General features: G+C 56.0%; 95 protein-coding genes. 37 read left to right on the forward strand and 58 right to left on the reverse strand.

Going from position 1 to position 104,716, the window contains the following annotated elements; all coding sequences use genetic code 11:
• The first annotated feature begins 217 nt into the window (after positions 1-217).
• The gene (locus tag AC2D8P_RS10100) at positions 218-4,150 is read left to right on the forward strand and encodes a baseplate multidomain protein megatron (RefSeq protein WP_484702456.1); all 3,933 of its coding nucleotides are present in this window, start codon (positions 218-220) and stop codon (positions 4,148-4,150) included.
• A 6-nt stretch (positions 4,151-4,156) separates the two neighbouring features.
• The gene (locus AC2D8P_RS10105) at positions 4,157-4,477 is read left to right on the forward strand and encodes a DUF7742 family protein (RefSeq protein ID WP_484702458.1); all 321 of its coding nucleotides are present in this window, start codon (positions 4,157-4,159) and stop codon (positions 4,475-4,477) included.
• Here the strand turns inward: AC2D8P_RS10105 and AC2D8P_RS10110 are convergent.
• Positions 4,449-4,787: a TraR/DksA family transcriptional regulator gene (locus AC2D8P_RS10110; RefSeq protein ID WP_484702459.1), complete on the reverse strand. Its 339-nt coding sequence runs from the start codon at positions 4,785-4,787 to the stop codon at positions 4,449-4,451. The two genes, AC2D8P_RS10105 and AC2D8P_RS10110, sit on opposite strands and share 29 nt — an antisense overlap.
• A gap of 85 nt (positions 4,788-4,872) precedes the next feature.
• Here AC2D8P_RS10110 and cysE point away from each other — a divergent pair, with 85 nt between their 5' ends.
• On the forward strand, positions 4,873-5,697 hold the full coding sequence (cysE, locus tag AC2D8P_RS10115; protein WP_484702461.1) for a serine O-acetyltransferase: 825 nt from the start codon (positions 4,873-4,875) through the stop codon (positions 5,695-5,697).
• Between the two features lie 70 nt (positions 5,698-5,767).
• Here cysE and AC2D8P_RS10120 read toward each other — a convergent pair whose 3' ends face one another.
• From AC2D8P_RS10120 to AC2D8P_RS10135, 4 genes are all read right to left on the reverse strand, one after another.
• Positions 5,768-7,084 carry a pyruvate dehydrogenase complex dihydrolipoamide acetyltransferase gene (locus AC2D8P_RS10120; protein ID WP_484702463.1) on the reverse strand — a complete coding sequence of 439 codons (1,317 nt, stop codon included), beginning with the start codon at positions 7,082-7,084 and terminating at the stop codon, positions 5,768-5,770.
• A 12-nt stretch (positions 7,085-7,096) separates the two neighbouring features.
• Positions 7,097-8,461: a pyruvate dehydrogenase complex E1 component subunit beta gene (locus AC2D8P_RS10125; protein ID WP_484702465.1), complete on the reverse strand. Its 1,365-nt coding sequence runs from the start codon at positions 8,459-8,461 to the stop codon at positions 7,097-7,099.
• Between the two features lie 27 nt (positions 8,462-8,488).
• Positions 8,489-9,478: a pyruvate dehydrogenase (acetyl-transferring) E1 component subunit alpha gene (gene pdhA / locus AC2D8P_RS10130; RefSeq protein WP_484702467.1), complete on the reverse strand. Its 990-nt coding sequence runs from the start codon at positions 9,476-9,478 to the stop codon at positions 8,489-8,491.
• Positions 9,479-9,600: 122 nt separating this feature from the next.
• Positions 9,601-9,897: an FtsB family cell division protein gene (locus AC2D8P_RS10135; RefSeq protein ID WP_484702469.1), complete on the reverse strand. Its 297-nt coding sequence runs from the start codon at positions 9,895-9,897 to the stop codon at positions 9,601-9,603.
• Between the two features lie 142 nt (positions 9,898-10,039).
• Here AC2D8P_RS10135 and AC2D8P_RS10140 point away from each other — a divergent pair, with 142 nt between their 5' ends.
• Positions 10,040-11,656, forward strand: coding sequence for an acyl-CoA dehydrogenase family protein (locus AC2D8P_RS10140; protein WP_484702471.1), 1,617 nt, complete (start codon positions 10,040-10,042; stop codon positions 11,654-11,656).
• An 11-nt stretch (positions 11,657-11,667) separates the two neighbouring features.
• Here the strand turns inward: AC2D8P_RS10140 and AC2D8P_RS10145 are convergent, their stop codons facing one another.
• Positions 11,668-12,561: a fructose bisphosphate aldolase gene (locus AC2D8P_RS10145; RefSeq protein ID WP_484702473.1), complete on the reverse strand. Its 894-nt coding sequence runs from the start codon at positions 12,559-12,561 to the stop codon at positions 11,668-11,670.
• 125 nt (positions 12,562-12,686) lie between these two features.
• Positions 12,687-13,877, reverse strand: a complete 1,191-nt coding sequence (locus AC2D8P_RS10150) for a phosphoglycerate kinase (RefSeq protein WP_484702474.1) — start codon at positions 13,875-13,877, stop codon at positions 12,687-12,689.
• 127 nt (positions 13,878-14,004) lie between these two features.
• On the opposite strand from AC2D8P_RS10150, the gene AC2D8P_RS10155 reads away from it, so the two are divergent.
• The 4 genes from AC2D8P_RS10155 to AC2D8P_RS10170 all read left to right on the forward strand — a co-directional run bounded on the left by AC2D8P_RS10155 (position 14,005) and on the right by AC2D8P_RS10170 (position 16,935).
• Complete coding sequence (locus AC2D8P_RS10155) at positions 14,005-14,511, forward strand: peptidylprolyl isomerase (protein WP_484702475.1); 507 nt, start codon at positions 14,005-14,007, stop codon at positions 14,509-14,511.
• Positions 14,501-15,121 (forward strand): peptidylprolyl isomerase, encoded by a 621-nt coding sequence (locus AC2D8P_RS10160; protein WP_484702589.1) that lies wholly within the window; start codon positions 14,501-14,503, stop codon positions 15,119-15,121. The genes AC2D8P_RS10155 and AC2D8P_RS10160 overlap by 11 nt, the downstream gene beginning before the upstream one ends.
• Positions 15,118-15,876 (forward strand): DUF4336 domain-containing protein, encoded by a 759-nt coding sequence (locus tag AC2D8P_RS10165; protein WP_484702476.1) that lies wholly within the window; start codon positions 15,118-15,120, stop codon positions 15,874-15,876. Before AC2D8P_RS10160 ends, AC2D8P_RS10165 begins: the two co-directional genes overlap by 4 nt.
• Positions 15,877-15,966: 90 nt before the next feature.
• Positions 15,967-16,935, forward strand: a complete 969-nt coding sequence (locus AC2D8P_RS10170; RefSeq protein WP_484702478.1) for a DUF3179 domain-containing protein — start codon at positions 15,967-15,969, stop codon at positions 16,933-16,935.
• Position 16,936: 1 nt separating this feature from the next.
• Here AC2D8P_RS10170 and AC2D8P_RS10175 read toward each other — a convergent pair whose 3' ends face one another.
• Both AC2D8P_RS10175 and tyrS read right to left on the reverse strand, forming a co-directional pair.
• Positions 16,937-17,422, reverse strand: a complete 486-nt coding sequence (locus AC2D8P_RS10175) for a GNAT family N-acetyltransferase (RefSeq protein ID WP_484702479.1) — start codon at positions 17,420-17,422, stop codon at positions 16,937-16,939.
• Position 17,423: 1 nt separating this feature from the next.
• Complete coding sequence (tyrS, locus tag AC2D8P_RS10180) at positions 17,424-18,677, reverse strand: tyrosine--tRNA ligase (RefSeq protein WP_484702481.1); 1,254 nt, start codon at positions 18,675-18,677, stop codon at positions 17,424-17,426.
• A 68-nt stretch (positions 18,678-18,745) separates the two neighbouring features.
• On the opposite strand from tyrS, the gene AC2D8P_RS10185 reads away from it, so the two are divergent.
• The 4 genes from AC2D8P_RS10185 to AC2D8P_RS10200 all read left to right on the forward strand — a co-directional run bounded on the left by AC2D8P_RS10185 (position 18,746) and on the right by AC2D8P_RS10200 (position 22,155).
• Positions 18,746-19,858 (forward strand): anhydro-N-acetylmuramic acid kinase, encoded by a 1,113-nt coding sequence (locus tag AC2D8P_RS10185; RefSeq protein ID WP_484702483.1) that lies wholly within the window; start codon positions 18,746-18,748, stop codon positions 19,856-19,858.
• An 83-nt stretch (positions 19,859-19,941) separates the two neighbouring features.
• The gene (locus AC2D8P_RS10190) at positions 19,942-20,541 is read left to right on the forward strand and encodes a DUF4329 domain-containing protein (protein WP_484702484.1); all 600 of its coding nucleotides are present in this window, start codon (positions 19,942-19,944) and stop codon (positions 20,539-20,541) included.
• Between the two features lie 133 nt (positions 20,542-20,674).
• Entirely contained in the window at positions 20,675-21,256 is a 582-nt protein-coding gene (locus tag AC2D8P_RS10195; protein ID WP_484702590.1) for a VOC family protein, read from the forward strand.
• Positions 21,257-21,276: 20 nt separating this feature from the next.
• Positions 21,277-22,155: a 3-oxoadipate:acetyl-CoA acetyltransferase gene (locus AC2D8P_RS10200; protein ID WP_484702486.1), complete on the forward strand. Its 879-nt coding sequence runs from the start codon at positions 21,277-21,279 to the stop codon at positions 22,153-22,155.
• A 97-nt stretch (positions 22,156-22,252) separates the two neighbouring features.
• On the opposite strand, the gene AC2D8P_RS10205 is transcribed toward AC2D8P_RS10200, so the two are convergent.
• Positions 22,253-22,705 carry an MEKHLA domain-containing protein gene (locus AC2D8P_RS10205; protein WP_484702487.1) on the reverse strand — a complete coding sequence of 151 codons (453 nt, stop codon included), beginning with the start codon at positions 22,703-22,705 and terminating at the stop codon, positions 22,253-22,255.
• A 248-nt stretch (positions 22,706-22,953) separates the two neighbouring features.
• Between AC2D8P_RS10205 and AC2D8P_RS10210 the strand changes: the two genes are divergently transcribed.
• Positions 22,954-23,472 carry a hypothetical protein gene (locus AC2D8P_RS10210; RefSeq protein WP_484702488.1) on the forward strand — a complete coding sequence of 173 codons (519 nt, stop codon included), beginning with the start codon at positions 22,954-22,956 and terminating at the stop codon, positions 23,470-23,472.
• A 292-nt stretch (positions 23,473-23,764) separates the two neighbouring features.
• On the opposite strand, the gene eno is transcribed toward AC2D8P_RS10210, so the two are convergent.
• The 8 genes from eno to lptF form a co-directional block, all read right to left on the reverse strand.
• The gene (gene eno, locus AC2D8P_RS10215; protein WP_484702489.1) at positions 23,765-25,039 is read right to left on the reverse strand and encodes a phosphopyruvate hydratase; all 1,275 of its coding nucleotides are present in this window, start codon (positions 25,037-25,039) and stop codon (positions 23,765-23,767) included.
• A 136-nt stretch (positions 25,040-25,175) separates the two neighbouring features.
• Entirely contained in the window at positions 25,176-26,063 is an 888-nt protein-coding gene (locus AC2D8P_RS10220; RefSeq protein ID WP_484702491.1) for a DMT family transporter, read from the reverse strand.
• Complete coding sequence (rsmA, locus tag AC2D8P_RS10225) at positions 26,060-26,902, reverse strand: 16S rRNA (adenine(1518)-N(6)/adenine(1519)-N(6))-dimethyltransferase RsmA (RefSeq protein WP_484702493.1); 843 nt, start codon at positions 26,900-26,902, stop codon at positions 26,060-26,062. The genes AC2D8P_RS10220 and rsmA overlap by 4 nt, the downstream gene beginning before the upstream one ends.
• Positions 26,899-27,870: a 4-hydroxythreonine-4-phosphate dehydrogenase PdxA gene (pdxA, locus tag AC2D8P_RS10230; RefSeq protein ID WP_484702494.1), complete on the reverse strand. Its 972-nt coding sequence runs from the start codon at positions 27,868-27,870 to the stop codon at positions 26,899-26,901. Before pdxA ends, rsmA begins: the two co-directional genes overlap by 4 nt.
• A complete protein-coding gene (locus AC2D8P_RS10235) occupies positions 27,867-29,099 on the reverse strand; it encodes a peptidylprolyl isomerase (RefSeq protein ID WP_484702496.1) in 1,233 nt (410 codons plus the stop codon). The genes pdxA and AC2D8P_RS10235 overlap by 4 nt, the downstream gene beginning before the upstream one ends.
• A gap of 16 nt (positions 29,100-29,115) precedes the next feature.
• Positions 29,116-31,236, reverse strand: a complete 2,121-nt coding sequence (locus tag AC2D8P_RS10240; protein ID WP_484702497.1) for an LPS-assembly protein LptD — start codon at positions 31,234-31,236, stop codon at positions 29,116-29,118.
• Positions 31,233-32,330, reverse strand: coding sequence for an LPS export ABC transporter permease LptG (gene lptG, locus AC2D8P_RS10245; RefSeq protein ID WP_484702499.1), 1,098 nt, complete (start codon positions 32,328-32,330; stop codon positions 31,233-31,235). The genes AC2D8P_RS10240 and lptG overlap by 4 nt, the downstream gene beginning before the upstream one ends.
• Positions 32,327-33,451: an LPS export ABC transporter permease LptF gene (gene lptF / locus AC2D8P_RS10250; RefSeq protein WP_484702501.1), complete on the reverse strand. Its 1,125-nt coding sequence runs from the start codon at positions 33,449-33,451 to the stop codon at positions 32,327-32,329. Before lptF ends, lptG begins: the two co-directional genes overlap by 4 nt.
• 125 nt (positions 33,452-33,576) lie before the next feature.
• On the opposite strand from lptF, the gene AC2D8P_RS10255 reads away from it, so the two are divergent.
• Positions 33,577-35,046, forward strand: a complete 1,470-nt coding sequence (locus AC2D8P_RS10255; RefSeq protein ID WP_484702502.1) for a leucyl aminopeptidase — start codon at positions 33,577-33,579, stop codon at positions 35,044-35,046.
• Positions 35,047-35,050: 4 nt separating this feature from the next.
• Positions 35,051-35,509, forward strand: coding sequence for a DNA polymerase III subunit chi (locus AC2D8P_RS10260; RefSeq protein WP_484702504.1), 459 nt, complete (start codon positions 35,051-35,053; stop codon positions 35,507-35,509).
• Between the two features lie 7 nt (positions 35,510-35,516).
• Here AC2D8P_RS10260 and AC2D8P_RS10265 read toward each other — a convergent pair whose 3' ends face one another.
• From AC2D8P_RS10265 to AC2D8P_RS10290, 6 genes are all read right to left on the reverse strand, one after another.
• Positions 35,517-35,675, reverse strand: coding sequence for a hypothetical protein (locus AC2D8P_RS10265; RefSeq protein ID WP_484702505.1), 159 nt, complete (start codon positions 35,673-35,675; stop codon positions 35,517-35,519).
• Positions 35,676-35,755: 80 nt separating this feature from the next.
• Entirely contained in the window at positions 35,756-36,781 is a 1,026-nt protein-coding gene (locus AC2D8P_RS10270) for a trans-3-hydroxy-L-proline dehydratase (protein ID WP_484702507.1), read from the reverse strand.
• A 9-nt stretch (positions 36,782-36,790) separates the two neighbouring features.
• The gene (locus AC2D8P_RS10275; protein ID WP_484702508.1) at positions 36,791-37,372 is read right to left on the reverse strand and encodes a TIGR02281 family clan AA aspartic protease; all 582 of its coding nucleotides are present in this window, start codon (positions 37,370-37,372) and stop codon (positions 36,791-36,793) included.
• A 27-nt stretch (positions 37,373-37,399) separates the two neighbouring features.
• Positions 37,400-38,011: a MarC family protein gene (locus AC2D8P_RS10280; RefSeq protein WP_484702510.1), complete on the reverse strand. Its 612-nt coding sequence runs from the start codon at positions 38,009-38,011 to the stop codon at positions 37,400-37,402.
• Positions 38,012-38,014: 3 nt separating this feature from the next.
• Positions 38,015-38,722 (reverse strand): GNAT family N-acetyltransferase, encoded by a 708-nt coding sequence (locus AC2D8P_RS10285; RefSeq protein ID WP_484702511.1) that lies wholly within the window; start codon positions 38,720-38,722, stop codon positions 38,015-38,017.
• Position 38,723: 1 nt separating this feature from the next.
• Positions 38,724-40,577: an ABC-F family ATP-binding cassette domain-containing protein gene (locus AC2D8P_RS10290; protein WP_484702591.1), complete on the reverse strand. Its 1,854-nt coding sequence runs from the start codon at positions 40,575-40,577 to the stop codon at positions 38,724-38,726.
• A 130-nt stretch (positions 40,578-40,707) separates the two neighbouring features.
• Between AC2D8P_RS10290 and ndk the strand changes: the two genes are divergently transcribed.
• Positions 40,708-41,130, forward strand: a complete 423-nt coding sequence (gene ndk, locus AC2D8P_RS10295) for a nucleoside-diphosphate kinase (protein ID WP_484702512.1) — start codon at positions 40,708-40,710, stop codon at positions 41,128-41,130.
• A gap of 94 nt (positions 41,131-41,224) precedes the next feature.
• Here the strand turns inward: ndk and AC2D8P_RS10300 are convergent, their stop codons facing one another.
• The 4 genes from AC2D8P_RS10300 to gltX all read right to left on the reverse strand — a co-directional run bounded on the left by AC2D8P_RS10300 (position 41,225) and on the right by gltX (position 46,493).
• Positions 41,225-42,901, reverse strand: a complete 1,677-nt coding sequence (locus AC2D8P_RS10300; RefSeq protein ID WP_484702513.1) for an AMP-binding protein — start codon at positions 42,899-42,901, stop codon at positions 41,225-41,227.
• A 21-nt stretch (positions 42,902-42,922) separates the two neighbouring features.
• A complete protein-coding gene (locus AC2D8P_RS10305) occupies positions 42,923-43,252 on the reverse strand; it encodes a TfoX/Sxy family DNA transformation protein (protein ID WP_484702514.1) in 330 nt (109 codons plus the stop codon).
• Between the two features lie 481 nt (positions 43,253-43,733).
• Positions 43,734-45,026: a citrate synthase gene (locus AC2D8P_RS10310; RefSeq protein WP_484702515.1), complete on the reverse strand. Its 1,293-nt coding sequence runs from the start codon at positions 45,024-45,026 to the stop codon at positions 43,734-43,736.
• Positions 45,027-45,089: 63 nt separating this feature from the next.
• Positions 45,090-46,493 carry a glutamate--tRNA ligase gene (gene gltX, locus AC2D8P_RS10315; RefSeq protein ID WP_484702517.1) on the reverse strand — a complete coding sequence of 468 codons (1,404 nt, stop codon included), beginning with the start codon at positions 46,491-46,493 and terminating at the stop codon, positions 45,090-45,092.
• An 81-nt stretch (positions 46,494-46,574) separates the two neighbouring features.
• Here gltX and AC2D8P_RS10320 point away from each other — a divergent pair, with 81 nt between their 5' ends.
• Positions 46,575-48,623 (forward strand): ComEC/Rec2 family competence protein, encoded by a 2,049-nt coding sequence (locus tag AC2D8P_RS10320; protein ID WP_484702518.1) that lies wholly within the window; start codon positions 46,575-46,577, stop codon positions 48,621-48,623.
• Here AC2D8P_RS10320 and lexA read toward each other — a convergent pair.
• From lexA to AC2D8P_RS10355, 7 genes are all read right to left on the reverse strand, one after another.
• Positions 48,617-49,306, reverse strand: coding sequence for a transcriptional repressor LexA (gene lexA, locus AC2D8P_RS10325; protein WP_484702519.1), 690 nt, complete (start codon positions 49,304-49,306; stop codon positions 48,617-48,619). The two genes, AC2D8P_RS10320 and lexA, sit on opposite strands and share 7 nt — an antisense overlap.
• A 117-nt stretch (positions 49,307-49,423) precedes the next feature.
• On the reverse strand, positions 49,424-50,596 hold the full coding sequence (locus AC2D8P_RS10330; RefSeq protein ID WP_484702520.1) for a molybdopterin molybdotransferase MoeA: 1,173 nt from the start codon (positions 50,594-50,596) through the stop codon (positions 49,424-49,426).
• 2 nt (positions 50,597-50,598) lie between these two features.
• Complete coding sequence (gene moaC / locus AC2D8P_RS10335) at positions 50,599-51,072, reverse strand: cyclic pyranopterin monophosphate synthase MoaC (protein WP_484702522.1); 474 nt, start codon at positions 51,070-51,072, stop codon at positions 50,599-50,601.
• Positions 51,072-51,887 carry an indole-3-glycerol phosphate synthase TrpC gene (trpC, locus tag AC2D8P_RS10340; RefSeq protein WP_484702524.1) on the reverse strand — a complete coding sequence of 272 codons (816 nt, stop codon included), beginning with the start codon at positions 51,885-51,887 and terminating at the stop codon, positions 51,072-51,074. The genes moaC and trpC overlap by 1 nt, the downstream gene beginning before the upstream one ends.
• Positions 51,884-52,531, reverse strand: coding sequence for a uracil-DNA glycosylase (locus AC2D8P_RS10345; protein WP_484702526.1), 648 nt, complete (start codon positions 52,529-52,531; stop codon positions 51,884-51,886). The genes trpC and AC2D8P_RS10345 overlap by 4 nt, the downstream gene beginning before the upstream one ends.
• Complete coding sequence (trpD, locus tag AC2D8P_RS10350; RefSeq protein ID WP_484702528.1) at positions 52,528-53,544, reverse strand: anthranilate phosphoribosyltransferase; 1,017 nt, start codon at positions 53,542-53,544, stop codon at positions 52,528-52,530. Before trpD ends, AC2D8P_RS10345 begins: the two co-directional genes overlap by 4 nt.
• Positions 53,541-54,122, reverse strand: coding sequence for an anthranilate synthase component II (locus tag AC2D8P_RS10355; RefSeq protein ID WP_484702529.1), 582 nt, complete (start codon positions 54,120-54,122; stop codon positions 53,541-53,543). Before AC2D8P_RS10355 ends, trpD begins: the two co-directional genes overlap by 4 nt.
• Positions 54,123-54,246: 124 nt before the next feature.
• Between AC2D8P_RS10355 and AC2D8P_RS10360 the strand changes: the two genes are divergently transcribed.
• On the forward strand, positions 54,247-55,584 hold the full coding sequence (locus AC2D8P_RS10360) for a divergent polysaccharide deacetylase family protein (RefSeq protein WP_484702531.1): 1,338 nt from the start codon (positions 54,247-54,249) through the stop codon (positions 55,582-55,584).
• 21 nt (positions 55,585-55,605) lie between these two features.
• On the opposite strand, the gene AC2D8P_RS10365 is transcribed toward AC2D8P_RS10360, so the two are convergent.
• Positions 55,606-56,091, reverse strand: coding sequence for an autoinducer binding domain-containing protein (locus tag AC2D8P_RS10365; RefSeq protein ID WP_484702533.1), 486 nt, complete (start codon positions 56,089-56,091; stop codon positions 55,606-55,608).
• 129 nt (positions 56,092-56,220) lie between these two features.
• Between AC2D8P_RS10365 and AC2D8P_RS10370 the strand changes: the two genes are divergently transcribed.
• Together AC2D8P_RS10370 and AC2D8P_RS10375 are read left to right on the forward strand one after the other, a co-directional pair.
• Positions 56,221-56,826 carry a helix-turn-helix transcriptional regulator gene (locus tag AC2D8P_RS10370; protein WP_484702534.1) on the forward strand — a complete coding sequence of 202 codons (606 nt, stop codon included), beginning with the start codon at positions 56,221-56,223 and terminating at the stop codon, positions 56,824-56,826.
• 136 nt (positions 56,827-56,962) lie between these two features.
• On the forward strand, positions 56,963-57,568 hold the full coding sequence (locus tag AC2D8P_RS10375) for an acyl-homoserine-lactone synthase (RefSeq protein ID WP_484702536.1): 606 nt from the start codon (positions 56,963-56,965) through the stop codon (positions 57,566-57,568).
• Positions 57,569-57,583: 15 nt separating this feature from the next.
• Here the strand turns inward: AC2D8P_RS10375 and AC2D8P_RS10380 are convergent, their stop codons facing one another.
• From AC2D8P_RS10380 to AC2D8P_RS10415, 8 genes are all read right to left on the reverse strand, one after another.
• Positions 57,584-57,802 (reverse strand): hypothetical protein, encoded by a 219-nt coding sequence (locus AC2D8P_RS10380; protein ID WP_484702538.1) that lies wholly within the window; start codon positions 57,800-57,802, stop codon positions 57,584-57,586.
• Positions 57,803-57,806: 4 nt separating this feature from the next.
• Complete coding sequence (locus AC2D8P_RS10385; protein ID WP_484702540.1) at positions 57,807-58,958, reverse strand: aromatic ring-hydroxylating oxygenase subunit alpha; 1,152 nt, start codon at positions 58,956-58,958, stop codon at positions 57,807-57,809.
• A gap of 176 nt (positions 58,959-59,134) precedes the next feature.
• On the reverse strand, positions 59,135-59,695 hold the full coding sequence (gene ilvN / locus AC2D8P_RS10390) for an acetolactate synthase small subunit (protein WP_484702541.1): 561 nt from the start codon (positions 59,693-59,695) through the stop codon (positions 59,135-59,137).
• A 50-nt stretch (positions 59,696-59,745) separates the two neighbouring features.
• On the reverse strand, positions 59,746-60,969 hold the full coding sequence (locus AC2D8P_RS10395) for a glycosyltransferase family 87 protein (protein ID WP_484702542.1): 1,224 nt from the start codon (positions 60,967-60,969) through the stop codon (positions 59,746-59,748).
• On the reverse strand, positions 60,966-62,213 hold the full coding sequence (locus AC2D8P_RS10400) for a glycosyltransferase family 87 protein (protein ID WP_484702543.1): 1,248 nt from the start codon (positions 62,211-62,213) through the stop codon (positions 60,966-60,968). The genes AC2D8P_RS10395 and AC2D8P_RS10400 overlap by 4 nt, the downstream gene beginning before the upstream one ends.
• 5 nt (positions 62,214-62,218) lie before the next feature.
• Positions 62,219-63,973, reverse strand: coding sequence for an acetolactate synthase 3 large subunit (locus AC2D8P_RS10405; protein ID WP_484702544.1), 1,755 nt, complete (start codon positions 63,971-63,973; stop codon positions 62,219-62,221).
• Positions 63,974-64,279: 306 nt separating this feature from the next.
• Positions 64,280-64,930 carry a response regulator transcription factor gene (locus AC2D8P_RS10410; RefSeq protein WP_484702546.1) on the reverse strand — a complete coding sequence of 217 codons (651 nt, stop codon included), beginning with the start codon at positions 64,928-64,930 and terminating at the stop codon, positions 64,280-64,282.
• Complete coding sequence (locus tag AC2D8P_RS10415) at positions 64,927-66,378, reverse strand: cache domain-containing protein (RefSeq protein ID WP_484702547.1); 1,452 nt, start codon at positions 66,376-66,378, stop codon at positions 64,927-64,929. Before AC2D8P_RS10415 ends, AC2D8P_RS10410 begins: the two co-directional genes overlap by 4 nt.
• A 207-nt stretch (positions 66,379-66,585) precedes the next feature.
• Here AC2D8P_RS10415 and AC2D8P_RS10420 point away from each other — a divergent pair, with 207 nt between their 5' ends.
• From AC2D8P_RS10420 to AC2D8P_RS10430, 3 genes are all read left to right on the forward strand, one after another.
• Positions 66,586-67,668 (forward strand): TRAP transporter substrate-binding protein, encoded by a 1,083-nt coding sequence (locus AC2D8P_RS10420; RefSeq protein WP_484702548.1) that lies wholly within the window; start codon positions 66,586-66,588, stop codon positions 67,666-67,668.
• A 93-nt stretch (positions 67,669-67,761) separates the two neighbouring features.
• Positions 67,762-68,673 carry a TRAP transporter small permease subunit gene (locus tag AC2D8P_RS10425; RefSeq protein ID WP_484702549.1) on the forward strand — a complete coding sequence of 304 codons (912 nt, stop codon included), beginning with the start codon at positions 67,762-67,764 and terminating at the stop codon, positions 68,671-68,673.
• 17 nt (positions 68,674-68,690) lie between these two features.
• Positions 68,691-71,045, forward strand: a complete 2,355-nt coding sequence (locus AC2D8P_RS10430; protein ID WP_484702551.1) for a TRAP transporter large permease — start codon at positions 68,691-68,693, stop codon at positions 71,043-71,045.
• 68 nt (positions 71,046-71,113) lie between these two features.
• Here AC2D8P_RS10430 and AC2D8P_RS10435 read toward each other — a convergent pair whose 3' ends face one another.
• The 4 genes from AC2D8P_RS10435 to AC2D8P_RS10450 all read right to left on the reverse strand — a co-directional run bounded on the left by AC2D8P_RS10435 (position 71,114) and on the right by AC2D8P_RS10450 (position 74,674).
• Positions 71,114-72,652, reverse strand: a complete 1,539-nt coding sequence (locus AC2D8P_RS10435) for a trimethylamine methyltransferase family protein (RefSeq protein WP_484702553.1) — start codon at positions 72,650-72,652, stop codon at positions 71,114-71,116.
• Positions 72,653-72,856: 204 nt separating this feature from the next.
• Positions 72,857-73,684: an arginyltransferase gene (locus AC2D8P_RS10440; protein ID WP_484702554.1), complete on the reverse strand. Its 828-nt coding sequence runs from the start codon at positions 73,682-73,684 to the stop codon at positions 72,857-72,859.
• Positions 73,685-73,756: 72 nt separating this feature from the next.
• Positions 73,757-74,215 (reverse strand): RDD family protein, encoded by a 459-nt coding sequence (locus tag AC2D8P_RS10445; protein ID WP_484702556.1) that lies wholly within the window; start codon positions 74,213-74,215, stop codon positions 73,757-73,759.
• Positions 74,216-74,275: 60 nt separating this feature from the next.
• Positions 74,276-74,674 carry a DUF2852 domain-containing protein gene (locus tag AC2D8P_RS10450; protein ID WP_484702557.1) on the reverse strand — a complete coding sequence of 133 codons (399 nt, stop codon included), beginning with the start codon at positions 74,672-74,674 and terminating at the stop codon, positions 74,276-74,278.
• 260 nt (positions 74,675-74,934) lie between these two features.
• Between AC2D8P_RS10450 and AC2D8P_RS10455 the strand changes: the two genes are divergently transcribed.
• Both AC2D8P_RS10455 and AC2D8P_RS10460 read left to right on the forward strand, forming a co-directional pair.
• Positions 74,935-77,706: a [protein-PII] uridylyltransferase family protein gene (locus AC2D8P_RS10455; RefSeq protein WP_484702558.1), complete on the forward strand. Its 2,772-nt coding sequence runs from the start codon at positions 74,935-74,937 to the stop codon at positions 77,704-77,706.
• A gap of 10 nt (positions 77,707-77,716) precedes the next feature.
• On the forward strand, positions 77,717-77,998 hold the full coding sequence (locus tag AC2D8P_RS10460; RefSeq protein WP_484702559.1) for a hypothetical protein: 282 nt from the start codon (positions 77,717-77,719) through the stop codon (positions 77,996-77,998).
• 244 nt (positions 77,999-78,242) lie between these two features.
• Here the strand turns inward: AC2D8P_RS10460 and AC2D8P_RS10465 are convergent, their stop codons facing one another.
• From AC2D8P_RS10465 to AC2D8P_RS10480, 4 genes are all read right to left on the reverse strand, one after another.
• Positions 78,243-78,545: a hypothetical protein gene (locus AC2D8P_RS10465; RefSeq protein ID WP_484702561.1), complete on the reverse strand. Its 303-nt coding sequence runs from the start codon at positions 78,543-78,545 to the stop codon at positions 78,243-78,245.
• Positions 78,546-78,581: 36 nt separating this feature from the next.
• Positions 78,582-78,830 carry a hypothetical protein gene (locus tag AC2D8P_RS10470; RefSeq protein ID WP_484702562.1) on the reverse strand — a complete coding sequence of 83 codons (249 nt, stop codon included), beginning with the start codon at positions 78,828-78,830 and terminating at the stop codon, positions 78,582-78,584.
• A gap of 165 nt (positions 78,831-78,995) precedes the next feature.
• Entirely contained in the window at positions 78,996-79,742 is a 747-nt protein-coding gene (locus AC2D8P_RS10475; protein WP_484702564.1) for a DsbA family protein, read from the reverse strand.
• A gap of 13 nt (positions 79,743-79,755) precedes the next feature.
• Positions 79,756-81,099, reverse strand: a complete 1,344-nt coding sequence (locus AC2D8P_RS10480) for a M48 family metalloprotease (RefSeq protein WP_484702565.1) — start codon at positions 81,097-81,099, stop codon at positions 79,756-79,758.
• A gap of 57 nt (positions 81,100-81,156) precedes the next feature.
• On the opposite strand from AC2D8P_RS10480, the gene AC2D8P_RS10485 reads away from it, so the two are divergent.
• The 4 genes from AC2D8P_RS10485 to prfB all read left to right on the forward strand — a co-directional run bounded on the left by AC2D8P_RS10485 (position 81,157) and on the right by prfB (position 87,507).
• Positions 81,157-82,305, forward strand: a complete 1,149-nt coding sequence (locus tag AC2D8P_RS10485) for a pyridoxal phosphate-dependent aminotransferase (RefSeq protein WP_484702567.1) — start codon at positions 81,157-81,159, stop codon at positions 82,303-82,305.
• A 60-nt stretch (positions 82,306-82,365) separates the two neighbouring features.
• Positions 82,366-83,598: an N-acetylmuramoyl-L-alanine amidase gene (locus AC2D8P_RS10490; protein WP_484702569.1), complete on the forward strand. Its 1,233-nt coding sequence runs from the start codon at positions 82,366-82,368 to the stop codon at positions 83,596-83,598.
• 142 nt (positions 83,599-83,740) lie between these two features.
• The gene (locus AC2D8P_RS10495) at positions 83,741-86,308 is read left to right on the forward strand and encodes a penicillin-binding protein 1A (RefSeq protein ID WP_484702570.1); all 2,568 of its coding nucleotides are present in this window, start codon (positions 83,741-83,743) and stop codon (positions 86,306-86,308) included.
• A 71-nt stretch (positions 86,309-86,379) separates the two neighbouring features.
• Positions 86,380-87,507: a peptide chain release factor 2 gene (gene prfB / locus AC2D8P_RS10500; RefSeq protein ID WP_484702571.1), complete on the forward strand. Its 1,128-nt coding sequence runs from the start codon at positions 86,380-86,382 to the stop codon at positions 87,505-87,507.
• Between the two features lie 78 nt (positions 87,508-87,585).
• Here prfB and AC2D8P_RS10505 read toward each other — a convergent pair whose 3' ends face one another.
• Positions 87,586-87,909, reverse strand: a complete 324-nt coding sequence (locus tag AC2D8P_RS10505) for a hypothetical protein (RefSeq protein ID WP_484702572.1) — start codon at positions 87,907-87,909, stop codon at positions 87,586-87,588.
• A 188-nt stretch (positions 87,910-88,097) separates the two neighbouring features.
• Here AC2D8P_RS10505 and AC2D8P_RS10510 point away from each other — a divergent pair, with 188 nt between their 5' ends.
• Entirely contained in the window at positions 88,098-88,952 is an 855-nt protein-coding gene (locus AC2D8P_RS10510) for a LysR family transcriptional regulator (RefSeq protein WP_484702573.1), read from the forward strand.
• Positions 88,953-89,034: 82 nt separating this feature from the next.
• A complete protein-coding gene (locus AC2D8P_RS10515; protein WP_484702575.1) occupies positions 89,035-89,826 on the forward strand; it encodes a DUF2189 domain-containing protein in 792 nt (263 codons plus the stop codon).
• A 58-nt stretch (positions 89,827-89,884) separates the two neighbouring features.
• Here AC2D8P_RS10515 and AC2D8P_RS10520 read toward each other — a convergent pair whose 3' ends face one another.
• The 4 genes from AC2D8P_RS10520 to bcp form a co-directional block, all read right to left on the reverse strand.
• Positions 89,885-90,319: a bactofilin family protein gene (locus tag AC2D8P_RS10520; protein ID WP_484702576.1), complete on the reverse strand. Its 435-nt coding sequence runs from the start codon at positions 90,317-90,319 to the stop codon at positions 89,885-89,887.
• A 55-nt stretch (positions 90,320-90,374) separates the two neighbouring features.
• Positions 90,375-91,697 carry a DUF5930 domain-containing protein gene (locus AC2D8P_RS10525; protein WP_484702577.1) on the reverse strand — a complete coding sequence of 441 codons (1,323 nt, stop codon included), beginning with the start codon at positions 91,695-91,697 and terminating at the stop codon, positions 90,375-90,377.
• 169 nt (positions 91,698-91,866) lie between these two features.
• On the reverse strand, positions 91,867-92,682 hold the full coding sequence (locus AC2D8P_RS10530) for a ferritin-like domain-containing protein (RefSeq protein ID WP_484702579.1): 816 nt from the start codon (positions 92,680-92,682) through the stop codon (positions 91,867-91,869).
• The gene (gene bcp / locus AC2D8P_RS10535; protein ID WP_484702580.1) at positions 92,679-93,152 is read right to left on the reverse strand and encodes a thioredoxin-dependent thiol peroxidase; all 474 of its coding nucleotides are present in this window, start codon (positions 93,150-93,152) and stop codon (positions 92,679-92,681) included. Before bcp ends, AC2D8P_RS10530 begins: the two co-directional genes overlap by 4 nt.
• 96 nt (positions 93,153-93,248) lie before the next feature.
• Here bcp and AC2D8P_RS10540 point away from each other — a divergent pair, with 96 nt between their 5' ends.
• The 5 genes from AC2D8P_RS10540 to lpdA all read left to right on the forward strand — a co-directional run bounded on the left by AC2D8P_RS10540 (position 93,249) and on the right by lpdA (position 101,159).
• Positions 93,249-96,521 carry a hypothetical protein gene (locus tag AC2D8P_RS10540; protein WP_484702581.1) on the forward strand — a complete coding sequence of 1,091 codons (3,273 nt, stop codon included), beginning with the start codon at positions 93,249-93,251 and terminating at the stop codon, positions 96,519-96,521.
• 4 nt (positions 96,522-96,525) lie between these two features.
• A complete protein-coding gene (gene queA / locus AC2D8P_RS10545; protein ID WP_484702582.1) occupies positions 96,526-97,593 on the forward strand; it encodes a tRNA preQ1(34) S-adenosylmethionine ribosyltransferase-isomerase QueA in 1,068 nt (355 codons plus the stop codon).
• Positions 97,594-97,704: 111 nt separating this feature from the next.
• On the forward strand, positions 97,705-98,979 hold the full coding sequence (locus AC2D8P_RS10550; protein ID WP_484702583.1) for an MFS transporter: 1,275 nt from the start codon (positions 97,705-97,707) through the stop codon (positions 98,977-98,979).
• Positions 98,980-99,050: 71 nt separating this feature from the next.
• The gene (locus tag AC2D8P_RS10555) at positions 99,051-99,626 is read left to right on the forward strand and encodes a DUF924 family protein (protein ID WP_484702584.1); all 576 of its coding nucleotides are present in this window, start codon (positions 99,051-99,053) and stop codon (positions 99,624-99,626) included.
• Positions 99,627-99,764: 138 nt separating this feature from the next.
• Entirely contained in the window at positions 99,765-101,159 is a 1,395-nt protein-coding gene (lpdA, locus tag AC2D8P_RS10560) for a dihydrolipoyl dehydrogenase (RefSeq protein ID WP_484702585.1), read from the forward strand.
• 48 nt (positions 101,160-101,207) lie between these two features.
• Here the strand turns inward: lpdA and AC2D8P_RS10565 are convergent, their stop codons facing one another.
• A complete protein-coding gene (locus tag AC2D8P_RS10565; RefSeq protein WP_484702587.1) occupies positions 101,208-101,411 on the reverse strand; it encodes a hypothetical protein in 204 nt (67 codons plus the stop codon).
• Positions 101,412-101,674: 263 nt separating this feature from the next.
• Here AC2D8P_RS10565 and uvrA point away from each other — a divergent pair, with 263 nt between their 5' ends.
• A complete protein-coding gene (gene uvrA / locus AC2D8P_RS10570; RefSeq protein WP_484702588.1) occupies positions 101,675-104,533 on the forward strand; it encodes an excinuclease ABC subunit UvrA in 2,859 nt (952 codons plus the stop codon).
• The last annotated feature ends 183 nt before the right edge of the window (positions 104,534-104,716 follow it).

Genomic DNA, 104,716 nt, shown 5'->3' on the forward strand with positions numbered 1-104,716 from the left:
TGGCCAAATCCAGGCCGATTGTGGTAACTTGCATTGGGTGGCTCCTCTCATAAGCAGTTCATGACAACTGCACTATGGCGCATTGCGACGCCGGTTGAAGCAGGAGCCATCCACCCCATCCCGCATATGCGGGGCACGGCGTTGTTGAAAGTATGATGAGTGCAATCTGGGCGCGCCGAATTGTAGCCCGGTTTTCATTCCCGGTGGAGGACGTTTAATGGCAACCATAGTATTGGGGGCTGCAGGAGCGGCGATCGGCTCAGCAATTGGTGGGACGGTATTGGGTCTGTCCAGCGCGATCATTGGCAGAGCGATTGGCTCCAGCCTAGGTCGGGCAATTGATCAGCGACTTATGGGCGCTGGATCTGATGTGATTGAGACCGGGCGACTGGACCGTCTGCGCCTGACAGGGGCGAGCGAGGGCGCGCCGATCCCCGCGATGCAAGGGCGGATGCGGATGTCGGGTCAGGTAATCTGGGCCACGCGGTTCAAGGAACATGTTTCATCGTCGGGCGGAGGCGGGGGCAAGGGCGCACCGAAAAGCCCGACGGTGAATAGCTATTCCTATTCTGTCAGCGTCGCAATTGCGTTGTGCGAAGGCGAGATTACGCGGATTGGTCGTGTTTGGGCGGATGGCAAGGAAATTGCCACCCGGACACTGAATATGACAGTCTATGCAGGCAGTGAAGATCAGCAGCCCGACGCAAAGATCGAGGCGGTTGAAGGCTCCGGGAATGTGCCTGCCTATCGCGGCATCGCTTATGTTGTTCTGGAAGATCTAAATCTGACGCCCTTCGGCAATAGACTACCGCAGTTGAATTTCGAGGTAATCCGGCCCCTGCGTGTTGATACGCCCGGGGTTGGAGGCTTGGAGCCAGATGTTGTCGATGCGGTGCAGGCTGTCGCGTTGTTGCCTGGAACCGGGGAATATGCGCTGGCCGAAAGGACGGTCCATTACTCTGGAGGCTTGGGAAAGGGTGAGGTTGCCAACGTGCATTCGCCCAGCGGTCATTCTGACCTGGTGACGTCACTTGATGCGCTACGGGAAGAGCTACCGAACTGTAAGTCGGTATCCTTGGTTGCCTCTTGGTTCGGTAATGAATTGCGGGTCAACCACTGTGAATTGCGGCCTAAGATCGAGCACAAGGATGCTGATGGAGTCGAAATGCCTTGGCGAGTGAGCGGGTTGACGAGACAATCAGCGCAGATCGTGCCCCTTGAGGACGGCAATCTTGTCTACGGCGGAACCCCTGCAGACGCAGCCGTTGCCGAAGCGATTTCGGCAATACAGGCGCGCGGGATGGGTGTGTTGTTTTATCCGTTTATCCTTATGGAGCAGTTGACTGACAACGAGCTGCCTGATCCGTGGAGTGATGCCAATGATCAGCCACATCTGCCATGGCGCGGGCGGATCACGAGTTCGGTTGCGGCTGGTCGATTGGGGAGCCCTGACGGCACAGCAGCGGCAGAGGCCGAAGTCGTAGATTTTTTTGGCACCGCTCAGCCGGTCTTTTCAAATGGCAAAGTACAGACGATTAACTATTCCGGCCCGACAGAATGGAGTTATCGCAGGTTCATTTTGCACTATGCGCATTTATGCGCAGCGGTCGGGGGATTGTCGGCATTCTGCATCGGATCAGAGATGCGAGGGCTGACACAAATCCGCGGCAACAATAACAGCTTTCCGGCGGTTGATGCCTTGATCCAGTTGGCCGCGGATGTACGAACTATCTTGGGCGCGGGCGTCAAGATCAGCTATGCTGCGGACTGGTCAGAATATTTTGGATTTCATCCTCAAGATGGGTCCGGTGATGTGTTTTTTCACCTCGATCCGCTCTGGGCGGATGCAAATATCGATTTCATTGGGATCGACAATTACATGCCGCTTAGTGATTGGCGGGATGACGCTGATCATCTGGATGCTGGGCGATGGAAATCGGTGTATGAGCTTAACTACCTGAAGGCCAATATCGCGGGCGGAGAAGGGTTTGATTGGTATTATGCCAATGACACAGCGCGTGATGCGCAAATTCGAACCCAGATCACCGATGGTGCCTATGGGGAGCCGTGGGTCTTTCGTTTCAAAGACCTGAGAGGGTGGTGGGAGAATACGCATCATGAGCGCATCGGCGGGACACGGCGGCCCCAACCCACGGATTGGGTGCCGGGGTCGAAGCCGATTTGGTTTATGGAATATGGTTGTGCCGCAATCGACAAAGGCAGCAATCAGCCCAATAAGTTTCTTGATTCCAAATCATCCGAATCGAGATTGCCCGCCTTTTCAGATGGGCGTCGGGATGACCTGATTCAGAAACAGTATTTACGCGCAATGAATGCGTTTTGGGACGATCCGTCCAACAATCCGATTCATCCAGATTCTGGGGTCCAAATGGTGGACTTGGGCCGGGCCCATGCCTGGGCCTGGGATGCGCGTCCCTATCCGTTTTTTCCCAGTCGTTTGTCGGTGTGGAGCGACGGGGAAAATTATGCGCGCGGGCATTGGCTGAACGGGCGAAGCTCACACGTGCATCTGGCGGCAGCGGTAAGCGAAATCTGTGCAAAGTCTGGAGTGGAGGATGTGGAGACGGCGGACCTTTACGGTATTGTAAGGGGTCATTTGATCTCTGGTGAACAGACAGCGCGTGGCGCATTGCAACCTTTGATGCTGACCTACGGTTTTGATGCGATGGAACGCGATGGAAAGCTGATGTTTCGCAGCCGGTCGGCGAATAATGCTGTTACGATCAGTGGCGAGAATTTTGTTGATCAGGGCGGCGATGATCCTGTGACATTGCATCAACGCAGTGCCTCTGCAGAAATTGCTGGACGTGTGCGATTAAGTTATGTGGAGGCAGACGGTGATTTTGGTGTTTTCGCCGAGGAGGCCATTTTTCCGGACGAGGCAACTTACGGCGTATCACAATCCGAAATGCCCCTGTGTCTGACCAATTCGGAGGCCCGGGCGATCACAGAGCGATGGTTGGCCGAAAGTCGAATTGCACGCGATGGGGTGCAGTTCAACCTGCCACAGTCAAAACTGTTTGTTGGTGCTGGCGACGTGGTCGAGTTATCTGCGGAAACGGGGCCGATAGGCCGCTTCCGTGTCGATCGAATTGAAAAAAGTGAAATGCAGTTGATCGAGGCGGTTAGAGTCGAACCCAGTGTTTATACACCCACCGATCATACAGAGATTGCTGCAAGACTTACGCCTTTTGTGCCTTCGGTCCCGGTCTGGCCCGCCTTTATGGATCTTCCGCTACTGGGTGATGGGGCAGTGGATCATGCGCCCTATGTGGCAGTTGCGGCCAATCCCTGGCCGGGTGCGGTTGCGGTATACAGTTCGGCCAGCGAGGACGGATATGATCTGAACACCGTCGTGCAAGGGGCGGCAACGATCGGTTTCACCGAAACGGCCCTAGAATTTGCGCAACCATTCGTGCGTGACGATGGGGAGGCGCTTCGGGTGAAGCTTTCCTCTGGAGCGTTAAGTTCACAAAGTTGGACCAATGTTTTGAACGGGGCCAACGCGGCTGCAATTGGCGATGGATCCTCTGCCAATTGGGAGATTTTCCAATTTGAAACTGCTTCCCTGGTCGCGCCGGATACCTATGAATTAGTGGGGAGATTGCGGGGTCAGTTTGGGACCGATGCCTTGATGCCGCAATCTTGGCCGACGGGCAGTGTTTTCGTTTTGCTAAATAGCACCATTCAGCAAATTGATCTGGAGTCGTCTGCTCGGGGCTTGGCGCGTCACTACCGGGTCGGTTCGGCCGAGTTGGGTTATGATGATCCCAGTTATCATCACCGGGTCGAAGTTTTTGATGGCATTGGTTTGCGCCCTTATAGCCCAACACATCTGAGCGCCACGCAAAGTGGCGGGGCGTGGGCGTTTCAGTGGATCAGACGCAGTCGAATTGACGCTGACAGCTGGGCCGGGCTGGATGTCCCGTTGGGGGAAGCCACTGAAAGTTATCTTTTGCAGGTCGAGGAAAACGGCGAACTGCGTCGCGAAGAAATCCTGAGCCAATCTGATTGGACCTATACAAACGCAATGCGGACTGAGGATGGGATTGCCGCAAGTTTCACTGTAAAAGTGGCGCAGATTTCGGAGCGATACGGCCCGGGCGTCGCAGCTGCAATTTCTGTGTAGTGCAATATGCGGCCGATTATATGGGCGGATATTCGGGCTGTGGCGATGGAATTGTATGATGTGTGTCCAGACGACCGGGTGAAGCGGGCGCAATCGATTATCCGTAGATCTGAGGCGGCAGACAAATACAGGAAACGATTCCAACGCTTGCATTCAGAGTGGGGGAACGGGAGCTTGTTTGGTGCTGTAGGGTTTAGATTGGAAACCCTCGAAAAATCTTTGGACAGTTTAGAATACATGCAGTGTGTTCTGCACGTCGTTCAGCAGTTAGAGCGATGGCTGACCTATAAATCCTTGCTCAACAAGAGGCGCAAGACAAACACTTAGGAACGGTCGGATCAAGTTCCAATCGCTTGACTGGGATGACGTCACCACAATCTGTGCAGTACCCGTATTCGCCCTCTTCAAGTCGATTGAAGGCCGCGGCGATACGTAGCCGCATCTGATTGCGTCTGACCTGTCCGGCCTTGGCCATGGCCTGATTTTGTAGAGCATCCATACGGGACAATCGTCCGACGGATTGTTGGTCAAGCTCAACGATCTGTTGACCCTGGCTTCCCAATTCATCCCCAGAATCCAGCGCGGCGAGCTGACGACGCAACAATTCCTCAAATTTTTCGCTTTCATTCGCATTCATTTTGATTATGTCCCTGATCACCCCTTTGAACTTTGCGAATTGTACATATCTAGGGTAGAATAATGCGGTGATTGAGGAAAGAGAAATGGCCAAAACGCGCATGAAGCTGAGTAAAGTAGACCCTGTATGGGATCGTATTCGGGTGGAGGCAGAGGCCGCCCATTCCGAAGAACCGATGCTGGGCGGGTTGCTGCATTCTTCGCTTTTGCACCATGATACACTCGAGCAGGCCTTGGCCTACAGATTTTCGTTGAAACTGGCTTCTGGAGAAATGTCAGAGCAATTGTTGCGCGAAATCGCCGATGAAATTTATCGCGAATACCCGGATACTGCAGATGCGGCCCGTGCCGATCTGATGGCTGTTTTGGAACGCGATCCGGCCTGCCACCGTCTGATTCAACCGATGCTGTTCTTCAAAGGTTTTCAGGCGATCCAAGCTTACCGGATTGGTAATTCTCTGTGGGCCGAAGGCCGCAAGGACATGGCCTATTTCATCCAGATGCGCGTGTCAGAAACCTTTGGGATCGATATTCACCCGGGTGCAAAAATCGGCAGAGGCATCATGATCGACCATGCCCATTCCATCGTGATCGGTGAAACTGCAGTGGTCGGAGACAACGTATCTATGCTGCACTCTGTCACGCTAGGCGGGACCGGTAAGGAAGACGAGGATCGTCACCCCAAAATTGGCAATGGCGTTCTGATCGGCGCGGGTGCGAAGGTTCTGGGAAATATCAAAGTTGGCAATTGCAGCCGGATCGCGGCGGGTTCGGTCGTTCTGCAGGAAGTGCCTCCTTGCAAGACCGTGGCAGGTGTTCCCGCCAAGATTGTGGGTGAGGCTGGATGTGATCAGCCGGCGTTGTCGATGGATCAGCTCTTGAACATGACTGGTGGCGAAGCCGGGGGTTGAGCCCGACAGAGTTAGAACTAAAGAAGCCCGGAAGAGCTCTTCCGGGCTTTTCTTTGTTTTTGATGATTGGTCAGGCCAACATGACCATCGGATTTTCAAGATTATCCATAATGGCCTGCAGAAGCTGGGCCCCTAGTGCTCCGTCAATCACCCGGTGATCGACAGACAAAGTGACTGACATGACGGTTGCAACGGCAAGCTCGCCATCTGAACCGACAACTGGTTTCTTCGCCCCTGCACCCACAGCCAGAATGGCACCATGGGGTGGGTTGATCACGGCATCGAAATTGTCGATCCCGAACATACCCAGATTGGAAATCGCAAAGCTCCCGCCCTGATATTCATGCGGGGCAAGTTTGCGGTCGCGCGCACGGGCGGCGAGGTCTTTCATCTGTGCAGACAAAGCGGAGAGGGATTTCTGATCCGCATCTTGCAACACCGGGGTGAAAAGCCCACCCTCAATTGCGACGGCTACGGCCACATCAGACGCCTTCATCTGAAGGACCCGGTCACCAGCCCAAACCGCGTTTGCAGCAGGAACCGATTGCAGAGCCAACGCGCAGGCCTTGATGATGAAATCATTAACCGACAATTTCACGCCGCGAGCTTCCAACTGCTTGTTCAGTTGAGAGCGGAATTTCAGAAGCGCGTCCAACTTGATATCGCGACGCAGGTAGAAATGCGGAATGGTCTGCTTAGCCTCTGTCAGGCGAGCTGCAATGGTTTTGCGCATGCCATCCAGAGGAATTTCTTGATATTCGCGGCCTTCGTACATCCGGGCAATAACATCTGCGGAAGGGCCAACAGCGACAGGCGCAGCAGACGGGGCAGATGTAGCAGCAGGTGACGCTGATGCCGGAGCCGCCGCTGTCTGTGGTGCGGCTGTGGCGTTTTCGACATCGGCCTTCACGATACGGCCATGGGGACCAGAACCAGCAACCTGAGACAAATCCAAACCCTTATCGGCGGCAATGCGTCGGGCCAGTGGTGAAGCGAAAATGCGTTCACCACCCGATGTGGAGGGAGCAGCAGGGGCGGTGGCTACTGGTGCAGACGTGGCAGCTGGTGCGGCTTCTTCAGATACGGGAGTAGGTGGAGCAGTAGCGGCGGAGGAGCGAGCGGAACCGATATCATCGGTGCTTTCCCCGTCATCCAGCAACACAGCAATAGGGGTATTCACCGCGACATTGGCCGAACCTTCAGGCACAAGGATTTTACCAACCGTGCCTTCGTCTACGGCCTCGAATTCCATGGTTGCCTTATCGGTTTCAATTTCTGCCAGCAAATCACCAGAGGATACGCTATCCCCTTCTTTTACCAGCCATTTTGCTAATGTGCCTTCTTCCATTGTGGGAGAGAGGGCGGGCATCAGGATTTCTGTGGGCATCGCATCTCTCCCTTAACGATAAGTGACTTGTTTAACCGCATCGACAACTTCTGCAGTCGTGGTCAGCGCCAGCCGTTCGAGGTTTGCCGCATAGGGCATCGGAACATCCTTGCCGGTGCAGTTGATGACCGGGGCATCCAAATAGTCAAACGCTTGCTGCATCAAGGTGGCGGAGATATGGTTGCCGATCGAACACACCGGCCAGCCTTCCTCTACCGTGACGCAGCGGTTGGTCTTCATCACCGAACGCACCACAGTATCAGTATCCATCGGGCGCAGAGACCTTAGATCGATCACTTCGGCGCTGATGCCTTCTTCGGCCAGCTTGTCTGCCGCGTCCAGCGCATAGGTCATGCCGATGCCAAAGCTGACGATAGTGACATCATTGCCTTCGCGGGCGATCTTGGCTTTCCCGATCGGAACAGTGAAATCATCCATGTCCGGCACGTCAAAGCTGCGACCATACAGAATTTCATTTTCCAGAAAAATAACCGGGTTCGGATCACGGATCGCGGATTTCAACAGACCTTTGGCATCCGCTGCGGAATAGGGCTGTACCACCTTTAACCCCGGGATTTGCGCATACCATGCGGCGTAATCCTGGCTGTGCTGTGCGCCTACGCGTGCAGCTGCGCCGTTTGGACCGCGGAACACCATTGGCGCCCCCATCTGCCCACCGGACATGTAAAGCGTTTTGGCGGCAGAGTTGATGATCTGATCAATTGCCTGCATGGCAAAGTTGAAGGTCATGAATTCCACGATCGGGCGCAGACCGCCAAATGCAGCCCCCACACCAATACCTGCAAACCCGTGCTCGGTGATCGGTGTGTCGATCACGCGTTTGGAACCGAACTCGTCCAGCAGGCCTTGGCTGATTTTATAAGCACCCTGATATTCGGCGACCTCTTCCCCCATCAGAAAGACAGTTGGGTCACGGCGCATCTCTTCGGCCATTGCGTCGCGCAGGGCCTCCCGCACGGTCTGCGATTTCATTTCAGTTCCGGCAGGGATTTCCGGGTCATCCGGGACAACCGGCGTGATCGGGGCCGCAGCAGCCGGGGCGGCGGGGGCAGGGGCCTCGACCGCGGGTGCGGTAGCAGCGGGAGCTGCGGCAGGGGTTGCATCAGCGCTTTCGCCTTCTTCCACCATCACCGCGATCGGCGTGTTGACCGCAACGTTGGAAGTGCCTTCTGCGATAAGAATCTTACCAACGATACCTTCGTCGACAGCTTCGAATTCCATCGTGGCTTTGTCGGTTTCAATTTCAGCCAGGATGTCGCCCGACGATACGGTATCGCCTTCTTTCACCAGCCATTTTGCTAATGTGCCTTCCTCCATCGTGGGCGACAGGGCGGGCATGAGAATTTCGGTAGCCATTTCAATCTCTCCAGTTCTGTCGCGGGATCAGGCGTAAATATCAGTCCACAGCTCTTCCAGAGCTGGTTCCGGGCTTTCCTTGGAAAAGTCAGCCGATTCATTCACGATCGCCTTGATTTCCTTGTCGATGGCCTTCAGGTCGTCTTCACTTGCGTGCCCACCGTCCAAAAGCATCGTGCGGACATGTTCAATCGCATCACGCTCCTCGCGCATTTTCTGCACTTCTTCTCGGGTACGGTATTTGGCTGGATCAGACATGGAGTGTCCACGGTAGCGATAGGTTTTGATCTCTAGAATATAAGGCCCGTTGCCGGCACGACAGTGGGCGGTGGCCTTTTCACTGGCGGCTTTCACGGCCAGAACATCCATGCCGTCAACCTCTTCACCTGAAATGCCAAAGGCTTCGCCGCGGGTATAAAGCGCAGGAGTGGAGGTGGAACGCTTCTGCGCGGTGCCCATAGCATATTGGTTATTCTCAACCACAAAGATCACCGGCAATTTCCACAGAGCGGCCATATTGAAGGTCTCATAAATCTGGCCCTGGTTGGCGGCGCCATCACCGAAATAGGCAAAAGTGACGCGCCCGTTTTCCAGATATTGGTCTGCAAAAGCAAGGCCAGCCCCCAACGGAACCTGGGCGCCAACGATGCCGTGACCACCATAAAAATGCTTCTCTTTCGAGAACATGTGCATGGAGCCGCCTTTACCTTTGGAATAACCACCTTCGCGTCCGGTCAGTTCTGCCATAACGCCGTTGGCATCCATCCCGCAGGCCAACATGTGCCCGTGATCGCGATAAGACGTGATACGCTTGTCGCCTTCTTCTGCCGCGGCTTCCAACCCAACGACAACGGCCTCTTGTCCGATGTACAGGTGGCAAAATCCACCGATCAGACCCATACCATATAATTGACCGGCCTTTTCTTCGAATCGGCGGATCAGCAACATGTCACGATAATATTTCTTGAGTTCGTCAGCAGAAACGTTTGGTTTCTTTGCACTTTTTCGCGCTGCCATTGAGGGGCCTCCGGGCTGATGCGTGATTGGTTTAATGCTAAACTATTTAATAGCGTAAAATCGCCCGACGGGCGAGTAATAAAATGATACAAGAGTTTGGAGGTTTAATTTAACGCCAAATATCAGTGAATGACGATCTCGTTGCTACGTACTAATCCCAGGATTTGGCGTGCCTGTTCATCCAACAGGTCGAGATCCAGATAGTTATCCGATAATCGGCGGGTTTTGTTTTCAAGCGCGGCAACTCGGTCCTGCATACTCGCCAATTCGGTCTGCAGAGCATGCGCCTCTGCCTCAAACTGCACGCGCTGAAACAAACCAAAATCCCCTTGCACAGCTGCAAATGTAAAATAGACGCCAAGCGAAAAGCATATGGCGAAATACAATACGGCGCCGAGCGTGGGTCGTTTCTGCTTCATTCTCTGCCTCAGGTCAGCCTCTTCTGGGCTGTTTGCGTAGAATGCCACAAGTGATTCGCCTTGTGAATCCCTCTTGGACAATTTTCTTTGTGAATCAACGATCTTGTGTCCGAAGTTTCCGCGATAAGATATCTGCTATGATATGGCAGTTGCTGTCACAACGTTGTTTGTAATGACCAATGATGCAGAGATTGAACTGAATCAACCCATTCCTCGGGGTCGCATCCGATTGTTTACAGAGGACCCCGTGGCAAGATGTTATTCGGCTGCCTGTGATGGGGACGAAAATCTCCTGACCGAATTTGGCGACCAGTTGGGCCAGGAAAAGATGATCGAAGCTGGCCGACTGGCCAATATGTATCTGCCAGAGCTGCAAAGCTTTGACAGAGGCGGTCGCAGGCTTGACCAAGTGCGGTTTCATCCGGCCTATCACGATTTGATGAAACTTGGGCTTTCATCTGGTTATGTGTCCCAGCCGTGGGGCGGCGCACAAGGTGGGCACGTGTCCCATGCTGTCATGGTCTATCTGCAAAGTCAGGTCGAACCAGGTGTCGCGTGCCCAATGACCATGAGTTATGCCGCCGTTCCAATACTAAAAGGCGTAGGTTTTTCAGAGTGGCGGGAAAAACTTTTGTCGCGGAGATACGATTCGAACTTTGTGCCTTTGTCTCAGAAAACCGGCGTAACTGTTGGCATGGCCATGACAGAGAAACAGGGCGGATCAGATGTCAGAACCAATTCGACCAAGGCGATTCCTGATGGCAGAGGCTATCGATTGACCGGACATAAATGGTTCTGTTCCGCCCCGATGTCAGACGGGTTTTTAACACTGGCCCAGGCCCCTGATGGGCTAACATGTTTTTTGGTGCCGCGGTGGTGTCCTGATGACACTCAGAACCAAATACACCTGATGCGTTTGAAGCAAAAACTTGGCAATCAATCCAACGCGTCCGCAGAGATTGAGTATCATGGCGCATGGGCAGAGCGCATTGGCGAAGAGGGCGATGGCATTCGGAATATTATCCAGATGGTTCATCACACCCGATTGGATACAGCACTGGCACCCGCAGGCTTAATGCGCGCCGCGTTGTCAGAGGCAAAGTGGTGGTGCGAAGGCCGCAATGTATTTCAGCGCCGTTTGATTGATCAGCCTGTGATGCGTTCAGTCTTGGCCGATCTGGTGTTGGATTGGGAAGGGGCCACCGCGCTGGGTTTACGTGTGGCCGCTGCGTATGATGACCCCGACCAGATGCCGTTTGCTCGGGTCGCGGTTGCCTTAGCTAAGTATTTGAATAACAAGCTTTGCCCCAGATTGATTTACGAGGCGATGGAGTGCCTAGGTGGTACGGGATACACCGAAGACACACCATTGCCGATGCTGTACCGGGAGGCTCCGCTGAACTCGATCTGGGAAGGATCAGGAAACGTCATCTGCCTAGATGTTCTCAGAACCCTCGACAAAAATCACTTAGCCCAGAACATGTTGGATGCTGAGCTGCAAAAAGCGTGTGGTTTTGACCGGCGATATGACAGAGCGCTGATTGCATATCAAAACAAGTGGCGTACACGACCGGACGAGGCAGAGGCACGTTGGTTTGCAGAGCAAACGGCGATTTTACTGACTGCGTCCGTTTTATTGCAGCATGCACCAACCGAGGTATTCGATGCGTATGTAAAAACGCGCGTGATGAACGACCGCGGTCAAACGGCAGGATCAATCAGCGGATTGAACGTCAAGGCATTGATCGACCGAATTTAGATGTTTGCAGTCTATCCAGCGACGGAAGCGTCATAGATGCTCTGAATTGAAGAGTTCAGCATCGTGTCAAACGCGGCGTCGTCCTGTTGGGCGGACAATCCTTCCGACAGAGCGCGAGAGAAACTGGCGATCATTCCGGTGTTTTGGGCCAGAAGCGCATTGGCCTCGTCGCGGTTGTAGCCCCCTGACAAGGCAACAACCCGCAGAACCCGAGGGTCGTTGACCAGGTCCTGATATTGGTTGGCATTGGTGGGCAGGGACAGTTTAAACATGACCTGTTGACCATCGGCCAGTGTGTCCAACCCTTTTTTCAGCTCGGCCAACAGCAAATCTTCGGCCTCTGCTTTGTCCGCGATGGAGATTGTGACTTCGGGTTCAATGATGGGCATCAGGTCATAGGACAAGATTTGTCTTGCGATTTCAAATTGCTGTGCGGCATTGGCGGCAATACCAGACGGGGAGGCCGCATCCACAACAGAACGCATCTTGGTGCCAAAAACGCCATTGGACACAGCCCGTTCTAGCAGGCTGTTCAGATCGGGCATGGGTTTTAGCAGGCGAACGCCGTCTGCCTCGTCACCCAGTCCTTTGTCAACTTTCAGGAATGGCACGACGCCGCATTTTTCCCACAGATATTGTGATGTTGGGATGCCGTCGATGTCGCGATCCATAGTCATTTCAAACAGGATTGCCCCTAGAACCCTGTCACCATTAAAGGCGTCGGATTTGACGATCCGTGTCCGCATGGCATGGATATGATCATACATTTCGGCTTCGTTGGAATAAGCATCTTCATCTACTCCATACAAGCGCAGCGCTTTGGGTGTGGACCCACCACTTTGATCAAGGGCGGCGATAAAGCCGTTGCCTGAAAGTATTTTGTCGGTCTGAGCCTGGTTAGCCATAACTGTGTCCGCCTGATGTTGGTCCGAAGCCGGGTCAATGATGTTTGCCCGGTTCTAGGCGAGCCGCGCCGCACATGCAATCATGGTGGCGCTAACGAATGCGACCTTGTCCGGTATTGTTCAATCTATCTGTTAAGCGCGGCGACACCGGGCAATTCCTTGCCCTCCATCCACTCCAGAAATGCCCCGCCTGCAGTTGAAATATAGGTGAAGTCGGCTGCCGCGCCAGCTGTGTTCAGGGCAGATACTGTATCGCCGCCACCTGCAACGGAAATCAACTGTCCGGCCTTGGTCAGATCTGCGGCTTTGCGTGCCGCGGCGTTGGTGGCTTTGTCGAACGGAGGGATTTCAAATGCTCCTAACGGGCCATTCCAGATCAACGTTTTGCATTTATCGAATACATCCGCGATCGTTTTCACCGTTTCACTCCCAGCATCCAGTATCATTCGATTATCGGGGCAATTTGCGGCTGGAACGGTTTGGTTATCTGCCCCGGCTGCAAATTCTGCGGCAACGACGACGTCTGATGGGAGTACAATGTTGCATCCAGTTGCTTCGGCCTTAGCCAGGATATCGCGTGCGGTATTTGCCATGTCATGTTCTGCAAGCGATTTCCCGACAGGATGGCCCTGTGCTGCCAGAAACGTGTTAGCCATCCCACCGCCGATCACCAGATAATCGACCTTTCCGACCAGATTTCCCAGCAGGTCAAGTTTGGTTGATACCTTCGCACCACCGACAACGGCAGCAACCGGGCGCTCTGGCGCGCCAAGGGCTGATTCCAACGCGCTGAGTTCAGCCTGCATCAGGCGTCCGGCACAGCTGGGCAGCAATTGTGCGATCCCTTCGGTCGAAGCATGGGCGCGATGAGCGGCTGAAAAAGCGTCATTGCAATATATATCGCCCAAAGCTGCCAGCGCCGCAGCAAACTGGCCGTCGTTCTTTTCTTCTTCGGCATGAAAGCGAGTGTTTTCCAGCAACAGAACCTCGCCATCGTTCAAGGCATCGACTGCGGCCTTCGCAACGGGCCCCACACAGTCAGAGGCGAAGTTTACGTTGGTTCCCATATGCTCCTGCAACGCTGGCAAAGTTACTGCCATCGACATATCCGGTACGACTTTTCCCTTCGGACGACCAAAATGCGCCATCAATACGGGCTTGCCACCTTTGGCCAGGATGTCCTTGATCGTTGGGACGATGCGGACGATCCGGGTTGCATCAGTTACCCGCGTGCCGTCTGTCGGTACATTGATGTCAACGCGGGTCAGAACCACTTTGCCGTTCAGGTCCATATCATCAAGGGTTTTCCAACTCATCCGGCGACTCCGTTCTTTGTGTTCGCCCTTTAACACATGATCGTGCCGCAAAGGTCAATGTGGGTCTTTCCCTTCGGAGGCAGAGTGAGTAGTGTCGCCGGCGAAATTCAAGATAAAGGAGCCTGAAATGGCTGATATCAAAGACCCCGAAAATACGATCCTGATGGAACTGAAAGACGGCACCGTGGTGATCGAACTGCTGCCCGACATCGCCCCAAAACACAGCGAACGTATGAAGGAGCTGGCCCGTTCCGGTGCCTATGACAACGTGGTTTTCCACCGGGTCATCGACGGTTTCATGGCTCAAACTGGTGATGTGCAACACGGCAATGCCGAAAACGGATTTAACATCGGGCGCGCCGGTACGGGCGGATCCGATCTGCCGAACGTACCTGCTGAATTTTCCGGCATTCCACATGATCGCGGCACGTTGGGCGCAGCACGGTCGCAAAACCCAGACAGTGCCAACAGCCAATTCTTCATCAATTTTAAGGACAACCATTTCCTGAACCGTCAATACACTGTTTATGGCCGCGTGATTGAGGGGATGGAACATGTGGATGCCATCGTGCGGGGGGAGCCGCCGATGAACCCGGATCGTATGATCAGTGTCAAAGTTGCTGCTGATGCGTGACAATCTGATCGCCACCGTCTTGGCGGTGCTGGGATTTGCGGTTCTGGCGGGTTATTTCATAATAGCCCGCCCGGATGCGATCAGCACCGCAGCGATCGCTTCCGAAGCGGATCGCCCGAATTTAGTGATCGAGATTGCCGGAGAATCGAACGGCGAAGTGGTCGTTGAGCTTTTCTCTGATGTTGCCCCGCTGCATGCTGAACGCCTGATGACGTTGGCCAATTCTGGTGAATACGACAATGTGGTCTTTCACAGGGTGATTGATGGCTTCATGGCGCAAACCGGCGATGTCCAGTTTGGCAAGGCAGATGGTGATTTGATTGGCGCCGGCCGAGGCGATTCAGAGTTGCCCAACCTTCCGGCAGAATTTTCTGACATCCCGTTTGATCGCGGTGTTATCGGAATGGCGCGTACCAACAATCCGAACAGCGCCAACAGCCAGTTTTTCATCATGTTCGAATCTGCACCACATCTGAACGGACAATACACAGTCGTCGGTCAGGTGGTGGAAGGTATGGATGTGATTGATGCCATAAAACGCGGCGCCGGGCGCAATGGCGAAGTCACAGTTCCAGCGGACGTGATGCGAAAGGTGACTGTGTCTGAATGACATTTGAGACAGGATATGAACCACACGGCACCCTGAAACCTGTGGATCAGGACATATGGGTGGTCGATGGTCCCGCCACGATTTACCGCAAAGTCCCGGTGCCTACTCGTGCCACCATCGTCCGATTGGATGAGGGAGATCTGTGGGTCCATGCCCCGACTGGGCTTAATGACTCGTTGCGTGGCGAACTGTCAGAACTGGGCAAGGTTCGTTATCTGGTTGCGCCGCGTGTTGTCCCAAGCGAAGAGATCAATGAGTGGCTCAAAACATATCCTGATGCGCAACATTGGCGGGTTTCGTCTGGTGCTGACCTGTCAGAGAGCTATCGGTCACTAGGGGACAAGTCAGATCGCCTTTGGCGCGGTCAGATCAAACAGATTCTGGTTGAAGGGCGTAGAGGGTTTATTGAACCTGTCTTCTACCACCACGGCTCTGGCAGCATGATCGTTGCAGATTTCCTGCATCGAATGGATACGGCGAAAATGCCTGCCCGTTTTCGCCCGTTGGTTTGGATTGCCGGAACCGACTATCCAACGGGGCGTATGCCACCAGGCGTGTTGAAGCACTATCATCGGCGCGACAATGAATTGGTTGACCGGGTTGACGAAATGCTGGAACTGACGCCGCAGCGGATTATTGTCAGCCACGGTACGTCATATGATCAAGATGTGGTTGCCTCGTTGAAGTGGGCATTTAGAAAACAGATCCGAGATCGCAATATGGGCCGGTTGTTAAAGGCGCAGCGTGGCCAGTAGCTTTACGCATTCTCACATTCGCGTGGGGTGGGCTGTTCATATCGCTCAGTTTTGTTCAATCTGGGGCGCAACCTAGGAAAGGTGCGCGTTATGATCCGTTTGAACGCTGCTGTATTGATTGTGTCACTGGCGACATCGCCCGTATTCGCAAACCCAGAATCGTGGGGGCACGAATGGTCAGAGACTGATTTCGGTGTCACCAATGTCGATAGTTGGACAGAGATCATGTCAGGGGGGCCGCCCAAGGATGGAATCCCGGCGATTACCGGGCCCACATTTATCAATGTCGTAGATGAAACACGACTGGGCGCGCGCGAACCTGTTATCACACTGGAATTAGACGGGGAAACTCCACGTGCCTACCCGATCCGATATCTGACCTGGCATGAGATTGTGAATGATGACGTCGGTGGCGTGCCTGTCGCGGTCACCTTTTGCCCATTATGTAATTCCGGAATGGTGTTTGACCGCCGCGTCGATGGGGACGTGTTGGAATTTGGCGTGTCGGGTAAGCTGCGCAATTCCGATATGGTGATGTTTGACCGGCAGACCGAAAGCTGGTGGCAACAGGCCGTGGGCACGGGGATCGTTGGGCACTACACCGACACAGAACTGGTACAGTTGCCATCTTGGATGGAAAGCTGGGCAGAGTTCAGCACCCGCAATCCAGATGGGATCGTGATGGATCAGCCCGGATCCCGTCGCCCATACGGGCGAAACCCCTATGTCAGCTATGACAGTTCACACCGGCCGTTCCTATATCGGGGGGAGCTGCCACCCCATGATGTTCCACCTTTGATGCGTGTGGTGCGTGTGGGCGATAGGGCTTGGCCATTGGAACGATTGCGCGGTGAACCCGAAGTGCACGAGGCCGGGCTGGTGATAAGCTGGGTCGCGGGGCAGGCTTCGGCGCTGGATGCGGCGACGATTAGCGAAGGCAAGGATGTGGGGACGATCCGTGTGCGTGATGAGGCCGGAAATGACGTGCCTCATGATGTGATGTTCGCCTTTGCCTTTCATGCCTTTTTCCCGGACGGGGAATGGATGATCGGCGGCTGAATTATCTGGTCAGGCTCTTTTCCATAGATACGCGGGTATGGTTGTCCAGACCGTGGGCAGGTGGCGCGCGATCTGTGATTTCGAAGCCAAGGCGCTCATAAAACTGCCACAGCCAATGCGCCTTTTCCAATGTGATGAGGGTCAGAGTTGGCACATTTCGCGCCCGTGCGTCAGCCTCTATCCGTTCCATCAGGGCGCGACCCAGTCCAAGCCCGGCATATGGCTCCAAAACGGCAACGAGGTCGATTTTCCAACTGCCATCCGGGCTGAGATCAACTTGCGCCGCGCCGATCAGTTTGCCTTCCAATTCAGCGCCCCAAGCGCGCTTGTCAGATATGGCCTCGGGCAAGTAATCATAGGGGTTCCCTGCGGTTTCTGGCGTTAAATCGATCAGGGCCAGATACCGGCGGAAGGACTCATCGATTACATAATTGGCCCGGTCAATTTCTTCCTGTCGTAACAGGCGTATTGTGACCGGGCCGGCCATCCTAACCGCCCAGTTTTACAAGCGCATGGCGTTTCTTTCCGGCGCTCAGCTTGATCGGTTCTGCAAGGTTTTTTGCACCGATTATCAGCCCGGCGTTTGTCAGGGGTTCATCATTCAGTTTCGCGCCGTTTTCAGCGATCAGTCGCTTCGCGTCCTTGCCGGATTTGGCGAGGCCGGATTTGACGATCAGTTGTACGATCGACATACCGTCGCCCAGATCAGCGGCGGACAGTTCCAGCGTGGGCAGGTCATCGCCGACGCCGCCCTTTTCAAATACTTCTCGGGCGGTGGCTTCTGCCGCCGCGGCGGCGTCAGAACCATGGCAGAGCGTCGTGACCTCGTTGGCCAGAATGATCTTGGCGTCGTTGATCTCTGATCCTTCCAAAGAGCCTAGACGGTCGCAATCCTCTATGGGCAATTCGGTATAGAGTTTCAGGAACCGGCCAACATCGGCATCGGTTGTGTTGCGCCAGAATTGCCAGAACTCGTAAGGGCTGCGCATCTCTGCGTTCAGCCAGACGGCACCATCCTGGCTCTTGCCCATTTTCTTGCCATCCGACGTGGTCAATAGGGGGGAGGTCAGGCCATAAATTTCGTGGTCCAGAACCCGGCGGGTCAGGTCGATCCCGTTGACGATGTTGCCCCACTGATCAGATCCGCCCATCTGCAACAGACAGCCATAGCGGCGGTTGAGTTCAAGGAAATCATAGGCCTGCAGGATCATATAGTTGAATTCGAGGAAGCTGAGACTTTGTTCGCGGTCCAGCCGAGACTTAACACTTTCAAAAGCCAGCATTCGGTTGACAGAAAAATGCCGCCCAATATCGCGCAGGAAATCAAGGTAGTTCAGGCCATCCAGCCATTCCTCATTGTTCAGCATCAACGCGCCGTTGGGTGCATCGCTGTAGTCAAGGTATTTGGCAAAAACCCTTTGAATCCCGGCAATGTTTTCATTGATCTGTTCAGGGCCCAGAAGCGGGCGTTCATCCGACCGGAAGGAAGGATCACCCACCTTGGTTGTGCCGCCGCCCATCAACGTGATCGGCTTGTGCCCGGTTTTTTGCAACCAGCGCAGCATCATGATCTGGATCAGGCTGCCGACATGCAGGGATTTGGCTGTGGCATCAAAGCCGATATAGGCGGGCACCACCCCAGCGATCAAGGCTTCGTCCAGGCCCTGATAATCTGTGCAATCGGCCAGAAAGCCACGTTCGATCATCACACGCAGGAAATCGGATTTGGGGTGGTAGGTCATCAGTCTTTGATCCATGATTTGGATAGTCTCGACGCGGTATATCGGGGTGGGCAGCAAAGGAAAAGACCATGTTGAAGCAAGACACGGTTTGGGCATTGGGTGCGATGTCGGGCACGTCCTTGGATGGCGTGGATGCCGCGATGCTGAAAACAGACGGGCACCGCATTCTGGAGTTTGGCCTGAGTAATTACCGACCCTATTCCGAAGACGAACGCAATACGCTGAAATCGGCATTGGGAAAATGGCCGGATGACGCAAAGGTTGCCGAGGCCGCGCAGGTAGTAGAGCAGGCGCATCTGGAGCTGTTAACGTCATTCAAAGGTGCTGAAATTATTGGATTTCACGGCCAGACTTTGGCCCATGACCCGCGTGGAAAAGGAACGCATCAGGTGGGGGATGGCGGTGCTTTGGCGGTTGATTTGGGATGCGCCGTTATCGGCGATTTTCGAAGTTCTGATGTGGAGTTGGGGGGAGAGGGCGCACCGCTTGCGCCGTTCTACCATCATGCCTGCGCACGTTTTCTGGACTGGAATGGGCCGGTTGCGTTTCTGAACCTAGGGGGTGTCGGGAATCTAACATGGGTGGATGCGCGCAAAGTGCGGCCAGAAGAAGAGGGCGCTTTGCTGGCATTTGATACGGGCCCAGCGAATGCGCCGATCAATGACCTGATGTCCCAAAGATGCGGAAAGTCATGTGATCTTGACGGTGCATTGGCAGCCACGGGAACCGTAGATAAACGCCTGGTTGCGGCGTTTCTGCGTCGCGTTTATTTTCGAAAGATGCCACCTAAGTCGCTGGATAGGAATGATTTTTCAGACTTGCTGCAAAAAGTATCTAAGCTAAGTGATGCCGACGCCACAGCCACATTGACAGCAATAGCGGCGGCGTCAGCTGCGCAAGGGATAGAACATTGCCCCGAACCGCCAGAGGTGCTGCTGGTGACAGGGGGAGGACGGCGTAACCCAGTGCTGATGTCGATGATTGCGGATAGGGTGGATTGCCCTGTTATGCCGGTAGAGGATGTCGGCCTGGATGGGGACATGCTGGAGGCGCAAGCGTTTGCCTATCTCGCGGTGCGCGTGGCCAAAGGGTTGCCAACATCCGCGCCGGGGACGACAGGAGTCAGGATCCCCGTGGGAGGAGGCAAAATCTTTTATCCTGAAGACGCGCGTAATGTTTGAGCGGACACAGTTATTCCTAAGTTTTGCGTTATACCCATTTGCAACATTGTCAAAACTCGGCGCCTTTCCATAGTGGAGATGATATGCCGCAGACGATTAAACAAATGTTTCCCAACGGCACGCGCTGTGTTCTCACAGCATTCCTGTTGTTGTTGCCGGTGGGCGCCATTGCACAAGAAGTGCCAAAACTTGGCCGTTCCCTTGAACGGCACAAGGCTGTTCATGCGCTGGTTTATAGCGAGATGGCGGAATTGAATGCGCGTTCGATCCAGATCAATCGAGAGCTTTGCGGATATGTTTATCACGACCAATCTGGCGCATTGCGCCTCAGCAAACCACGCAAGGGTGGTAGTCATGCATGCCTTCCGGTTATCCCGGATGAAGCTATTGAAATCTTTGCATCTTATCACACCCACGCGGCCTTTGCGACGGACAGTCTGAACGAATATCCATCGGATATTGATCTGCGATCCGATTTCGACAACGGCTGGAACGGGTATATCGCAACCCCGGGGGGGCGATTGTGGTTTGTCGACGCACAGAAACGGGTGGCACGGCAATTATGCGGTTATCGCTGCCTTCCGTATGATCACAGATACCATGAGCCAGCGTCTGAACGGCGAAAGCAAACTGTAACACTGGGATATATCAACAAAATCCTCAGTGACCCATTTATGAATTAGGTGGATCAGTGCCTGCGCTATCCTTATCGGGAACAATTTAACAAGATGATAAGGGCACGTCCATGTTATGACGTAGCACAGAAATGCAAAAACAAGAGGGGAGGATCAGATGCGGGGTGATGATCAAAACCAGGTGCGAAAACTGCAGGTTCAGGGGGTGCACCATGTCACCTTGATGGGGGCGGATCGACAGACATCTATTGATTTTTGGGAAGGTGTGTTGGGCATGCCGTTCATATTTGAGCAGCCCAACCTGGACAACGCGGCAGAGGGACATCTGTATTTTGATCCAGGCGATGGCCGATTGATCACCATTTTTACCAATGAAGACAGGCCAGCAGACCCCACACGCACGCCGACATCGGCAGGGGCTGTGCATCATGTTGCCTTCAACGTTAGCCAGGCGACATTTTTGCAAGCGGTAGAGAGATTGGATGAACGTGGCATTCCCCATTCCGGCCCCAAGGATCGAGGGTTTATGGATTCGATCTATTTCAAGGACCCGCTGGGCCTGTTGATAGAGCTTGCCAGCTATCGGTTTGAACCGCCTGCTGGGTATAGCCATGCCGCGGTGTTAATGCAGGCGCACAAGCTTCGTGTGGCGCGTGGCGACAGGGCCATTCAACCAGAACATCTGGCTGATTCAATTGAAATTTTAGTGTCATCTAATCAAGCATCTTTGTCCGATGATCGCGCCGCCAAACATCCCTATTGATGGCAGTTGAGGAGCGCAGCGTGACCGCCGAGACCGATCGATCAGCTTCCCGAAGGCCTTGCATCCTGTGCTGCGCGATCACCGGTTCTGTGGCACAGAAATCGGACAACCCGGCGGTGCCCATTTCGATCACAGAACAAGTGGAAAGCAGCCATGCCGCCGTGGAGGCCGGTGCCGCGATTATCCATGCCCATGTGCGCAATGATGATGGCAGTCCCTGTTCTGACCCTGACAGGTTTTCGCTGTTAAAAGAAGGACTTGAGACGCATTGCCCGGGGGTGATTGTTCAGTTTTCGACGGGTGGCAGGTCAGGGGCCGGGGCGGCGCGTGGCGGGATGTTGCCATTGCGGCCGGACATGGCGTCGTTATCGGTGGGATCGAACAATTTCCCCACGCGGGTCTATGAAAACCCACCCGATCTGGTGGCGTGGTTGGCCGGTGAAATGCGGGCCTATGAGATCGTGCCGGAGATCGAGGCCTTTGATCTGAGCCATATCTTTCAGGCAGTGGCGATGCACCGGGCAGGTAGATTGTATGGCAGGCTCTATGTCCAGTTCGTGATGGGGGTGAAAAACGCGATGCCAGCGGACAAGGAAGTATTTGATTTCTATGTGAAAATATTGTGTCGCCTGGCACCCGATGCCAATTGGTGCGGGGCAGGCGTGGGGCCAAATCAGATCGTTGTGAACGAATGGTGCATTGCCGCTGGGGGCCATACCCGAACCGGGCTGGAGGATAACGTGCGGCTGGATAAAACCACGCTGGCACCATCGAATGCAGTGCTGGTGGAACGGGCGGCCGAGTTGTGCGCGAAGTATGACAGGCCCGTCGCGACCCCGGCTGAGGCGCGGGAAATATTGGGCCTGAGACCCTCCAAGTTAACGACAGAAATCGCCTAAAATCGGATGTCTGCAGCACGTCGGCGTAACGTCGGTATTACGTCGGTGCGACTCGCGAACCACGGGGTGATGAACGGCGCGCGCGGCCCTGCAGAGGTTAAAGATAAGTAAACCTGTCAAAAGTCGCCGCCTGACCAGCGGGGGCGCCGTCTGGCCGGATCAGGTTCCAGATCACCGCGCCCTCGATCAGAAAACGCCGCCCGGTTCGGCTGATGCGGACGCCGGTGTAAGTGTCGATAAACCCATTTGCGCCGATACTGGCCAGAAGTTCGGCTCGTGTCCCTCGCTCATCCGGCTCAGCAGTCAGGCGCGACGGCATGGTGGTAAAGGCCTCCCAATCCATTTCCCACAAATCCAGCGCCGCGCGGTTGCCATAGGTCAGGATCGGATCGGGATCGGTGTTGTGGGACAGAACCGGGAAGGGCGCATGAAAGAGGGTTTCTGGCGCTGCTTGCGGCAAAAGCGGCCGACCCACGAAATGTTCGAAAGAGGCAAGAAGGAGCTGCGCATGGTCCGGGTGGAAGGCGTTAGAGGGTGAGGGATATTGCATATGAACAGGTTTACCCGACTGGGCGCGGGGGTGAAGAGGGAAAATTGACGTGGCACGAGAGATTGCACCCAACGCCGGATCAAGAGATGAGCCAATGGCTGGTTTGAGCCCTATGCAGTCATGTTTGATGTTCAATGTGGGCTTGCAACATTCTGACTTAACTCTTTTCAAGATTGCAGCGTTGACGTCTTCTTGTCATATAGGTTTGATGAGACTGAGTTAATTTAAGTTCGATTCAAAGTATTGATATGAAAATTTTACCGTTATTTGTTTTCGCAATAATGTTTTTCGGCTCAATACAAGTAGTTTCTCAAGAGTCTGAAAACGATGTTGCGACTTCCACGTTTGCGGATTTCCTAGGTCGACCCGTTACGCTGTCTTACCATCAGGCTCCACTTGGTTTTGAAGAAGAGCTACACGCGCAAGACAAACTCGGGTTGCTCGATACAAGCAGTGAGTGGCGGCAGTTCTATAGTTCTGATGTTTGGATTTTCTTCTTTGAGTCCTATGCCGAAATGGACACAATCCCAGAGTTATTGATAAATATTTTGGGAGCGGAAAATCTACCAAGTGCACCAATACACAAGTATGATGTGCTATACACCGACAGCGAGCGTCTGGCGAAAGTTATCTTTGTCAACTTGGGTGCATTTGGTTTACAGACCGATCGGTCAACATTGTGCGCAATCTCTCAGTCTATCTACGGGCTAATCCAAGTTCACGAAGAACTAAATACCAACAGGGAACCAGTTGAAAGATGCAGTTAAGTTTTTGGGGCAAATTCTTTTTACACCTTGCTATATATCTGATTTTCTTGGCATTGCTCGCATATCTCAGATTCATTCCCAATCACGGCTTTAACTGGTTAGACATCACGTTTTTGATTTTTATGTTTGCACTAGCTTGTTGGGATGCATTTCAGAAAGCGCGTAGACCATAGATGTCCGCTCGGTCCGCATAGCCGACCTTGCAGCAGGATTGCGTAACAATTTGGCCCGGCGATGGTGCCGGGCCGGAATTTGATCGGGTATGGGTGCCGGGCTGAAGCCCGGCCTACGGTTAGCGCAGGATGGAACGGCCTGCATAGATGGCGGTGTCTTCCAGCGCTTCTTCGATGCGGATCAGCTGGTTGTATTTCGCGAGCCGGTCAGAGCGCGCCAGTGATCCGGTTTTGATCTGGCCGCAATTGGTGGCCACAGCAAGGTCGGCGATGGTGGCGTCTTCTGTTTCGCCTGACCGGTGAGACATCACGCAGGTCATGCGGTTGCGGTGGGCCATGTCGACGGCGGCCATGGTTTCGGTCAGGGTGCCGATCTGGTTGACCTTGACCAGCAGCGAGTTTGCGCAGCCGCGTTCGATCCCTTGGGCCAGACGGGCGGGGTTGGTGACGAAGAGATCATCGCCAACCAGTTGCACGCGGTTGCCGAGAACGTCGGTCAGGGCCTTCCAGCCATCCCAGTCATCCTCGGAACAGCCATCTTCGATGGAAATGATCGGGTAGTCGTTTACCAGGGCTTCCAGATAGGCGACGTTTTCATCGGCGGACAGGGTTTTGCCCTCGCCAGCAAAGACATAGTTGCCGTCTTTGAAGTATTCGGTCGCGGCACAATCCAGCGCCAGATAGATATCCTCGCCCGGTTTGTAGCCTGCCTTTTCGATGGATTTCAGGACAAAATCCAGCGCTTCGCGGGTGGAGGCGATGTTCGGGGCAAAGCCGCCCTCATCGCCGATGCCGGTGGATAGGCCCGCGGCGGAGAGTTCTTTTTTCAAGGTGTGGAAGACCTCAGATCCCATCCGCACGGCGTCGCGGATATTGTCGGCCGCGACTGGCATGATCATGAATTCCTGAATGTCGATCGGGTTGTCGGCATGTTCGCCGCCATTGATGATGTTCATCATTGGCACGGGCAGAACGCGGGCAGAGGTGCCACCGATATAGCGGTACAGCGGCTGCATGGTGTAATCGGCGGCGGCTTTGGCCACGGCCATGGAGATGCCCAAGATCGCATTGGCGCCGACGCGGCCTTTGTTATCGGTGCCGTCGATTTCGATCATCGCGTTGTCGATCGCGGTTTGTTCGGTGGCATCGAACCCGACCAGGGCATCGGCAAGTTCGCCGTTGACGGCATCGACCGCCTCTAGCACGCCTTTGCCCATGTAGCGGGATTTGTCGCCGTCACGCTTTTCCACGGCTTCGTGGACACCCGTAGAGGCGCCAGAGGGGACGGCGGCGCGGCCCATGGTGCCGTCTTCTAGAACTACATCAACCTCGACCGTGGGATTGCCCCGGCTGTCCAGAATTTCGCGTCCGATGATGTCAATGATGGTGCTCATGCTGCTGGTTCCCGCAAAGGTGAATTTCGCGCAGAGCTATAGCAGGGATCGGCGGAAAGTAAACGGGTCATGTTATCGCTAACGATGTCTAATTGCCACAGTTAAGGCTAACAAATGGGTGTTTGCGCCAACAGGATCACGCGTTTTGTGTGGCAGCGCTTTGCCTGGCAAGTCGGCGTTCGCGCATGAACATGTAAAGGCCCGATGCAATGATCAGTGTCGCACCACAGAGCGTGATCAGATCGGGGCGTTCGCCAAAGATTGTGACGCCCAGCAGGATCGAAAACAAAAGACGGGTGTAGCGAAACGGCGTGATGGCGGACGCATCACCCATGCGCATGGCGGTGACGATGCCGTAATAGCCGATGATGCCAAAGACGACGGCCCCCAACATCGACAGATTTAGATCGCCATCGATCGGGGTGTAGGTCTGAGGTGTCAGGGCGATCAGCACTATTCCGGTGGGGATTAGCGATAAGTAGGCCTGTGCTGCCACCAGCGTGGTGGGCAAATCTGGTGGCAGAAGTCGTGTCAGCAAATCACGCAGGGCGATCAAAAACACGGTTCCAAGCACATAGAGCATATCGGGGGTAAAGCCCTCAAACCCCGGGCGTATGATCAGCAACACCCCGGCAAATCCCACACAGATCGAGCTCCAGCGCCGCCAGCCGACTTGCTCACCCAGAAACAGGGCCGCCCCCATAGTGATGGCCAGGGGCGTTGCCTGAAAGACGGCAGCGACGATGGATAGGTCGACGCGTGACAGCGCGGTGACAAAAGTGAAGGCGGCAAGGGATTCAGTCGCTGCGCGGATAACCGGGATTGGCTGCCACGCGGATTTCTGAAATAGCGAATGACCAGTGACCACAACCATGGCCGCAAAGACCATGGTGCAGAATATGCCCAAGAGCAACAGAATTTGTCCGGTCGCGATTTGCGTCGACATTATCTTGATGAATGCATCTTCGACCGCAAAGGCCGCCATCGCCCCGATGACAATTAGGATGCCGTGGACGTTGTTCATAGCTGCTCGATCTGACGGGCGAGGGCGCAGAAGCCTTCGATTGGAATTTGTTCGGCGCGGTCGGTGGGTTTCAGGCCCGCAGCAATCAGGTGATCCTCGATATTCGGAGCGAGGCCTTTTAGGGATGCCCTAAGCATTTTACGGCGTTGGTTAAAGGCCTGCGCCACCACGCGCGACAGGATTTGCGGGTCAGCAGGCGCCAGTGGTTCGGCGCGCCGGGTCAGATGCACCACGGCAGAATGGATTTTCGGCGGCGGGGTGAAGGCCTCTGGCGGTAGGGTCAAGACGATCCGCGCCTCGCATCGCCACTGCGCGAGAATGGCGAGGCGGCCATAGGCTTTGTTGCCCGGCTCTGCCGTGATGCGTTGGGCGACCTCTTTTTGAAACATCAGGGTCAGGCTGTCCCAATAGGGCGGCCAGTTGTCCGGCGTCAGCCAGCGCACCAGAAGTTCGGTGCCAACGTTATAGGGCAGGTTGGCCACCACGCGGATCGGGGGCGTGAGGTGCTCCAGAGGATCTAGTTCCAATGCATCGGCATTGATCACCTGTAGCCTGCCGGGATAGGCGGCGTCGATCTCTGCCAGCGCGGGTAGGCAGCGGCTGTCTTTTTCAACCGCCAAAACGCGACGTGCGCCTTCGGCCAAGAGCCCACGGGTCAGGCCGCCGGGGCCTGGGCCGACCTCCAACACATCGCAGCCCGTTAGATCACCCGCCTGTCGGGCGATCTTGGCGGTCAGATTCAGATCCAGCAGAAAGTTCTGGCCTAGTGATTTCTTTGGGATCAGATCGTGATCGCGCAGAACCTGCGACAGGGGGGGGAGGCTATCAATCGTGCTCATGCCCGTGCTTTGGCCATTTTGTCCGCCAGACGCAAGGCCTCTATCAAACTGGTCGGGTTGGCGATGCCTTTCCCGGCAATATCAAAGGCGGTGCCGTGATCGGGCGAGGTGCGAATGATTGGCAGGCCCAGCGTGACATTGACGCCGCGATCAAAATCCAGCGTCTTGATCGGGATCAGCGCCTGATCGTGATACATGCAGATCGCCGCGTCATAGTTCGCACGGGCAGCCGCATGAAACATCGTATCTGCGGGCAGGGGGCCGGTGATGGTTATGCCCTCGCGCTGCAAGCGTTGGATTAGGGGGGCGATCAGGGTTTGATCCTCGGACCCCATAACGCCGCCCTCGCCCGCATGGGGGTTCAGGCCGGCAACGGCAAGGCGGGGGGAGCTGATGCCGAAGTCACGGATCAGCCCCTGATGGGTGATGCGGATTGTATCTTCTAACAGTTCGTCGGTCAGGGCCTCGGGCACATCAGAGAGGGCGATGTGGATAGTGGTGGGGACGACGCGCAGTTGGGGGCTAGCCAGCATCATGACCACCCGGTCGGTGTTGCAAAGTGCTGCCAGATATTCCGTGTGGCCGGGATAGGGGAAACCGGCACCGTCCTTCAGCGCCTTTTTGTTAATGGGCGCGGTGCACAGGGCGGAGGCGGTACAGGAACGGGTCAACGCCACACCGCGCGCGATGATGTCGATCACCGCCTGAGCATTGGCCGGGTCGGGGTGGCCGGGTATGGCCGGGGCCGGGAAGGGATGGGGTAGGACGGGCAGGGCGGATTGGCTGGCCTTTACCGCCTCTGCCGGATCAGTGATTTCGGTGAACGGGGTGCCGGTGGGCAGATGCGTGGGGTCGCCGAGCAGAAAAAACGGCAGGTCGCCCCGCAGTTCCGCCCAAGCGCGGGCGGCCAGTTCCGGCCCGACGCCTGCCGGTTCGCCGCAGGTCAGGGCGACCGGAGCGGCGGTCACGGGAATACGATGTCGGCTTCGGAGCGCAGCTCTGCCAGATAATTATCGGCGTAAGAGGCCAGGCGCTGATTGCGCAACTGAACGCGAATATCGTCGCGAGAGACATCCTCTACCTGTTCCGTCACGCGGCCGCAGAGCATCAAAAACACCAACGTATCACCACCATTGCGGGTCAGCGTGGTCGAAACTTCGTTCTCATCGAGTTTTGCCAATTCGATTGCGACATTTTGTGGGACATCCGACAGGGGCAGGACCTCTCGTTCCAAAACCTCTGGTGCTTCGCCATAGGCAACCCCGTAAAGATCATCGCAGGTGTCGACCGAGGCACGCAGTTTCGCGGCCTCTGATTGGGCCTTGCCACTGCGGGCATTTGGAATGAGGTATGAGGCGTAATCCACAGATAAGGTTTGAGTTTCCGGGGCTGCGGTTTCCTCCATCGCGCGCATTTGAAAGACGGCAATGGCGCCCGGCAGATCAATAGGTTCGGTGATCTGGCCCGGAGACAGAGTCAGGATTGCGCCGCGAAATTCAGGTGGCAGGTTGCCGATGGGGAGCCAATCAATTCGTCCACCGCGATCACGAGAGGGGGCTGCGGAATAATTGCGGGCAGCGGCGGCAAATTCTTCGGCTGATGTCAGGCGGCTGATTTCATTTGCAAGCTGTCGTGCGTCATCCTCTCGTCCCTCGGGGATGCCGATGATGATTTCTGAGAGCAAAACACGCACGCCACCGCGGCTTCCGGCAAGGGCAATGGCGCGATCGACTTCGGTATCGGATATTTGCGCCCGTGCGGAAAATCGGCCCTGGACGATCGTCCGCCAGATCATCCCGGCCTCGATAAACGAGCGGACGGTTTGTGGGTCAATACCATCCTCGGCGAGCAAATTGATCATTTCTTCACCCGTGATATTGGCGCGCTTTGCAAACTCCTCGATCCCTTGCACGACCGCCTCTTCTTCAAGCGTGATGCCAAAGGTGCGGCCTGCCTTTTGACGCAGGCGATCATCGATCAACGCTTCGAGAGCAATTTCTTCAAGGTTTCCGGTCTGATTCAAGGCACGCAGAAACAGGATACGCTGGTTCAGTTCGTATTGTGTCACAACCGCTTCATCAATATGAACGACCGGTGCTAACGGGTTCTGAGCGATGGCATCATCAGGTGTGAAAATCACCGACACCAACGCCAGAAGGCCGCCGAGAATAAGGGATGTGATCGTCTGCTTCGTCATGTCCAGTGCACCTGTCTTAGCTGCGGCATTGAGTTGCGCGATAGCGGCTGTTGTTGCGATTTCCGAATCCGGTCAGTGATACTGACAGACCAAAATCCGTTGTTGGGTTCAAGGTATCGGTCCGTGTAAAGCGGCGCGAGAGCGATAGGTCAACCTTTATGCATTCCGTTTCATACACAAGACCCAGGCCGGCGCGCACGGTTTTGTCGGCAATGAAGTCATGGGTCAGGTCGGCGGTGCCGCGCCAACCCTGGGCCAGATCAAACCCGGATTCCAGAAACCATTCCGAAGTTTGCGGACGGTCCTCTTCTGGTGCGTCTTCCAGCCAGACATAAGTTGAAGCCAGCGAGAAGCCGTCTTTGCGCCAATTGATCCGGGTTTCGCTGCGGTTGAAATTCAGCGCGTCATCAAAAAGCGCGCGGTTGGCAATGGTCAGGTTGTCGGGCAAGTTGAATTGTGCCGCCAAGAGCCAGTCGGACCGTGTGCCAGTCAAGCCGGTGCCGTTGGTAAATTGGTTCAGATCGTCGTCACGAATAATCTGCCCGATGGTCATGTTGGTTGACCAGCCTGTTGGGTCATATCGGGTCCAGGTCAGGCCGAGATTGGCGCGCAACCCGCGTTCGATCCGATCCGAACCGGTGAAACGGGAGAAGGCAAAAAGGTTGCCCTCATCAAATTCCACCAACTGGCTGTCTTCGTTGGCGATGTTCTGCTCGTCCTCAGTCGTCCAGAGAATCTGTGCGACAGGTTCCAATAATTGTCGGCTGCCATCTGCCCCCTGCCGGGCCATGGGCCGGCGAAGTTCGGCCCCAATCGTGCCGGTGGCGAAAAGGCCATTCTCTTCTTCTGCAAATCCCTGACGGTTGCCATAAAAATCCAGCCGGGCTTGTGACAATAGCGCGGATTGAAACCCAGCCCCGGTGACCCATTCCTTGCGCCAGTTCAAGATGGCAGAGGCGCGACCGACGTCCCGGCCAAGATCACCAACCTCGCCCGATTGGCGATGGGCAATCAACCCGTCAAAGGTCAGATCCACCGCGCCGCCGATCCAATTGGGTTCAAACCGGGACTGACGTCGGAACGATCCGATGGTTGAAAAAATCTGGCTGTTATCTTCGGAGTCGCGCAAGGATTTGTAGTAGGTGAGCGAGGTGTCAAAGGACAGGTCGCGCTGGTGCTTGGACAGGGTGACGTTGCTGTCCAGTCGGTCCTTGTCGGAATAATCATAGTCCAGCAGGTAGTCGTCGTCTGATGCATATTCTAGATCAAAATCAAGCTGGTAGTCATTTCGCAGATCAAAATGACCTTCGATAAAGGTGTAGCTGCGCAGTTCATTTGGTCTGAGATCGTCGTCTGACACGGCCCCATCGACGATGATATCGCCATTTCTGAAGGCCTGACGATAGCGGTATTCAAGCGTTGTGGTGGAACTCGACAAATAGGGTGTCAATGTCAGATCGCGGTGATCACCCAGCCGGATGAAATAGGGCAGTTTCGCGCCGGTGCCCAAGAGCGAGGTGCTGCGCAAACTGGGGATCAGAAATCCGGTGGCGCGTTTCAGCGTCGGATCTGGCAGGCGCAGGCGCGGGGCATAGAAGATCGGCAGACCCATCAGGCGCAACTGTGCATTATCGAAATAGAGCTGTTGTTCCTGACGGTCATGCACCACGCGAGAGGATCGGATTTCCCATAACGGAACGGAGCTGCCAGAACAGACCCGACAGCTGGATGCAACGGTTCGGTTCATCTGCGTAAAACGCCCATCAATATGGCGTATCTGTGCCGCCGCGATCTGCAATTGCTGGTCAATCACCAGACGGGCGCTGTGCAAGATGCCATTGCGCAGGTCGTCTGATAGTTCTGCACTGTCAGCGAGCACCATTGTGTTTCCAGCATCGCGAAGCGTTAGAGGCCCCTCGATCTGCAGTTGCCCGGTGGCGTTGTCATATCGCAGTGATCTGGCCGTCACGTGGGTGGTGCCCTGAAAAATCTCTACATTGCCCTCGGCGATCAGGATGGTGGTGCCATCCATGCGAACGGAATCGGCGATGAGTTGCACGGTATCCTGCGCCTTTAGCGGTAGGGAGGTTGCTGCAATAATGATGGCGGCCAGAATGAGTTTGAATAGCTGTGTCATCCGTCCTCCAGATGCAGGAGGAGACCCATGGACATCATGATGGCGGCAAAAGGCGGTGCCCAGGCAGCAAGGTAAATCGGAATCTGGCCGTTTTCGCCAAGGACCTGTGCAAAGTTTCGGATAAAGTACATTCCAAACCCAACCAGTATTGCCAACAGGACCATGATCCCGGTTTTACCAAAACGGGTATGGCGCATTGTAAAGCCAGCCCCGATTAGGACCATTGCCACCAACATCAGGGGAAGAGCAAGCTCCATCTGAAACCAAACCCGGTGGCTGAGGGCGGAAAAACCTGCCTGATCAAGGCTGAAGATGAAATCTGGCAAGTCCCAGATGGCGATGGCACTGGGGGCGCCGAAGCTGTCACGAATTTGATCCCGGGTCAGGTCCGATGGGAACACCAATAATTCAGAAGTCTGTGCGTCGCGTTCTGGATTGTTGGTGTTGGTCAGGGGCCATGATTTTGCGTTCCGAAGCTCCCACGCGCCATCGATAAGTTTGGCGCTTTGGGCATCAATCCGTTGCGTTGGTGTGCCATCGGTGGAGAGAACGATAAAACGCACCCTTTGCAGTTCGGTGCCATCTGAATTGGCATTTTGGGCATTGATGACCGTTTGGCCCTTATCGTCGCCTTGCCGGAGCCACAGGCCCTCTGCCGAAATGGACAGAACCCGGGCCTCCCCGCTCGCGAGTTCGGCAGAACGGTATTCATATTCGCGTTGGGTCGCCGCCACGATCGGGTTAAGGGCGGCAATGGCCAGGATGCCGATCATAAACGCCAGGATGACCGGGGCGATCAGGGCCCGAAGCGCGGAACGCCCGGCGGCGCGGGTGACGACCAGCTCGCTGGAACGCGCGAAGGCCAGAAACAGGGTTAGGGTTGCTAGAATCGTGATCAATGGCAGGATTTGATAGATGGTTTCCGGCACATTCAGGGCAGATAGACCGACGATGCGGCTCATCTCGATATCCTTGCCACCATAGCGACGCAGTTGTTCGGCGATATCGATCAGAAGAACGATGCCCGCAAACACACCGAATACGCCCAGAAAGGACCACAGGAAACGCCGGGCAAAGTAAAAATGCAGGGTCATGTTTGCGCCTCCCTGCGGCGGGTCAGCAGGGTGGGCGTATCAGCCACCCACAGAATAATCATCCCGAGCAGGGTTCCAGCGAGCGCCGGGACGTAAAGAAGCGGCCATAGAGCCCCGGAGCCACGGGCCATATCGGCCATTGAATTGTCTAGCGCCTTGACCACAACCAGCAATACGATGGCCACGATGATTTGACGCCAGACACCAAACCGACTGAACCCACCCAAAAGCAGGCAGGAAAATCCGATCAGTGACGTCACCACGGACAAGAACGGTTGCGCCAGCCGGTCATGTGCTTCGATCAGCATGCGCGATTGATCCCAGCGGTGCTGTGTAACCAACCTGTCGGCTTGAAACAGCAAATCGAATGTATAGGCCTCCCGCGGTTGAACGCGTCGGGCGGTGCCGGTGTTGATCAATCCATCCAGATCAAAGTTCAGTTCCGCAAAAGACGTCGTGGACATCTGATTGCTTTCGCGGTCGGTGGTTTGGGCCTGCCCCTGAAACATCAAAAGCTTGGGCGCCCCCCCGGCATTGACCAACAGGGCGCTGCGCGCCGTATAGATCGTGTCTTGGGTATCATCGCGTTGATCAGACAGGAAGATATCGCGCAGTTCCCCGGCTGGGGTGATTTCACGGATGTAAAAGGTGACGCCAGTAGAGGGATGCAGAAATTGCCCGTCTTTTAAGAACCGGGCAGAGATGTTTCTGGCGATTTCATCTTGCCGCTCCGCCAAAGCCCGGTTGGAGGCCGGGACCAGAATATTTGTCAGAATCATCAACAATAGCGTCACGATCAGGCCGAACATCACCACCGGGCGGGCCAGCCGAAAGCTGCTGTAGCCAGATGATTGCATGACCACCAGTTCGCTTTCGTTGGACAGCCGGTTAGTGACGTAAACCGTGGCGATGAAGGCAGAGATTGGCAGGACAACACGGATCACATTGGGCAGGGTCAGTGCGGTAAATTCCAAAAAAACCCAAGCCGATTGGCCATCAGCAATCAATTGATCAAACAGCGATATCGCCCGGTTCACCCAATAGACCATCACCAGGATAAGAGAGAAGAACCCAAACAGCACCATCAGTTGCGACAGCATATATCTGTCGAATCTTGTCACGAATACAGCCCCCGGGGTCATTTATCTGGCGGTAAACTAGACCAATTTTAGACGAGGGAAAACTGCTATCTGGTCATTAGGCGGCAGGTTGACTACCAATAGCACAAACCAGACAGGAGAGACGCATGACCAGCCCCGCCCGTATCGATTTTACAGATGTCAATCTGGACGAAATTGCCCAGCACACAGGTGTTGTCGCGGTTTTTTTGGGGGAAGACGGCAAGATGGATCAGACCGCACGGCGGGTGAACCGTCAGACAAGGGGGGTGCTGCAGCGGATGGCGGCCTCTGACGGGTATGCCAAGATGAAGCCGGGACAGGTCAAGGAAATCGCCTGGCCCGACCGGATGGCGGCCGAGTCATTGATCGTGGTGCGTCTGGATCGCCGACCCCGCGTCGAGGACGCCCGTGCAGCCGGTGCCGCCATCGCCAAGGCGCGAGGCACATCACCGCTGCTGGTTTTGGCCGGGAACTTGCGCCGGGCGGCGGATCTGTCGCTGGGATTGGCGTTGCGCGGTTATGATTTCAATGCCCATAAATCCGAAGAGACGCCTGCGCTGGGTGATGTTGCAATCATGGTGTCAAACCCCGAAGCGGTCGCCGCAGAGGCGGGCCCGATGGCGGCGGTGGCAGAAGGCGTGTTTTTCACCCGTGATCTGGTCAATGAACCGGCCAATGTGTTGACCACCGATGATTTCGCCGCCCGTTTGGCTGCTATGCAGGAATTGGGGCTAGAGGTTGAGATCCTGGAAGAAGTCGATCTGGAAAAGCTGGGCATGCGGGCACTGTTGGGCGTGGGGCAGGGATCAGAGAGCGCGTCCAAGGTTGTCGTCATGCAGTGGAATGGTGGCGTGAAGGGGGAGGCGCCCTTTGCGCTGGTCGGCAAAGGCGTGGTTTTTGACACGGGTGGCATTTCGATCAAACCCGCCGGTGGCATGGAAGATATGACCATGGATATGGGCGGGGCCGGTGTGGTTGCGGGTGTTATGCGCACGCTCGCCCTGCGCAAGGCCAAGGCCAATGTCGTCGGCTTGGTCGGATTGGTGGAAAACATGCCGGACGGACGTGCACAACGCCCCGGTGATGTGGTGAAATCGATGAAGGGCGACACCATTGAGGTGATCAACACCGATGCTGAGGGGCGCTTGGTTCTGGCCGATGTGCTGTGGTATGCGCAGGAGCGATTTAATCCTACGGGCGTGATTGACCTGGCCACGCTGACCGGTGCGATTGTCATCGGGTTGGGTCACGAAAACGCCGGCGTGTTTTCCAACAACGATGCGCTGTGCAATGCGTTCCTTAAGGCCGCAGGGACCGAGGGCGAAGGTGCCTGGCGGATGCCCCTGGGCGCGGCCTATGACAAGCAGATAAAATCACGCATTGCGGATATGAAGAACGTGGGTGGGCGGCCAGGCGGCTCTATCACTGCGGCGCAATTCTTGCAGCGGTTTATCAAGGGTGAAACCCCGTGGATCCATCTGGATATTGCCGGGGTGGCGAGTTTGAGCACCGAAAGCACGCTGGCCCCCAATGGTGCGACCGGTTGGGGGGTTATGGCGCTGGATCGTTTGATCCGGGATCTGCAGGAGGTCTGATCAAGTGGGCGCGGCCTATTTCTATCACCTAACGGACAACCCGCTGGAAGTGACCTTGCCCATGTTGTTGGGCAAGGCGCGTGCTGCGGGCTGGCGGGTGGTGGTGCGCGGGCCGGATGTGGCACGCCTGGATTGGTTGGATCAAAAGCTGTGGCTGGGCCATGAAGAGGCGTTTTTGCCACATGGTCGGGCGGGTACAGGCTTTGACGCGGATCAGCCAATCCTGCTGACAACGGGCGCGGATTTTCCCAACGGAGCCAGTTGCCTGATGAGCATTGATGGGGCCGAAGTAACACCTGAGGAGGTGGCCCGAATGGAACGGGTCTGCGTGATTTTTGACGGAAATGATCCAGAGGCCGTCAGCCATGCGCGCGGACAATGGAAGACGCTGTCTGAGGCCGAATGTAGCCTTCAATACTGGGCGCAAGAGGCCGGGCGGTGGCAGAAGAAGGCGGAGAAGTGAATGCAGATTAGCGTAACCAGACAATCAAAATAATTATTGCGACCGCTGCACCGATGGCGAGTAATCCGATCGGTTCGGATATCATGTAATTGGCAAATCCACCAAATCCGCTACCATGCCTTCCTGCCGCGCCGGATGCGACGCCCAGTGTAAGTCCGTATTCCATAAATCATTACCTTACCAGCTGGGTGAACTTACCCAACGGAAACTATAGCTCAGAATGTGTGGTTTGTCATCTGTGGCCGATCAACTTGCGCCCCAGGTGTCTGAGAGGCGGTATCCGCGGGGCCAGGGATCAGTGGGGTCGAGCATGTGTTGAAGGGTGCCCGTGATCCAGGCGCGACCGGATATTTCAGGTTGGATGGTGGGTTTGTCGCCGACGGAAGGGCCGGAGGTGAACTTGCAATGAAACTCAGACCCGATGACGGACCGTGCGATGTAAGTGTCCCCGGCCTGCATTTGACCACGAGCAGCCAGCACTGCCATGCGGGCGGAGCAGCCGGTGCCGGTGGGGGAGCGGTCAAGCTTTCCAGGTTTGATGGCGACGGTGTTGGCGCCAGTGAGCGTGTTGCCTTGACGGCTGAGCGGGCCGGTAAATTGGCAGAAAGAAATATGGGTCCAATCCAACACCGGATGGGAAAATCCCAGCTGTTCATTAGCCTCATCGGTGATTTGTGCGCCCAGCCGCGCCAGATCGGCGGCCTCGTCCGGGGTGATGGAAAACCCGAGCGCCTGCGCATCCAGCAGCACAAAACTGTCGCCGCCAAAGGCGGTATCGACGGTGAGCGTGCCGTGGCCCGCGACCTCGAGCGTCGCGTCTAACCTGTCCGCGAAAGAGGGGACGTTTTGGATGGTGATGCGCTGGGCCTTGCCCACTTTGCACTCTGCCCGCACCGGGACCAGCCCGCCGGGGGCTTGCAGGGTCAGGGTGGTCACGGGTTCCGTCATTTCTATCATGCCGCTGTCCAACAGCACGGTTGCCACGCAGATCGAGTTTGACCCGGACATGGGCGGGGTGTCTTCGGGCTCCATGATGATAAAGGCGGCGTCAGCCCGGGGGTCCGTGGGCGGCACTAGTAGGTTCACATGCCGAAAGACCCCGCCGCGTGGTTCGTTCAGTACAAAGTTGCGCAGGGTTTCGTCGCGGGCAATGAAATCGCGCTGATCCCACAGCGTGTCCCCCGGCGGCGGTTCGACGCCCCCGACGATCACATCTCCGACCTCTCCCTCTGCATGGCAGGAAATGACATTGATGGTTTTGGTGCTGTGCATGGAGGTACCTTAACGGGTCAGGATCAGCGTGTTGCCGGTAATTTCTATCCGATCAAAGCGGTTCAGGTAATCCATGCCCAGCAATGAGCCATCCATCTGACCCTGATTGACATAGGCAGGTACGTTGCGATCCTGAATGGCGCCGATCTCTATCACATTCAATTGAACATAGGCGGTGCGCACAATTCCGTTGGCGGTGTGTGCCTGACCCAAATAGGCGAGCGTGTCGGTATCGATCCCGATCCGGCGGGCGTCAGCTTGGGACAGAACAATGCCGGTAGCCCCGGTATCCACGGTGAATTGGGTTGGTGTGTCGTTCAGATGAAGTGTCAGATAGTAATGACCATCTTGGGCGCGGGGGACTTCGATCTGGGTGCCGTTTGGGGACACGGATTGGCGTGGCAGGATATCGTTGCGAATGTCGCCCCATAGCCCGACCGCCCCGATCACCCCGATAAAGATCAGCCCCCAAATCATTGCATATTGGGTGGTTTTGCCCATTGCATTGCGATTTTGGGCGATGAACCAACCAATCACCGCCGCACCTAGGATGACAAGGTAAATCAGGCGGCCAAGCTGGTCTGGGTCCACGGGGCGCTCCTTTGATCCGGGTGTGTGCTACACGATGCCAAGTGCGCGCAGCCCGTCAATGACAAATTGCACAGACAGGGCGGACAGCATCATCCCAAAAAGCCGGGTGACGACATTGATGCCGGTTTCACCGAGCGCACGTTCGATGAATGTGCCCATCAGAAACGCAATAAAAACAAGGCTCAACGCCACAAACAACATGCCAAAGACGGCAATATTTGCGGTCATGTCATCGCCGGCCTCCCCGGTCAGCAGTATGATGGTGGCAATGGCCCCGGGGCCGGCAATTAATGGTGTGGCCAGAGGAAAGATCGACGGATCATTGACGGAAGAGGCCTGCCCTCGCCGTCGTTGGGTGCGGCGTTCAAACAGCATTTCAAGCGCTGTGAGAAAGAGCAGGATGCCGCCCGCGATGCGAAAGGCGGGCAGGGAAATTCCGGCAATTCCCAGAACCGCCTCGCCAAACAGGCCAAAAGCAAACAGAATTCCACCGCCCGTCAAACAGGCACGGATGGCAATGGCGCGGCGTTCCTTATGGCCGGCCCCAACGGTCAGTGTGACAAAGAGCGGGGCCAACGCGATGGGATCGACGACCACGAAAATCGTGATGAAAGCGGTGATGAGGGCGGCGATATCCATGAGTTACCTTTTGATCAGGTCCTGTAGTCGATTGATCTGTTGGCCTGAATTATCGAAGTTAGCGGGTGAAAGCCAGCGCTGAAATCCGGCTTTGATCTGCGGCCAATCCTGATCAATGATGGCAAACCAGGCGGTGTCACGGTTGCGGCCTTTGTAATGGGTAGCTTGGCGAAACTTGCCCTCGTAGGTGAATCCCAACCGCTCTGCCGCGCGGCAGGACCGGGCATTCAGGGCATCACATTTCCATTCGTACCGGCGGTAGCCCAGTTCGTCAAAAACACGGACCATCATCAGATACATCGCCTCTGTCGCGGTCACAGTTCGCTGAAGCGCCGGGGAAAAATTGATATGCCCAACCTCGATCACCCCGGCCTGCGGCGTGATGCGCAGATAGCTGGCAACGCCAACCGGGGAGCCCTCTGTACTTAAAATCGTATGGAATTTTGGGTCAGGGCCGGTGCAGGTGGTCTGCATCCACGTGTTGAAGGCGTCAAAGTCTTGAAACGGGCCATAGGGTAGATAAGTCCATACGCGATCTTCGGCATCGGCGACATAGGCCTCAAACAATGCCTGCCCATGGACTTGCGGGTCTAATGGAACAAGCGTGCAGCTGCGGCCGGTCATCGGCGTATCTGGCGGCGTGGGGCGTGGGAAAGAAATGTCAATCGGTGCGCCGATGGGTTGGCGTAGGTGATTGGAGTGTTGCGCCATCTTACCCTCCCGCTGCGTCCAGTTTTTCCTGCGCGGTCAGCCACATTTCCTCGGCCCGGGCCTGGGCATCGCGCAGTTCGCCATATTTTTTCTGCCAGACAGCGATTTTCTGCGGATTGGATTTGTCATAGAGATCGGGGTCAGAGAATTTTTCGCTGAGCTTGGTGCTCATATCCGCCAGTTTTTCAAGGCGTTCTTCGCATTTCTTCACTTCTGCCTTTAGCGCTTTGATCTGATCGCGGCCGGGTTTCTTTTCGATCGGTACGGGTTTGGATTTGGCAGATTTTTCCGGGGCGTCGCGGGTTAACAGAAGTTTTCGGTAAGACGCCAGATCATCCTCGTAGGGCGTAACAGTACCGCCTTTGACCAGCCACAGCCGATCCGCGACCAGGGACAGAAGGTGCATGTCGTGGCTGACGAGGATCACCGCACCGGAATAGGCGGTCAGGGCCTCGACCAGTGCCTCGCGGCTTTCGATATCCAGGTGGTTGGTCGGCTCGTCAAGGATCAACATATGTGGCGCGTCGATGGTGGCCAGCAACAGACTGAGCCGCGCCTTTTGACCACCCGAAAGCCGCCCGACGACGGTATCGGCCTGTTCGGAACCGATGCCAAAGCCGCCCATGCGGGCGCGCAGTTTCGCCGGGGTTTCGTTTGGGCGCAAGCGACGGATATGTTCCAGTGGCGTTTCGTCGATATACAGCTCATCCACCTGATGTTGCGCGAAGTAACCGACGCGCAGTTTGTTGGCGCTGGTTTTTTGCCCGGACATCACCGGAAGTCTGTCTGACAACAGTTTGGATAGAGTGGATTTTCCCTCACCGTTCTTACCCAGAAGCGCGATCCGGTCATCCTGATCGATCCGCAGGTTCAATCGCTGCAAAACTACAGTGTCGCCATAGCCCACGGACGCCCCTTCGAGATTCACAATGGGCGGCGACAGCTCTTCAGGTTCCGGGAAAGAGAACCGTTTCAATGCGGCCTCTTGCGGGCGGGTGATCGGTTTCATCTTTTCGATCATTTTCAAGCGGCTTTGCGCTTGCTTGGCCTTTGTGGCCTTGGCGCGGAACCGATCAACAAAACTTTGCAAATGTTCGCGACGGGCGTCTTGTTTCTTAGCCTCTGACTCTGCTGCGGCCAGTCGGGCGGCGCGGGTTTCGGCAAAGGTGTCATAGCCCCCCTGATAGAGGGTCAGTTTCTTATCTTCCAAATGCAGGATGCCACCCACTGCCCGGTTCAACAGACCACGATCGTGGCTGACAATCAGGACGGTATGCGGATAGCGGGCCAGATAGTTTTCCAGCCAGATCGCGCCTTCCAGGTCTAGATAGTTGGTTGGTTCGTCCAAAAGCAACAGATCGGGGGCGGAAAACAGTACGGCGGCCAAGGCCACGCGCATCCGCCAGCCGCCGGAAAAGGCCGAACAGGGCATCGATTGTTTTTCCGCCTCAAACCCCAAGCCGCGCAGGATTGAGGAGGCCCGTGCCTCTGCCGACCAGGCGTCGATATCGGCCAGACGGGTCTGGATATCGGCGATGCGGGTCGGATCTGTTGCGGTGTCAGCCTCTGCCAGCAATGCCGCGCGTTCCGTATCGGCCGCCAGAACCGTATTCAGAAGCGAGGTTTCAGAAGAAGGGACCTCTTGGCTGACGCCACCGATGCGGGCGGCCTTGGGCAATTCGACGCGCCCGGTTTCCAGCGTCAATTCACCCCGGATCAGATTGAAGAGCGTGGTCTTGCCGGTACCGTTGCGCCCAACCACGCCGACCTTGTGCCCCGTGGGGATGGTGGCGGAGGCATGGTCGATCAGCAGACGGCCATCGACGGAATAGGATATGTCTCGAAGTTTTAACATAGAGGCCATGTGCCTGAGCCGCGCGGAATGGTCAATCACGGCTTTTCAACCGGTTCTGCCCATGTTAAGCGCGGCCACAGAATTTCCGGGGGTGTCCCCGCGACCTGAACCATCAATGAAAGAGACTGACATGGCTATCCAACGCACATTTTCGATCGTCAAACCCGACGCCACCAAACGCAACCTGACTGGCGCCATCTGCGCCAAGCTGGAGGCCGCTGGCCTGCGCATCGTTGCCCAAAAACGCATCCACCTGACCAAAGCCCAGGCTGGTGTTTTCTATGCAGTCCACGCTGAGCGCCCGTTCTATGACGAACTGTGCGAATTCATGTCATCCGAGCCGATCGTCGTTCAGGTTCTGGAAGGCGAAGACGCAATTGCGAAAAACCGCGAAGTCATGGGCGCCACCAACCCGGCCGAAGCTGCCGATGGCACGATCCGCAAGGAGTTCGCCCTGTCCATCGGCGAGAACTCTGTCCACGGTTCCGACGCCCCGGAAACTGCGGCTGTTGAGATCGCTTATTTCTTCGCTGGACTTGAACTGGTTGGCTAAGCCATCCTGCGATTTTAGAATTCTAAACGCCCGTGCAGAAATGCGCGGGCGTTTTACGTAAGGGGCGCTGCCCCTCTTGGTCCTTCGGACCAATTCACCCCGAGGTATTTGGGGCGAAAGGAAGGGGCGGGCAATTCTGTGTCGGCTGCTGATTTGCCAGTTTGCCCTTTTCAACCTTGCCGGTGGGCGTGCGGGGGATTTCGGTGAGAAATTCAATCTCTGCAGGCACCATGAATTTAGCCATTTTTGCGCGGCAGTGACCCTTTGGCGCGTCGGGCGAAAGGGTCTTGCCTTGTTTCATCACGACGAAGGCTTTGATATCTTCCTCCCCAAGTGGACTGGGAATACCGATGACGGCGCAATCCTCGATATTGGGGTGGGTCAGGATGCCTTCCTCGATCTCAAAGCCAGAGACCATCTCGCCGCGGACACGGATGCGTTCGGCCTTGCGGCAGATGAAGTAGAACAGGCCGTTTTTGTCGAGTTTCGCGATGTCGCCGGTGTGAAACCATCCGCCCCGGCGGCTGCGTTGGGTGATATCGGGTTGGCCCACATATTCGTCGGACATTACGCCAGGTTCTCGCGGGCGGATGACCATTTCGCCGGGGGTGTTTGGGGGGAGGGGATTGTCATTGTCGTCATGAATGACGACCTCGAATTCCGGCAAGACGATCCCGCCGGGGTGATCCCATTGCGGGGCCACCACCCAGCCCGCATCGGTGGATCCATAGCCGCCGCCGGGGATTAGATGGGTATTGAAGCGGGCGTCAAACTGCGCCTTGGGCACAGGGGCGGGGGTGGCCCAGCAGCGGGTGACCTTGTGCGCGCGTTCCTCTGGCCGTTCTGCGGCAGACCAGAGGAGTTGCTGAACCGAGCCAAGCATCATGAACCATGTGACGCCATAGTCGCAGATTTCGGACCAGAAGGCGGACAGACTGAAGCCGTCGCGCAGGATCAATCGGCCGCCGGTCATCATTGTGGGCAGGGCGTCGTAATAGGCCGGACCGATATGGGAGAGCGGGTAGGGGGAATAAACCGTATCGTCGCCGGTGACACGAAATGCGGGGATGACGTTTTCTGCCGTTCGCACGGCGTAGCGATGCGAAAGCAGACAGCCTTTGGATACGCCTGTGGTGCCGGAAGTGAACATGATCGCGGCAGGGGACAGGTCGGAATTGGGATTGGGGAGGTGATCTGTGCGATCTGACAAGAGATCATCAAATTGGACAATGTCGAGGTCGGGAAAATGCACACGCGCCGTTTCGGTGCCACCTGTGACGATCAGGGTTTTGACATCGGGAATTTCCGCCTGAATGCCTGCCAGCGCGTCGAAATGGGTGGGGGAGGTGATCACAATGGGTGCATGTGTCAGGGCGATGGTGCGCGCCAGTGACGGGCCGCGAAAGGCGCGGTTGATCGACACCTCGATCGCGCCGATTTTATGCAAAGCATAGGATGCCGCCAGATATTCGGCGCTGTTTTCCAGCATGATCGCGACATGCGACGGGGCTGTGCCTGTAAAGCCTAGCAAACCGTGCGCGGTTCGATTGACCAATGTTTCAAACGCGCCGTAGGTCCATGTTTCGCCCGAGGGCGCCATGGTTAGGAAAGGTCGGTTGGTAAAGCGCGTGCAGCATTCGTGGGCGACTTCGCCAAGGTTCTTTAAGAGGGGCGTCCTATTCCCTGTTCCCGCATCTTGTTGGCAGGTTTGCAGGGAAGGGCGCGCAAGAACTAAGAAATTTGCGACAAGGGCTTGGTACATCCACGACATCGGATTTTTCAGGTGACGAACTTATCGCCGTTCCACCACACCGATCTGATCCAAAATCCGCTCTATCCCCAATATCTGTTTGGGTTTGACCGAGGCGACAATGGCGTCAAAACGTATGCGCAGCGCTTCTTTTTCTTTACCCTTACAGTCGTTCCAAGGGCGGCCTTGCAAGCCCATTTCGATCACGTAATAGCCGATAAAGTGGGGTTGGGTGCCTGACAGAAGCAGGCGGCGGTAGGTTTCATCTGCGCCAAGGGCCCGGATTTCGTCGGCGCTGTGAATATCAGCGCGGGCGCAGGCGGCATCCATGGCGGGGCCTAAATTTCGGAGAGAGGACACGGGTTTCGACATGAAACCAGAGTATCATGTCAGGGAGTTGGCGCAATTGAGATTAGAAGCTAGCCCAATCAATGTTGCGGACAAAATCACGCCGGTCCTGGTCTGAGCATTCTTGATAAACATGGTCAGTTTGAAGGGGCTGATCATCATTATCAGGTGTTTTGTCCTGTGACACATCCTGTGGACGATGTGCATCCGGTGGGTATTGCGAAGCCATAATATGCTTCCTCCTACTTTGGGCCTAGCCCTCTCTGCTCTCAGATGGGTCACTGGCGGGCCCTTGAATGTAGGGAGCACCCAAATCATGGCCAAAGAAAGAAAATTTCACGGAAACGGTCTGTTGCGCACTATAATGTGATTAAGATGTAACGATTGTTTCGGGTTTGTGAGCGAAAATCACGCCTTTTTGGCCTCCAGTTGGAAAAGCCGCCCCGTGGGCGGCTTTGTCGCGATTCCGTATACATTTGAATGCCTTAATATGCCGAACAATAGTTCAGCGCTTTTCGACATCCACATAGTTGCGTGATGTCTCGCCCTTGTACAACTGTCGCGGGCGACCGATTTTCTGGGTTGGGTCGCCCAGCATTTCTTTCCACTGAGAGATCCAGCCGACGGTGCGGCTGATGGCAAAGATCGGCGTGAACATGGATGTTGGGAAGCCCATCGCCTCTAGAATGATGCCGGAATAGAAGTCGACATTGGGGAAGAGTTTCTTGTCTGCAAAATACGGGTCGTTCAGAGCCTGTTTTTCCAACTCCTTCGCGACCTGCAGGATCGGGTTGTCATCGACGCCCAAAAGCTCCAGCACTTCGTCGGCAGATTGTTTCATCACCGTCGCGCGCGGGTCGAAGTTTTTGTAGACCCGGTGACCAAAGCCCATCAGGCGGAAAGGATCGTTTTTGTCCTTGGCGCGGGCGATGAATTCGGGGATGCGATCAGGGGTGCCGATTTCTTTCAGCATTTCAAGGCAGGCCTGGTTGGCGCCGCCATGGGCAGGCCCCCACAGACATGCGATACCGGCTGCAACACACGCAAACGGGTTGGCCCCCGAAGAACCGGCCAGACGCACGGTTGAGGTTGAGGCATTTTGTTCGTGATCTGCGTGCAGGGTCAGGATCCTGTCCATCGCGCGGCTGAGGATCGGATTGACGACATATTCTTCGGCCGGAATGGCAAAGCACATGCGCAGGAAGTTTGACGCATAATCCAACGTGTTATCGGGATACATAAAGGGCTGGCCGATCGAATACTTATAAGCCATCGCCGCAATCGTCGGCAGTTTGGAAATCATCCGGACAGAGGCGACCTCGCGTTGTTCCGGGTCGGAAATGTCTAGTGAGTCATGATAGAAGGCCGACATCGCGCCCACGACCCCGACCATGGTTGCCATCGGGTGTGCATCGCGACGGAACCCACGGAAAAAGTTGTGCATCTGTTCATGCACCATGGTGTGGCGGGTGACGCGGGCTTCAAAATCTTCCAGTTCATGCGCGGTTGGCAGCTCGCCATAAAGCAGCAGGTAGCAGACCTCTAGGTAATGGGATTTTTCTGCCAATTGATCAATTGGATAGCCGCGATGCAGCAAGATGCCCTGATCCCCATCGATATAGGTGATGGCGGAATCGCAGCTGGCAGTTGAGGTGAAGCCGGGATCATAGGTGAAGACTCCGCCATCCGCATAAAGGCGCCGAATGTCTATGACATCAGGGCCGGCGGTTGGCGAATAGATCGGAAGGTCCAATTGTTTGTTGTCAAAGGTCAGCTTGGCGGTTCTTTGGTCTGACATGTCTCTCCCTCTCTGCTTTCGATCACCGTCTATCGGTGGGGCAGGTCAGAGGGAACGGTCCCCCTAGCCAGCCAGATCGTTTATCCGGGCGATTGTTTCATCTCGCCCCAGTACCAACATCATGTCGAATGCGCTCGGCGATGCGCCTGTGCCCGACAGCGCGGCGCGCAGTGGCCCTGCCACTTTGCCCAGTTTCAGGTCACGCGCCTCTGCGAACGCGGCAGTAGCTGCCTCTAATGCGTCACGGCTCCAGCTAGCATTTTGCAGCTGCGGCGTCAATTCCTTCAGTATACCACGGGATACATCATCAAGTGATTTTGATGACCTCTCATCATAGGGAAGGGGGCGGGAGTTTAAAATAAACCCAGCTTTATCAATAAGATCACCGAAGTCTTTGGCGCGATCCTTCAGGCAATAAATGGCCCGAGACAATTCGGAAATTTGATCGTCCGTCAGGGCGAGGTGATCGGAAACTTCTAGGAATCCGCGCAATTCATGCAGCAGTGCGGCATCATCTGAAATGGCCATATGGCGCCCGGACAGATTCTCTAGCTTTTTGAAATCAAAACGGGCGGGCGATTTTCCGATGCTGGAAAGATCAAACCAGTCTTTGGCCTGCGCATCGGTGAAAAACTCATCATCGCCGTGGCTCCACCCCAAGCGCGCCAGATAATTGCGCATCGCGGCCGAGGGATAGCCCATGGCCTGATATTCACTAACCCCCAAAGCGCCATGACGCTTGGACAGTTTCTTGCCATCAGGCCCGTGGATCAGCGGAATGTGCGCCCATACCGGAATAGTCCAGCCCATGGCATTGTAAACCATCGACTGGCGGGCGGCATTGGCCAGGTGGTCATCGCCGCGGATCACATGGGTCACGCCCATATCATGATCATCGACGACAACGGCCAGCATGTAGGTGGGTGTGCCATCCGAACGCAGCACGATCATGTCATCCAGCGTTTCGTTCTTGAACGTTACCGTGCCCTGAACCTGATCCTCGATCACGGTTTCGCCGTCGCGTGGGGCCTTTATCCTAATGGCAAACTGGGCGTCGGGATGGGTGGAAGGGTCGGTGTCACGCCAGGGGGACCGAAAGAGAGTGGATTTACCCTCTGCCTTGGCCTGATCCCGAAAGGCCTGAATTTCTTCCTGAGTGGAAAAGCATTTGTAGGCATGGCCAGAAGCCAGCATGGCATGGGCAACCTCTGCATGGCGCGGGGCGCGTTCGAACTGGCTAACCGCCTCTCCGTCGTGATCCAGACCCAACCATGTCATCCCGTCCAAAATGGCTTGCGTGGCCTCGGGTGTGGAACGGGCGCGGTCCGTATTCTCGATCCGAAGCAGAAACTTCCCGCCCCGGCCACGAGCGTAGAGCCAGTTAAAAAGCGCAGTACGGGCCCCACCGATATGCAAAAAACCGGTTGGGGACGGGGCGAAACGGGTGACGACCTGTGTGTCAGACATGGGGCGCGTTAACCTTTTGGAAACCATGCGGGGGGACTGTGTTTGAGCGTGTTGTAGTAGGCGAGCGAGGCAGGGACAAGGGTGCGTCTGATATTGGATAGTCTGGCCCGACAGCGGGGGCGATTGTTCCTGTGGCTGCCGGTGGGCTATGGGGGTGGAATTGGCGGCTATTTTCTGTTGCGCACCGAGCCGGGCGTGTTGTGCTACGGGGCAATTGCCGCGGGCCTGATATTGTGCGTGTGGTTGACGTATCGTGTGCCAGAGGATTGGCAACCCCTGACCATTTTCGCAGCGATCTGTCTGGCGGGGTTTATGGTGGCCGGGGCGCAGGCCCATCTGGTCCGTGCGCCCGTTCTGGATTTTCGGTATTATGGCCCGGTCGAGGGGCGGATCATCGCCATTGACCGGTCACAATCGGACAAACCGCGCCTGACGCTGGATCAGGTCGTGTTGCGCCGGATGGCACCCGCGCGCACGCCTAAACGGGTCAGGATATCATTGCATGGTGAACAGCCCTATCTGACCCCTGAGGCCGGGCAAATTGTGATGATGACCGCGCATCTGTCACCGCCGCAAGGCCCGGTCGAACCAGGTGGCTTTGATTTCCGGCGTCTGGCCTGGTTTCAGGGCTTAGGGGCGGTTGGTTACACCCGTGCGCCTGCGCTGGTCCTTGCCCCATCTGATGGTGGCCCGCGCTGGTGGGTTGCCCGATTGCGGGACGATATTGCCCATGCGATGCATCAGAATATGAATGACGCGACCGCATCTGTTGCGGTGGCGATCACAACGGGAGACCGAAGCGGCCTGTCCCGTGACACGGTTGAGGCGCTGAGGCGTACAAATCTGGCGCATCTGTTGGTCATATCCGGGTTGCATATGGGGTTATTGGTGGGTTTTGTCTTTGCTTCGACACGATATGGCCTGGCCTTGTGGCCTTGGGTCGCGCTTTACTGGCCGACCAAAAAGATCGCCGCTGGAACCGCCGTGATCATCGGGGCTGCCTATCTGGCGCTGTCGGGGGGAAGCGTCGCGACCATGCGGGCCTTTGTCATGGTGTCGGTGATGTTGATCGCGGTCATGTTGGACCGGCGGGCGATCACATTGCGCGCGGTCGCGGTGGCCGCGCTGATCATTCTGACGCTGCGTCCCGACAGTTTGCTAAGCCCGGGGTTTCAGATGTCCTTTGCCGCCACGACAGCATTGGTTGCTGTGTTTGATGGGCTTAGGCGGTTTGATCAGAACGCCCTGCCACGCTGGTTGCGTCCGGTGATGGCGACGGTTCTGTCCTCCGCGGTTGCGGGGTTGGCCACGGCACCCTATGCGGCGGCGCATTTCAACCAGATTTCGCATTTCGGGCTGATCGCCAATTTGTTGGCCGTGCCGGTAATGGGGTTGGTGGTGATGCCAGCGGCGGTGGTGTCAGTGGTGCTGTGGCCATTTGGGGCAGAGACGATCAGCCTGTGGGTGATGGAGCTGGGCATCGTCTGGATTCTGAGCGTGGCTGGGTGGATATCGACCTGGGATGGAGTGGTGAGCCATGTCGCATCGCCCGGGGCTTGGGGGCTTCCGCTGTTGTCTATGGGGCTGTTGATCTGCGCGATCTGGCAGGGGGCAGGGCGATGGTTGAGTGTGCCGGTTGTTATGGCCGCCCTGGTGATCTGGACCGGGGCAGATAGACCGGTTGTATTGATTGCGGGCTCTGGCGGTTTGGTTGGGGTGATGGGGCCAGAGGGCCGTACGTTAAGCAAGGCACGCGGAGATGGGTTTTCGGCCCGTGTTTGGCTGGAAAACGACGGCGCCCCTGTGGATCAGGTTGATGGCTTTGCCCGGCCGGGGTTCACGGCGGATGGCAGCATCATGTCCGCGCAATTGGGTGACATTACGTTCATCCACCTGACGCGCAAGTCAGATATTGCGCATGCAGCTGGGCTGTGCCGCCCCGACGTATGGATCATCAGCAGCGCTGAGATGCCAGAACTGGACGGCGGATGCCGGGTTTTGGATCAGATCGCATTACGGCGCAGCGGTGCGCGCGCTGCCTACCTTGAGGGCAAAGAGGTCAGAGAAATAACCGTGACAGATCTTTCAGGCCACCGCTTGTGGACAGAGGACCCCATGCCGGATCAATAAGTGCGGATCAGTCCTACCAGCCGCCCCTGTACCGCAACCGCCCCTTCGGGCAGAACGCGGGTCTCATAGGCGGGGTTTGCAGCCTCCAAAGCGATCATATTGCCGCGACGGCGAAAGCGTTTCAGCGTTGCCTCATAGCCCTCGATCTGGGCCACAACGATATCGCCATTGTTCACGCTGGTGGTTTCACGGATCACGACGATGTCACCATCATTGATGCCCGCATCGATCATCGAATCGCCGCGGACCTCTAACGTATAGTGCCGGTCTGAACTGGTCAGCATGTAGCCGGGAACGGTGCGGGTGCGCGATCCATCCTCGATCGCCTGTATGGGTTCACCGGCGGCGATGCGGCCCAGAATTTCAAGTTCCACCGCCGCGCCCTGCTGTGCCGGTTGGGCCTTGGCGGGCAGGCTGTCGGGGCGATCACCGTCAATCACGCGGGGGCTGAAGCTGTCACCGCCAAGCGCGTCGGGCAGTTTGATAATCTCGATCGCGCGGGCCTTGTGGGCAAGACGGCGCAGAAAGCCGCGTTCCTCCAATGCTGTGATCAGGCGGTGGATACCGGATTTTGAGCGCAAATCCAGCGCCTCCTTCATCTCATCAAAACTGGGTGGCACCCCGTCAAGCGCGACGCGTTTGTTGATAAATTCAAGGAGTTCCAACTGCTTTCGGGTCAACATGGCCTGTGCCTCCGTTTTCGCATGAACATTGTCATATGGGCGCGGTTCGTTCCACGCTTGTTCAAGTAATGTTCTATGCGTGTTCCCGCTTTGTGTCAACAGGTGGGGCCGAAGCACCTAGATTGGGATGTAGGATAGCACTTCGCCTGTTTTGCGGGCCGGATCGTTGGGTGGCCGAACAATCAAGGCATTGGCGTCATTGTAAACTGTCATCAGGGCGCTGTCTTGCCGGGGAAAAATCGTCAGCCCATCTGCATCTACGCGGCCACGCATATAGTGTTCGCGGGGGCCGTTGGGATCAGCATCATGGGAAAGTGTGGATATTAACTGTGTGTCGTAAATATTTGTGTGACCAAGATATTTACGGATCATTGATTTCAAAAATACATGACCGCAGACCAGCGATGACACCGGATTGCCTGGAAGGCCAACCATCGCCATGTCGCCAAGACGCCCAGCCATCAGCGGCTTGCCGGGGCGCATGGCGACCTTGTAGAAGGCGCGATCCATACCCAATTCTGCGGCAACATCGCCGACCAAGTCATGATCACCGACAGAGGCCCCGCCGATGGTGACCAGCAGATCCGCCCCTGTGGCCAGTTCAAAGCAGGCCCGCAGCGACGCCTTGGTATCCCGTGCGATGGGCAGCAAGCGCACGGTGGCGCCTGCGTCTTCCAGCAACGCTTTCAACCCAAAACCGTTTGAGGCGATGATCTGATCGGCAGAGGGGGCTTCGCCGGGCATGACAAGTTCGTCGCCTGTCGCCAGAATGGCAATATCGGGGCGGCGGGTGACGGTGACTGAGGGGATGTTCATCGATGCCAGCAGCGATAAATCACCTGGGCCCAGAAGGCGGGGGGCGGTCAATGTGTCGCCCTCCCTGAAATCATCCCCGGCGGGGCGAATATGGCTTTTGGTGCCAAGGGTATCGCCGATTGTGATCGTGTCGCCCGTGCGGTTGACATCTTCCTGTATCACCACGCGGTCGGCGCCATCAGGGACGGGCGCACCGGTAAAGATACGCACGGCCTGACCCAGACCGACGGTGCCGTCATAGCTGTGCCCAGCGGCAGATTCGCCGATCACGGCAAGTGTCGCGCCGGCGTGGATATCCGCATCACGTACCGCGTAACCATCCATCGCGGATCCTGCAAAGGGCGGCTGGTTGCGTGTGGCTTGGACGTGTTCGGCGAGGACGCGACCATTGGCCTGTGCCAATGGAACGGTTTCTGCCGGCAATGGGCGGGCGAGGCCGCAGACAAGATCAAGAGCCTCGGAAACGCTGATCATCGCTATGCCTCGTATCGTCCTGATTTTCCGCCATCTTTCAGGGTGACGCGGATGCCACCGATTTCCATCCCGCGGTCCACAGCCTTGAGCATGTCATAGACTGTCAGCGCGGCGGTTGAGGCGGCGGTCAGGGCCTCCATCTCTACACCCGTTTGGCCAGAGGTTTTGACCGTGGCGGAAATGCGGATACCGGGGAGGGTTTCATCCGGGGTCAGATCCAGTGCGACCTTGGTGATCGGCAGCGGGTGGCAAAGCGGGATCAGATCCGATGTGCGTTTAGCCCCCATGATCCCGGCCAGACGCGCGACGCCCAAAACGTCACCCTTTTTCGCATCGCCTTTTACAATGATATCAAGAGTTTCTGGTAGCATCTTCACCCAACCCTCGGCGGTTGCAACCCGATCTGTTACCGGCTTATCCGAGACATCGACCATGTGCGCGTCGCCTGCGGCGTCGAAATGGGTGAGCTTTGGCATTAGGCGGCCCCTTCCATTGGGACAGGATTGGCGAGCAGATTGCGCGTGGCGGTTTCCACGTCATCCTGGCGCATCAGGCTTTCCCCGATCAGGAAGATGCGGGCGTTGTGGGTCGCCATCTCTGCCAGATCCTGAGGTGTGTTCAGTCCGCTTTCGCACACCAACATCCGATCTGCCGGGGCCAGTTTGGATAGGCGCTTGGTGGTATCCAGATCAGTGTGGAAGGTTTTCAGATTGCGGTTGTTGACGCCCAGCAGCGGTGATTTCAGGGCGAGGGCGCGTTCCAGTTCATCCTCATCATGGACCTCAACCAGCACATCCATACCCCAGCCAAAGGCCGCATCTTCCAGTTCCTGTGCCTGCGCATCGGATACGCTGGCCATGATAATAAGGATACAATCGGCATGGAGCGCGCGTGCCTCTGCCACCTGATAGGTGTCATACATGAAATCCTTGCGCAGGGCGGGCAGGTTGGTGGCGGATCGGGCCTGCACCAGAAATTCATCAGCGCCTTGAAAACTTGGGGTGTCGGTCAAGACCGACAGGCAGGTTGCGCCCCCGGCTTCATAGGCCTTGGCCAGTGCGGGCGGGTTGAAATCGGCGCGGATCAGGCCCTTGGAGGGGCTGGCTTTTTTGACCTCTGCAACCAATCCATATCCAGTGGCGGAGGCATCGCGCAGGGCATTGGCAAAGCCACGGGTGGCCGGGGCGGCCTTGGCGGCGGCCTCTACCTGTGCAAACGGGTTGGCCACTTTGCGGGCGGCGACGTCTTCCAGCTTGTAGGCTTTGATCTTGTCCAGAACGGTCTGGGTCATGGGCGTATGGTCCAGTTAATCGGGTCTTTCCCCCGGTTCCTAAGCCAATCGTTGACCTTTGAAAATGGTTTGGAGCCAAAAAAGCCGCGTCGGGCGGATAAGGGGGACGGATGGGCGGTGCGAATGATCAGGTGATCGCCGGGTTTAATGTGCTTTTCCTGTGCCTGGGCGTGTCGACCCCACAATATGTAAGCGGTTGGAATATCGGACGTTTTTGCGATGACTTGGCCTGCGAGGGTGTCCCAGCCCAGTTTCGAATGGGCACCGGCGTTGCCCTCTACCACGGACAGTGCGGTGTTTAGCAGCAGCACGCCCTGATCGGCCCAACCGCGCAGGTCACCATTTGGGGGCGATGCCCCAAGATCATCCTGCATCTCTTTGAAAATATTGTTTAAAGATCGGGGTAGGGGGCGCACATCTGGTTCAACCGAGAAGGCAAACCCATGGGCGTGGCCCCGTGTTGGATAGGGATCCTGACCCAAAATAACGACCCGCACATCGCCGGGCGGTGTTCGCTCCAGCGCCGAAAAAATCTGTCTGCGGGGCGGCAGTATTTCGTCGGTATATGTATCGAGCACTTCGCGAATTCTGGGCCAATCGTGCACAAAAAACGGCAAGCTGGCCCAGTCGTCCAGATTGGTCATGCGGCAGAGGTTAGTGCCGCCAAGCCGTCAAGCTTGGCCCGGGCGGCACCGGAATCGATGCTGGTTGTGGCCATTTCGACGCCGGATTTCAGATCGCCTGCCTTGCCTGCCACCACCAACGCGGCGGCAGAATTCAACAGCACTGCATCGCGGTAGGCGGAATGTTCCCCGGCCAAAAGTGCGGCAAAGGCGTTGGCGTTATCCTCTGGCGTGCCGCCGATAATTGCCTCGAACGGATGGACGGGCAGGCCCGCGTCCTCTGGATGCAATTCGTGATCGGTGACGGCGCCGTTTTCCAGTGCAGCAACCCAGCTGATCCCGGCAATCGACAGCTCATCCGTGCCGTCACCACCGTGGACGAGCCAAGCCCGTTCTGATCCCAGCGATTGCAGGGTTTCAGCCATCGGCCTGATCCAGTCGCGGCTGAAGGCGCCGGTCAGTTGAAATTTCACATCTGCCGGGTTGGTCAGCGGGCCCAGTAGGTTAAAAACGGTGCGTGTTCCAAGCTCTGCCCGTGTGGGCATGACATGGGCGATGGCCGGGTGGTGCATCGGGGCCATCATGAATCCGATGCCGACCCCATTTATGGCGCGTTCTACGACGTCGGGGCCAACCATGACATTGATGCCCATCTGCGTCTGTACATCGGCGGTACCGGACTTGGAGCTGAGATTGCGATTGCCGTGTTTGGCGACCACGACGCCCGCGCCAGCGGTAACAAAGGCCGTGGCGGTAGAGATATTCAGCGTATGTTTGCCATCGCCCCCAGTGCCGACGATATCCATGGCCCCGGTGGGGGCTGAAACCTTATTGCATTTGGCGCGCATCACGGCGGCGGCGGCGGCGATTTCCTGAACCGTTTCGCCGCGGGTGCGCAACGCCATCAATAGCCCGCCGATCTGGCTGGGCGTGGCATCGCCGTTAAAAAGCGCGGTAAACGCGGTTTCAGCCTCTGCCCGGGTCAGGGGGCGGTCGGCGGCGGTGCCAATCAACGGTTTTAATGCGTCGCTCATGCCGGTTCCCCCACCATATCCAGAAAGTTTTGCAGAAGTTTATGCCCGTGTTCCGAGGCGATGGATTCGGGGTGGAACTGCACACCATGGATCGGCAGGGTTTTGTGGCGGACACCCATGATGGTGCCATCCTCCAGCCAGGCGTTGACCACCAGACAATCGGGCAGGGTGTCACGATCGACAATCAGGGAATGATAGCGTGTCGCCTGAAACGGGGAGGGCAAATCCTTAAACACGCCCGTTCCATCATGGTGCATGGTGCCCATTTTGCCGTGAACGATGTCACCGCTTCGCGTCACTTTTCCACCAAAAACTTCGCCGATTGCCTGATGACCCAGACACACCCCAATCAGTGGGGTTTGGGTTTCTGCGGCGGCTTCAGTCAGCGCCATGCAAATCCCAGCTTGTGACGGGTCCTTGGGGCCGGGGGACAGCATGATAGCTTCGGGGTGCAGGGCCATCGCCTCCTGCACATCCAGGGCGTCGTTGCGTTTGACAACAACCTCTGTCCCCAACTCGCTCAGATAATGGACCAGATTGTAGGTAAAGCTGTCATAATTGTCGATCATCAGCAGCATCTGTCGGACTTTCGTGAATTGGGGGTGATCCCGGAACTTTGTCAGGCTATAATTGGTCAGAGAGCAGGCCGGGGGTCAAGGGCTGACCCGCCGGGATTGAGGTATATTACAGACGGAGAATGCTGTGGCACGCGGGTTTTTGTCGGGCATCATTGGTGGAACTGTGGTTGGGTTGCTGGGAACGGCGGCCATGTCGTTGTTGTCGGATCTGCCGCCAGGGGCCGGTGGGGCACCAGAATTGGCGGAAACTGAAGGGGCAGCGTCGCTGGAACCCGTGGCACCCGAAGGGACGCCGCAGATCCCCTCTGCCGATGTTCCGGATGAGAATGTCCCCCTTATCGGGTTAAGCGATCCGGTAAATGGAGACAATCAGGATGCACCAGACCCAGAGCGGGAATCAGCCGAAGCGCCTGATGTGGATGCGCCAGACGTGGCAATGGATGCGCCCGAGGGTGGATCAAGCGCCCCGAATGTTCCGCAAACCGAACAAAGCGACGGGGCAGAGGGAATCGATCTGGCCCTGGCGCCGGAGGCCCCGGCAGCGTTTGCCACACCGGACATCGACACGTCCGCCCCTGAACGGCCGGGGCAGGAAGATGATTCTGAAGAGCCCGGAACCCCGGTCGAAGATATCATTGTGGAAGAGGGCACAGGAATTGGTGATCCGGTCGACGGTTTCACCGATCAGGCCCCGAATGTCACGATTAACCGTCTGCCCAGTATCGGAGACGAAGATCAGATTGCCGAAATTGTAACAGAAGATGCCGCGCCGGATGGTGCGGATATTCTGGGCGCCCTGACTTGGAACGCGGTGCCGTTTGAAAACGCCGATGGCAAACCTGTCTATTCCATCATCCTGATTGACTCGGTTGATGGGGATTTGACCCCCAACACCGCAGCACAACTGGGTTTTCCCATCACGGTTGTTATCGACGCGACCTCTGCCGGTGCCGAAGCGCGGGCAGAAGCCTACCGCGCGGCGGGTCAAGAGGTGATGTTCACCCTGTCCCTGCCAGATGGTGCCTCGCCGGTTGATGTCGAGGTGGCGTTCGAGCGCGCGTCTTCGACCATTCCCTTGGCCGTTGCTGTCATGGATCAGGCTGAGGGCGGGTTTGGGTCGAACCGAATGTTGGCGCAACATGTTATCGCGATTGCCGCGCAATCCGGGCATGGAGTTGTGGGCCATGGCAAGGGATTGAACTCGATCACGCAACTGGCTGATCGTGATGGTGTGCCTGCCGCATTGTCCTTCCGCGTATTTGACGACCAACAGCAAAGCGGCGCGGTCATTCAACGCTATCTGGATCGGGCAGCGTTTCGCGCGCAGCAGGAGGGATATGTCGTGATGGTGGGGCACAACCGTTCCGAATCGATCACTGCGATCAGCGAATGGGCCAAAGGCGAGCGGGCAGGCAGTATGGCGCTGGCCCCGATATCGGCGGTGCTGCGGCGCAATCAATAATTTTGTCGTTTGAACCTGGCGTCAGCCTTGCGATGTGATGATCGAAAGCTGTTTCAGCGCTGCGCGCTCTGCCGACGGTAGCGTGGTCAGGTTTTTGGTCAGGGTGTGCAGTTGGGTCAGATGCTCATCCAACTGCGCGGCCTCTGCCTCTGTAAACTTGCGATCTGTTCGTGAGAACCCGGCGATGGTTCTGGACCCGTCCTGCAACAGTGAAATGACCACACCGTGGTTCAGCCCATAGTCAGCGGCGTCGCGTAGAACATTGCGTTCGTCTATGTCGGACAGTTCATCCCAATCGATCATGCCGGTGTTTTCAAACCCCCAGCGTACGATCGGATCATGGATGACCATGCCCTTGTTTGAATAGTGCGTCAGCCAGTCTTTCGAATAACTCTGAAAGAAAAAAGTCGGCGTAGTGAATTTGATATGCAACCCGATTGCATATCCCGCCGTGCAGATGTTTCCGATGCTTTCAAGGACCGGACTGATTGAAAGATTGTCAGACATTTGGACCGTACATTCGCATTATGGTTGCATTATCTGCCAGATTTACTCTACCTTGCAAGACAATTGCATATTATCAAGTTGTTGAAAAGCACCTGCTATTTGTATTGCAGGCTGGAGATACGCTGTCGAATGAACCTTTCTATTCATTCATTCGAGTTTCAAAAGAGGGCGCCGCAAGGGTATTACGTTGCGTTGCGCGTTGGTTTCGCTTTCCCTATGGCAGAGCAAAACGCCTTCCCCCCGGAGTGGATCGAGATCTATACGCAGCACGGATTCATGCTGCATGATCCCGTATTGAAATGGATCTATGACAATGACGGTTGGATCCGCTGGAGCGATATAAACCTGCCTGATCCGCGTAAAATCATGGCGCAAGCTGAGGTTTTCGGCATGAAATATGGCATTGCCGTCAGTTGCAGCGATGATCAGGGCGGTTTGCGCAGCTTTGGCACCTTTGCCCGCGAGGACCGAGAGTTCAATGACGCGGAAATTCGGTTTCTTTCCGATGCTGTGGGGGCCTTGCATTCATCGGCGCATGCCCCATCCAACCTGACAGAGGCTGAGCTGGAGGTTTTGCGTTTGATGCGGGACGGATTGTTGATGAAGCAGATCGCCGATGAAATCGGGGTTTCGCTGGGCGCAATCAAGCAGCGCCTGAAAAACGCAAAGTCGAAACTGGGCGCAAAAACCAGTTCTCAGGCCATCGCCTTGTCGTTGGAATACGGGATTCTCTGAATAATCACCCGATTATTGTAAACAAAATGCCGTAAATAAGTCTATTTTCCACGCTACGCCTACCCATCGAACGGTGGGTTTGTGAATTGTTAACCCTTTCCGAACCCTATCCGAGTCTCCTTAAAGGAGAGTGGAGATGGAAAATATTAGGTTGAATTTTTCGAACTTACACGAGTTCGGCCCCGCATTTTACGAGTATCTTAAGTTAAGAAAGCACTTTTTTGTGGATACCCTTGGGTGGGATATTCCGCATGATGATCACGTTGAGATGGATCAGTATGACACGCCGCAGGCGTTTTATTCGCTGGTGCGCAAGGATGGGCGCGTGGTCGGTGGATTGCGTTTCATGCCGACAACATCGTCATGGGGAAACTACACATTCATGCTGCGCGACGCGATCGAAGGGAAGCTGGGATCTATTCCTGATGATCTTTTGGATAATGTCGTGGCGTCCCCAAAGGTTTGGGAAAGCACACGGATTGTGATTTCCGATGATCTGCAGGATTTGGCAGAGCGCGCGAAATGTCTGGAACTGATCATGGACGGGTTTGTCAAAACGGCGGCACAGAAAGGTGCGCGGCAGTTGATCGGCCTAACGCGGCCCGGATTGGCGCGGTCGTTGCGGCAGCTGGGATATGACGTGTCACAGATCAGCCGCACCTATCGCAATCCCGGCGATGGACGCACTTATGCTGTTCTTAGCATGCCCCCGGAAAAAATGGCTGCTGCAATGGCTGCTTGATCAGCACGGGCGCGACTACTCTTCGCGTCCGCGTTCTTTCAACCGATCTCGAAGCGCAGGCGTTAATGGATGCGCCATTTCCAGCGCGAAAACATAGGCATGGGTCAGAAAGAAGCAGGCGGCATCGGCGTCGCCTGCAAGCTCCTGTTCATCCGCTGCCTGCGTGTAGAGGGACACCAACGCCCTACGATCATCACGGGCGTGGGCATCCAGCAAGTCTTGACTAAGAGACACGACCCTATTCCGCGGCCATCGCCTGATTGCGATGGGTATTCAATTGCCTTGCGACCCAATCGTGGAAGCAGTGCGTTGGCCCATCCATCGCGGGGGAGAAGCGACCACCGTCAAAATTCGGGGCGTGACGGCCTTTTTGCATGCCTTCGACGACAAAGACGTCCTCCTCAAAAACCTCTTTCCATTGTGCGGTGTTTTTAGACCGCAGGCCCTGTTTGGTTGCGTCAGAGGCATAATAGAGGTGGATATGTTCGACGGTGTTTTCGGTGTCGACCGGTTCCAGTACGATGGCAAAGCTGTGGTCGCGTTGCACACCCAGCAGAACATTGGGATAGACCACCAGATATTCCCCACCTGTTTCCCATTTCTCTGACAAGTCGGCGAAATCCGGGAAGCTGTCACCATCGTCGTCTTTGAGTTGCCGATAGACGAGCGTGCCCTGGCCCGAATAGCGGCCATATTCATTGATATTGTAGTGGTCTTCCAGTCGGGAATAGCTGTTCAGACCGGGATGAACCCAGGGCAGGTGGTAGCTTTCACAATAGTTTTCGACCGCAAGTTTCCAGTTGGTTTTGACCTTCAGCGCAAATGTGCTGTCGGTGCCGCCATGATAAAGCGGTTGGTTAAACTCTTTCCAGCGCTCGATCAGTTCCGCATGAGCGATTTCAAAGGCCGGAGCAGTGCCGGAGATGTTGATGAAGACCACATCCATGAAGATATGGCTGCGCACCTCGATCAGGCCCAGTTCATCGCGTTTGATATTCTCATGGGTGTTGTGACCTGGACCGCCGACATGGGGGGTGGAGACCAGCCCGCCTTTGTGGTTGTAACACCAGCTGTGATAGGGGCAGCGAATGGCGCCCTCGATTTTGCGTGGTTCTTCCACCAGGATCATGCCGCGGTGACGACAGATGTTTTGAAAGACGCGCACAATATTGTCGCGCCCGCGCATCAAAAGCAGCGGAATCCCCAGAAACTCCACCGGTTTTGCATCCCCTGGTTCCGGCACATCGGCGACCACACCCAAACCGGCCCAATTGGCAAACAAGACGGCCTCTCGTTCCTCGGCAAAGACCTGAGGATCGATATAGTGGGGGTTGGGCAATCCATTGGCGGTTTCAACAGATTGGCGGACCTTGCTGATGTCAGTTGTCATTGGGCGGGATCCTTGGGAATGGAAGTTAGACTTGATCTCGACACTAGCGTCGAGTTTATGGAAAATCCAGTCAATCTGCGACCTGACAAGGTCGTTTGCAGGCGGAAATTTGGGCCCATAGAAACGAAAAGAGGGGCGTATTGCCCCTCTCCTCATCCCGTTCAATCTGTTCTGTCTCAACGGCCGCGAGACAGGGCGGCCACGCCGGTCCTGGCAATCCGCCCCAGACCCAGCGGTCGCATCAGATCGGCAAAGGCGTCGATTTTTTCCGGTGCGCCGGTCAATTCAAAGACAAAGCTTTCAAGGGTGGAATCGACCACCTGCGCCCGGAAGATATCGGCCAGGCGCAGTGCTTCCACCCGATGTTCACCAGTACCGTGGACGCGCAGCAAAGCCAGTTCGCGTTGCACAAAATCGCCCTCGACAGTCAGATCGTGTACCTCGTGTACCGGGACGATCCGGCCCAGCTGAGCCTTGATCTGTTCGATCACCGAAGGTGTGCCCGTGGTGACGATGGTTATGCGAGACAGGTGGCCTTCGTGATCAACCTCTGCCACGGTCAGGCTGTCGATGTTATAGCCGCGGCCAGAAAACAGGCCAATGACCCGAGCCAGAACGCCGGCCTCGTTATCCACGATGACGGCCAGCGTATGAGTTTCGATGACATCTGCGTGGGGGTCGCGCAGGTCATAGGCGGAATGCTTGGAAGCACCTTTCTTTATTTTCAGTGCGGACATGGGACCTCTTGGTGGTTGGGCCTGGCCAATTTGGATCGGTCAGGTGTTGATTAGGTTCTATATACTGTTGCATGCCGGTCACGCCAGACCTGACGCAGACACAGTATGAGGCAAATGATCAGAATTGGCGGCGTGAGCATGCGCGTTTCGGGCAATTGTTCAAACCCGTACATGCCAGCGCCGATAATGGGGCAAAGCCCCAACCACAAGACCAGTAACAATGCATGGTCAGGCCAGCGGGCGCGTAGCGTGCCGGCGCGCAGCATGAACAATGCGATCGGAACAAACAGCACGGTTTCATAGTACCAATAATATGGAACTGCGAGGGATGTGCAGATGAGAAGAACCGCGAATTTCAAATCCCAGCCAGTGTCATCGCGCCGCCAGATTGCAAATACAATTGCGGCGGATAGCGCGGTCAGTGCCCATTGGAGTTTCAACGCAACACCTGTGGCAACGCCCAATTCTGTCAGCATAGAAAATAGGCTGACCATGGCACCTAGTTCGGGGATCGTGGCTTGCACACGTGCGCTGTGCTGGGACAGGATTTCAGACAGGTGTACCCAATAGTCCAGCCCATAAAAAGCAGTGGGAATCGCCGCAATCAATACTGTTGCGATGGTTGCCGTCGCAATTGTCGACCAAGCACTGATTGCCAACAATGCAAATGGGATCAGAATACCCAGTTGTGGTTTTAGCGTTAGGCAACCGATCAGAGCCCCGGCCAAGACCATTCGCCCATTGCGCAATGCGTTAAGCGCGAACAGCAGCACCGCCATCCAGATCAGACTGTTTTGTCCCATGATCAGTGTAGGGATATAGGCCGGGGCCAGAACACAGCCCAGCAAAACGGGAATTGTGGGTGAGGCAATCGGACGAAAAGCAATTGCCGTGGCAATGACTGAGATGAGGAGAAAGACGATCCAGGCCACGCCAAAGGACATCATCCCAAACGGAGTAATCAGGGCTAGGTATCCAGGTGGATAGAGCCAGGGCATCCAGGAATCTTTGCTGATCTGATGGATGGCCGCCAGTTTTTCCTGATCGAAAACACTATACGCCGACTGTTCCAATGCAATCTTGGCCGTGGCCCAGAAGATACGAAAATCGTTGTCTGCCGTGACGGCCTCGGTTTGGGATATCTCAATCAAGTTGGTGGCAATGAAGCCCATGACAAATAAGAGCGTGACGGTTGCGCCGAGAATGCAGATTTGGAGGGTGCGAATTTTTACGAGATAGTCCAGTGCGCCAGTGGTGTCGTGTGAATGCGTCATTCTTGGGTGACCGCCTCATAAGATCTGTAGAGGCGAAAGGCACGCCATGCCCCGATCAAGGAGATTATCAATGCTGCAGTTGCGATTGAGGGTGCGATTAGCCGAACGACGGGCAGGTCCGCTGTTCCGGTGACGGAAGCAACTACAATTGGCGTTGTTCCGATCCACAACGAAGCTAGAACAAAACCGCCAAAGATGTTTAATTTGATCGCCCCTGATCTGAGCAGGAACAAACCGATTGGTGCAAACATAGCAATTTCATAGTGCCACAGATAGGGAACGCTAATCATAGTGGCCGACATGAGTGTTGCAAATTTCAGGTCCCAACCAATCGCGTGCTGCCGCCAGACAACGAAAACCAAGCATGCCGAAGCAAGGATTACGCTCCATTGCAACTTTAATGCGTTAGACAATGACAAGCCAAGATCAATGAAGAACGCATAGTAGCCGATGACCAAGGTCAGCTCTTCGATGTTTTCTTCCAGCGTGTTTTTGTGGCGGTCGATGATATCAAACAATTCATGCCAGTATTCTAGGCCGTAAAACAGCGTGGGAACCGCCACGATCAGGACAGTGGTAGCCGTAGCTGAAAACACCGTGCGCCAAGCGCCGATTGCCAACAGGGCCACTGGTATCAATAATCCAAGCTGCGGTTTCAGCGTTAGTAAACCGATGAATATTCCGGCAAGTATGAGGCGCCCATCTCGCAGTGCCCAAAACGCAGCCACTAAGCCCGCACACCACATCAAGCTGTTCTGGCCCATAAGCAAAGCGGGTATGGTTGCCGGAGCAAAAGTTGCCATGAACCACAGCGCTGGTACTTCTTTTGTAAATGGCCGGGTGGTGATCAGGGTCAAGGCAAGAGATGCTACAACGAACAGTATCCACGCGGTTTCGAAGGATAAGTGCCCCAACGGAGTGATCAACATGAGGTACCCAGGTGGATAGAGCCAGGGCATCCATGCTCCTTCATCCATCTGATGCACCGCATACAAGGCTTCAGTGTCAAAGACGCTAAGATACTGGCCCTCTACGGCAATGCGGGCCGCTGCCCAGAAAACACGAAAATCGTTGTTGATTGTTGTCGAACCATCCAGAGCCATTTGCAATATGCCTGCGCGAATGAATTCACCGACAAACAATAACGTAAACGCGCACCCAACAATACAGATCTGCCAGGCGCGGTGGGTGCGAAAGGCTGACAGATCTGCTGTTTCTTGATTTGGGTTCGCGTTAGCGTTCATGATGCTTAGACCAAAACTGCGCCCTTGTCCCCGATGGCATCGGAGGTATCCGCCTCTCCCATCAGCATTTCGTTATGTGGGGCACCTGAGGGGATCATCGGGAAGCAGTTTTCGTGCTTTTCCACCAGACAGTCGAAAATGACAGGGCCGTCATAGTTGACCATCTCCATGATCGCATCATCGAGGTCGGCAGGGTCCTTGCAGAAGATGCCCTTGGCGCCGAAGGCCTCGGCGAGTTTTACGAAATCGGGCAGGGCTTCTGACCAGCTGTGGGAATAACGCTCACCATGCAGAAGCTCCTGCCACTGACGTACCATACCAAGGCGTTCATTGTTCAGGATGAACTGTTTCACGGGCAGGCGGTATTGAACCGCGGTGCCCATTTCCTGCATGTTCATCAGCCACGATGCTTCCCCGGCGACATTGATGACTAGGCTGTCGGGATGGGCAACCTGCACACCGACAGAGGCAGGCAGGCCGTAGCCCATGGTGCCCAGCCCACCAGATGTCATCCAGCGGTTGGGGTCCTCGAAGGTCAGATACTGGGCGGCCCACATCTGGTGCTGACCGACCTCTGTACAGACGTAGCGGTTGTAATCCTTGGTCAGTGCTTCCAGGCGTTCCAGCGCATATTGCGGTTTGATCAGCTTGTCAGAATTGGTGTAGTTCAGGCATTCGACTTTGCGCCAATCGTCGATCTGTGCCCACCATTGCTGTGTGCCACCCTTGTTGGTCTTGCGGCCGCGGGATTTCCAGACTTTCAACAGGTCTTCCAGCACGTGACCGACATCGCCGATGATCGGCAGGTCGACATGGACGGTTTTGTTGATGGAGCTTGGGTCGATATCGATGTGAACCTTCTTTGATCCGGGGCTGAATGCATCCAGTCGTCCGGTGATCCGGTCGTCAAAGCGCGCGCCAACACAAATCATCAGATCACAGTCATGCATGACCATGTTGGCCTCATAAAGACCATGCATCCCCAGCATCCCGATCCAGTTTTTGCCCGACGCCGGATAGGCGCCAAGGCCCATCAGGGTGGAGGTGATGGGAAAGCCCGTTGCCTCTACCAGTTCGCGCAGCAACTGACAGGCGCCGGGTCCTGAATTGATCACGCCGCCACCGGAATAAATCACCGGTCGTTTCGCAGTTTCGATCATCTCGGCCAGTTTGGTGATCGCGTCCATGTCGCCCTTTAGTTTCGGCGCATAGTTGCTGGTCGAAACTTTCGACTTTGGAACATAGGTGCCAGAGGCGAATTGCACATCCTTGGGAATATCGATCAGAACCGGACCGGGGCGGCCAGAGGTCGCGACGTGAAAGGCCTGATGCATCACCGTGGCAAGGCTGGACGTATCCTTGACCAGCCAGTTGTGTTTGGTGCAGGGGCGGGTGATGCCGACGGTATCGGCCTCTTGAAACGCGTCATTGCCGATCATGAAGGTCGGCACCTGGCCGGTCAAAACAACCAGTGGGATCGAATCCAACAACGCGTCGGTCATGCCGGTGACGGCGTTTGTGGCACCGGGGCCCGAGGTGACCAGAACAATACCGGGTTTGCCGGTGGAGCGCGCATAGCCTTCGGCCGCGTGCACGGCGCCCTGTTCGTGGCGCACCAGAATATGGCGGATATCATTTTGTTGAAAAATTTCGTCATAGATCGGTAGGACAGCCCCACCCGGATAGCCGAACACAGTGTCAACACCGTGATCCTTAAGTGCCTGAATCACCATTTTCGCACCGGTCATTGCCCGAGTCATTTTCACTGTTCTCCGTTCTTTCGCCCGCTTGGGCCCTGTATTGCGCAACAAAAAGCCCCCGGGTGTCAAGCGGGGGCGCATGGGTTCGACTATGGTCTTCCGTTACCGGCCCATGCGCTTGTTTCCTACGACGACGACTAGGGTGTTCATGACCCGAAGCTCCTTCTTGCGTGGCGGCGACATTATTTGGCTGTCTTGGGGGCGTCAACAGGCAAATTCATGAATAATGTGTCTGAGGCTATCGAATTACAGTATTAATATTACCGAAAGTGGGGTGGAGGACGGAACATTCGAAAATTAATCCGCTTAACGCAGGTGTCCTGTTCCCTGCAGAACGCCATGTTCCAACGCGTAACGGGTCAGGCCAGCGGTGGAGCTGATCCCGAGCTTTTGTTTGATGTTTTTGCGATGGGTTTCAACGGTGCGCACAGAGATGTCCAAGGCGTTGGCAACTTCTTTGTTTGATTTGCCCTGGGCAAGTTCCAACAAAACCGTCTGTTCGCGGGATGTCAGCGGTTCGCGTCCGTCCTGTATGCGCGGGGCGAGGGCGGCATTTGCGCCGGTGCACAGATATTGCTCGCCGCGCATGACGTGATCAATGGCGGTCTTGATTTCGTCGATGGGCACATCTTTCAGCACATATCCTTTGGCCCCGTGGGTGAGTGCGGTTGAGATATATTCCGGGCTGTCATGCATGGATAGGATCAAGATGTGTGTGTCGGGTTGGTGTTCCAGAATGATTTCCGTCGCCGTTAGCCCACCGATACCGGGCATGTTCAGATCCAGTAGGACAACGTCTGGCGCCAGTTGCTGGGTCAGGTCGATCGCCTCCTCACCGCTTCTGGCGGTCCCCACGACCTGCAGGTCATCATATGTATCAAGCAATGCCTCGATCCCTTCGGCCACCATGGCGTGGTCATCTACAATCAGGATTTTGGTTTTTGGGTGTTCGATCATGATAACCTGTGTGACGTCGGCTGGGAACCTTCGGGAGAGAGCATATGAGACAAGGGAACCTGCGCCTCTATCGTGGTGCCCTTGCCATTGGATGTCACGCTTAATGTGCCGTTAAGCTGTTCCATCCGCTCCTGCATATTTCTAAGACCAAGCCCTGTGGGGTGTGTTTTTTCGGTGCCCTTGACGGTCTTTGGATTGGTTTCCAGACCCAGACCGTTATCCGTAATTCTGAGTGTTGCGCCCTGACGGTGCCCGTAGAGGTCAATTGTGGTGCGCGTGGCGTTGGCATGGCGTTCGATATTGGTCAACGCTTCCTGCGCGACACGGTAGAGTGCGATGCGGGCCTCTTCGTCCAGGCGGTTTCTGAACACCACGGTGTTGAACTCTGCTATGATCCCGGTTCGGTGCGAAAATTCATCAGCCAGTGATTTGACCGCCGGTCCAAGCCCCAGATCGTCCAGCACACCCGGGCGCAGATCACGGCTGATGCGGCGGACTTCCTGTATCGCGCCGTTCAGGTGGGACATGCCGCGCTCGACAGTCTCTTCGGCCCGGGGATCACTGGCAGAGATACGTTTTCGGGCAAGTTCCATCGCATATCTGACTCCAACTAGAATCTGGCTGATGCCATCGTGAAGTTCGCGGGCAACGCGGCCGCGTTCTTCTTCTTGGGTGTCGATGATCCGCTGGGTGAGCTCCTTGAGCTTGGCATCGGCCAGGCGGCGTTCACGGATGTTCAGAAACAGACCGGACAGAAACACCAGCAAAAGGGCCGCAATCGTGATCCCGGCGATATATATGAACGTGCGCCTGACGCGTGCTTCGGTTTCTGCTCTGGCCAAGGCGACGCCCTGCAGGACATCATCAATAAAGACCCCGGTGCCAACCACCCAGCGCCAGTCCTGCAGGCCGATGGCATAGGAAATCATATGTTCCGTCTCGCCTGTCGATGGTTTGACCCACAGGTAGCTGTGATAGCCGCCGCCGGTTCGTGCCTTTTCGATCAAGGTGTCTACGATCTCTGTCCCCTCTGCATCCGTCAGGCCGGACCAGTTGCGCGTGATCAGCTCTGTGCGCCTTGGGCTGACCAGATTGGTGCCGTCATAATCGTAGACAAAGAAATAGCCGTCTGTTCCATAGAGCATGGAGGACAGGATCTGTGTAACCCTTAGCTTGGCCTGTTCGTCAGTTGGCGCGGCACGGCCATAGATGTTGATGAAGGCCATCCGGGCAAGGGTAACGTAGTTTTTCAACTCTTCCTTTTTTGTTTCGACCAGCTGAGTTTCCAAGGCAGCGATTTCCCGTTCTGCCAACAGCCGGGATTGATGCGCGACCAGAACTGAAATCGCGGCTACCGCCAGAACCAGCGGGACTGTGGCCAGCAAGAACAATTTCTGTGCATAGCTCAGGTTGATCCGTTTGGTGTTTTGCGAGGTGTTGTCAGTCATCACCCATATCCGACCTTTTTTAAGGCGGTGATGCAAGTGGGTGAGCGCGACTTTTGCCCACAAATGAACATTATTGGTAAAAATATATTACCAAACCAGACGATCTACGTAGTACTGGGTATTTATTTGCAGATATAGCAGCGCTAAGGTCCGGGCCATTAATAGCGAGCCAAAAAGAGACTCGCGCTTCAGGGAGACTATATCAATATGGACCGTCGATCATTTCTAAGAACATCCGCGCTGGGCGGATCCGCTGCTGCCGCAACGTCGCTGGCTGCACCTGCATACGCGCAAGGTAAACGCAAACTGACGATGGTGACATCGTGGCCGCGTGGATTTGCCGGTCTGGCAGACGCGGCGGACAAGACCGCAGAAAACATCAACGCGATTTCCGGTGACACATTGGAAGTTGAAGTCAAACATGCCGGCGAACTGGTTGGTGCCTTTGAGGTCTTTGACGCTGTTAGTTCTGGTCAGGCGGATCTGTATCACGCTGCCGATTACTACTTTGTTGGTCAGCATCCGGCCTTTGCCTTTTTCACGGGCGTTCCGTTCGGCATGACCGCGGAAGAGCATAACAACTGGTATTATCATGGCGGCGGGATGGAGCGTCACCATGAGCTAGGCGAAATCTTTGGGCTGAAAAGCTTTATGGCCGGGAACACCGGATCGCAGGCTGGTGGCTGGTTCCGCAAGGAAATCAACGGGCCTGAAGATCTGCAAGGTCTGAAATTCCGTATGCCAGGGCTGGGCGGTAAGGCGTTGGGCCATCTGGGCGTGTCGGTTCAAAACCTGCCGGGTGGTGAAATTTATCAGGCGCTGGCGGCTGGTGCGATTGACGGGACGGAATGGGTTGGCCCGTGGTCGGATGAAAAGGTCGGGTTCCAGGAAATCACCAAGTTCTACTACACCGCTGGGTTCCACGAACCTTCTGCTGGTCTGTCAGTGGCGGCCAATCTGGATGTGTTCAATGACCTGAGCCCATATCAGCAAAAAGCCATCGAGATCGCGGCCGGGCACGCGAATGTGTGGAACTTGGCACAATACCAGATGAACAATGGTGACGCGCTGCAGCGTCTTGCCTCTGGTGGGGTTCAGGTTTTGGAATTCCCGGATAGCGTCTGGACCGCGTTTGGTGATGCGAGCCGCAAGGTCTATGACGAATTCATGGGTGATGACATCTTCAAGTCGATCTATGACGAATATGTTGTGTCAATGCGCTCTTCTTCATCTTGGATTGCGAAGTCTTCTGAGGCGTACCGCGCACAGCGTGACCGCGTATTGGGCTGATTTTCCTATGAAATATGCAGGATCCGGCATGAGCCGGGACCTGCACCTGTGATGGCGCGGTGACCGTGCCGTCTGGCGATCGGGGAGGCACCCATGCTGGACATAATTGTTGGATTTCTCCGCAACATTGCCTTGGCATTTTACAACATCGGATATGCTGTCACTCATCCCGGAAGCTGGCTGGACTGGCTGGTCTGGAGCGGGTCAGCTGAAGACAAGCAATCGCTGATGCGGTTTGTCTATTACGGTGGGTCGGCTGAGCTGTTCTATGTGGTGTTTGTCACGGTGCTGATTTTGACGGGCGTTGGTATGTGGCGCCATCAGGTGATGTGGGCGGTTGTGCTGGGGCTGGAAGGTATGGCCAACGGCATCGGCCGGTTCTTTGCCTGGGCGGGACTATTGATGGTGCTGCAACAGGTCATGATCGTCTTTGTTCAACGCATCTTTGCGCAGAGCAGTATCTCTGTCGGGGCTGGGTCAGTCTTTACCAAAGACATTAGCTGGTGGGCCGAGGAACTGAAGCTTTACAACGCGATGATCGTTGCACTGTGCGTGACCTACACCTTTGTGCAGGGTGGGCATGTTCGGGTTGATTTGATCTATTCCAAAGTGTCTTTCGGCGCCAAACGCGTGATCGATATGTTGGGGTCGCTGTTTTTCATGATGCCCATGGCGGTGCTGACCTGGATGTATGGCTGGTACTTCCTGTGGCGTCATTTGATCGTGCCAAAACCGTCGGCCTCTGATGCCTTGGATCGGTTGCTTTTGAAATCACGCGCGATGCGCTGGAACGTGGAAACCATCGGTTTTTCCCCAAACGGGTTTAACGCCTATTTCCTGTTCAAGGTTCTGCTGGTCGCCTTTGCCGGGCTGGTATTCTTGCATGCCGTGGCGTTTTTCTTCCGGTCTTTTCTGGAATGGTGTGAAGGCGAAGAAAGCGAAGGCCTGTATCTGGATCGCGATACATTGGGCGAAGGCGAAGAAGCCTATGAAGGCACGCATTGAGGGGCGAGTGAGACACCATGATTTTTGGACTTGATGGCGTAGAAATTGGCCTGATCATTGTCTTCCTCTGTCTGTTCGGGGGTATTCTGACCGGGTTTCCGGTGGCCTTTGCAATCGGTGGGGCCGCGGTCATATCCTTTGCAATCATCGCGGCGATGGACAGTTCTGGGCTGTTGATCCATCAGGCAGTGGATACTGGCAGCGATGCTTATCGATCGATCCTGGGCGCGGGCATCCACCCAGACCAGATTTCGCATTTCCGATACCCGGACCTGCCGACCATTGCAGAGCCGGTATTTGTTCAGGGATGGGAATTTGCCCTGGATCGGAATATTTCCTTTATTGTCAACCGGATGAATGAGCGCGTTCTGGCGGGACAGTCGATTGAAACGCTGCTGGCGGTGTTGATGTTCGTGATGATGGGGATCACGCTGGAACGATCAAAGATCGCCAATGATCTGTTGACCACCATGGCGCGGGTCTTTGGCCCATTGCCTGGCGGCCTTGCAGTGTCGGTCGTCGTCGTTGGTGCGTTTCTGGCGGCCTCTACTGGGATTGTCGGGGCGACGGTTGTCACCATGGGTCTGTTGTCGCTGCCCACCATGTTGCGCAACAACTATTCGCCAGAGCTTGCGACCGGCGTCATTGCGGCGTCTGGCACATTAGGGCAGATCATTCCGCCCTCGATCGTGATCGTTCTGTTGGGTACGCTGGCTGGTGACCTCTATTCCGCAGCACAGGAACAACGCGCGGCAGAGGCGGGCTGTTCCGATGCGCTGACCTATTTGGGGGAAGCTGCAGTGGTGTCGGTGGGCACGCTGTTTCAGGCGGCGCTTTTGCCGGGGATCATGCTGGCCGTACTTTATGCGCTTTACGCCTTTGGCTATGCGCTGTTCAGACCGCATGCCGCCCCGCCGGTGACCGGCGATCGCGTGTCGGGTGAATATGTGACCCGCAGCGAGGCGATGACCTGGTTTCTGGGCGCACCGGCCCTGTTGATCGGGGGCACCATCATAGCGCTTTATCTGGGTGTGGCCGGATCGCAGAACGTGGTGGTTGGTAGTTTCTCCGATGCTGGTGAAACAGCGTCACTGCGTATCAATGTCTCTGAACAATGTCAGGCATCGATGATTGATCTACACGGACAGGAGCGTTGGGATGCAGCTGTTGCCCAGCAGGCCGAGATTGATGCAGCGGGTGGTGTGGTGGAAAGCCACCAACTGACACCCGACGAGATCGAGGTTGCACTCGCTAATAAGATTGCCGCGTCCCCGCCCATCGGGACAGGTGTTTTGATCGCCTATTTGCTGTTGGCACTGACCCTGGTTGTCGCCCGTGGCGTATCACCGCTGTCGGATCCGGTTCCGTTGCTGATCGGCGGTTTGGGGATCGTGTTGGCGTTGATTGCGGATATTCTGTTGATCGGGCCGCTGACCACCCCGGGGATGACCGTTTTAATCCTGGCCATCCCAACGGTGCTGGTGCTTTACGGTTGCACGCACGCGGTCGGGAGGCTGGGGAAAAACCAGTTGCTGCGCGTTGTGTTCCCGCCATTGGTTCTGATCGTTGCGGTGCTAGGGTCCATTCTGGGGGGTGTGACCAATCCAACGCCTGCTGCAGCACTGGGCGCGGGTGGGGCGTTGATGCTCGCTGCTTACCGCAAGCTGAAAGACGAGGAAAAATCCGGGAAACTGGTGGTGATGGCGGCGTTTTCCGTCGTGATCATGATCCTGATCGGGTTCAACTTTGACCTGCGCATGGGGCGCGAGGTGGTGTTGTTTGAAGAGTGGGTCGCCTTCGTCTTGGCGCAGGGGACCTATTTGTTCGGCATGTTTGGTTTGTTCTATTCGGCCTGGGTCCTGTTTCGGGGCGGTGTGTTGTCACCGGTGGTGCGGGAAACGGCCAAGGTGACCTCTATGGTGTTTACCATCCTGATCGGGTCGCAGTTGTTGAATCTGGTTGTGATTTCGTTCGGTGGCGAACATTACATCCAGCAGTTTCTAAAGGGTTTCGACAATGAACTGAAGGTCTTTCTGATCGTGATGCTGGTCTTGTTCGTGCTGGGCTTTGTGTTGGATTTCCTTGAAATCATCTACATCGTGATCCCGATTGTCGGACCTGTGATCTATGGCGGCACGATGGACCCGAAATGGGTGACAATTATGATTGCAGTGAACTTGCAGACCAGTTTTCTGACGCCACCCTTTGGATTTGCGCTGTTCTATCTGCGCGGGGTTGCACCGCCGAGTGTAACGACAGGCCATATCTATCGCGGGATCATCCCCTTTGTGCTGATCCAGGTTGTGGGGCTGGCATTGCTATGGCTGTTCCCATCGGTTGTCACGATTGTTCCCAACCTGATCGGGCATTAAGACCCCACCAGATACAACGAAAAGAGCGCCCAACTGGGCGCTCTTTGTAATTCAATTTCCAGCAAAGGTCAGTGACGCAGATGGATGTTGAAATTCGCACGAATGGCATCTTCGACATCTGAGCTGAACCGCGCGGCGCTGGGTTGTGACAGGATATCCTGCTTGCGCTTGACGGCGTTGGCGATCAGATCCGGTTTGTCATTTTCGACCCATTCTTTGGGTGACATACGGTTACCTAGGGCCGGGTAGACATAGTCGGACTGCATCCGGTTGAGGGTCTGGCCCGTGCCCAGATAGTGACCCGTGCCGCCCAGGCAGACCTCTGCAATCTGATCCAGGGCCAAGGTTTCGTCATTGACGTCAATGCCGCGAACGCAGCGCAGCGCCTGGCCGATCAAATCATCGCTCAGAATAAGGGATTCAAGGCAGAAACCCAAGAGCGACGCGTGCATGCCTGCGGCCTCGTACACCATGTTCAGGCCGGAAAGGCCGGCCATGACATTGGTGCACATCTGTTCCCAACCGGCCTGCATGTCGGGCAGTTTGGAATCCGATCCGCCTGCGGCGGCGCCGCCGGGCAGATTGTAGAATTTATGCATCTGGGCGCAGCCTGCGGTCAACAAGGCCTGTTCCCCCGACCCAATGGTCATCGCGCCGGTGCGCAGGTCCAGCCCGAAGGGCCATGTGCCAAAGATGGCGGGTGCGCCGGGTTTGACGGCATTCACGTAAACGAGGCCTGCCAGACATTCGGCGCAGGCCTGTGCGATGGCCCCCGCGATGGTCGACGGTGCCGTGGCCCCGGCCATACCAGCGGACAAGAGCAGGACCGGCATGCCGCCTTTGATGCATTCCTCCATCACTTGACAGCTTTCGGTGGCGAATTTCATCGGTGGCACGACAAAGCAGTTGGAGTTGGAGACAAACGGGCGTTCACGCCACTTGTCCTCGCCGCCCGCCATCAAATGCAGCATCTCCAGCGCGGGTTTCACATAGGCAGGGTCTGTGAAGGACACGCCCACATGTTTGGTGGTCCCCGAACAACAGGCATAAATGGAGTTCAGGTCCATTTCCAAGTTGTCAGGAATGTCCCGACATACCATTGGTCGCTGCAGGAAGTGGATATTGTCGAGTTGATTGCAGATGCGGGCGGCATCATGCAAATCCTGAACCGTACTGTCGCGGTAATTTCTGCCGTTGACATCAACCACGCTGACCGCAGCACCGGCCGTGCCATAGTGGACCCGGTGACCGCCAAGATTAAGGTCATTCAGACCATCGCGGCTGAAAAGCGTGATTTCACGGTTGGCTTTGGCGATCGTATCTTCGACCAGCGCGCGGGGGAAGCGGATGCGTCCATCATCACCCAGAATAGCGCCTGCGTTGGTCAGATACTCAATGCCGCTTTCTGGGGCGTCGGCGAGGCCGATTTTTTCCAGTGCTTCCAAAGCGGTATTGTGAATCTTAAGAATGTCCTGATCGCTGAGCACCTTTAGAACGCCGCCTTCCATACCGGGGCGGATGGCGCGAAGGTCATCGGTCAGAGGAGCGGCACGTTCTGCGCGTCGGGCTGCGCGGCCACCGGAACGGCGAGAAGCTGATTTGTTCATCTGGATTGTCCTGAAAGTAGTGGGGGAGGGGGTGGCGACAACAGGTCGCTACGGCCTACCACGCGCCGCGCGCCCACGTTCGGCCCCGATGGTAATGATAATCAGATTAATTTTGCAGATATCGTCACACATGATCGCCTCATTGACGGATGGTGAAGATTTATCTGAAATTTTCATTCTGTCCAGTAAAATGATCGCGCCGCGTTATTTTCTTGCCATGCTGTCAGGCAGGGTGATCTGGGCGACCTGCTCTGCAATTGGATCGGTGGCAAGCGGATGCGTATCGGCAGAATAGTCGGCCTGTTTGTTCAACGGCTGCCAATGACCATTGCGATAGATTTCAATGGCCGAAAACTTTGATTTATAATCCATTTTCGGGCTGCCGGGAATCCAGTAGCCCAGGTAGATATAGGGTAGTCCCGCCTCGCGGGCGATATCGATGTGGTCGAGGATGATATGGGTGCCCAATGACCTGACAGATTGCGCCGGATCAAAGAAGGAATAAACCATCGACAAACCGTCATCCAACACGTCAGTCAGACAGACTGCCAACAAGTCTGATGAGTCGTCTGGATTGGGTGACGCATATTCGATGATGCGGGTGCGGATCGGGGTTTCTTCGATCATTGCGGCGAATTCAAATATATCCATGTCGGCCATGCCACCGTCGGCATGGCGCTGATCCAGATAGGTGCGAAACAGTGAATACTGATCCTCTGTTGCCCAAGGCGATGTTGCCCGACGCTGAAGATCGGCGTTTTTCCGGCGAATGCGTCGCTGGCTTTTGGTTGGTTTGAAATCGCTGACGCGGATTCGTGCGGACAGACAGGCGCTGCATTCGGCGCAGGATGGTCGGTAAAGCACGTTTTGGGATCGACGAAAGCCCTGTTTGGTCAGGGAATTATTCAGCTGCTCTGCATCATCGCCCTGCAATGCGGTAAACAGCTTTCGTTCCACTCTGCCGCCAAGATAGGGGCAGGCTTGCGGTGCCGTCACATAAAACTGGGGCGCAATGGGCAGTGAATGGCGCATGTCCAATCCGGTTTATTCCAGGAGAAAGCCTAGCAACGGAATGGACATCCGCCAAGTCTTATGATTCTGCGGTTAAAATCGGGCGGCACGGTTGATTGATGCGGATCCCATTATCATGTCCGTCAAGCTCTGCGCGCGTGGAGTAACGCAGATCAGAATCACAGAGATGACTTGCGGCAAAACCATACTGACAGAGACCGCATAGCCCAGTGTGTGAAAAAATGCGCTCGGCAGGTCAAAGGTTTCGCCACGGTAGGTGCGCAGCTCAATCGACGTTAGACGCATCCCAGGCGTGGCCGACCGCCGTGCCAAAGCGATAGTGCGATAGGTAAAATTCACCACCAGATATAGAAAAGGCAGAAAAAACAGGGCGGTAAAGGCGGTAAACGGGACAATCAGCAGGGTAATCACGGCAGTGATCACAGTGTCGATAATCCATGCGACAAATCGTTTGGTCGGGATATCCGCGTAAAACTCCGCCGCATCATACGGGTCAGGAAGGCCGCTGACATTGGTTGATGTATAGCTCATTTGGAACCGAGAAAAAGAGTGGTGAAGGCGGCCCGGGACTGGGCCGCCGATAGGGGCAGATCAGATGTCTGTGGTTTCAACTTCGTCGCGCTGCTGCTTTGCACGGACTTCGCGTTCATCCATGAACTGGTCAAACTCTGTTTTGTCCTTCGCTTCGCGCAGGCGCTGCAGAAACTCTTCGAACTGGCGTTGTTCGTCCTGCAGGCGTTGCAGCATGTCGGCCTTGTAGGCGTCAAAGGCACTATTGCCCGAGGACTGAAAGGCGTGACGATGTGTGCGGTGTTTACCCGCGCTGCAAGATTTGAACATGCGTTTGCTCCATATCATATAGGCCAGTAGGGCCAGGCCGAGGGGCCAGAAAACGATGAAACTGATAACTGTGGCGACAATCCATGCGCCTTTTCCTCTTTGATCTAGCCAGCTTTCGGCCTGTGCGGGCCATGTTGCGACGGTGCTCATTCAGGTCTCCATATTACAAGTGTTAATGTAAATGCCATTCACATCCTCAATGTGGGGTGCGTGAAGAAGGTTTCAAGATATAATGTAAATCATTTTTACATTAATCAACAAACGCAATGTATTTCAATGCCTTAACATCGTCATTTTTGTTGAATAAAGTGAATTCACACCACTGTGCAGTCGCTTGCCAAGCACACTGCAGGGTGTTGCGCTATCTGCACCCCATTGACCCGGATCGGTCGGCACAGCATTTTCGACCTATGAATTTTGCATCCTCCGTCACCCGTGAGCCGATTCCGTATTCCTCTGAGCGTGGCGAGGAAGTTTTGACATTGTTAGATGGGCTTCCGGCAGAGCTTTGCGGGTTGATGCGCGGTATGGCCGGATGCAGCCCATATCTTGCAGGGCTAGCACAACAAGAACGCGACTGGCTGAGACAGGTGTTGCCCGGATCGCCTGATGAAGCGTTCGGTTCGATCGTTCAGTCGCTATCTGCCTGCCCACCGGACGACCTAGGGGCGGGGCTAAGACGAGCAAAGCGCAAAATCGCCTTGTTGACAGCCATCTGCGATCTGGGTGGGATCTGGCGGCTTGAGGAGGTAACCGGCGCGCTGACCACATTTGCCGATCTTGCAGTCGATCTGTCGATCAAGGCGCAGATCACTGCGGAGCTCCGGCGTGGGAAGCTGCCCGGCCTCAGCGATCAGGATGATCCGGGTACGGTCGGAGTGGTGGTTCTGGCCATGGGCAAGATGGGGGCGGCAGAGCTGAACTATTCGTCCGATATTGATCTGATCTGCCTGTTTGATGAGAATCGATACGATCCTGCAGATTATCATGATGTGCGCAGCAGCTTTATCCGGGCAACACGGCGGATGTCGGCGCAACTGTCCGACCTGACCGGCGATGGCTATGTGTTTCGAACTGATCTGCGGCTGCGGCCTGATCCATCCTCGACCCCGGTCTGCCTGTCGATGGAGGCGGCTGAGCGCTATTATGAAAGCGTGGGCAGGACCTGGGAAAGGGCAGCCCATATCAAGGCCCGGCCTTGCGGTGGTGATCTGACAGCCGGGGCGGCCTATCTGGAACGGCTGCGCCCCTTTATCTGGCGTCGTCATCTGGATTTTGCGGCGATCCAAGACGCCCATGACATGCGGTTGCGTATCCGGGATCACAAAGGGTTGGGTGGCCCGATCACATTGCCCAACCACAATATGAAACTGGGCCGGGGTGGGATCAGAGAGATCGAGTTTTTCACCCAGACCCGACAGATCATAGCGGGTGGGCGCGATCCGTCGCTGCGGGTGATGGGCACGATTGAGGGGTTGAACCGAATTACCGAAAAGGGGTGGGTGCCTGAGGAGGCCGCTGCAACTCTTTCAGATCATTATTATTTCCATCGAGAAGTCGAGCACCGTCTGCAAATGATCGGTGATGCGCAGACCCACGATCTACCGGGCAGCGATGACGGGTTTTTGCGGCTTGCACATTTCATGGGGCGCACGGATGTTACGCGGCTGAAGGAGGAGTTGTTTGATCGTCTGACGGAAGTGCATGAAGTGACCGAAAGCTTCTTTGCTCCGACAGAGGCGGAGCCCGAATCGGATGCTTTGTCTGAATCTGCTACAACAATCGTGTCGCGGTGGCGCAGCTATCCCGCACTGCGATCAGCACGTGCACGGCAAATTTTTCGACGTGTGAAACCAGAAATCCTGTCGCGGATGAACCGGGCTGCCAAACCCGAAGAAGCTCTGATCCAGTTCGATGGTTTCCTGTCTGGGTTGCCGGCAGGGGTGCAGTTGCTGTCACTATTCGAGGCAAATCCGCATCTGATTGATTTGATTGTCGATATCTGTGCGACCTCGCCCGCGCTGGCCCAACATCTGTCGCGCAACTCTGCGGTTCTGGATGCGGTTTTGGGGGGTAGCTTTTTCGATGAATGGCCAGGAGCCGCCGACCTGGTTGCGAAATTTGAAGATGCCATGGCCGCGTCACAAGATTACGAGGCCAAGCTGGACAGCGTCAGGCGCCAGCATGGGGAGTGGCATTTCAGGATCGGTGTTCACCATCTGCGCGGGTTGATTGATGCCGAAACCGCCGGTCACCAATATGCTGATCTGGCAGAGGCGACCTTGCGTGCACTCTGGCCGGTGGTGGTGTCAGAATTTGCCCGCAAGCACGGGGATCAGCCGGGGCAAGGGGCAGTTGTTCTGGGGATGGGATCGTTGGGGGCGAGGCAATTGAATGCACAGTCTGATCTGGACCTGATTGTCATATATGATGCCGAGGGTGCAGAGGGATCTGACGGCAAACGACCCCTGATGACCCGACCGTATTTCGCGCGGCTGACTCAGGCCTTAGTCACGGCGCTGACAGCACCCATGGCGGGGGGGAGGCTTTATGAGGTAGATATGCGTCTGCGACCCTCTGGTCGGCAGGGACCGGTGGCGACAAGCATCCAATCATTTCAATCTTATCAACAGGATGAGGCTTGGACCTGGGAACATCTGGCGCTGACGCGGGCGCGGGCGGTTGCGGGATCTGAAAGTGTTGGGGCAGAGGTGGAGTCGTTCCGGTTGAATTTACTGTCGGAAAATGGCGCGCCGGAAAAGGTTTTGCCGGATGTTATCGACATGCGTGCGCGTCTGGCAGAGGCCAAGCCCGCGACGACGGAATGGGACGTCAAACTGGGGGCGGGCGGCATGCAGGATATTGAACTGTTGGCACAGACCGGGGCGTTGCTGTCGGGGTGTGCGGCGCATGGTGTTGCGGCGCAGTTGGCTGGGGATTGGCTGAGCGAGGCGGATCGCGAGACGCTGACAGAGTGTTATCGCCTGCAGTGGCAGGTGCAGATCAGTGCCAAGCTATTGTCGGGAAAACCACTGAACATGGACGAAATAGGCGAAGGGGGACGGGCCCTGATCCTGCGTGAGACAGGATCAGAAAGCATCGTCAAGCTGCAGGAAACATTGATTAAATTAAGAATGTCAGCGGATGAGATCGTCACGCAGCGACTGAATTCTCAGGTTTAGGAGAAGGACAATGGACCTGAAAGAAATGGACAAGAGAGAGCTGTTTTTAGACAGCTACCGGATTGAGGGCATCACCGAGGGGGAGTGCCGGTCGATCTTTCTGGATTGGGCGATCGGGATCCCCGGCGGGCAGGATCCAAAGCCGTGGCTGACGCTGATCTATGCTCATTATCAGCCGCAATTCCCGGATCACCCGATGACCAAGGTGCTGCATGAAAGCCTGGGAGAGGCCGAACGCACGGGCCGCCGGGGCGGTCGCGCAGGCCGGGTGATCGAGGGGCGGGACGGCTAAAATCAGCAGGCTGCAACGCGACGGCACAACGTCGGTATTGCGTCGGTGTTGAATTCAAGGGGTGTGTCAGAGGGTTTTCAGGCCTCCGGCGGGCGTATTCGTGCCAAAAAGAAACCCGGGGTGATGAGGGCTGAAGAGCGGATTTGCGGCTTTGTTGCCTTTTAAACCGGTAGCGGATTTGAAAGCTGTGCCGGGCTGAAGCCCGGCCTACGGGAAATTGGGATGTGGATTGAATGAATACGACTTAGAGAGTTGTCCCGGACAGGTTGTACCCGACTTCGAACCTTCGATTTAAATGGGTGCTTTGATACAGATAGCGAATGGGCCCATCTGGATGGCCTTTTTGAAATTCTGACAAAGAAGACGGCAATATTGTACCGCTGGTGCCATGTACCAATGCCAACTCAAGCGTTTGCTCAATCAGTTCTTGATTTTTATCCAGAATATCAACCTGTTCCTGATCCTCTGAGGAAACGATTAATTGGGTCACCCAACCCAGATTACGCACATAAGCCTTTTCTTTATCAGTCTCCCAAGGAACACCCAAGAACCTTGCTAACCATTTGTTACGGAATATTTTTTTCTATGGTGAGCATCCACCCATCACTCTTTCCAGAATGCAAAGTCGCGAAAAAATATGATTCGGGGGGGGGCCAAATTCTCTGACGATTCTGGATTCACCAAACCAGACACCACTTTCAATATGGGTGGCACGCAGATGGGCAGACCTCAGTTCCATCTGATATCCAGCCTTTTCCCAACGCTGTATTTCTGCGTCAAACCGTCCCTCCGGCACCGGAACCTCATCAAAGAGATAAGCGCTCATATCCATATCAATCACTCCTGCGTATCGCCTTTGGTGGGGTTCGCCCCCATCTGCCCCTGCATATCCGGTTCGACCAAAGAGCCGTAGGGTGGGCATTTCGCCCACCAATGGAATTTGGGACAGTGGTGATGAGTGATGGGCAGACTTGCCCACCCTACATAGCGTGCCAACTTACCCCTCGCGGGCGGCGGCGACGTATTGTTGCATGGTGTCCAGGGGCACGTAGCCGCGGATCATTTCGCCATCCAGAATAAAGCTAGGTGTGCCGCTGATTTGCAGGCGTTGGGCCAGGGCGTGGTTGGCGGCGATTTCGGTTGCGACCTCTTCGCTGTCCATCAGGGCGATGATAGCGTCGGCATCCAGATCAGCGGTATCGGCGTAATGGCGCAGGGTTTCTTCTGACAGGTTGCCACGCAACCCCATCAGAAAATCGCTGGCCTCTTTATAGGCATCAGGGCCTGCGACGCTGCGCACGGCAATGGCAAATTTCGAGGCCAGCGTGGATTGATCGCCGAGGATTGGGAATTCCTTGACGATCAGGCGGATATTGCCGTCAGTGGCCAAGAGTTGTGCGACCTCTGGATGGGCGCGTTTGCAGTAGCCGCAGCGATAATCCAGAAATTCAACCAAGGTAATGTCGCCATTTGGATTGCCGCCGACATAGGAATAGCCGTCATTGTAAATTTCGTCGGCGCTGGCCTGCAATATGGCGTCTTGCGCGGCCTGCTGCTCGGCGATCTGGCGCTGTTCCAAGACGGCGACGGCCTCCATGATCACCTCGGGGTTTTCCAACAGGTAGGCACGAATTTCAGCGCGAAAGGCGTCGCGCTCTTCCTCGGACATATTGTCCAGATCGAACGCCTGCGCGGGCAGGGCAAGGCTTGCTGCCAATAGCGTTGTCGCCAACAAACGTTTCATCTGCTCTTCTCCGTTACTTTGCCGTCTTTGCGGCGTTCAAAATATCCTGCGCCCGGTTCCAGGCGGTTGATCCGCGTGGCAACAGGCCGCTTGCCCGTTCAGCATGAACCGCTGCATCACGCAGCCGACCGATCAGGGCGTAACGCTCTGCGGTCGACAGGGAGGCCATGCCGTTATTGCCCAATCTAGCATATGCCACGGCAAGATCACGCAACATTCTGGATTGAAAGGGATCACGTGCGCGTGAACGTTCCAATACGTCCAAAGCTTTGCGATTGTTCGCATTTGTGTTGCGCGCCAGTAGGGCCTGGCCATATCCGGCGAGGATCAGGGGTTGGCTTGGGGCCAGTTGAACCGCCCGGGCATAGGCGGTTACAGATTGGTCGAAACGCCCGGATTCATAAAGGATTTGGCCTTTCAGTTCGTGCACATAGGGATCTTCGGGCCGGGCGCGAACCAGCACGTTCATATTGTCCATCGCCTTGTCATAATCGGGCAGTCGCATATAGGCGACGGCGCGTTTCATCAGTGTGATCGAATTGTCATCGGCCCCGCGAAGGCGACGGATGGTGCGTGAGGGGTTGCCAAGGAAGGCGTCCAATTTGCCCTGGGCGCGTTGGTACCAGTAGGTGCTTGACTGTGCGGGTGTGCCCTGGGGCGGATAGGCAGCGGCATAGCCGCGCGCGGCCCGCAGGCGCTGTGATGACAGCGGGTGGGTCAGGGCATAAGGGTCGCGACGGCTGGCGGACAGGGCCTCCTGGCCGCGAAAGATATCCAGCACGTCAACCATGGCCGACGGATCAATGCCCGCGCGTGCCATGTAGCGGGCGGCGGATTGGTCGGCGGCGCTTTCCTCGGCCCGAGTGTGGGCGAAAAACAGGCGTTGTGCGGAACTGCCCGATCCCACGGCCAACCCGCCTGCGGCCTGAGCATTGCCGGTGGCAGCGACAACACCAGATAGAAGCAGGCCCAGACCGGCGGCGGTTCGGGCATTTCGGGCGTTCACGGCGCGGCGGGTTATGTGGCCGTTGGCGATATGGGCGGCCTCATGCGCAATCACCGATTGCAGCATTTCCGGGGTTTCCATTTTGCGGATCAGTCCGGAATGCAGGAAGATATGCCGCCCATCGATGACGAAGGCGTTCAGGCGGGAATCATTGATCACCATGATTTTGACATTGCCGGGCGACAGGCCTGCTGCGGTCAAGATCGGGCGGGCCAAGGCGCTTAGGGAATGTTCAATCTCTGCATCGCGGATTAGGCCCTGGGCGTGGGCAATACCCGCGTGCAACATGGTCAACGCCATGATGCACAGCACTGCGGTGGCTGAGCGGATATGCAAAATGATGGATACCATTGACCTTCCTCACCTGCGCTGGGAAAACCCGGCACGGTGGAGAGTAAGGATAGATTGATGCGAAGTTCAACCCGTGGTGATGTGGATGCCTTTATTGTGATGGATGTGGTTGAAGCCGCACGTCAGGCAGAGGCCGCTGGTCGGCACATCATCCACATGGAGGTGGGGCAGCCGGGAACACCGGCCCCGGCGGGCGCACGCGCCGCAGTGGCCGAAGCGATGGAGCGCGATCCGCTGGGCTATGCCGTCAGTCTGGGCTTGCCAGCGCTCAGGAAGCGGATCGCCCAATTATACAAGGATTGGTACAATATCGACCTGAACCCGGAACGTGTGGTTGTGACCTCTGGCTCATCGGGTGCTTTTTTGCTGGCCTTTACGGCGTTGTTTGAAGCCGGGCAGCGGGTTGGGCTGGGCGCGCCGGGCTATCCGTCATATCGGCAGATATTGAAAGCGCTGTCGCTGCAGCCGGTGGAAATCCAGACATCGGCTGAAAATCGCCTGCAACCGATACCGGAAGATCTGGCTGGGCTGGATCTGGCTGGGCTGATCGTGGCCTCGCCCGCCAACCCGTCGGGCACCATGCTGGATCGTGAGGCATTGGCCGGGCTGATCCATGCCAGCCACGCCACGGGTACGACGTTCATTTCAGACGAAATTTATCATGGGATTCAATACGAGGGTCGTGCTGCTACCGCACTTGAAATCAGCGATGATGTCTATGTGATCAATTCATTTTCCAAGTATTTCTCGATGACGGGCTGGCGGGTTGGTTGGATGGTGGTGCCCGAAGACCACGTGCGGTTGGTGGAGCGGCTGGTCCAGAACATGTTCATCTGTGCGCCGCATGTCAGCCAGGTGGCGGCATTGGCGGCGATGGATTGCACCCAGGAGTTGGAAGAAAACATGCGGGTCTATACGCAGAACCGCCAATTGATGCTGGATGGGTTGCCCAAGGCCGGGTTTGACCGGATCGCACCACCCGATGGGGCGTTCTACATCTATGCCGATGTCAGTGCCTATACTGATGACAGCCGGGCCTTTGCTGCCGAAATTCTGGACAAGGCCGGTGTGGCGGTGACCCCGGGGCTGGATTTTGACCATGCGCGGGGGGCAACGACCTTGCGCTTTTCCTATGCGCGGTCGTCTGACGATATTCGCGAGGGGCTTTCCCGATTGCAAAACTTCATGGCAGCGCGCTTGGCATAGACAGGTTGGGTGGCGTAAGCTGCCGACAAAACCAAAAACACGCAGGCGCTGGATCGGGCAATGGGGATTATCAGACAGATCGCATGGATGCTGTGTGCCGTGGTGATCGGCAGCACGGGTGTTTCTGCGCAGGGCAGCCAATCGCTGTCAGCCCTTGCGCGCATTGTGCCGGATGAGACAGGAATCGCAGATCGTGGCCCTGCCGTGGTGTTGGATATCGGCCTGACGCAGGCGGTGCCGTATCGGGTATTCACCTTGGATGCCCCGCGCAGGTTGGTCATTGATTTTCGGGAGGTCGATTGGGCAGGCCTGCCAGGGGAGGAGATTTTGGCCCATGAGGCTGTGACCGCCTTGCGGGCCGGGGGATATCGCGCGGGCTGGTCACGTTTGGTTTTGGCAATGAATGAACCGCGGGGAATTAACCAGGCCGGTATGATCACTGACCCTGCGACCGGGGCGGCCCGTATTAGTGTGGTTCTGACCTCGGTCAGTGACGCCGAATTCACCCAACTAAGTGGCATGCCGGATGTGATGGGCTGGGGGGATAATGGGCCCAATGGGCCGTTGACCTCGCCAGCGGATGCAACGGATCGTTTGTTGGTGGTGATTGATCCCGGTCATGGAGGGATTGACCCCGGGGCGGATGCGGGGGCCGAGACAGAGGCAGATCTGATGTTGCGCTTTGCCCGACTGCTGAAAGAAGTGTTGCAGCGATTGGACCGGTTTGAGGTGATATTGACCCGGAATACGGATGAGTTTGTTTCTCTGGACCGTCGGGTGGCGATCGCGCGGCGTGCTGGTGCGGATGTGTTTTTATCCCTGCATGCCGATGCATTGGCCGAGGGGCAAGCCAGCGGTGCCACGGTCTATACGTTGTCGGAGCGCGCCTCTGACGGGGTGGCGGCGCGTCTGGTGGAACGGCACGAACGCGAAGACCTGATGGCCGGTGTTGATCTGACCCATCAGGATGATGTGATCGCGACCGTGCTGATGGAAATGGCACAGGTAGAGACGCAGCCTAGATCAGAGCAACTGGCGCAGGCGGTGATTGCGGGGTTCAGGACAGAAGAGATCGCCCTATACAAACACCCGCACCAACATGCCGGGTTTACGGTGTTAAAGGCCCCCGATATCCCATCTGTCCTGATAGAGCTGGGCTATCTGTCGAGCGATAAGGATTATGAAAACCTGCTGTCAGAGGAATGGCAGGCCCGAGCCATTCGGGCCATTGCGGCGGGGCTGCAAAGCTGGGCCCAACAAGATGCCGCAGCGGCACAATTGATCCGAAAATAGACAGCCAAGGATCGGGGGGCGAGATGCGTCAAATACATGCCGCCGGGTCAAAGTGCAGAAAGCTGCCTGCCTGTGCGGATGTGTTTTGACCCTGCGGGATCGCGGGACTATATAAGGCTGGCATTTGCTGAAGGACCTGCGTGTGATCCGGTTTATACTTTCGTTCCTCGGAACAATCTTTTCCCTGCTGACAGTGGGCCTGTTCGTCGCTGTTCTGGGGGTTGGCGCAGTGTTTCTGAGTTATGGCCGGGACCTGCCAAATCACGAGGCCCTGGCGCAGTATTCGCCGGACACCATCAGCCGGATTTATTCGGCCGAGGGGCGCATCATTGACGAATTTGCCAGCGAACGGCGGTTATTTGTATCGGCGGAGGATATTCCGGACATCGTCAAGCAGGCGTTTATCTCTGCCGAGGACAAGAATTTCTATAACCACCCCGGTTACGATTTGCGCGGTATCGCGGCTGCAGCGGTCGAGGCGGTGCAATCGCGTGGCAGCAATGTGCGCGGGGCGTCAACGATCACGCAGCAGGTGATGAAGAACTTTTTGCTGGGCGGAGAGCGTCGGATCGAGCGCAAGATCAAGGAAATCATACTGGCCACCCGGATTGAAAAGACGCTGAGCAAGGAAGATATCCTGGAGCTCTATCTGAACGAGATCTATCTGGGCGCCAATTCCTATGGTGTTGCGGCGGCCGCGCAGACCTATTTCAACAAATCGTTGGCGGACCTGGATGCCAGCGAGGCCGCCTATTTGGCGGCGTTGCCGAAAAAACCGGCGGAACTGCATCCGGTACGCGATTATGAGGATGCGGTCGACCGGCGGAATTTTGTTCTGCGCGAGATGCAGGAAAACGGCTATATCACCGCGTCGGAGCGTGACGTTGCCCGCGCCGCGCCGTTGAAATCGGTGCAGAATGGGGATTACCCGGCGTTTCGCACCGCCTTGCCGCCGCGCGACTATTTCACCGATGAAATCCGGCGACAGCTCAGCCGAGATTTCGGCGAGGAAGATTTCTTTTCAGCAGGTTATTCCGTGCGCGCCACAGTGGATCAGGAATTGCAGCCGGTGGCCGCGATGTCCCTGCAGCGGGCGCTTGAGGACTATGACCGTAATCGCGGTGTTTGGCGTGGAACCGGGCTGACATTGCCTGAGGATGTTTTGGGCAGCGAGGACAGCTGGCGGGAGGCCTTGTCAGATGTCGAAGTTTCCCGTGATGTTGCACTGGACGGTGGCTGGTACCCGGCTGTGGTTCTGGAGGTCGGCAGCACCCATGCCCGGATCGGGATCGAGGGCGTCGCCGATGATGACGATGGCCACTGGATTGCGCCCGAGGATGTGAACTGGGCGCGACCCCTGCGCGAGGATGGATCGGTTGGCCGCCAGGCCAAAGTGGCCGGTGATCTGCTGAATGTCGGTGATGTCGTGCATGTGCGGGCGATCACCACGAATGACGATGGCAGTTTTGTGCGCTGGACGCTCAGGCAAGTACCAGAGGTTCAGGGCGGTTTTGTTGCGATGGATGTGAACACCGGCCGGGTGATCGCGATGCAGGGCGGATTTTCCTATCAGCATTCTGTCTTTAACAGGGCGACACAGGCGGATCGGCAGCCGGGGTCTTCATTCAAACCCTTTGTCTATGCCGCCGCGCTGGATAGCGGGTTTACGCCGGCCACAATCCTGGTGGATGCGCCGATCGAGGTCGATACCGGCGCCGGGATCTGGCGCCCGCAAAACGCATCCAAGGAATTTTATGGCCCGACACCGCTGCGCACCGGGATTGAACGATCCAGAAATCTGATGACCGTGCGACTGGCGCAGGAAATCGGCATGGATACTGTGGCGCAATATGCCGAATATTTTGGTGTCTATGACCGCATGAATGCGTTTTTGTCCAATTCGCTCGGGGCGCAGGAAACCACGCTTTACAAAATGGTGTCGGCCTATGCGATGTTTGCCAATGGCGGGCGTCGGATTGAACCGTCACTGGTGGACCGAGTGCAGAACCGGTGGGGCGAAACCGTCTATCGCCACGACCAGCGTGATTGCGTGGATTGCGACGGGGCCTTGCCCGCCGGGCTTGGCCCGCGGATCATTTCCGATCGCGAGAGGGTCATGAACGCGGTTACCGCCTATCAGCTGACCTCTATGATGCGGGGCGTGGTCGAACGCGGCACGGCCGCCGGGCAGGTTCGCCTGAACGTGCCTGTTGCAGGCAAAACCGGCACCACCAATGATGCCAAGGATGTCTGGTTCATCGGCTTTACCTCTAACATCGTGGCGGGGTGTTACATTGGGTATGACCGCCCGCAACCCTTGGGGCATGGAGTCTATGGCGGCAATACCTGTGGCCCCGTTTTTAATCGGTTCATGACCGAGGCGACGGCAAAATTTGGCGGTGGTCCTTTTGACGTGCCAGAGGGCGGAAGGTTCATCAAGATCGATCGGTTCAGCGGTGCCAGGTTGCCAGACGAAGCCGAGGGCGAAAACGTCGTGGCGGAGTATTTCCGTGATGGCGAGGAACCTGTCTTTGGCATTTCTGGTATGATCGACGGCGGGTTCGCCATGGGGGCCAACCTGCCGCTGTTTGCCCCTGGCGAGGGGGATGACTATGGCCAATCGCGCACAGTTATCACCTCTGACGGTGGCACAGCGCGGATCGGCGGGCAGGCGACGAATGAATCGCTGGCCTCTGACGGGCTATACTGATTTTACTGATCTTGTCGGCCCCGGCACAGGTTGCTATCACGCGGGTCTGACACGTCATCAAAGGATCCCCCATGCGCGCGGAAATTCAGAACACAGTTGAAGCGGTTGAAAAGTCGCTGGAGCTTTTGAAGCAGCGTATGGACTTGGAAACGGCTGAGTTTCGTTTGGAAGAGTTTAACGCGCGCGTTGAAGATCCCGATTTGTGGAATGATCCAGCCAAGGCGCAGGCCTTGATGCGGGAACGCCAAAACCTGGTGGATTCCATTGATGTCTGCAAAGGGATCGCACAAGACCTGTCTGACAATATCGAGCTGATCGAAATGGGCGAGATGGAGGAGGATGCCGACGTCGTGGCCGAGGCAGAGGCCGCATTGAAGGCACTGGAAATCCGCGCTGCGGAAAAAGAGCTGGAGGCGCTCTTGGATGGCGAAGCTGACGGCAACGATACATTTTTGGAGATCAATTCCGGGGCAGGGGGCACGGAAAGTTGCGACTGGGCCTCGATGCTGGCGCGGATGTATGTGCGCTGGGCCGAAAAGCGTGGCTTCTTGGTGGAGCTTCAATCAGAAAGCGCGGGCGAAGAGGCGGGGATCAAATCTGCCGCCTACAAGATCACTGGCAAGAACGCCTATGGCTGGCTGAAGTCAGAGTCTGGTGTGCATCGGCTGGTGCGCATTTCACCCTATGACAGCTCCGCCCGGCGGCACACATCGTTCAGTTCGGTCTGGGTCTATCCGGTGGTCGATGACAATATCGAGATTGAGGTCAACCCGGCGGATATTCGCATTGATACCTATCGGTCATCGGGCGCTGGCGGGCAGCACGTGAACACGACGGATTCTGCCGTTCGGATCACCCACCACCCGACCGGGATCGTGGTGACGAGTTCGGAAAAATCCCAGCACCAGAACCGTGATATCGCGATGAAGGCACTGAAATCTCGTCTGTATCAGATGGAGTTGGAAAAGCGCACCGCCAGCATTCAGGAAGCCCATGACAACAAGGGTGATGCAGGCTGGGGGAACCAGATCAGATCCTACGTCTTGCAGCCCTACCAGATGGTGAAGGACCTGCGGACGGGGTTTGAGACATCGGACACGCAAGGGGTGCTGGATGGTGATCTTGACGGGCTGATGGCGGCCACCTTGGCGATGGATGTATCAGGGATGTCGAGGGCTGAGGCACAGGCAGAGGACTAGGGTTTAAGCTGACTTTCCACCGAAAAAATCAGGCCGCCCAAAGGCGACCTGAAAGCTTGAAGTAGGAGAGGTATTAATTTAGCCTGTGCGACCGTCTTGGGTGCTATCATCGCCGCGTCCATTTGGATCACGCCCATCATCATCACCTCGCCCCGGTGTTGGCCAGCAATCCGGGTTGGCGGTGTCGGTGCAGTCATCTGGCGGCGGAGCACAAGGATTCTGGCCAGGAGCTGCGGTGCTGGAGGAAGGCTCTGACCCGTCTGAACATCCAGCGACACCACCGAACTTATCAAAAATCGGTTCTGGCACGATGCTGGGTGCCATCGGCTCTTCTTGTTGCGCGCAGGCGCCGAGCATCGCGGCGCATGCGATGAGTGGGAAAATCTTTTTGGATACTGACATTAATGGTCCCTCAGTTACTGTTAGGCGTGATCACCTGCCTGGGTTGATGCATCTACAACAATGTGAATGCATCGCATCAAACGTGCCATTAGCTTAGCACAGTTCTTGATTCATTTTTAGGCGGAAAACTTCTGGACAGAAAGACGCATAGATGCATTAAGTGAATGCAAAATTGCATGAATGGCGTGATGGATTGGGATAATCTTAAAATCGTGTTGGCGATCTGCCAGGCTGGGTCGCTAACCGGGGCCGCTCAGATCCTGAATGTAGATCAGTCCACCGTTGGGCGAAAGCTGACCAGCGCGGAGAAAGAGCTGGGCGTTATTTTGTTTGTCCGCTCCAAAGCGGGGTTTGTACCGACCCAAGCAGGGGAAATCGTTCTCCGCCATGCGGAACAGGTTGAAAAATCCCTGCGTTCTATGGGTGATGATATCGCTGATGCGCATAGTGGCGCGCGCGGGACTGTACGTATTGTCGGTAATGCCTGGATGATGCAGGAGTTAGCTGGCCGTGGTGCGGCACTGTTTTTGCAAAGTAATCCGAATATCGATTTGCGGTTTTTGACCCGTCTACCGCAAATTCGAATATCGGGTGATGCCTCTATACCTTTGTGGTTTGAAACGCCGCCGCATTCGACCGAGTTTGCGGTTGCTTTGGGAAAAGTACCTTATGCGGTTTACAAGGCTGCAGATCCCGAGCTGGCGACAGATGGCTGGGTGGCGTTTTGGGATGAGGAAGCTGAACGCCCGATCATAAACCGTGCCACGGAACGGTTGAGCGGCGGGATACCATCCTTTCGACTGACCTCGACTGATGCGGGTGTATTGGTTTCAGCGGTGGCAGCAGGTGTTGGCAAAGGTTTGTTGCCCATGTGTTTGGCGCGGGGGCGCACAGATCTGGCCAGGGTCAATGTTGGCAAGCCCGATCTGGAACGGGTTTTGTATATGCATCACAATCCAGACACGCTTAGCACCAAGCGTTTCAGGTTGGCGGTTGACTGGTTGCGTGATGTTTTTCCAAAAATCTTTATGTCGGTTGACTGAACGGTTGATCCCGACGCCATCCGATGTGATCATCCAACCGGGACGCGCGATTTCGATTTTTGATCGATGTCGGAGTGAAAAAATGAAGAGTGATGATAAGGTGCCGCCCACGGTTGGCGGGGCGCTAGTGCCTGATATCCGCCAGATAAGCGGTGTTGATCTGCGAGCGGCGTTGAGTGCGGGGTGGCAAGACTTTCGTGCAGCGCCTGTGTTTGGATTGCTTATTTCAGCCATCTACATTGTCGCGGGCTGGGCGATGGGTGTTGTGACCTATGCCACCGGACAAACCTATTGGCTGGTTCTTGCGGCCTTTGGATTTCCGCTGTTAGGTCCGTTTGCTGCGGTTGGGCTTTATGAGGTCAGCCATCAACTGGAACAGGGAAACCGACCGGACTGGTCCTCTGTCATGGGCGTTGTTTGGCGGCAGCGCGACCGACAGATCCCTTCAATCTGCGCCATTATGGTTTTCATATTTCTATTCTGGTTCTTTATCGCCCATATGATTTTTGCTCTGTTCATGGGGCTGTCTGTGATGACCAACATCTCTAGCTCTTTTGAGGTGTTTCTGACGCCGAATGGGATCATGATGATTGGCGTCGGATCGCTTGTTGGGGCGGCGTTGTCTTATCTGATTTATGCGGTCACCGTCGCGGGCTTGCCTTTGTTGCTGGACCGGGAGATCGATTTTGTGACAGCAATGATCGTCAGCGTTCAGTCGGTGTTGAGAAATTCTTGGGTGATGTTGGTCTGGGGAATGTTGATCGCCGGGTTTTTGATTGTGGCGATGATCCCAGCGTTTCTGGGGCTTTTGATCATTCTGCCGTTGCTGGGCCACGCGAGTTGGCATCTCTATCGGCGATTGGTGACACATTGAACAAGAAAAAAGGGCCCACGAAGGGCCCTCTGTTTAAGACAATCTTTGTTGCCTTAGATCAGGAAGATTTCGCTTCTGCCTTGGCGGCCGGTTTGCCGGATTGGCTGAGCGGGTCATCCTGACGTTGAACAGAGCCCTCGAAATGGGCGCCGGATTCGATTGCGATGGTCTTGTGGATGATGTCACCCTCAACGCGGGCAGTGGAGGTCAGGCGGACCTTGAGGCCACGAACGCGACCGATCACGCGGCCATTGACAACAACATCGTCAGCCATCACTTCGCCCTTGACCGTGGCGCCTTCGCCAACAATCAACATATGTGCGCGGATATCACCATCAACTTGACCTTCGACCTGGATGTCACCGGTTGTTTTGACATTGCCTTTGATGTGCAAGTCAGATGACAGGGTTGATGCTGGCGGTTTTTGCTTGGGTGCCGTATCGCGGGCCGGTGCGGCCTCTGGACGCGGTGCGGTGGTGGTTGCGCTATCCATCTTCTTTTCCGTTTCTGGGGTGTCCTGCTTGGGACCGGGTTCGTTGATTCTGCTTTTAGAAAACATCGCGTGCTGCCCTGATATATTTCATTGGGTTAACGGGGTTGCCACTCTCGCGGATTTCATAGTGTAAATGGGTCCCGGTTGAGCGTCCAGAGTTTCCCATATCACCAATCCGTTCTCCGCGCGAGACCCTTTGTCCCACCTGGACCCGAATGCGCGATAAATGGGCATATCGTGTTTCAATTCCGAAATCGTGCTGGATTTTGATCAGGCGACCATAGCCAGACTGCCAGCCGGCATGCGTCACAACACCGTCGCCGGTCGAATGGATCGCAGAGCCGTGACCCGCGGCAAAATCCGATCCGTTGTGCATCCGGCCCCAGCGTGGACCGAACCCAGACGTGAACCTGTGCGAGGTCAATACCGGCATCGAGAATGGCATCTTTTCAGCCGCGATCCGGTACATATTGATCTGGTCAAGCCGTTTCAGGATTTCCTGCGCCCGTAACGTGTCTGGGTGAGGATGTGCATGTTGGGAGTCGTGAAGTAGCGGGGTCAGTGGACCGCCGAGCCCGGAATAGTTCTGACGAATTTGATTCAGGATCTGTTCGGGGCGGTGGCCTGCGCTTTTGAACATGTCGTCCAAGGGTTCCAGCGAAACGGCGACAGCATCTTCGAGTTGTTCAAAGATGCGCGCATTTCGCTCATCGGCCAGTTCTGCCTCAAGCAGCAGGGTGGTAACACGCTCCTCAGTAGCGCTTGCCTGGGCGGTGATGTCTTCACGTTCTTGGGTTGTTGTTTCAAGCGCGCCTGCCAGAAAGTCGAGTGTCGCCTCGACATCTGCCGACCGGGTTATGCGGACATCTGCATTTTGATCTGCGTCTTCAATGTCTTGATGCAGCGCCAGCAGATCGTTTTGGGCAGCGTCACGTTCCAATATGGTTTGCCGCAGCGTGGATTGGATGACATCAATCCCTTTTTCCAGCTCTCGCCGCCGATCTTCGGACTCTAACAGCTGGGTTTGCATTTGCGATACTTCGCGCAGGGCGATTGCAAAGCGGGCCTGCGCGGCGCTGGCTTCCTGGGCGCTGCGGTTGCGTTCCAACGACATCACATTCAAGCGGTGTTCATACAATGCCTGTTCGCGTTCTGCATTATCGCGCACACCACCTGACCCGATCGCATCCATGAACAGGATGGCGCTGGCAATAATCGTCCAACCGATAAAGACCCCGCCACCGGCAAGGGCGGTCAATTGCGCAATCGGAGAGACGCGGACAAAGCGTGTATCATTATCAGAGCGCAGGAAAATGCGACGTTCAGGAAAACGGCGCTCAATCGCGGCAAGGATGATATGTCCCAGCTTTAGTCCCAAGAATTCCTGTCCCAGTTCGATCTTGTGAGTGTGTTCAACGCCGCCCTGAGCCGGAATTGCCAGATCACATTTCTGTTAACCATCTGTTTCCGTTGCTGCAAGGCATAACAACAGATGTACCGTCATTTGGCGCAATGGCGGCAAGAAATTGCCTAAGCTTCCCCTTACGTCAATGCGATTGTTCTGCCAGTGGCCAATAAAAATCGGGTGGCAGGCCAGCTTCGGCCCGTTTTTCTTCGTTGAAGGGCGGTTTTAGTGTGCTGTGAAAATAGGTGCGGACCAGATCGTGAAATACCTCTTTGGGGTCCAGATTGTGGCGACCGCATAGAAAGTGGAACCATTTTGACCCATAGGCGACATGGCCGACCTCTTCGCCATAGATGACTTCCAGTGCCTCAACGGCGGCCTCATCGCCTGCTTTGCGAAAAATGTCGATCATGCCGGGGGTGACGTCCAGACCACGGGCTTCCAACACCATAGGCACCACGGCCAGACGACCCATGAAATCCGAGGCGGTTTCTTCGGCGGCGCGCCACATGCCGGCGTGGGCGGGCAGGGCGCCATAGTGGCTATCCAGCCGATGAAGGCATTCTGTTACCAGATTGAAATGTTTTGATTCTTCGTCAGCGGCCTTGACCCAATCGTCGTAAAATCCGATCGGCATCGGGGTGTCGGAAAATCGGGCGATGATGTCCCAGTGCAGGTCCACGGCGTTCAGCTCTATATGTGCAACGGCATGAAGCAAGGCGATGCGGCCTGCTGGCGTTCCGGGGCGGCGGCGGGGCACGTCGCGGGGGCTGAGAAGTTCGGGTTTGTCTGGGCGTGCGGGAAAATCGGGGGGTGCAGTGGTGCCAATAGGCAAAGGCGTGCCAGCCTCTCGGGTCGCGAACCATTTGGCGGCGCAGTTGCGTGACAACGCGGTTTTGGCGTGTCCGTCTGCGGTCGACAGAACCGCTACTGCCATTTCAGAAAGGGTACTGGTCATGCCTCTGTCACCTGGTTCAGGACTTCGGCCACATGGCCGGGGACACGGACCTTGCGCCAGATATGTTCGATGCGGCCATCGGGGCCGATCAGAAACGTGCTGCGTTCAATGCCCATATAGGTGCGTCCGTAGTTTTTCTTTTCTGTCCAGACACCGTAGGCTTCGCACACCTGTGCTTCGGCATCAGAGGCCAAGGTGACGGCAAGGTCATGTTTGGCAATGAAATTCTCGTGCTTTTTCATCGAATCCTTTGAAATGCCGATCACCCGGCAATTTGCGGCGGCAAACGCGTCCAGATGGTGCGAGAAGGCAATCGCCTGATTGGTACATCCCGGCGTATTATCTTTGGGGTAAAAGTAAAGCACGACACGCGCTGGGCGAAGATCTGACAAGGTGATCTCGACCTCTCCAGTCGCTGGGAGCGTGAAATCCGGGGCAATTGAGCCAGGGACGAGAGTTTCTTTGGTCAATTTGGATGCTCCGTGTAGAAGGGGTTTGGAAATTGTTTTACCCTTGTCGCCAGAGAGATAAAGGGCGAAATGTCCCTTAAAGGGACCTGAGGCGCAATGGCCGACACACCGAAACAGCAAAAACAGCGAAAAGGCAGGAGTTTTGGCCTGTGGATGTTGTTGAGTCTGGCGTTTTTGGCCGTGATTGCGGCCGGTGTTCTGGCGCTTTTGTCAGGGCGTGAAATCGCTGTTCCAAATTGGGCCCTGGCGCGGGTAGAGGCGCGATTGGGCCATGCGATGGCGGGGGGACGTGCGGAAATCGGCGCTGCCAGTTTTGTCATGGGGGAGGATTGGTCGCCGAAGATTGCGCTGAATGAGGTGATGATCTGGGATGCTTCGGGCGGGGAACTGGCCGGGTTGACCGACGTGATCGTGCAGTTTTCCGGTGACAGGTTGTTGTCGGGCAAACTGCGACCGACAGATTTGAAAGTACGTGGCGTATCCTTTTCCTTGCGCCGTGAACCCGACGGACGGTTTGATCTGGCATTTGAAACAGGTTCGGGGCCTTTGGCATCCAGCGGATCGATCGCTGAAATTCTGAATGGCATCGAAGATGTGTTCAGTTCGCCCGCGCTGTCAGAGATGCGGCAAATCAGTGTTGCCGATCTGAGTTTTGAATATGAGGACGTTCAGGCCGCTCGATACTGGGTGGCGACCGATTCAGAGGCCGCGATTGTCCGCGACGATGAAAACCTGGAAATGCGGGTAAATTTCAACCTGCTTTATGGGCAAGATCAGCCTGCCGTGGGGGAAATGAGCATCACCAGCGCGTTGGACAGTTCCGCCGCGTTTCTGGCGGCGCGGGTTGAGGGGCTTCCGGCATCAGACTTTTCAACCCAGTCGGCGGCGTTGTCATGGCTATCGGTGATTGATGCCCCGGTTGACGGGGCGGTGCGGACTGAACTGGATGAGGCTGGGCAGTTGACCGCCATGAACGGTGCGCTGGAAATTGGCGATGGCGCACTGGTCCCCGGTGCAGGTGTGAATCCGGTGGGGTTTCAATCTGGCCGCGCCTATTTCAACTATGACCCGGCCCAGCAGAGGATCACATTTGACGAGCTATCCGTGACCACAGATGCGCTGTCACTGCGTGCCGAAGGCCACGGATATCTGCGGGATATTCAAAGCGGGATTCCGCAAAACTTCCTTGGGCAGTTTCGGTTTGCGGATATTACCGCCAATCCGAAGGACAGCTTTGAAGAACCCGTCACATTCGATGGCGGTGCGCTGGATTTTCGCCTGCGTTTGGATCCGTTTGACATAACCGTAGGGCAATTTGTGCTGTTGGATGGCGACACGCGTCTGATTGGTCGCGGAAATGCCGTCGCGGCACGGGACGGGTGGCAGGCCGCTGTGGATGTGGGGGTGGATGCGCTGCCGGCTGAACGGTTGCGGGTTTTGTGGCCCGCAGCCTTTGCCCCCAAGCCCCGCAAATGGGTGGTTGAGAATGTCATCAGTGGCGAAATATTGGATACCAAAGCGAATGTTCGTGTCTCTCCGGGTTCGGAGCCGCGGTTTGCGCTGTCCTTCAAGTTTCGCGATGGGGTGGTGCGCTATCTGAAAACCCTGCCCTTCGCAGAACAGGGAATTGGGTTTGCATCCATTATGGGCACGCAGTTTACGTTGCATGTCGAACAAGGGCAGGTTGTCGCCCCAAATGGGGGGATCTTGAATGCGGCTGGCACCAGTTTGACGATTGCGGATGTCACCTTGAAACCTGCGCGTATGGCGGTCGATTTGCGGGTCGCGGGTGACATACCGGCGGCGTTGTCTTTGTTGAATGAGCGCCCGTTTGAAATCATGACCCGCGCCGGGCGCGAAGTTGATCTGGCCGATGGGCAGGTCAGTGTTACGGCGGGTCTGGAATTTGATCTGATCAAAAGGTTGAAGGTCGCGGATGTCGACTACGACGTCGATGCGATCCTGCGCGATGTCCAGTCTGACAAGGTTGTCGACAATAAGATACTGACGGCAGAAACGATGCGGCTTCGCGCCACACCGGCGGGCGTTGAAATCGCCGGTGCGACGCGTTTGGGCGAATTGCCTGTTCGTGCGGCCTGGATTCAGAAGTTCGGGCCCGAACAAAAGGGGCGCTCTCGGGTCGAGGGGGCGATTGAACTGTCGCAACGTTTTCTGGATGAGTTTGGGATCGCGTTGCCGCCGGGATCGGTGGATGGATCAGCGACAGGGCGTATTGATATTGATCTTGAACGTGGTGAAGCCCCACGATTTTCGCTGGTATCGGACCTGAACCGGCTGGCGCTTCGGATTGAAGATCTGGGCTGGTCGAAAGCAGCCAATCAAACCGGCAGCCTAAAGGTGGAGGGTGTGCTGGGGCGACCCGTTTCTGTTGAATTGCTGTCGCTGGAGGCCCCGGGGCTGACTGCCGAAGGGTCGATCGCGCTCCATGATGATGGTCAGCTGGATCAGTTGAATTTCAGCAGGGTAAAGGTCGGCAACTGGCTGGATGCGCCGATTGTTTTGACCGGTCGGGGCGAAGGGCAGGGCTTGTCGGTGCTGATACCCGGTGGAACCTTTGACATGCGGGCCGAACGGGGCCGGACGTCAGAAGGGAGCGCAACAACGGGTGGTGCGATTTCAACGGCCTTTGATCAGGTGATCATTTCGGAAACGATCCGCTTGTCGGATGTTCGAGGGGATTTTACCCGTCGAGGGGGCATTCGCGGCCGGTTCAGCGCCAATGTGAATGGCCGGGCCCCGATCCAGGGGGAGCTGATCCCGCAGCCACATGGCACGGCGGTACGTATTCGCAGCAGTGATGCAGGCCGTGTGCTGGGTGCCGTTGGTGTTTTGGAGGAGGCCCGAAACGGGACGCTGGATGTCGTGCTTGTGCCGATGCAAGCCGAAGGTGTTTATGATGGGCAACTGAAGATAACTGATCAGCTGCAGGTGCATGGGGCACCGGCCTTGGCGGATTTGCTGGGCGCTATCAGTGTGATCGGGTTGTTGGAACAGATGAGCGGTTCTGGGCTGGTCTTTGGTACAGTTGATGCCCGTTTCCGCTTGACGCCGGAGCAGATGATTGTCAGCAGCGCCAGCGCTGTCGGTCCGTCGTTGGGGATCAGTATGAACGGGTATCTCAATCTGGGAACAAAGGTATTGGACATGCAGGGGGTGATTTCTCCGATCTATTTGCTCAATGGGGTTGGGGCGCTGATCAGTCGCCGGGGCGAAGGACTGTTTGGTTTTAACTTCCGATTGTCAGGGCCAACTGATGATTTGCGGACCAGCGTTAATCCATTGTCGATCCTGACACCTGGGATAATCCGCGACATCTTTCGTCGCCCGGCGCCGGAACTGACGGAGTAAACCTGTGAAACTGTCTGATTTTGATTTCGACCTGCCGGAGGATCGGATTGCGACACGGCCTGCCAGCCCGCGAACCTCTGCAAGGCTGTTACATGCGGTGGGGCGGAAGATTGAAGATCGGCACGTCTATGACCTGCCTGACATCTTGCGCCCGGGGGACAGGTTGGTTTTGAACAACACCAAAGTTATTCCCGCACGTCTGTTTGGAATGCGCCGCAGGGATGGGGCGGCGGGCAAGACAGAGGCACGGATTGACGTCACGCTGTTGGATCCGACACCAGATGGGACGTGGCGGGCGTTGGTACGGCCATTGAAAAAGCTGAATGTGGGGGAGCTGGTTCACTTCGGTGACATGCTTCATGCTGAATGCCTCGAAAAGTCTGAAGGGCAGGCCATTTTGCAGTTCAACTTGCAGGCAGAGGCATTCGATGCGGCGCTGGCAGAATGTGGTGCCATGCCGCTGCCGCCCTATATCGCGGCCAAGCGGGCGGCGGACGAACAGGACAAAACGGATTATCAAACCGTCTTTGCCCGTCATAGCGGCGCGGTGGCGGCGCCAACTGCTTCGCTGCATTTTGACGCTGAATTGTTGGCGAAAATTGCGGTCAAAGGTGTGTCCATTACCGAGGTGACGCTGCACGTAGGGGCGGGGACGTTCCTGCCGGTCAAGGTGGACGATCCGCGCGATCATAAAATGCACGCAGAGTGGGGCGAAATCAGCCCTGCCGCTGCCGAAGAAATCAACCAGACCAAGCGCGATGGTGGTCGGGTTATACCGGTGGGCACTACTGCGTTGCGGCTGATTGAATCTGCCGCGCAGGGTGTGGGCGAATTGGCGTCATGGGTGGGCGAGACGGATATTTTCATCATGCCGGGCTATCGTTTTCAGATTGCAGACGGGTTGATGACCAATTTCCACCTGCCAAAATCGACACTTATGATGTTGGTATCGGCGTTGATAGGGACAGAGGAAATTCGTGATATCTATGCCCATGCCTTGCGGCAGAATTACCGCTTTTTTTCCTATGGGGATTCATCGTTGCTGATCCCGGATACCCCTGCAAAGAAATAGTTTCACGTTTGTGCATTTGTGATCAAAACGGTGCTTGAACTGTCGCTGATGAAGGCGTAATGGCGCGCGGTTCCTGCATGATGGAATTGAATATCAACGGAAGGTCCGCAGATGATACAGGTTTTCGCGAGCGCTTGGGCGCTGTTACTGGGTATCATGCTGTTGCAGGTCGGCAATGGTATGCAATCTACCTTGTTGAGTATTCGCGGCGATCTGGCCGACTTCAGTACGTTTCATATGTCGATCGTCATGTCGGGGTATTTCGTCGGGTTCCTTGGCGGATCAAAACTGGCCCCGGAAATGATCCGCAGGGTCGGTCACGTGCGGGTTTTTGCGGCGTTGGGATCAATGGTTTCTGCCGTTTTGATCCTGTACCCCACCTTTGTTGATCCGGTCGCATGGACCTTTGGACGGATCGTGTTGGGGTTTTGCCTGTCGGGCGTCTATGTGACGGCTGAAAGTTGGTTGAACAATGCGGTCAGCAACGAAAACCGGGGCAAGGCGCTGTCGCTTTATCTGATTATGCAGATGATCGGAATTATCTCTGCGCAGGGCTTGTTGACATTGGGCGATCCGTCTGGATTTATCCTGTTCATTGTGCCTTCGGTTCTGGTTTCAATCTCTTTTGCACCCATCCTTCTGTCTGTAAGCCCGACGCCTGCGTTTCAGGCATCCAAGACCATGAAAATGAAAGAGCTGTTTCACAGCTCCCCTTTGGGGTTTGTTGGCGTTTTCTTGTTAGGTGCTGTTTTTGCTGCACAATTTGGTATGGCCGCGGTCTTTGGTACGCAAGCCGGGTTGAATGTGGGGCAAATTTCAACCTTTGTTGCGACTTTCTATATCGGGGCGATCTTGTTTCAGTATCCAATCGGTTGGATCTCTGATCGCATGGATCGCCGTCTGCTGATCGGGATCGTTGCCGGGGTTGGAACGTGTGGCGGCGTTGTCGGGTTTTTCGCCGGCGATAGCTTCCAAATTCTGCTGGTTGCGGCCGTCCTGATCGGGGGCACCACGAACCCCCTCTATGGCTTGCTGATTGCGCATGCCAATGACTTTCTGGACAATGAGGAAATGGCCTCCGCAGCCGGCACGATGGTGTTTGCCAACGGTTTGGGGGCGATTGCTGGTCCGGTGATCACAGGCTGGATCATGGGGGTCGCCGGGCCGCGCGGATTCTTCCTGTATATGTTGGTTCTGACAACGGCAATTGCAGCCTATGCTGCCTACCGGATGACACAACGCCCGTCAGTGAGCGTTGAAGACGCCTCCGCCTACGCGCTGGTGTCTGCGGGAAGTACCGCGGTGGCTATGGAAGCTGCCCAGGAATGGTCGATTGACACATCGGTGGACGAAGATGGCAACAGCTTGGAAGAAAAGAAATTTTAATGTTGTCAAAGGCTAAAAGTTTTGCAACCTTCGACTCATCTGGGGTGGTTCGCACAACGGAGGTGTGCCAGATGCAGAACCCAAATGACGTGTTGGATTTTTGGCTGAATAAAGTAGGCCCCGACAGATGGTACGCCCCTGATCCCAAGCTGGATCATTTGATCCGTGAAAAATTCCTGTCGACATGGGAAATGGCCTATGCCGGATCCCTGACCACGGAATGGACCATGCGCCCCGAAACGACATTGGCATTGCTGATCGTTTTGGACCAGTTTTCCAGAAATATGTTCCGTGGAACCGGGAAGGCGTTTTCTTCGGACAGCAAGGCCAGAATGGTGGCCAAGAAAGCGATTGAGCGAAAGTGGGATTTGCGCATCGCAGAGCCGGAGCGACAGTTTTTCTATCTGCCCTTGATGCATTCGGAATGTATCAGTGATCAGGAACGCTGTGTGCGTCTGATGCTGACCCGGATGCCGGATAGTGGGGAGGAGTATCTGATCCATGCTAAGGCGCATCGCGAAGTGATCCGGTGGTTTGGTAGATTCCCCTATCGCAATGACGCGTTGGATCGCAGCTATACCGCACCCGAGATCGAGTTTATCAAGGAAGGCGGCTATAGCGTCGCATTTCGCGCGGTAAGCGGCTGAAAAACTTAATAAATAACGAAGGATTTGACTTGTCTCGACGTGGTTCTCCGTGTCGCAGGTAAGCAATGTTGTGTCTGTTTGTAAGATAGTTTAATATCAAACTAATTTTCAAATCGACGTTCAGGTCGGAGGGAACAGATGTCAGCGAATTCATATGATATAGTGGTAATTGGGGCAGGTCCGGGTGGCTATGTTGCCGCAATTCGGGCGGCGCAAAACGGGCTGAAAGTCGCCATAGTAGAACGCGAACATCTGGGCGGGATCTGCCTGAACTGGGGTTGTATCCCAACCAAAGCGTTGCTGCGATCATCCGAAGTGTTTCACCTGATGCACCGGGCCAAAGAGTTCGGTCTGAAGGCGGACAATGTTGGCTATGATCTGGATGCGGTGGTGAAGCGGTCACGCAAGGTGGCGGGACAACTGTCGGGCGGCATTGGCCACCTGATGAAGAAAAACAAAATCACCGTCGTCATGGGCGCGGCAACACTCCCGGCTAAGGGCAAGGTCAGCGTCAAAACCGATAAAGGGACAGAGGAACTGACCGCCCAGTCCATTATCCTAGCGACAGGTGCACGCGCCCGCGAATTGCCGGGGCTGGAGGCTGACGGTGATTTGGTCTGGACCTATAAACACGCGTTGCAACCGCCACGCATGCCCAAGAAGCTGCTGGTGATCGGGTCCGGCGCAATTGGGATTGAATTTGCCTCTTTCTACAACACGTTGGGGGCTGACACGACAGTGGTCGAAGTGATGGACCGCGTGCTGCCGGTGGAGGATGCCGAAATCAGTGCCTTCGCCAAGAAGCAATTCGTCAAGCAAGGCATGAAGATCATGGAGAAAGCCATGGTCAAGCAACTGGACCGCGGTAAGGGCAAGGTCACCGCCCATATCGAGGTCGGCGGCAAGGTTGAAAAGCAGGAGTTTGACACGGTCATTTCTGCCGTCGGTATTGTCGGGAATGTCGAGGGCTTGGGGCTGGAAGCCCTGGGCGTCAAGATTGACCGCACCCATGTGGTGACGGATGCGTTCTGCAGGACGGGTGTGGACGGTCTGTATGCCATCGGTGACATTGCCGGGGCACCTTGGCTTGCGCATAAGGCCAGCCACGAGGGCGTGATGGTCGCCGATCTGATTGCGGGCAAACATGCACATCCGGTGAAACCGGAATCAATTGCCGGGTGCACCTATTGCCATCCTCAAGTGGCCAGCGTGGGCTATTCAGAGGCCAAGGCCAAAGAGTTGGGCTATGATATCAAGGTTGGCCGGTTCCCCTTTATCGGTAATGGCAAGGCGATTGCATTGGGGGAACAGGAAGGCATGATCAAGACTGTTTTTGACGCCAAAACCGGTGAGTTGCTGGGCGCCCATATGATCGGGGCCGAGGTAACGGAACTGATCCAGGGCTATGTGGTGGGTCGCCAACTGGAAACCACCGAGGAAGATCTGATGAACACCGTCTTCCCGCATCCAACCCTGTCAGAAATGATGCATGAGGCCGTTCTGGATGCTTATGGTCGCGTGATCCATATGTAGAAAAAGGCCCGCAACTGCGGGCTTTTTTGGGAACTTCGAATTGCCAATCTATTTCAGGCCCGGTTCGGGGGCTTCTGGATGTGCAGGCAGGATTTCCGGCAAGGATAGCGACGCGATCAAACGGTTTCGCAACTGTTTCAGGCTGAAATGGGGGATAGAGCGCAAGCGGGGGTAATCCACGTATCTTCCTCTGTCTGGTGCACGCAGTGGCAAGAGGTTTTGCATCGGTATTTCAGGCTCTGTCATGGACATTTCGGGTTTTCCTTTGTGGACTGATTGGTGGTGACACAAGCAGACCTAAGGAAGACAGCTCATCAGAACTTGAAGCATTCATGGGGGAAATCTGTGGCTGGCTTGGGAAATCATGTTGGCGGGCGCAAATGGCGGGAAATTCTGGTTGGGGCGTGTCATTTTCTGTCAGTAGGCGGATAATTGTTCTTATTATGTTCTCACTTTTCGGTTGGAGACTCAGGCCGCATCCACTATCTGTTAACGGATGAGATGCAGGGGCAATTATGGCCGAGTTGAAAAAGATCGAGGTGCGCGGCGCGCGCGAGCATAACCTGAAGTCGATTGACGTGGACATTCCGCGTGATGAGCTGGTGGTGATCACTGGCCTATCGGGGTCGGGCAAATCATCCCTGGCCTTTGACACGATCTATGCAGAGGGGCAGCGGCGCTATGTCGAAAGCCTGTCGGCCTATGCCCGGCAGTTTTTGGATATGATGGAAAAGCCCGATGTGGATCACATCACGGGGCTAAGCCCGGCGATTTCCATCGAGCAGAAAACCACCAGCAAGAATCCTCGGTCGACCGTGGGCACTGTGACAGAAATTTACGACTATCTGCGGTTGCTGTTTGCGCGGGCGGGCACACCCTACAGCCCTGCCACCGGCAAACCGATCGAGGCGCAGCAAGTGCAGGATATGGTCGATCGCGTGATGACCATGGAGGAGGGCACGCGTGCCTTTCTGTTGGCCCCGATTGTGCGTGATCGCAAAGGCGAATATCGCAAGGAATTTGCAGAGCTGCGCAAGCAAGGATTTCAGCGGGTTAAGGTTGATGGCGAATTTTATGAGCTGGACGAGCCGCCCACGTTAGACAAGAAGTTCCGGCACGATATCGATGTTGTGGTGGACCGCTTGGTGGTGCGAGAGGGGATGGAAACCCGGCTGGCAGACAGCTTTCGCACAGCTCTGGATTTGGCGGATGGTATAGCGGTGCTGGAAACGGCACCACGCGAGGGCGATCCGGAACGAGTTACCTTCAGCGAAAATTTTGCCTGTCCCGTATCGGGGTTCACGATATCCGAGATTGAACCGCGGTTGTTTTCGTTTAACGCGCCCTTTGGGGCGTGTCCGTCTTGTGATGGGCTTGGCGTCGAGCTTTTCTTTGATGAGCGGTTGGTGGTGCCAGATGCGACTTTGCGATTGTATGACGGGGCCTTGGCGCCGTGGCGGAAGGGTAAATCCCCGTATTTCCTGCAAACCATAGAGGCGATTGCCCGGCATTTCGAATTTGACAAGAACACGCCGTGGAAGAACCTGCCTGCGCATGTGCAACAGGTATTCCTGTACGGGTCGGGTGAGGAAGAGATCAAGTTTCGTTATGACGATGGCGGGCGGGTTTATGAGGTCACGCGCCAGTTCGAGGGCGTGATCCCCAATATGGAACGCCGCTACCGCGAAACAGACAGCAACTGGATCCGCGAGGAATTTGAGCGTTATCAGAACAATCGGCCCTGTGGGGATTGTGGCGGTTTCCGGCTGCGCGATGAGGCGCTGGCTGTGAAAATCGCCGGTCTGCATGTGGGCGAACTGGTGCAGATGTCGATCCGGGAGGCCTTGACCTGGATCGAAACCGTGCCGGAGCATTTGACCGCGCAGAAAAACGAAATCGCCCGTGCAATCCTGAAAGAAATTCGCGAACGGCTGGGGTTTCTGAACAATGTCGGGTTGGAATATCTGACGCTAAGCCGTAATTCCGGCACCTTGTCGGGGGGCGAAAGCCAGCGGATCAGGCTGGCGAGCCAGATCGGATCGGGCCTGACCGGGGTTTTGTATGTGCTGGATGAGCCGTCGATTGGTTTGCATCAACGCGACAACGGGCGGCTGTTGACGACGCTGAAAAACCTGCGCGATCAGGGCAATACGGTGATCGTGGTTGAACATGATGAAGAGGCCATTCGCACCGCCGATTATGTATTGGATATTGGTCCCGGCGCCGGGGTGCACGGTGGGCGGATCATTGCCCGCGGGACACCGGATGATATCGCGGCGGAGCCTGCCTCTATCACCGGGCAATATCTGACCGGGATGCGCGAAATCGCGATCCCAGCCACCCGCCGCAAAGGCAATGGCAAAGTCGTGGAGGTGCGCAAGGCCACGGGCAACAACCTGAAAAAGGTGAATGCCAAATTCCCGCTGGGCAAGTTTTTATGCGTGACAGGTGTGTCTGGCGGCGGAAAATCGACCCTGACGATTGAGACCCTGTTCAAAACCGCCTCGATGCGGCTGAATGGGGCCCGCCAAACGCCAGCACCCTGTGAAACCATCCGCGGGCTGGAACATCTGGACAAGGTGATCGATATCGACCAGCGCCCCATTGGACGTACGCCACGATCAAACCCTGCGACCTATACCGGGGCCTTTACCCCGATCCGCGATTGGTTCGCTGGCCTGCCAGAGGCGAAGGCGCGGGGGTATAAACCGGGGCGGTTCAGTTTCAATGTCAAGGGCGGGCGATGTGAGGCCTGCCAGGGCGACGGTGTGATCAAGATCGAAATGCATTTCTTGCCCGACGTCTATGTGACCTGTGAGACCTGCAAGGGCGCACGGTATAACCGCGAAACATTAGAGGTGACGTGGAAGGGAAAATCCATCGCGGATGTGCTGGATATGACGGTTGAGGATGCGCAGGAGTTTTTCAAGGCGGTGCCGTCGATCCGCGACAAGATGGATGCGCTGATGCGCGTCGGGCTGGGCTATGTCAAAGTTGGCCAGCAGGCGACGACGCTGTCAGGGGGCGAGGCGCAGCGCGTGAAGCTGTCGAAAGAGCTGTCGAAACGATCCACAGGTCGGACGCTCTATATTCTGGACGAACCAACCACCGGTTTGCATTTTGAAGATGTGCGTAAGCTATTGGAAGTTCTGCATGAATTGGTCGATCAGGGCAATTCAGTTGTGGTGATCGAACACAATCTGGACGTGGTCAAAACCGCCGACTGGATCATTGATATTGGCCCAGAGGGCGGCGATGGCGGGGGTGAGATTGTGGCCACCGGTACGCCAGAGAAGGTCGCCCAAGAGCCCCGCAGCCATACCGGGCGGTATCTGAAAGAGATGCTGGAAGCGCGGAAAGTGGCGGCGGAATAGGGGGCTGTATTACGTCGGTGTAGCGTCGGTATTGCGACGTTGGGGAAATTGGGTGGAAGTCTGCTTTGCGGGTGCGGATTCAACGGATCGCCGCAACACACTGCTCGAACTTCTCTGCCGGCGTCTTGTATTGCAAGGTTTTTCGTGGCCGCTCGTTAAGCTGCCGTGCGACGGCGCTGAGTT

This window comes from Roseovarius sp. YIN77 (genome assembly GCF_057219155.1).

Excerpts from the sequence above, each read along its gene's own strand:
- AC2D8P_RS10100 (WP_484702456.1), top strand. The coding sequence starts at position 218 with ATGGCAACCATAGTATTGGGGGCTGCAGGAGCGGCGATCGGCTCAGCA.
- AC2D8P_RS10105 (WP_484702458.1), top strand. The coding sequence starts at position 4,157 with ATGCGGCCGATTATATGGGCGGATATTCGGGCTGTGGCGATGGAATTG.
- AC2D8P_RS10110 (WP_484702459.1), bottom strand. The coding sequence starts at position 4,787 with ATGAATGCGAATGAAAGCGAAAAATTTGAGGAATTGTTGCGTCGTCAG.
- cysE (WP_484702461.1), top strand. The coding sequence starts at position 4,873 with ATGGCCAAAACGCGCATGAAGCTGAGTAAAGTAGACCCTGTATGGGAT.
- AC2D8P_RS10120 (WP_484702463.1), bottom strand. The coding sequence starts at position 7,084 with ATGCCCACAGAAATCCTGATGCCCGCCCTCTCTCCCACAATGGAAGAA.
- AC2D8P_RS10125 (WP_484702465.1), bottom strand. The coding sequence starts at position 8,461 with ATGGCTACCGAAATTCTCATGCCCGCCCTGTCGCCCACGATGGAGGAA.
- pdhA (WP_484702467.1), bottom strand. The coding sequence starts at position 9,478 with ATGGCAGCGCGAAAAAGTGCAAAGAAACCAAACGTTTCTGCTGACGAA.
- AC2D8P_RS10135 (WP_484702469.1), bottom strand. The coding sequence starts at position 9,897 with ATGAAGCAGAAACGACCCACGCTCGGCGCCGTATTGTATTTCGCCATA.
- AC2D8P_RS10140 (WP_484702471.1), top strand. The coding sequence starts at position 10,040 with ATGGCAGTTGCTGTCACAACGTTGTTTGTAATGACCAATGATGCAGAG.
- AC2D8P_RS10145 (WP_484702473.1), bottom strand. The coding sequence starts at position 12,561 with ATGGCTAACCAGGCTCAGACCGACAAAATACTTTCAGGCAACGGCTTT.
- AC2D8P_RS10150 (WP_484702474.1), bottom strand. The coding sequence starts at position 13,877 with ATGAGTTGGAAAACCCTTGATGATATGGACCTGAACGGCAAAGTGGTT.
- AC2D8P_RS10155 (WP_484702475.1), top strand. The coding sequence starts at position 14,005 with ATGGCTGATATCAAAGACCCCGAAAATACGATCCTGATGGAACTGAAA.
- AC2D8P_RS10165 (WP_484702476.1), top strand. The coding sequence starts at position 15,118 with ATGACATTTGAGACAGGATATGAACCACACGGCACCCTGAAACCTGTG.
- AC2D8P_RS10170 (WP_484702478.1), top strand. The coding sequence starts at position 15,967 with ATGATCCGTTTGAACGCTGCTGTATTGATTGTGTCACTGGCGACATCG.
- AC2D8P_RS10175 (WP_484702479.1), bottom strand. The coding sequence starts at position 17,422 with ATGGCCGGCCCGGTCACAATACGCCTGTTACGACAGGAAGAAATTGAC.
- tyrS (WP_484702481.1), bottom strand. The coding sequence starts at position 18,677 with ATGACCTACCACCCCAAATCCGATTTCCTGCGTGTGATGATCGAACGT.
- AC2D8P_RS10185 (WP_484702483.1), top strand. The coding sequence starts at position 18,746 with ATGTTGAAGCAAGACACGGTTTGGGCATTGGGTGCGATGTCGGGCACG.
- AC2D8P_RS10190 (WP_484702484.1), top strand. The coding sequence starts at position 19,942 with ATGCCGCAGACGATTAAACAAATGTTTCCCAACGGCACGCGCTGTGTT.
- AC2D8P_RS10205 (WP_484702487.1), bottom strand. The coding sequence starts at position 22,705 with ATGCAATATCCCTCACCCTCTAACGCCTTCCACCCGGACCATGCGCAG.
- AC2D8P_RS10210 (WP_484702488.1), top strand. The coding sequence starts at position 22,954 with ATGAAAATTTTACCGTTATTTGTTTTCGCAATAATGTTTTTCGGCTCA.
- eno (WP_484702489.1), bottom strand. The coding sequence starts at position 25,039 with ATGAGCACCATCATTGACATCATCGGACGCGAAATTCTGGACAGCCGG.
- AC2D8P_RS10220 (WP_484702491.1), bottom strand. The coding sequence starts at position 26,063 with ATGAACAACGTCCACGGCATCCTAATTGTCATCGGGGCGATGGCGGCC.
- rsmA (WP_484702493.1), bottom strand. The coding sequence starts at position 26,902 with ATGAGCACGATTGATAGCCTCCCCCCCCTGTCGCAGGTTCTGCGCGAT.
- AC2D8P_RS10235 (WP_484702496.1), bottom strand. The coding sequence starts at position 29,099 with ATGACGAAGCAGACGATCACATCCCTTATTCTCGGCGGCCTTCTGGCG.
- AC2D8P_RS10240 (WP_484702497.1), bottom strand. The coding sequence starts at position 31,236 with ATGACACAGCTATTCAAACTCATTCTGGCCGCCATCATTATTGCAGCA.
- lptG (WP_484702499.1), bottom strand. The coding sequence starts at position 32,330 with ATGACCCTGCATTTTTACTTTGCCCGGCGTTTCCTGTGGTCCTTTCTG.
- AC2D8P_RS10255 (WP_484702502.1), top strand. The coding sequence starts at position 33,577 with ATGACCAGCCCCGCCCGTATCGATTTTACAGATGTCAATCTGGACGAA.
- AC2D8P_RS10265 (WP_484702505.1), bottom strand. The coding sequence starts at position 35,675 with ATGGAATACGGACTTACACTGGGCGTCGCATCCGGCGCGGCAGGAAGG.
- AC2D8P_RS10270 (WP_484702507.1), bottom strand. The coding sequence starts at position 36,781 with ATGCACAGCACCAAAACCATCAATGTCATTTCCTGCCATGCAGAGGGA.
- AC2D8P_RS10280 (WP_484702510.1), bottom strand. The coding sequence starts at position 38,011 with ATGGATATCGCCGCCCTCATCACCGCTTTCATCACGATTTTCGTGGTC.
- AC2D8P_RS10285 (WP_484702511.1), bottom strand. The coding sequence starts at position 38,722 with ATGGCGCAACACTCCAATCACCTACGCCAACCCATCGGCGCACCGATT.
- AC2D8P_RS10290 (WP_484702591.1), bottom strand. The coding sequence starts at position 40,577 with ATGTTAAAACTTCGAGACATATCCTATTCCGTCGATGGCCGTCTGCTG.
- ndk (WP_484702512.1), top strand. The coding sequence starts at position 40,708 with ATGGCTATCCAACGCACATTTTCGATCGTCAAACCCGACGCCACCAAA.
- AC2D8P_RS10300 (WP_484702513.1), bottom strand. The coding sequence starts at position 42,901 with ATGTCGTGGATGTACCAAGCCCTTGTCGCAAATTTCTTAGTTCTTGCG.
- AC2D8P_RS10305 (WP_484702514.1), bottom strand. The coding sequence starts at position 43,252 with ATGTCGAAACCCGTGTCCTCTCTCCGAAATTTAGGCCCCGCCATGGAT.
- AC2D8P_RS10310 (WP_484702515.1), bottom strand. The coding sequence starts at position 45,026 with ATGTCAGACCAAAGAACCGCCAAGCTGACCTTTGACAACAAACAATTG.
- gltX (WP_484702517.1), bottom strand. The coding sequence starts at position 46,493 with ATGTCTGACACACAGGTCGTCACCCGTTTCGCCCCGTCCCCAACCGGT.
- lexA (WP_484702519.1), bottom strand. The coding sequence starts at position 49,306 with ATGTTGACCCGAAAGCAGTTGGAACTCCTTGAATTTATCAACAAACGC.
- AC2D8P_RS10330 (WP_484702520.1), bottom strand. The coding sequence starts at position 50,596 with ATGATCAGCGTTTCCGAGGCTCTTGATCTTGTCTGCGGCCTCGCCCGC.
- moaC (WP_484702522.1), bottom strand. The coding sequence starts at position 51,072 with ATGCCAAAGCTCACCCATTTCGACGCCGCAGGCGACGCGCACATGGTC.
- trpC (WP_484702524.1), bottom strand. The coding sequence starts at position 51,887 with ATGACCCAGACCGTTCTGGACAAGATCAAAGCCTACAAGCTGGAAGAC.
- AC2D8P_RS10345 (WP_484702526.1), bottom strand. The coding sequence starts at position 52,531 with ATGACCAATCTGGACGACTGGGCCAGCTTGCCGTTTTTTGTGCACGAT.
- trpD (WP_484702528.1), bottom strand. The coding sequence starts at position 53,544 with ATGAGCGACGCATTAAAACCGTTGATTGGCACCGCCGCCGACCGCCCC.
- AC2D8P_RS10355 (WP_484702529.1), bottom strand. The coding sequence starts at position 54,122 with ATGCTGCTGATGATCGACAATTATGACAGCTTTACCTACAATCTGGTC.
- AC2D8P_RS10365 (WP_484702533.1), bottom strand. The coding sequence starts at position 56,091 with ATGTCTGACAATCTTTCAATCAGTCCGGTCCTTGAAAGCATCGGAAAC.
- AC2D8P_RS10370 (WP_484702534.1), top strand. The coding sequence starts at position 56,221 with ATGAACCTTTCTATTCATTCATTCGAGTTTCAAAAGAGGGCGCCGCAA.
- AC2D8P_RS10375 (WP_484702536.1), top strand. The coding sequence starts at position 56,963 with ATGGAAAATATTAGGTTGAATTTTTCGAACTTACACGAGTTCGGCCCC.
- AC2D8P_RS10385 (WP_484702540.1), bottom strand. The coding sequence starts at position 58,958 with ATGACAACTGACATCAGCAAGGTCCGCCAATCTGTTGAAACCGCCAAT.
- ilvN (WP_484702541.1), bottom strand. The coding sequence starts at position 59,695 with ATGTCCGCACTGAAAATAAAGAAAGGTGCTTCCAAGCATTCCGCCTAT.
- AC2D8P_RS10395 (WP_484702542.1), bottom strand. The coding sequence starts at position 60,969 with ATGACGCATTCACACGACACCACTGGCGCACTGGACTATCTCGTAAAA.
- AC2D8P_RS10400 (WP_484702543.1), bottom strand. The coding sequence starts at position 62,213 with ATGAACGCTAACGCGAACCCAAATCAAGAAACAGCAGATCTGTCAGCC.
- AC2D8P_RS10405 (WP_484702544.1), bottom strand. The coding sequence starts at position 63,973 with ATGACTCGGGCAATGACCGGTGCGAAAATGGTGATTCAGGCACTTAAG.
- AC2D8P_RS10410 (WP_484702546.1), bottom strand. The coding sequence starts at position 64,930 with ATGATCGAACACCCAAAAACCAAAATCCTGATTGTAGATGACCACGCC.
- AC2D8P_RS10415 (WP_484702547.1), bottom strand. The coding sequence starts at position 66,378 with ATGACTGACAACACCTCGCAAAACACCAAACGGATCAACCTGAGCTAT.
- AC2D8P_RS10420 (WP_484702548.1), top strand. The coding sequence starts at position 66,586 with ATGGACCGTCGATCATTTCTAAGAACATCCGCGCTGGGCGGATCCGCT.
- AC2D8P_RS10425 (WP_484702549.1), top strand. The coding sequence starts at position 67,762 with ATGCTGGACATAATTGTTGGATTTCTCCGCAACATTGCCTTGGCATTT.
- AC2D8P_RS10430 (WP_484702551.1), top strand. The coding sequence starts at position 68,691 with ATGATTTTTGGACTTGATGGCGTAGAAATTGGCCTGATCATTGTCTTC.
- AC2D8P_RS10435 (WP_484702553.1), bottom strand. The coding sequence starts at position 72,652 with ATGAACAAATCAGCTTCTCGCCGTTCCGGTGGCCGCGCAGCCCGACGC.
- AC2D8P_RS10440 (WP_484702554.1), bottom strand. The coding sequence starts at position 73,684 with ATGCGCCATTCACTGCCCATTGCGCCCCAGTTTTATGTGACGGCACCG.
- AC2D8P_RS10445 (WP_484702556.1), bottom strand. The coding sequence starts at position 74,215 with ATGAGCTATACATCAACCAATGTCAGCGGCCTTCCTGACCCGTATGAT.
- AC2D8P_RS10450 (WP_484702557.1), bottom strand. The coding sequence starts at position 74,674 with ATGAGCACCGTCGCAACATGGCCCGCACAGGCCGAAAGCTGGCTAGAT.
- AC2D8P_RS10455 (WP_484702558.1), top strand. The coding sequence starts at position 74,935 with ATGAATTTTGCATCCTCCGTCACCCGTGAGCCGATTCCGTATTCCTCT.
- AC2D8P_RS10460 (WP_484702559.1), top strand. The coding sequence starts at position 77,717 with ATGGACCTGAAAGAAATGGACAAGAGAGAGCTGTTTTTAGACAGCTAC.
- AC2D8P_RS10470 (WP_484702562.1), bottom strand. The coding sequence starts at position 78,830 with ATGGATATGAGCGCTTATCTCTTTGATGAGGTTCCGGTGCCGGAGGGA.
- AC2D8P_RS10475 (WP_484702564.1), bottom strand. The coding sequence starts at position 79,742 with ATGAAACGTTTGTTGGCGACAACGCTATTGGCAGCAAGCCTTGCCCTG.
- AC2D8P_RS10480 (WP_484702565.1), bottom strand. The coding sequence starts at position 81,099 with ATGGTATCCATCATTTTGCATATCCGCTCAGCCACCGCAGTGCTGTGC.
- AC2D8P_RS10485 (WP_484702567.1), top strand. The coding sequence starts at position 81,157 with ATGCGAAGTTCAACCCGTGGTGATGTGGATGCCTTTATTGTGATGGAT.
- AC2D8P_RS10490 (WP_484702569.1), top strand. The coding sequence starts at position 82,366 with ATGGGGATTATCAGACAGATCGCATGGATGCTGTGTGCCGTGGTGATC.
- prfB (WP_484702571.1), top strand. The coding sequence starts at position 86,380 with ATGCGCGCGGAAATTCAGAACACAGTTGAAGCGGTTGAAAAGTCGCTG.
- AC2D8P_RS10505 (WP_484702572.1), bottom strand. The coding sequence starts at position 87,909 with ATGTCAGTATCCAAAAAGATTTTCCCACTCATCGCATGCGCCGCGATG.
- AC2D8P_RS10510 (WP_484702573.1), top strand. The coding sequence starts at position 88,098 with ATGGATTGGGATAATCTTAAAATCGTGTTGGCGATCTGCCAGGCTGGG.
- AC2D8P_RS10515 (WP_484702575.1), top strand. The coding sequence starts at position 89,035 with ATGAAGAGTGATGATAAGGTGCCGCCCACGGTTGGCGGGGCGCTAGTG.
- AC2D8P_RS10520 (WP_484702576.1), bottom strand. The coding sequence starts at position 90,319 with ATGGATAGCGCAACCACCACCGCACCGCGTCCAGAGGCCGCACCGGCC.
- AC2D8P_RS10530 (WP_484702579.1), bottom strand. The coding sequence starts at position 92,682 with ATGACCAGTACCCTTTCTGAAATGGCAGTAGCGGTTCTGTCGACCGCA.
- AC2D8P_RS10540 (WP_484702581.1), top strand. The coding sequence starts at position 93,249 with ATGGCCGACACACCGAAACAGCAAAAACAGCGAAAAGGCAGGAGTTTT.
- AC2D8P_RS10550 (WP_484702583.1), top strand. The coding sequence starts at position 97,705 with ATGATACAGGTTTTCGCGAGCGCTTGGGCGCTGTTACTGGGTATCATG.
- AC2D8P_RS10555 (WP_484702584.1), top strand. The coding sequence starts at position 99,051 with ATGCAGAACCCAAATGACGTGTTGGATTTTTGGCTGAATAAAGTAGGC.
- lpdA (WP_484702585.1), top strand. The coding sequence starts at position 99,765 with ATGTCAGCGAATTCATATGATATAGTGGTAATTGGGGCAGGTCCGGGT.
- AC2D8P_RS10565 (WP_484702587.1), bottom strand. The coding sequence starts at position 101,411 with ATGTCCATGACAGAGCCTGAAATACCGATGCAAAACCTCTTGCCACTG.
- uvrA (WP_484702588.1), top strand. The coding sequence starts at position 101,675 with ATGGCCGAGTTGAAAAAGATCGAGGTGCGCGGCGCGCGCGAGCATAAC.